Here is a 110207-nt window from a genome sequence, read left to right as displayed (position 1 = left end):
TTCTCGCGGCCGCGCCATGACGACACGCCGGCATGCCAGGCACGGTCGTCGCAGCTCACGAACTGCCACAGCTCGCCGTTGCGCCGCACATAGAAATGCGAGGAAACCTCGAGGCCACGAATCGACTGGAAGTAGGGATGCGCGTCCCAGTCGAGCTGGTTGGCGAAGAGCTGCTGCACCGCGTCGCCGCCGTATTCGCCGGGCGGCAGGCTGATGGAGTGCAGCACGATCAGGTCGGTTTGCACACCCGCGGGCCGGGGTCCGAAGTTCGGCGAGCGCAGCGCCTTGGCGAAGCGGTACCAGCCGGCGTGCCAGAGCCCGTCGTCGTTGCCCGGATTCGCCGCGGGGATCTCAGTCGTCGGCATGGCTGCTGATGCTGGCACCTTCGTCGCCGCCGGGCGTGGTGATACCCAGCCGCGCGATGCGGTAGCGGATCTGGCGCAGGCTCATGCCGAGCCGCGCGGCGGCCGCCGTTCGATTGAAGCCGCTTTCGTGCAGCGCGCGCACGAGGATCTCGCGCTCCTGCTGATCGAGGTGGGCCTGCAGGTCCGAGGGAAGGGCGGGCGCCGGAGGCTTGGGTTCCGCGGCGACCGGGGCGGGCGCCGGAGGCGCTTCGCTGCCGGGCGCTGAAGCAGAAGGCGCGGCTGTGGCAACGGCCGTCTCGGCAGGTGCCGCGGCTGCGCCCGGCCGCGGCGCCATCAGGTCCAGGTGCAGTTCGTCCCCGTCGTTGAGCGCCACGGCGCGGTGCAACAGGTTCTCGAGCTCCCGCACGTTGCCGTCGAGCCGGTGCTGGGCAAGGCGGCGCAGCAGTTCGGCGGAAAGATGCGGCACCGGCAGCCCGCCGTCCTGCGCAATGCGCGCGAGCAGCGCAGCGCAAAGAGCGGGCAGGTCCTCGCGCCGGTCGCGCAGCGCAGGCACCGCGATCTCGATCACGTTGAGCCGATAGAACAGGTCCTGCCGGAAGCGGCCGGCCTGGACTTCGGCGTGAAGATCCTTGTGGGTGGCGCTCACGATGCGCACGTCGACGGCGTCTTCCTGCGTCGAGCCGATGGAACGCACGCTGCGCTCCTGGATCGCGCGCAGCAGCTTGGACTGCATCGCCAGCGGCAGGTCGCCGATTTCGTCGAGAAAGAGCGTGCCGCCGCGCGCGGCCTGGAAGTAGCCGTCGCGGTCTTGCGAGGAGCCGGTGTAGGAGCCCTTGCGGGCGCCGAAGAACTCCGCCTCGAGCAGGTTCTCGGGAATGGCGCCGCAGTTGACTGCGACGAACGGGCCCTCGCTGCGCTGGCTGCAGGCATGCACGGCGCGCGCCACCAGTTCCTTGCCGGTGCCCGATTCGCCGCGCACCAGCACCGGCGCCATGCCGCGCGCCACCTTGGCGATGCGCGACTTGACCAGGCGCATCGGCTCCGAGTCGCCCACCAGCCGCTCGAGCGCAGCGACGCCGCTGCCCGGAACGGCGGGCGTGTCGGCGCGCGGCTGGCCCGCGGGCGCCGCCTGCCAGGCCTTGGCCGGCAGGGCCTGCTGCGCCTGAACCGCGGAAGCGACCACGGCGCGGAACTGCTTCAGGTCGACCGGCTTGGTCAGGTAGTCGAAGGCACCGGCCTTCAGCGCCTCGACCGCGTTCTCGGCCGAGCCGTAGGCCGTCATCACCACGCAGCGCTCGCTGCGCTGGTTCTTCTGGATGCGGTGGATGATTTCCATGCCCTGTCCATCGGGCAGCCGCATGTCGGTGATCACCGCATCGAACTGCCCGGCCTCCAGGTGCTGCCAGGCTTCCGAGACGCTGCCGGCGGCCTCGACGCGATAGCCTTCGCGCAGCAGGGTCAGTTCGTACAGCGTGCGCAGGTCGGGCTCGTCATCGATGACCAGGATGTTGGCCGGGCGCTGCATGGAAGGATGGGGAGTGCTCACAACGCTATTGTGTCAGCCGGTTTTCGCTTGGCGCGAAGCTGACGAAGAATTCATTGCCTTCGGGACCGCCCGCGACCAGCGCGCGCCGCTCGTAGCCGATGGTGGCGCCGTGGCGCCGGCACAGCTCGCGGCACAGGAAGAGGCCGAGCCCGCTGGAGCGGCTCTCGGATGAGAAAAAAGGTTCGAACAGGTGGCGCTGCACCGCCGGCTCCAGCGGCGCGCCGTCGCTCCACACCTGCAGGCTGGGGCGGCCGGAACTGCCGCGCTGCGTCGTGGTGACGACCTGGATCGCCCCCGCGCGGCTGCTGGCGTAGCGCGCCGCGTTGTCGAGCAGGTTCACGAGCAGGCGGCGCAAGTGCTCGACGTCGAAGCGGACCTCGATCTCGGCGGCGTCCAGCGCAATCCGCACGCCCTGGCGCTGCGTCTGGCGCACCCACTCTTCGGCCAGCACCTGCACGGCGGGATCGAGCACGACCTGCTCGCCGAGCGAGAGCACGCGCTGCTGGCGCGCGCGCGAAACGTCGAGCACGTCGTCCACGATGCGCGCGAGCCGCTGCGCGTTGTGCTGCACCATGCTGGTCAGCTTGCGGTGCGCGGGGTCGGTGAGGTCTTCGTTGAGCAGCGCGCTGGCCTGCGTGATGGCCGCGAGCGGATTGCGGATCTCATGCGCCACCGCGGCCGACATGCGGCCCATCGCGGCCAGTTTCTCGGTGCGGATGCGGGCCTCGAGTTCGCGCAGGTCCTGCAGGAACATCACGCAAAGGCTGTCGACGCGCCGGTCGCTGGTGGGCGTGAGCCGCGTGCGCACGCGCACCTCGCGCGCGGCGCCGCGCGCCTGCGCCACGGGAATTTCCTCGCTTTGCGGCGCGCGGCGCGCAAAGGTCTGGCGCGCCAGCGCGGCCAGTGCATGCCAGGCGGGCTGCGCATGCAATGCGAACGGCAGGGCGAGCCGGGCCAAGCCTTGTCCGAGGATTGCGTCGGCCGCCGGATTGGCCGCATGCACCATGCCTTCGGCGTCGATCACCAGCACGCCTTCGCTCAGCGTCTCGATCACCAGGTCGTTGACCTGCGCCTGCATCTGCGCGCTGCTGCGGTTGCGCAGCGCGGTTTCTTCTTCGCGGGCCAGCCGGCGCGCCAGCTCGTGCGCCAGCAGGGCCACCACGAAGAGCCCGGTGCCGGTGAGCGCCGCCTGCACGAAGCGGGTGGAGGAATCGCCGGGCTGCTGCTGCAGCCAGTGCCAGCCGGCATCGGCGAGCAGCAGCAGCGTGACGGTGGCCGTGGTGCCCAGGCCCACGGTCACCGTGCCCAGCACCGCGCTCATGAGCACCGGCAGCGCGAACAGCGGCGTGTAGTTGATGCTGCCGCCCTGGAGCACTTGGAGCGCGGTGAAGGTGCCCAGGTCGATGCCGATGGTGAGCAACCACAGCATGCCGAAGGCCCGGATCGGCGGCGTGAAATGCGCATAGCGCGCGCCCAGCCAGGTGACGGCCAGGTAGCCGGCCGAAAGCGCCAAGGCCAGCGGCTGCATCGTCTGGCCGAGCGCCATGGCCACGCCCTGCAGCAGCACCAGCACCAGCGCAACGAAGCAGCGCGCCGCCATGAAGCCGCGCCACAGCCGCAGCAGCGCGGCGCTCTCGCCGTGCCCCGGCTCGAGCGCATTCCAGTCGGTGACGGGCTCGCCGCGCGACCAGAGGGAGGAGTTCATTGGTGCACCCTTGGCGCTGCGCGCCTTCCCGCCAAGCGGGAGCGAGCTTGCTTGGGGCGGCCCGGCGCTGCGCTCATTGGTGCAGCGCCCGCTCAGCCGCGCTCGGCGGCCTGGCGGTGCGCAGCACTGCAGTAGACCGCGTCGCCCGGGCCCGCGAGCGCATCGCTCGCAGGCAGGTGCAAGCCGCAATGGGCGCAGCGCAGCATGGCCTGCGGCGAAGCCGGCGCGGCAGGCGGGCGCTTGGCGGCGCGGGCCGCCTCTTCGCGCTGGGCGTCGCGCATTTCCTCCCGGCGGTTCTTGCGCCAGAGCCAGATCGCCACCCAGAGCACCGCGAGAACGAGCAGGTACTTCATGCCGTACCGCGCGCCAGCACCACTTCGAGCACGAAGCGCGAGCCCACATAGGCCAGCAGCAGCAGCGCGGAGCCGGCATACAGCACGCGCCGCGCCGTGCGGCCGCGCCATCCGAAGCGGACCCGGCCGACCAGCAGCACCGCGAAACTGATCCAGGCGAGCACCGAGAACACCGTCTTGTGGTCCCACTTCCAGCCGCGCACGCTCGCGCCGTACAGCGTTTCGCTGAACAGCAGGCCCGCGAGCAGCGTGGCGGAAAGCAACACGAAGCCGGCCATCACGAAGCGGAAGGTGAGCCGCTCGAGCGTGAGCAGCGGCACGCCGCCCTGCGGCTCGGTGGCAAGGCGGATCTGCTTTTCGGCCCGCGTGATCAGCCAGGCATGGACCACCGCGGCGCCGAACAGGCCGTACGAGGCGATGCCCAGCGCAAGGTGCAGCGGCAGCCAGGGGGAAGCCGACACATGCAGCGGCGTACCGGGAAACAGGATGGCCAGCAGAACGGCAGCCGCACCCAGCCAGGCCAGCGCACGGCGCACCTTGAGTTGCGGGTACATGCGGCTTTCGACCGCGTAGACCGTGAGCACCAGCCAGGCCGTGACCGAAAGCGCCGGCGCGAAGCCGAATTTCGGCTGGCTGCCGACCAGGCCATGGCCCAGCACCGCGGCATGCAGAAGCCATGCCAGCCCGAGGGCCCACTGGGTGGCTTTGCGGCTCAGCCGGGCACCCGCGGCAGCGGCAAATCCGTAGGCAGCCGCGGTGGCGATGCCCAGCGCCACGGCAAGTGGGGAGGGGATCGCTAAAATCATCGGTGGAGTGTAATGGCTCGCCCCCAGGCTTCGCGCACTTCGTGTCGCTACGCCAGCCCCCTACCGGGGGCAACACCAGCGGCCCGGCAAAGCCGGTTCCGCGGCGTTTCTCGAATGGGGAGCAAGCGGCCGACACTCCCATCAGTTACGACTTCCCAATGACCCGCGCCACGGCGGGCAGCAAGGCATCTCCTTCATGGCCACCGCCCTCACAGAAAAGTTTTCCCGCCTCGTCAAGACGATGAGCGGCCAGGCGCGCATCACCGAAAGCAACGTGCAGGACATGCTGCGCGAAGTGCGCATGGCCTTGCTCGAAGCCGACGTGGCGCTGCCCGTGGTGCGCGACTTCGTGGCCCGGGTGAAGGAAAAGTCGCTCGGCCAGGAAGTGCTGGGCTCGCTCAAGCCGGGCCAGGCGCTGGTCGGCATCGTGAACCGCGAGCTCGCCGCCACCATGGGCGAGGGCATTTCCGACATCAACCTTGCGGCGCAGCCGCCCGCGGTGATCCTGATGGCCGGCCTGCAGGGCGCGGGCAAGACCACCACCACCGCCAAGCTGGCCAAGCACCTGATCGAGAAGCGCAAGAAGAAGGTGCTCACCGTGTCGGGCGACGTCTACCGGCCCGCCGCCATCGAGCAGCTCAAGATGGTCACCAAGCAGGCCGGCGCCGAATGGTTCCCGAGCACGCCCGACCAGAAGCCACTCGACATCGCACGCGCCGCGCTCGACCACGCCAAGCGCCATTTCTTCGACGTGCTGCTGGTCGACACGGCCGGCCGCCTGGCCATCGACGAAGTGCTGATGACCGAGATCAAGCAGCTGCACGGCGCGCTCGATCCGGTCGAGACCTTGTTCGTGGTCGATGCGATGCAGGGCCAGGATGCGATCAACACCGCCAAGGCCTTCAAGGAAGCGCTGCCGCTCACCGGCATCATCCTGACCAAGACCGACGGCGATTCGCGCGGCGGTGCGGCGCTGTCGGTGCGGCAGGTGACGGGCGTGCCGATCAAGTTCGCGGGTACCAGCGAAAAGATCGACGGCCTCGAGGTGTTCGACGCCGAGCGCCATGCCGGCCGCATCCTGGGCATGGGCGACATCGTCGCGCTGGTCGAGCAGGTCACGGCCGGTGTCGACGTGGCGGCGGCGCAGAAGCTCGCGGCCAAGGTCAAGAGCGGCGCCGGCTTCGACCTGAACGATTTCCTCGGCCAGCTGCAGCAGATGAAGCAGATGGGCGGCCTCTCCAGCCTGATGGACAAGCTGCCGCAGCAGATGGCCGCCAAGGCCACCGAGGCCGACATGACCCGCGCCGAGCGCGACATCCGCCGCAAGGAAGGGATCATCCAGAGCATGACGCCGCTCGAGCGCCGCAAGCCCGAGCTGCTCAAGGCCACGCGCAAGCGCCGCATCGCGGCCGGCGCGGGCGTGCAGGTTCAGGAAGTGAACCGCCTGCTCAACGAGTTCGAGCAGATGCAGGGGATGATGAAGAAGATGAAGGGCGGCGGCCTCATGAAGATGATGAAGCGCATGGGCGGCATGAAGGGCATGGGCGGCATGGGCGGTCCTGGCGGTCCCAAGCTGCCGTTCTGATCAGATAGAGAGATAGCTGCTGCTTCTCGGCAGCCGCGCCATGAAAAAAGCCGGCCACGTGGCCGGCTTTCTTGTTTGCGCTGAGCTTCAGTGCATCAGGCAGTCGCCAGTGCCGCAGGGCGCGCCAGGCGCAGCGCATGCATCCAGGCGCGGCGCAGCACGGCCGGCGAACGCGATTCCTCGGGAATCAGCAGGAAGCCGCGGTCGCGCAGCGAGGTGCCCAGCGCGATCTGGCTGGTCAGCACCGTCAGCGGAATGGCCAGCAGCAGCGGCAGGCCGACCGGCATGAGCCAGATCAGCGCGCTCGGGTCGATCATGGCGACGCCGAGGGCCAGCGCGCCGACCACCAGGCTCATGGGAGCGAGCTGCGACACGGCGACCTTCCACGGCACGGCAGCGGCTTCGCGCGGGGGCGACTTCCAGTCGAGCTTGATGCCGGTGAGGGCGACCAGCACGAACAGCGAGTGGGCCAGCATGCGAACCGGCGCCTGCACGATGGCCAGGCCGCTTTCGAGCACCGAGCTCTTCACCAGGCCCCAGAGGCCGCCGTACTGGCGCTGCTCGCCGCGCATCAGCACGGCAGCGATGCCGAGCAGGCGGGGCAGGAACAGGAGGCACAGGGTCCAGACCCACAGGCCCGCCAGTTCCGCCGGCAGCACGCTCCAGCTGGAGATCAGGCTCGAGCCGCTCAGCCACAGCGCGGTGCCGAGCGTCAGGAACGCGAGCCACAGCGGTGCCGAGGCGTACGCCATGGTGCCGGTCACGAACATCGCGCGGTGCACCGGGTGGATGCCGGGCTCGGCCATCAGGCGGGCGTTCTGCAGGTTGCCCTGGCACCAGCGGCGGTCGCGCTGGAGTTCGGCCAGCAGGTCCGGCGGTTGCTGCTCGTAGCTGCCGACCAGGTCGGCGCAGAGCCACACGTTGTAGCCGGCGCGGCGCATCAGTGCGGCTTCGACGAAGTCGTGCGACATGATGCCGCCCGACATGCCGCCGGTGCCCTTGATGGGCGCCAGTGCGCAATGCTTCATGAAGGGCTCGACGCGGATGATCGCGTTGTGGCCCCAGTAGTGCGATTCGCCCAGTTGCCAGAACTGCATGCCCAGCGTGAACAGGCGGCCCGTCACGCGGGAAGCGAATTGCTGTGCGCGGGCATGCAGCGTCACGTGGCCGATGGCCTGCGTGGCGGTCTGGATGATGCCGGCGGTCGGATTGGCTTCCATCAGCTTGACCATCGAGGCCAGGCAGTCGCCGCTCATCACGGAGTCGGCGTCGAGCACGACCATGTAGCGGTAGTCTTTGCCCCAGCGGCGGCAGAAGTCGGCCACGTTGCCGGCCTTGCGGTGCGTGCGGCGGGTGCGCAGGCGGTAGTACACCTCGACCTGCGGCTGGTTCGGGCTGTCGGCCAGCGCGGCGCGCAGGTCTTCCCAGGCGGCGCGCTCGGCGGCGGCGGTTTCGGGCGCATAGCTGTCGGACAGCACGAACACGTCGAACTGCTTGGCGTGGCCGGTGGCCGCGACCGATTCGCAGGTGGCGCGCAGGCCGGCGAACACCGTGGCAACGTCTTCGTTGCAGATCGGCATGATGATCGCGGTGCGTGCCTCGGGGTTCATCGGGTGGTGGGCCACCTGCTTGACCGAGAGCGCGTGCTTGTCACCGCGCACGGAGACATAGAAGCCCATGAGTGCCGTGACGAAGCCGGTGACGACCCAGCCCGAGAGCAGGCCGTACAGGCCGATCTGGCCGTATTCGAGCCAGACGTTGTCGTAGTCCGGTTGCACGCCGGCGAACAGCACGGATGCGACCACGGTGCTCAGCAGCGTGAGCGCCATGAAGGCGAAGCGGCGCTGCGCCGCGGCGCGCTGCCAGGGCTGCTTGACCTGGGCGCCGGCTTCGGCGGTCTGGCTTTCCGGCTTGCCGCCGGCGCCGAGCTTGACCAGGAGGGCCGTGCCGAGGCTGTTCCAGAAGCCGCGCCAGGGGCGGGGCGCCATGGAGCCGCGGTTGACCGGCGGAGCGGTCACGGCATTGGGATGGCGTTCTTCGCGCACCGGGCTGCGGTGCGAAAAGTCGGCTTCGGTCAGCACGTTCAGTTGGGAGAAGTCGTTTGGCTTCATGTGTGATTTACCAACGTTGCTTGTCGAGGGAAGGGGTGTCGCCAATGGCAGGAAAGCGCTTGACCACGCAATCCGGTTCGGCGCCGCCCGCGCTTGCGAGCGCGGCCAGCGAATGACCGGCGGCACGGGGCCGCACGGGGGAAAACTGCTTTTGACGCAGGCCGTCGCGCTGCTGGCGCAGTGCGAAAGATGGGCTGTTGAGTGCTGTCATGCCTGTACAGGGGCAAACCCTGTGCCAGGCTGGAAAAACGCTTTCAGATCAATGACTTATGGTGATCTGGATGCAGTTTTCGGGGTTGGAGTCGCCTGAAGGGCCCCGAAACCTCGGTTTTTGTCGCCGAATCCCGACAAGCCCTGGAGGCTGGCGGAGAATGGCCTTTTAAATCAACGACTTAGGGGCGTCGCTAGTCAGCGACAGGCTCGCTGCCGGGAGCGACAGCGTCGGCCTTGAAGTGGCCGGGCGTGAGTTCGTGCTTCTGCAGCAGGCGGTAGAACTCGGTGCGGTTGCGGTCGGCCAGCCGGGCGGCGTCGGCCACGTTGCCGTCGGTGAGCTTGAGCAGCCCGACGAGGTAGTCGCGCTCGAAGCGCTGCTTGGCCTCGGCATAGGTCTGGACCTCGACCGTGGGCACGCGCAGCGCCCGCTGCACCAGCGCCAGCGGGATCAGCGGCGAGCTCGACAGCGCGCAGACCTGCTCCACCACGTTGTAGAGCTGGCGCACGTTGCCGGGCCAGGCCGCGGTGGCCAGCGCCTTGAGCGCCTCGGGTGCGAAGCCGGACAGGCGCTTGCCGTACTTGGTCGAGAGCTTCTGCAGGAAGTGGTTGGCCAGGAGCGGAATGTCCTCGCGCCGCGCCGACAGCGGCGGCAGCGTGAGCGTGACCACGTTGAGCCGGTAATAAAGGTCTTCGCGGAACTGGCCTGCTTCCATCGCCACGTCCAGGTCGCGGTGGGTGGCCGAGATGATGCGCACGTCGACCTCGATCGACTGGCTGGCGCCCAGCGGACGCACCGCGCGCTCCTGCAGCACGCGCAGCAGCTTGACCTGCAGGGCGGGCGGCATGTCCCCGATTTCGTCGAGCAGCAGCGTGCCGCCGTCGGCCTGCTGGAACAGGCCCTTGTGGTTGGCGTGGGCGTCGGTGAAGGCGCCCTTCATGTGGCCGAAGAGTTCCGATTCGAGCAGCGCCTCGGGGATGGCGCCGCAATTGACGGCCACGAAGGGCTTGTCGGCGCGGGCACTGGCGCGGTGGATGGCGCGCGCCAGCAGTTCCTTGCCGGCGCCGCTGTCGCCGCGCAGCAGCACCGAGGCGTCCGACTTGGCGACCATGCGGGCCTCGGCCAGCAGCTCGGACATGCGGTTGCTGCGGCTCACGATCTCGGCGCGCCAGCTTTCGTCGCCGGCCTTGGCGGGCGTGCTGGCGGGTGCGCCGAGCGCCAGCGCCTGCGCGATCTTGTCGAGCAGCTCACGGCCGTCGTAGGGCTTGGTGAGGTAGGTGAACACGCCGCGCGCCGTGGCCTCGACCGCATCGGGAATGGTGCCGTGGGCGGTGAGCAGGATCACCGGCAGCGAGGGGTGGCGCTTGCGGATCTCGTCGAACAGCTGGAGCCCGTCGCGGCCGGGCAGCCGCACGTCGCTGAGCACCAGCTGCGGATGCTCGATCTCGAGCTGCGTGAGCGCGGTTTCGGCCGAGGTCACGGCCGTGACCTGGTAGCCCACCGAACTCAGCCGCATCGAGAGCAGCCGCAGCATGTCCGGGTCGTCGTCGACCACCAGCAGGCGCGCGCCGGTCGTGCTCATCGAAGGGGCTCTTTCCGCAATTGCCGGGGGTTCATGGATTCGGCCTGGTGCTGCCCGGCGCGGGCAGGGTCGGCGCCGGTACGTTGTTGGGACGCGCGAAGCTGCGTTCGATGGCGCGCAGTGCTTCGATGCGGTCGTTCAGCTGGTCGATGCGGCGCTGGCTTTCCCGCACCTGCTGCGCCTGTTTGTCGCGGTCTTCCTCGACGCGGCGCTGCTCCACGTAGCGCGCGGCCAGCGCGCGCGCCAGCGGCTGCAGGGGCTGCGCCTCGGGCGAGGGGTTGGACATCACGCGCTGCAGCAGGCCCAGCGCGCGCGCCAGGTCGGCCGGCACGCGGGTCTGCGCGAGCAGCAGCGCGAGCTGCATCTGGGCGGTGGGCGAATCGCCCGGATCGCCGGCGCGGGTGATTTCGGCGGCCAGTTCGGCGCCGCCGAGCGGGCGGATCTTGTCGGCATAGGCCAGCATGGCCGCGACCGGACCCTGGGTCATCAGCGTGAAGAGCGATGCGGGCTGCGTGGCCGGCGCCTTGGGCTCGGCCTCGACCGGCATCACGCGCGGCACGGCGGGCGGCGGCGGCAGGGCCTCGGCCTCGGCGGGTGGCGCGGGCTGCGTCGCGCAGGCGGCCAGCAGCAGGACGAAAGGCATGGCCACCGCCCCGGACAGGGTCGAACTGCGGACGAACGGAAAAAGCATGGATTGAAGAAAAGGCAAAAGGCGGTGTTTGTTTTCAGGTGGGTGCCCGGGGGCTTCACGGTGGGTTCAGGCCGTGCGCGGCAGTTCGATGCGAAAGCGCGCGCCGGGCCCCTCTGGCAGCAGGGCGATGCGGCCCCCATGGGCAGCAATGTACTCCTGCACGATCGAAAGGCCGATGCCCGTGCCCTTGACGGCATGCTCGGGCTGGCGCTCGCCCCTGTAGAAGGGCTCGAAGATCCGGTCCCGGTCGCCCTCGGCAATACCCGGGCCGGCATCGTTGACATCGATGCACGCCGTGGTTGGCGTACCGGATACCACGATCGTGATCACGCCGCCGCGCGCCGAGTAGCGGATCGCGTTGGACAGCAGGTTGGCCACCGCCGTGCCGAGCTTGGTGCGGTCCACCGCGAGCGTGATCGACTCGCCCTCGGCATGAACGCGCAGGCCGTGGGCCTGCCATTGCAGGCGCTGCGCTTCGATCTGCTCTTCGACCAGCGGCAGCAGGTCGGTGCGCTCGCGGCGCAGCTCGCGGGCCTCGAAGGCGGCGGCATTGAAGCGCAGCAGGGCCTCGATCTGGCCCTGCAGGGACACGGTGTTCTGGTTCAGGATCTGCGCCACTTCGAGCTGGGCCGGATTCAGCGGCCCCGTCACGCCGTCTTCCAGCAGCGAAACGCCTTCGCGCAGAGCCGCCAGCGGCGTCTTGAGCTCGTGCGAGACATGGCGCAGGAAGCGTGCCTTGTCGGCATCGAGCTCGGTCAGGCGCAGGCGCAGCCATTCGAGCTGTTGCGACAGGCGCCGCACGTCGGCCGGGCCGCGGATGTCGATCGGCTCGTCGAGCCGGTTCTGGCCCAGCCCGACGATGGCGTGCTCGAGCCGCTTGAAAGGGCGCGCGAGCCAGATGCCGAAAGCCAGCGCCAGTGACACCGCCAGGATGCTGGCCGCCACCACTTCGCGCATCAGGCGGCGGCGCGCATTCTCGATGCGCTTGGCCAGCGCATCGTTCTGCAGCTCGATCAGGAACTGGGCCTGCTGCGCAAGATTGGTGTTCAGCGAATCGAGTTCGCGGAACTGCATGGCCATGCCGCTTTCGCGCGAGAGCGCGCTGTCGGCGCTGCCGCTCATCAGCCCCTCGATCACGCCGAGCTGGGTGCGCCACAGCTGGATGCCCTCGGGTGCGAGGCCGTTGCGCTCGAGCCGTTCGAGCACCTGGTGCGCCTCGCGCGCGGCGTCGTCGAAGCGGCGGCGCAGCACGGCGTCGTTCAGCACCAGCGACTGGCGCCCGGCGCGCTCCATGGCGGCGCTGCGCTCGGCCAGCGACTGGGCCGCGCCCGAGAGCCGCAGCGCACGCGCCGCCGCGTCGCGGCTCTGGGTCATGAGCGCGTCGTACTGGAATACCGAGCGCAGCGCCACGCCCACCAGCAGTGCGGTGATCAGCAGGAACGCGAAAAGCAGGAGCTGCTGGAACGAGCCCCGTCTGGACGGCCGCTTCGCCATCAGGCGGCGAGCGCGGCGGGAACCGGCACCGTCGTCGACGATTCGCGCGTGGCCACTTCGCCGCGCAGCGTGTAGGCGAGCGAGCGCGTGATGCGCAGGTCGGCCATCTGCCCGACGAGGCGCGCGTCGCCTTCGAAGTTGACGACGCGGTTGCAGGCGGTGCGGCCCATCAGCTCGTTCGCGTCCTTGCGGGAAGCTCCTTCGACCAGCACGCGCTGCGTGGTGCCGACCAGCGCATCGCCGAAGCGGCGCACGTTGCCGTCGATCACGCGCTGCAGCGTCTGCAGGCGCGCCAGCTTCACCGCATGGGGCGTGTCGTCGTGCAGCGCGGCGGCCGGCGTGCCGGGGCGCGGGCTGAAGATGAAGCTGAAGCTGTTGTCGAACTGGCAGTCGTCGATCAGCTTCATCATCTTGGCGAAATCTTCGTCGGTCTCGCCCGGGAAGCCGACGATGAAGTCGCTGGAGAGGGCAAGTTCGGGCCGGATGGCGCGCAGCTTGCGCACCGTGCTCTTGTATTCCATGGCGGTGTAGCCGCGCTTCATGGCCATCAGGATGCGGTCGCTGCCGTGCTGCACCGGCAGGTGCAGGTGGCTCACCAGCTGCGGCACCTTGGCGTAGGCCTCGATGAGCCGCGGCGTGAACTCGTTGGGGTGGCTGGTGGTGTAGCGGATGCGCTCGATGCCGGGAATCTCGGCGACGTATTCGATCAGGAGCGCGAAGTCGGCGATCTCGGCCGTGTCTCCCATCTTTCCGCGATAGGCGTTCACGTTCTGCCCCAGCAGGGTGACTTCGCGCACGCCCTGGTCGGCCAGGCCGGCAATTTCGACCAGCACGTCGTCCAGCGGGCGGTTCACTTCCTCGCCGCGGGTGTAGGGCACCACGCAGTAGCTGCAGTACTTGGAGCAGCCTTCCATGATCGAGACGAATGCGGTCGCGCCTTCGACGCGCGCGGGCGGCAGGTGGTCGAACTTCTCGATCTCGGGAAAGCTGATGTCCACTTGCGGACGGTCCAGGCGCTCGCGGTCGTTCAGCATCTGGGGCAGGCGGTGCAGCGTCTGCGGGCCGAACACGATGTCGACGTAGGGCGCGCGCGCGATGATGGCCGCGCCCTCCTGGCTCGCCACGCAGCCGCCCACGCCGATCTTCACGCCCTTGGCCTTCAGGTGCTTCACGCGGCCGAGGTCGGAGAACACTTTTTCCTGCGCCTTCTCGCGCACCGAGCAGGTGTTGAAGAGGATGAGGTCGGCTTCTTCGACGTTCTGCGTCGGCTCGTAGCCCTCTGCGGCGTTAAGCACATCGGCCATCTTGTCCGAGTCGTACTCGTTCATTTGGCAGCCGAAGGTCTTGATAAATACTTTTTTGCTCATGGGGTGCTTTCCTGGCCCTCCTCGCCGGAAGGGCCCATGCAGGGCGGTTGCGTCCTGCGGCGCGGCGGGCGGCGGCCCGCCGGCATCTTTTATTGCGTGTTGACGGTGTCGTTCGAAGTGAACGGCCAGATGTTCAGGAACGGCTTGTTCAGCGACTCGCGGCTGGCCGTGGCCTCGCCCGGCGTGAGGATCCACACCTCGCGCAGCAGGCCGGCGGAATCCCGCGTGTAGTTCACCAGGTACTTCTGGCCGACGATGCTGCCTGCCATCACCAGCATGTTCTGCTCGCTGCGGATGCGGGCGCCGGGCGCGAGGCGGTCGGCCCGGCCGTCGAGGTCGACGTCGGGCGCATTGATCACCATGAACTTGCCGCGCAGCGTGCCGACCGGGAACGTGCGCCCGCCCACCAGGGACTCGTTCTGGCTCTGCGGCCGGGGCACATCGGACTGGGCTGCGGCGCCGATGGAAAAAAGGCTTGCAGCCACTGTGCAAAGCGCTATGAAAGTGAGAGCATTCGTGGGTTTCTTGCAGCGGTTCATGGGGTATATCCAGAGGCTGTGGAGCGGCGATTTTAGCGGCGGGGTGAAATCATCCCTGGCGCCGCCACAGCGGGTTGTACATGGGCCTTGGCATTGCGGCTTTACTTATCTTTACGGCACTCATGGACACTGCGAGTCGACCGCTGCTCCAATAGCCGCTGTCAGCCCAAAGTGCACATAAACCCATGAAGAAAAAACTCGTCCTCGCCCTAGCAGGTGTGCTGATCGTAGCCGTCGCCGGATGGTGGTGGAGCGGGGCTGGCGACCGCATGGCGGCAAAGAACGCCAGGCCGGCCACCGCGGCCGGCGGAGCGCCTGCGGGCGGTGCACCGGCTGCGCTCGTCACGCTCGCCACCGCTGAGCGGCAGGACGTGCCGGTCACGGTGCAGGTGAACGGCAGCGTGGTGTCGCTCAACAGCGTGGACCTGCGGCCGCAGGTGACCAACACGGTCGAGGCCGTGCACGTGAAGGAAGGACAGTTCGTCAAGGCGGGCCAACTGCTCTTCACGCTCGACGACCGCAACGACCAGGCCAACCTGGCCCGCGCCCGCGCCCAGCAGAAGCGCGACGAGGCCACCATGGCCGACCTCGAACGCCAGTACAAGCGCAGCCAGGAGCTGCTGGCGCAGAACTTCATTTCCAGGAGCGCCACGGACGCGACGCTGTCGCAGCTCGAGGCGCAGCGCGCCGCGGTGGCGGCCGACCGCGCCGCGGTGCAGTCGGCGCAGGTGGCGCTCGGCTATGCCACGCTGCGCGCTCCCATTGCAGGGCGGATCGGTGCCGTCAACATCTACCCCGGCACGCTGGTGCAGCCCACGCTGTCGCTGGTCACCATCACGCAGCTCGACCCCATTGCGGTGAGCTTCCCGGTGCCGGAGGCCAACCTGCAGGACCTGCTGGCGGCGGCGCGCAGCAAGGCCAGGGTCGAGGCGCTGGTCGCCGGACGCAAGGAGCCGCTGGCCGGCGTGCTGAATTTCGTCGACAACACGGTCGATCCGCAGATCGGCACCGTGCGCGCCAAGGCGGTGTTCGACAACGCCGACCAGAGCCTCTGGCCGGGCCAGTTCGTCGGCACGCGGATCACGGTTCGCACGCTGTCCGGCGCCACGGTGGTGCCGGCCGCGGCGCTCATGATGCTGTCCGACGGCGCTTCGCTCTATGTGGTCGATGAGGCCATGAATGCCAAGCGCCGCAAGGTGCAGGTGCTCCACACTTTCGGCACCAAGGTGGCGCTGAGCGGCGTCGAGCCGGGCGAGCAGGTGGTCATCGAGGGCAGCCAGAACGTGCGCCCGGGCGGCAAGGTCCGCGTCGACAAGAAGGCCGCGCCGGCCGGCACCACCGGCGTCACGCCGGGGAGCGCGGCCTCCTCCGACAGCCAGGCGCCGCGGGAACGCGCATGAACATCTCCGAGCTGTGCATCCGTCGTCCCGCGATGACGGTGCTGTTGTCCGCCGCGGTGGTGGTGGCCGGCATCTTTGCCTATTTCAGCATTCCGGTTGCCGCGCTGCCGAGCTACAACACGCCGGTCATCAACGTGAATGCCCAGCTGCCGGGGGCGAGCCCGGACACCATGGCTTCGTCGGTCGCGCTGCCGCTCGAGAAGCAGTTCTCGACCATTCCGGGCCTGCAGACCATCAGTTCGGTCAACACCCAGGGCGTGAGCTCGATCACGCTGGAATTCGTGAGCAGCCGCGACATCGATGCCGCCGCCGTCGACGTGCAGGCCGCGCTGCTGCGCGCCCAGCGCCAGCTGCCGCAGGAGCTGACGCAGCTGCCTTCGTACCGCAAGGTGAATCCGGCCGATGCGCCGGTGCTGTTCATCGCGCTGATCTCGCCGTCGATGAACCCGGCCGAGCTCAACGACTATGCCGAGAACCTGATCTCGCCCACGCTCTCCACCATCGACGGCGTGGCGCAGGTGGGCGTGTACGGCCGCAAGGCCTTCGCGGTGCGCATCAAGGCCAATGCCGATCTGCTCAACGCGCGCAACATCACGCTCGACGAACTGGCCAAGGCGGTGAACTCGGCCAACGCCAACACGCCCGTCGGCGTGCTCGACGGGCCGCGCCAGACGCTCACCATCCAGGCCAACCGGCAGCTCACCAAGGCGGAAGATTTCGCCAAGCTGATCGTCGGGCAGCGCAACGGCGCGCCGGTGCGGCTCGACGAAGTGGCCACCATCGAGGACAGCTTCGAGTCGGTCAAGACCGCCAGCAGCTTCAACGGCCAGAGCTCCATCTCGCTGGCCGTGCAGCGCCAGCCCAATGCCAACACCGTGCAGGTGGTGGACGCGGTGCGCGCGCTCATTCCCCGATTCAAGGCCGAGCTGCCGCAATCGGTCGAGATCCACATGGTGAACGACCGCTCGCTGTCCATCCGCGAGGCCGTGCACGACGTGCAGCTCACGCTGCTGGGCACCATTGCGCTGGTGGTGCTGGTGATCTTCCTGTTCCTGCACCGGCTGGTGGCCACGCTGATTCCGGCCGCGACCATTCCCATCTCGCTGATCGGCGCGGTGGCGCTGCTCTACGCCTTCGGCTACAGCCTGGACAACGTCTCGCTGCTGGGCATCACGCTGGCCGTGGGGCTGGTGGTGGACGACGCGATCGTGGTGCTCGAGAACATCATGCGCTACGTCGAGAAAGGCATGGAGCCGATGGCCGCGGCGCTGCGCGGGGCACGCGAGGTGGGCTTCACCATCATTTCGATCTCGATCTCGCTGGTGGCGGTGTTCATTCCCATCTTCTTCATGCCGGGCGTGATCGGCCTCCTGTTCCATGAATTCGCGGTGGTGGTGGCACTCGCCGTGCTGGTGTCGGCCATCGTGTCGCTCACGCTGGTGCCGATGCTCGCGAGCCGGCTGCTCAAGCACGTGCCGCGCAAGGAAGGCATGCTCGACCACGAGGAAGAGCACCCCGAGCCCGGCACCGCCATCGGCCGCACCTTCGAGCGCGGCTACCGCTGGGTGCATGCAAGCTACATGCGCACGCTCGACTGGACGCTCGCGCACCGCACGCTCATGCTGCTGCTGGCGGGCGCCACCTTCGTCGTCACGGCCTGGCTGTTCGTCTCCATTCCGAAGGGCTTCTTTCCCGAGGAAGACATCGGGCAGATCCAGATCACCACCGAAGCGGCCGAAGACATCTCCTTCACCGCCATGAATGCGCTGCAGGAACGCGTGGCCGCTGCGCTGCAGGCCGATCCGAGCGTGGCCTACGTGAGCTCGTTCGTGGGCGTGGGCGGGCCGACCGCCACGCAGAATTCCGGCCGGCTGTTCGCGGTGCTCAAGCCGCGCAGCGAGCGTCCCAAGATGGCCGCGGTGCTCGAGTCATTGCGCCAGCGCTTCCGCGAGATTCCGGGCATGGCGGTCTACATGCAGCCGGTGCAGAACCTGCGCCTGGGCGGCCGCCAGAGCAAGGCGCGCTTCCAGTACACGCTGCAGAGCGTCAACGCGGGCGAGATGGTGCCCTGGGCCACGCGGCTCATGGAGCGCATGCGCGCCGATCCGGCCTTCCGCGACGTCACCAGCGATTCGCAGAACCGCGGCCTGCAGGCCACGCTGGAGATCGACCGCGACAAGGCCGGCGTGCTCGGCGTGGCCGTGGGCGACCTGCGCACCGCGCTCTACAACGCGTACGGCGACCGGCAGATCGGCAGCATCTACGGCGCGAGCAACACCTACCAGGTGATTCTCTCGGCCGCAGACAGCGACCGGCAGTTCGAGGACGACGTCTCACGCCTGTCGGTGCGCAGCACCAGCGGCAAGCTGGTGCCGCTGTCGGCCTTCTCGACCGTCAAGCGCACCGTGGGGCCGACCTCGGTCAACCACCAGGGGCAGCTGCAGGCAGTGACCGTGTCGTTCAACCTCGCGCCCGACGTGCCGCTGGGCAACGCGACCGCGAAGATCGACCAGTTCAAGGAAGAGCTGAAGATGCCGCAGTCGATCATCACCACCTACGGCGGCGATGCGGCGGTGTTCCAGAGTTCGCAGGCCAGCCAGGCCGTGCTGCTGGTGCTGGCCGTGCTCGTGATCTATGTGCTGCTGGGTGTGCTGTACGAAAGCTACATCCACCCACTGACCATCCTGGCCGGGCTGCCGTCGGCGGCCGTGGGCGCCTTGCTCTCGCTCAAGCTCTTCGGCTTCGACCTGACGCTGATCGCGACCATCGGCATTCTGCTGTTGATCGGCATCGTGAAGAAGAACGCGATCATGATGATCGACTTCGCGCTCGACGCGCAGCGCACCGAAGGCATGAAGCCGGTCGATGCGATCCGCGAGGCCTGCCGGCTGCGCTTCCGCCCGATCCTCATGACCACGCTGGCCGCGCTGATGGGCGCGCTGCCGCTCGCATTGGGGCTGGGCGCCGGCGCCGAACTGCGCCAGCCGCTGGGTGTGGCGGTGGTGGGCGGGCTGATCTTCTCGCAGGTGATCACGCTCTACATCACGCCCGCGATCTACCTGGCGCTCGACCGCTACAGCGGCACGGGGCCGATGGTCGACCTGCCGGGCGAGGCGAAGGCCGAGGCCGCTGGTGCCGCGGAGCACGCGGCTTCGCACGCCTAGGTCGTCGATTCGTCGAGGATGTCGTCGTCCGCCGCCAGGTGGGCGGTGTCGCTCCAGCCGACCAGGCTGAAGCCCTCGGGCGTCCACAGCATGCGGTTGATGGCCGCATTGCCGAGCTGCCAGGTGCGCGGCGCCTGCAGCTCCTGGCGCGTGGCGGCGCGGTAGAGCACGTCCATCACGCCGCCGTGCGCCACCAGCGCCACCAGCTGGCCCGGATGGCGCGCGGCGATGCGGGCTGCGATGCGCGTCACGCGCTCGCGGAAGACCAGCAGGCTCTCGCCGCCCTCGGGCTGGAACTCGGGGTCGCGCTCGCGCCAGCGCCGGGCCTGCTCGGGCAGGGTGGACTCGATCTCGGCAAAGCTCATGCCCTCGAAGTGGCCGAAGGCGCGTTCGCGCAGGCCGGGCTCGGGCTGCACCGCCAGGCCATGGGGCCTGGCGATCTCCTGTGCGGTCTGCCAGGCGCGCGACAGGTCGCTGGCATAAATGGCGCCGATATCTTCGTGCGCCAGCGCCTGGCCGACGCGCCGGGCTTGCCAGAGCCCCGTGTCGTTGAGGCCGATGTCGAGCTGGCCCTGGATGCGCGTGTCGACGTTCCAGGCGGTTTCGCCATGGCGAACGGCAATCAGGCGTGTGATTTCTTCCATCTGGCTGGATTCTAGAAGCGCGTCATTTCTTGGCCGCGGACAGCTCGATGTTCACCCGGCGCTCGCCCTGGGGCGGATTCGGAAAGCCCTGCAGCGCGGCCTGGAACATCACCGGCAGGATGGTCGCGCTGAGGTTGTACGGGCCGTCGTTGCGGGCCCGTGTTTCGTAGACCACGCGGTTCGAGCCGGTCTCCCGCAGCACGATGCTCACTTCGCGCTCGTACCAGGGGTTGGCCGCGGGCGGCATGAAGGCCGGGCCGCCGTACCAGCCGCCGCCATACCAGCGGCGTGGATAGCCGGGATAGCCGTAGCCATAGCCCCAGGGACCATCGAAGAGCCACGGATCGGCCCAGGGCGAGAGGCCCGCCGTGACGCGGGCGCCGATCTGCGCGCTGTACTGCGGCCTGGCATCGTCGCGGCGCAGGCCGACCTTGTCGAGTGCGGCGGCGGCCATGGCTTCGAGCGATTCCTGCCGCGCGGGGTCGGCCTGCTGCGATGGCAGGCGCTCGAAGCGGTAGGTGGCGCCGGGCGGCACCGTGCCAAGCGACGAAAAGCTTTTCACATCGCTGTCGACCACCCAGGAGGTGGCGCAGCCGCTCAGTGTTGCTATCAGAAGAAGAGCTGAAAACGCACGTTTCATGAGGATCTCCGGGCTAGGGCCTGTTCACACTGCTAACGGAGATCGCGTTGTTCGGCAAAGGGGCTGGCTGCAAGGCGCCCGTGCGCAGCAAGGCTTGCGCCTTGCAAGCGCGGGCAACGCCGCAGACGGCCCCTTTGCCGAACAACCCGGAGGGAAGGCATGCCAAAGCGGCCAACTCCGCGTTGCACTCCTTGCGTGTGCCGACGCACACGCGGCGTCGCGCGCCTTGACTTGTCCGCTTTGGCATGCCTTCGCGACTCCGTTAGCAGTGTGAACAGGCCCTAATCGGCCCAAAATTCCCCTGGGTTGCCCGCTCAGCCCTGAAGGATGCGCAGGGCTGCAGGTGCCTGGGAGAGCAGGTCGAAAGAGGGCGTGTCGAAGGCCTTGTCGCCGTCTTCGTCGGCCACGCCGGTCGCCTTCAGACCCTTGAAGTCGTGCCGCGTTCCGTCGAGCAGATGCGAAGGCACCACGTTCTGCAGCGCGGTGAACATGTTCTCCACGCGGCCGGGGTGCTTCCTGTCCCACTCGCGCAGCATCTCGCCGACCTGCTTGCGCTGCAGGTTTTCCTGGCTGCCGCAGAGCGTGCACGGAATGATCGGGAATTCGCGGTGCTGCGCCCAGCGCACCAGGTCTTTCTCGGCCACGTAGGCCAGCGGGCGGATCACGATGTGCCTGCCGTCGTCGCTCACCAGCTTGGGCGGCATGCTCTTGAGCTTGCCCGCGAAGAACATGTTGAGGAAGAAAGTCTGCAGCATGTCGTCGCGGTGGTGGCCGAGCGCGACCTTGGTGGCGCCCAGCTCGTCCGCCACGCGGTACAGGATGCCGCGGCGCAGCCGGCTGCACAGGCCGCAGGTGGTCTTGCCCTCGGGAATCACGCGCTTGACGATGCTGTAGGTGTCCTGGTTCTCGATGTGGAAGTCCACGCCCAGTTCGCTCAGGTACCTGGGCAGCACCTCTTCGGGAAAGCCGGGCTGCTTCTGGTCGAGGTTGACCGCGACGATGTCGAAATGAATGGGTGCGCGGGCCTTGAGCTTGAGCAGGATGTCCAGCATCGCGTAGCTGTCCTTCCCGCCCGAGACGCACACCATGACCTTGTCGCCTTCTTCGATCATGTTGTAGTCGACGATGGCGCGGCCGACCTCGCGGCACAGGCGCTTTTCGAGCTTGTGCGTCTCGCGCTCGATCTTCAGGGAATTGGCGGGGGTGGTGGCGCCGGCGACGGGCGCCTCGTCGATCCAGACGGCGTTCATGGGTGGGCTGCTTCGGTCAGGCAAATCGGGGGAGGAGGGCCCGATTTTGCCTTGGTTCACCATTCCCCGGCTTCCATGCGGATAGCCACCTCGCAGTCGTCGAAGATCTCGAGCTTGGCGATCTTCACCCGCACGCCGACCACGCCGGGCAGCTGCAGCAAGCGCTGCGCGAGCTTGCCGATGAGGGTTTCGAGCAGGTTCACATGCTCGGCCGTGCACTCGTCGATGATGATGCGGCGCACCTTGCGGTAGTCCAGCACGTGGTAGATGTCGTCGTCCTTCGGCAGCAGCGGCTGCGCGCCCAGGTGCAGCTCGGCATCGACCTGGATCGGCTGCGGCGCCGTCTTTTCCTGGTCGAGGATGCCCAGGTTGGCGTCGAAGCGCAGCCCCTGCAGGGTGAGTGTCTGGCGGCCGATCGGGTTGGAAGGCATGGTGGGGCTCACATCAGCGAGAAGTCGCGGTCGAATTTCATGAGGTGCTGGCCGCCGTCCACCACGAGCGTGGTGCCGGTGATCGATTGGTTCTCCAGCGCGAACTTCACCGTGGCCGCCACGTCGGCCGGCGTGGAAGAGCGGCCCAGCGGCGAGAGCGTGTGCAGCTTCGAGAACCTGTCTTCGTCCAGCATGTGGCTGGGCAGCGTGAGGCCGGGCGCCACGCCCACCACCCGCACGCGCGGCGCCAGCGCCAGCGCCAGCATGGGCGTGGCGGCCTCGAGCGCGGCCTTCGACAGCGTGTAGCTCAGGAAGTCGGGGTTGGGGTTCCAGAGCTTCTGGTCGAGCAGGTGCACCACCGCGCCCTGCGCATCGCGCAGCGCCAGGTGGTCGCGCAGCGCCTGCGCCAGCAGGATGGCCGCGCCGGTGTTGCTGCGCGCATGGCGCTCCATGAGCGCGTAGCTGAAGCTCGCGGCGTCGTCGTGCTCGAAGAGAGCCGCACTGTGGACCACGGCATCGACCCCGCCGAAGTGCGCCGCCACGCGCGGCAGCAGGGCGCGGGTGGCGCCTTCGTCGAGCAGGTCGGCCTCGAAGACTGCCGAGCTGCCCGCGAGGCCTGCGCAATCGGCCGCCGTTTGCTCGGCCTCGGCGCGCGAGCTGCGGTAGTGCACTGCCACCTGCCAGCCTCCCGCGGCCAGCGCCAGCGCAATTTCGCGGCCCAGGCGCCGGCCGGCACCCGTGACCAGGACGGTGCGGCGGGCCGGCGTAACAGGAGGAAGGGGCACTGTGCTCATGCGGGCAGAGAAGGGAGAATCGGCGGGTGACGACAAAAACGACCACGAACAGTTTACCCATCGCCCTCGATATCCTGATTGCCCGTTCGGTGGAACGCGCGGGCGGATGGATCGGCTTCGACCGCTTCATGGCGCTGGCCCTGTATGCGCCGGGGCTGGGCTATTACGCCAACAGCTCGGCCAAGTTCGGCCACATGCCCTCTTCGGGCAGCGACTTCGTGACGGCGCCGGAGCTCACGCCCATGTTCGGGCAGGCGCTCGCAGCGCAGGTGGCCGAGGCGCTCGCGAAGACCGGCACCGACACGGTCTGGGAGTTCGGCGCCGGCACCGGCGCGCTCGCGGTGCAGCTGCTGCACGCGCTCGACGAGATGGGCCGCGGCGACGTGCGCTACCGCATCGTCGACCTGTCCGGTACCTTGCGCGAGCGGCAGCAGCAGGCGCTGGTGCGCTACGCAGGGCGCGTCGAATGGCTTGGCGAACTTCCCGAGGCGATGCACGGCGTGGTGATCGGCAACGAGGTGCTCGACGCGATGCCGGTGCAGCTGCTGGCACGCGTGGGCGGCCGATGGTTCGAGCGCGGCGTGGTGCGCAATGCACGCGCCGACGGCTGGACCTGGGCCGACCGCGAGACCGCGCTGCGGCCGCCGTTCGAGGTGCCCGGCGAGCACGACTACCTGACCGAAATCCATCCGCAGGCCGAGGCCTTTGTCGCGACCCTGGCGGACCGCCTGAAGAAAGGCGCGGCCTTCTTCATCGACTATGGTTTTCCGGAGCGCGAGTACTACCACCCGCAGCGCCACATGGGCACCGTGATGTGCCACCGCGCACACCAGGCCGACGGCGATCCGCTGTCCGACGTGGGCTACAAGGACATCACGGCGCACGTCAATTTCACCGGCATCGCGCTCGCGGGGCAGGAAGCCGGGCTCGAGGTGCTGGGCTACACCAGCCAGGCGCGCTTTCTGCTGAACTGCGGGCTGCTGGAGAGGATGGGGCAGGGCAGCACTGCCGAGAGGGGAATGGCAGCCCGGCTCATTCACGAGCATGAAATGGGGGAGCTGTTCAAGGTGGTGGGGTTTGCGGTGGGAGAAGGGTGGGAGGCGATGGGGTTTGCGGAGGGGGATCGGAGTCATACGCTTTGACAGAGTCATAAGCTAGCAACAAAGAGTTCGTTGGGAAACGGCACCCCTGAACCTACATTCGCGGCATGACAGCCGTTCTTCCCCGCGTGGCCAGGCCCGCCGCGCAGCAGCACTTCGAAGTGCGCCCCTTCGACGCCCCCGTAGGCGCCGAGATCGTCGGCCTCGACATCTCCAAGCCCATCAACGACGAAGATTTCGCACGCATCCACCGCGCGCATCTCGACCACCACGTGCTGGTGTTCCGCGACCAGCAGATCAGTCCGCAAGAACACATCGATTTCAGCCGCCGCTTCGGCCCGCTCGAAATCCATGTGCTGCACCAGTTCCACCTGAAGAACCATCCCGAGATCCTGATCGTCTCCAACATCAAGGAGAACGGCGAGCCCATCGGCCTGGGCGATGCGGGCGTCTACTGGCACTCCGATATCTCGTACAAGCCCAAGCCCAGCCTGGGCTCGCTGCTCCACGCGCAGGAGCTGCCGAGCGAAGGCGGCGACACGCTGTTCGCAGACCAGCACCTCGCCTGGGAGTCGCTCCGCCCTGAACTGCAGCAGCGCATCCTGCCGCTCAAGGCCGAGCACAGCTACCTCGCCAAGTACGAAGAGCTGCGCGCGAAGAACCCGTGGCGGCCGAAGCTCTCGCAGGAGCAGATCGACCAGGTCACGCCCGCCGTGCAGCCGGTGGTGCGCACGCATCCCGAAACCGGCCGCAAGGCGCTGTTCGTCAGCGAGCATTTCACGACGCGCATCGTCGGCCTGCCGCAGCAGGAAAGCGACGCGCTGCTGGCCGAACTGTTCGCTCACAGCGTGAAGCCCGGGTTCGTGTACCGCCATCAGTGGGCGCCGCACGACCTGGTGTTCTGGGACAACCGCTCGCTGATGCACCTGGCGGCCGGCACGCCCGATCACCTGCGGCGCCGCTTGAACCGCACCACCATCGTGGGTGACACGCCCTTCTGATTGCTTGCTTCCCCGAGGGCAGCCCGGTTCAACCGGCTCCGGCCCTGCCGCCGCCCCGGCGCAGCGCGCGCAGTTCGGCATTGAGGAATTCGTTGGCATCTCGCATCGAGCCGTTCGACATCTTGACCTTGTAGGCCTTGCCCGTCACTTCCGAACGGGAGGCGCAGCGGTCGATGAAGTCTTCCGCCGTGGCGATCTCGTCCTTGAAGTGATCGAACTTGGCTTGCATGTGCTTGGCGGCCTCGGCTGCGTCGTGTTCCTTGCCGTTGCGCATGAAGGTCATCGACGACATCTTCGAGACGCGCAGGATCAGCGTGTCGATGAGCTTTTGCTCCGACGCGGAAGGGGTGGCCTGGGCCATTGCGGCCGCAAGGCCGAGCACAAGCGCCAGCAGCGCGGTACGCAGAAATCGGAATGGAGCCATTCGGTCGAGCGGGCAGTTTCCGGACCATGCTAGAGCGATGGCCCCGCGCATGTCAAACCGGAGCCGGCTCGGGTCTAATTGCAGGTTTTGGCACCTGTCCATTTCTTCATGAGCTCCCCAGCCTCCGATCTCCTGTCGATTGCCAATGCGCTGGCCGATGCGGCCGCCGCGCATTCGATGCGCCATTTCCGCACGCCGCTCGACATCATCACCAAGGCCGACGAGAGCCCCGTCACGCTGGCGGACCGCGCCGCCGAGACGGCCATGCGCGAGATCCTGGCCGTGCGCGCTGCGGCGGACGGCATCTTCGGCGAGGAGCACGGCCTCGAACGGCTCGACGCCGAGCGCGTCTGGGTGCTCGACCCGATCGACGGCACGCGCAGCTTCATCACCGGATCGCCGCTCTGGGGCACGCTGATCGGCCTGCTGCAGGGCTCGCGCGTGGTGCTGGGCATGATCGACATGCCGGTGCTCAAGGAGCGCTGGATCGGCCAGGCCGGCCAGGGCGCCACGCGCGACGGCCAGCCGGTGCACGCGAGCGGCTGCACCGAAATGGCCAGGGCGCGCATCGTCACCACCTCGCCCGACATCTTCGCGCCGGCCGACTGGCAGGCTTTCGACCGCCTCAGCCGGCAGTGCGCGATGCGGCGCTTCGGCGGCGACTGCTACGGCTACGCCCAGCTGGCAGGCGGCACCATCGACCTGGTGGTGGAAACCGGGCTGCAGCCCTACGACTACCTGGGCCCGGCGGGCGTGATCGAGGCCGCGGGCGGCGTTATCACCGACTGGCAGGGCCAGCCGCTGGGGCTCGAGTCCGATGGCCGGGTGATTGCGGCCGCAACGCCCGAACTTCACCGACAAGCCATGGCCATCCTTGCGGCCTAGACTGTTCCCATGATCCGCTGGCTGATCGTCGTCGTCCTTGCCCTGGTGCTCATGAGCGGCCTCACGGCCTGGCTGCGCCGGTTCGGCTTCGGGCGGCTGCCTGGCGATTTCGAATTCCGCGCTTTCGGCCGCGACTGGCAGCTGCCGATCTCGAGCACCCTGGTGCTCAGCATGATCGCGGCGCTGGTGGCGCGCTTCGTCTAGCGCCATCGATGACGAGCCAAGAGAACCAACAGAGAAGAACCACGCGATGAGAGCCTGCGTTGACATCGGCGGCACCAAGGTGGCCGTGAGCCTTTCCCCTTCGAGCGATGCGCCGCTGGCCGGCCGCCGCAGCGAGCCGACCGCCAAGACCGGCGACAACGACGCCGTGGCGGTGCAGATCATGCGCATGATCGACGAGGTCTGCGCCGAGCAGGGCATCGCTCCCGCCGACATCGACCGCGTGGGCGTCTCGTCCACCGGCCCCTTCGAACTGCGCGACGGCATGGTGGAACTGGCCACGCCCAATATCTGCGGCGGCATTGCCGGACCGGCGCGCGGCCTGCCCAACAGCTGGATGACGGCGATCATCGAAGCCCCGCTGGCCCGGCGCTTCGGCCGCGTGCGGGTCGAGAACGACGCCGTGGCCGCGCTCGAGGCCGAGCGCCACTGGGGCGCGCTGCAGGGCCTGGACCACTGCGCCTACGTCACCTGGAGCACCGGCGTGGGCGTGGGCCTGTGCGTGGACGGCCGTGCGCTGCGCGGCAAGAACGGCAATGCCGGCCATGCGGGCCACAGCTTTGTGGTGGACGACGCCAGCGGCGCGCTCTGCGGCTGCGGCAACCTCGGCGACGTGGAGGCGCTGGTGGCGGGCAACTCGATCGCGCGCCGCTTCGGGCAGCCCGCGCCCGACCTGTTCTCGGCCGCCTCGGGCGGTGAGCCGCACGCCATCGAGATCGTCGATGCGCTGTGCCGCGTGATGGGCCGGATGATCTACAACCTGATTGCCACGCTCGACCTCCAGCGCATCAGCCTGGGCGGCAGCGTGTTCTGGCACCACCGCGATTTTCTGCTGCCGCGGCTGCAGGCGCAGGTCGACGGCAAGCTCAAGCCGCTCACGCGCGGCGTGCTGCTGGTGCCCGCGGGGCTCGGCGAAAAGGTCGGCGACTACGCCGCTCTGGCACTGCTGGACTGACTCCGGCGCGCCTCGGGCGGCCGGGCGGGAGCCGGGGGCGATGCCGGCCGCATGGGCTGCGCCGCAGCCGCTCCGGCGCCGCGGCTCATCAGTGCCTCGACGATCTGGCCCAGCCGGCGCAGGCCCGTGTCGACCTCCTCGCCATAGGGCCAGCCGCAGTTGATGCGCAGGTAGTGATCGAAGCGCGAGGAGTTGGAGAACAGCGTGCCGGGCGCCACCACGATCCGCTCCGCGAGCGCCGCATCGAAGACCCGCGATGACGACAGGCGCTCGGGCAGCTCGACCCACAGCTGCAGCCCGCCGGGCGGCAGGTTGATGCGCGTGCCCGTTGGAAAGTAGCCGGCGATCGCATCGGCGGTCTGCTCGCGCTGCGTCTTCAGGCAGCTGCGCAAGTGGCGCAGATGGCGGTCGTAGGCGCCGGTGGCCATGAACAGGCCGGCCCCGCTTTGCGACAGGCCCTCGTTGTTGCGGGTCTGCGCGTACTTGAGCATCTCCACCCGCGCGTGCCAGCGGCCGGCCGTGATCCAGCCCAGCCGCAGGCCGGGCGCAAGGATCTTGTGCAGCGAGGCGCAATGGATCACATTGCCGCTGGCATCCCAGGACTTGAGGGCGCGCGGCGGCGTCGGGGCATCGACGAGCTCGCTGTAGGTGTCGTCCTCGATCAGCGGAATCTCATGCCGCTCGCACAGCTGCGCAAGCCGCGCCTTGTGGGCATCGGGCATCACGCTGCCCAGCGGGTTCTGCAGGTGCGGCACCACCACCACGGCCTTGATGTTGTCGTAGGTGCGGATCGCGAGCTCCAGCGCCTCGATGGAGAGGCCGGTCTGCGGGCTGGTCGGGATCTCCAGCGCGCGCATGCCCAGGCTCTCGAGCACCTGCAGCAGGCCGTAGAAGGTGGGCGACTCCACCGCCACCGTGTCGCCTGGCTGCGCCACGGCGCGCAGCGCGAGGTTGAGCGCCTCGATGCAGCCGTTGGTGACCAGGATGTCTTCCGGCGAGATCGCCATGCCCACGCGCAGGCTGCGCTGCGCGAGCACCTCGCGGAACTGGCGATGGCCCTTGAGCGGCGCCGCGACCGTCAGCATGTCCGGCTGCTGGCGCAGCATGCGCGTCATCGCATTGCGCAGCGCCTCGGCCGGATACAGCTCCGGTGCGCCGCGCGCGATCGAAAGGTTGAGCTTCTCGGAGAGCTGCCGCCGGCGCGCCACGAAGTCCGACACCTTGGCATGGATGCCCACGTACTGCGCCGGGTCGGGTGGCACGCCGGCCGCGGGCTCTTCGATCGGCGCAATCGCCAGCCGCCGTGGCCGGCGCACGAAGTAGCCCGAGCGGTCACGCGCCTCGACCCAGCCGTCGCTTTCCATCGTGCGGCACAGCTGCAGCGCGGTCGACAGGCTGATGCCGTGCAGGCGCATGAGGCTGCGCAGCGAAGGCAGCTTGTCGCCCTGCTTGAGCGAGCCGGTGTGAATCGCGTCCACGTAGTGCGCGGCAAGCTGGCGATAGAGCGGTAGCGAATCCATGGCCTCAATGCTCTCCCTGTCGCGCATCCAAAAACAGATGCAGTTGCGAAGGAAAACGACCATAACAGATGCGCCGCGATCACCGCTGTTCCGGTGCGAATCGCTTGGGCGTGTGCCTGTTTTCCGGGCGCGCGAATTCCTACGATGAGTGCACCAACTCCCGAAGGCGCCCATGTCCCCCCTCACTCTCGACCGACTGCCCGATACCGTCGTCCTGCAACCGGGCGAGGCCCTGCGCGCAGCACTCGATCCCGCCACCTGGCTCGAGATGCTGGAAGGCCGGGCGCTGCTCGCGTCGCCGCCCTCATGGTTCGGCGACACGGTGTTCACCGCGAAGACCGTGCTGAACGAGGGCGACGTGCATCGCCTGGAACGCGGCGGCTGGATCGAACTGTCGGCGCTGGCGCCGGTGCGGCTGCGCGTGCACGCGCCGCAGCAGTCACCGGCGGCACGGCCCGCCGAGCCCCGGCCGGTGATGCGGCTGGTGCGGCTGTTGACCGGAAGCTGAGCGGGCGGCGGCCTGGCTAGCGCTGGCTCGCGGCATGGCGCAGCGCCTCGAGAAAGCCGCGCCGCCACCAATGGATGTCCTGCTCGCGGATGCGCGACAGCAGCTTCTGGTGCCGCTCGCGCCGCTCCTCGAGTGGCATCTGCAGCGCCTGCTGCACGGTCTCGGCCGTGCCGTGCGTGTCGTACGGATTCACCAGCAGCGCTTCCTTCAGCTGCTCGGCCGCGCCGGCGAAGCGCGACAGCACCAGCACGCCCGGGTCGGCCGGGTCCTGCGCCGCGATGTACTCCTTGGCGACCAGGTTCATGCCGTCGCGCAGCGGCGTCACCAGCCCGACCGCGGCCGCGCGGCACAGCCCCGGCACGCGCTTGCGCGCCACCATGCGGTGGATGTAGCGCACCGGCATCCAGTCGAGTTCGCCGTAATCGCCGTTGATGGCGCCGCACAGCGATTCGAGCTCGCGCCGGATGTCGCCATAGGCATCGACGGTTTCGCGCGTGGGCGAGGCGATCTGGATCAGCGTGGCGCTGCGGCGGTTCTCCGGATAGTTGGCGAGCAGCTCGCGAAAGGCACGCACGCGCTGGGGAATGCCCTTGGAGTAGTCGAGCCGGTCGATGCCCAGCAGCAGCCGGCGCTGCGAGTACTCGCGCTTCATGGTCTCGAACATGTCGCGCGACTCCTTCGCATGCGTGAGCGCCGCGAACTCGTCGACGTCGATGCCGATCGGAAAGGCGCTGCAACGCACCGTCTGGCCGTAGGCGCGGTACATCTCGTCGCCGAGGTATTCGCCATGCGCCTCGTTGCGCACGTAGTGCTCGAAATGCTGCACGTCCTGCTGCGCCTGGAAGCCGATCAGGTCGTAGGCGAACAGCGAGCGCATGAGCCATTCGTGCTGCGGAACGGCCGCGATGATGATCTGTGGCGGCAGCGGAATGTGCAGGAAGAAGCCGATGCGCTGCCTGCAGCCCATGCCGCGCAGCTCGGCCGCCAGCGGCATCAGGTGGTAGTCGTGGATCCAGATGACGTCGTCGTCCTTCAGCATCGGCTTGAGCTTGCGTGCGAACAGCTGGTTCACGCGCCGGTAGCCGCCGATGAAGCCGGCGTCGAAGTGGGCGAGGTCGAGGCGGTTGTGGAACACCGGCCACAGCACGTCGTTGCTGTAGCCCAGGTAGTAGCTGTCGTGATCCTCGCGGCTCAGGTCGATGGTGGCGAGCGTGACCTTCCCGGCCTGCTGCATGTGCAGCTCGCCTTCGCCCGTGGGGCCGTTCTCGACGATCTGGCCGCTCCAGCCGAACCACAGGCCGCCGCTTTGCTGCAGGCTCTCGCCGAGCGCCACGGCCAGGCCGCCGGCCGCAGGCTTGCGCGGGTCGGCCACGCGGTTGGAGACAACGACAAGCCGGCTCATTGGTGCACCCCTGGCGCTGCGCGCCTCCCCGCCGAGCGGGGGCGAGCTTGCTTGGGGCGGCCCGGCGCGGCGCTCATATGCACGAATCCCAAGGCGCCGACAGCCGCACCGCCGCATTGATGATGCCGACCATCGAGTACGTCTGCGGAAAGTTGCCCCACATCTCGCCCGTGACGGGGTGCGTGTCTTCCGAGAGCAGGCCGAGCGGGTTGCGCGCCGCCAGCATGGTCTCGAAGATCTGGCGCGCCTCGGCCTTGCGGCCGATCTTGGCGAGCGCGTCGATGCGCCAGAAGGTGCAGATGTTGAAGGCGGTCTCGGGTTTGCCGAAATCGTCGGCCGCTTCGTAGCGGCGCATGTAGGGGCCGTCGCAGAGCGACTTTTCCATGGCGTCGACGGTGGAGATGAAGCGCGGGTCGCGCGCGTCGATCAGTCCCACCTCCACCATCAGCAGGATGCTGGCGTCGAGCTCATGGCCGCCGAAGCTTTCGGCAAAGGCCTGGCGCTCCTCGCACCACGACTTGGCCAAAATTTCTTCCTTCATGCGCGCGGCGTGGCCGTGCCAGTAGGCGGCGCGTTCGGGCAGCGCCAGCGCGCGCGCGATCTTGGCGAGCCGGTCGCAGGCGGCCCAGCTCATGAGCGCCGAGCTGGTGTGCACACGGGCGCGGGTGCGCAGCTCCCACATGCCGGCGTCGGGCGTGCCGTACACGCGGACGGCCTGCTCGCCCACCGCCTCGAGGTGCGGAAACTCGGCCACGCCCGCACGGGCGAGCAGCCGGTGGTCATGGAAGGCCTGCGCCGCGCCGAGCACGATGTTGCCGTAGACGTCGTGCTGGAAGTGCTCCTGCGCCTGGTTGCCCACGCGCACCGGCCCCATGCCGCGGTAGCCCTGCAGGTTGTCGACCATCGATTCGGGCAGTTCGCGTTCCAGCCCGATGCCGTAGAGCGGCTGGATGTGCTCGCCGTGCGAGCCGATCACCACGTTGCCGAGCCAGCGCAGATAGTCTTCCATGGTGCCGACCTCGCTCAGCGAGTTGAGCGCGCGCACCACGAAGAAGGCATCGCGCAGCCAGCAGTAGCGGTAGTCCCAGTTGCGCTGGCTGCCCGGCGCCTCGGGAATGCTCGTGGTCATGGCGGCGACGATGGCGCCGGTATCTTCGTAGAGCGAGAGCTTGAGCGTGATGGCCGCGCGGATCACCGCGTCCTGGTATTCGAACGGAATCGCGAGCCGCTTGCTCCAGGTGCGCCAGTAGGAGATGGTTTCCTGCTCGAAGCTGCGCGCGGTGTCGGCAATGCCCTCGAGCAGGGTTTCGTCGACGCCGAACATGAAGTTGTATTCGCGCGAAAGCACGAAAGGCTGGCGCGAAAGAATGTGCGAGATCGATGCGTCGGTGTTGAGCCGCAGCGTCACGTCCGGCCCCACGTAGCGGATGTGGTTGCTGCCGCGCGTGACCTCCAGCGGCGCCGAGGCGCCCCACTGGAAGCGTGGATCGAGCGCCACGCGGATGCGCGGCGCGCCGGCAATCGGGCGCACGCGGCGCACCATCATCAGCGGTCGGAAGTAGCGCGAGCGGCTGTAGAAGCGCGGCGCAAAGTCGGTGATCTCGATGCCCTGGCCGGCGCTGTCGAACAGCTGCGTGCGCAGCACCGCGGTATTGGGTTCGTACCACTGCTTGCTGGAGGCGAAGTCCTCGATCTCGATGGCCCAGGCGCCGGCATCCTCGCCCGGGTGCAGCAGCGCATTGAAGACTGGATCGCCGTCGAAGCGCGGCAGGCAGCACCACACGGCGCGCCCGCGTGCATCGATGAGCGCGCTGTAGGCGCAGTTGCCGATCACGCCGACGTTGAGCGAAGGCTCGGCCGGCGCCCCGAAGCCGCGCGGCACGGCCGATGCCGCAGCGTGCGGATCGACCGGCGCCTGGTCGGCCGGCCCGGCCGCGCCGGAAAGGGAGATGCCCGCGCGGTCCTCGGGTGCCTTCGACAGTTGCAGCTCGCTCATCCGTCGCTCCTCGGGGATTCGCCGTTTTTCTTGTGGGCCGGCGCGGCCAGCTGGTCGCGCAGCTGCACCAGCCATTCGTAGACCGCGCGCGGCGATTCGAGCCGGTGCAGCGCCAGGCTCGGGCCCGAGCCGACCTTGATGCCGACGCCGCCGCGCGGCTGCACCACCGCGAAGCCGCTCTCGTCGGTGGTGTCGTCGCCGGCAAAGACCGGCAGGCGCCCCGCGAACGGAGCCTCGTTCATGAAGGCCTCGATGGCAAGACCCTTGTTGACTCCGACGGGCTTGACCTCGAACACGAACTTGCCGTGCAGGAGTTCGAGCAGCGGCCGGCCCGTGATGGCGCGCGACATGGCATCGCGGCACACGGCTTCCAGCTGCGGTGCGAGCCGATAGTGCAGCGCGATGGCCGCATGCTTGCGCTCCACCAGCAGGCCTTCATGCACCCGGGCCAGTTCGTTGGCAACGTCCAGGATGGGCACGAGGTCGGGCGCGTGCTGCTCCTGCATGCGGCCCTGCGAGTCGCGCCGCTGCACGCCGTGCTCGCCGGCGGCAGGCAGGCGCAGCGGCGCAAGGAAGCGGTCGATGGCATCGATCTGGCGGCCCGACACCACGGCCAGCGCGCCGCCGAGCTGTTCGCGCAGGTCTTCGAGCAGTGCCACCAGGGCAGAAGGAATCTCGATCGCCTCGGGAGTGGGTGCGAGCGCGACCAGCGTGCCGTCGAAGTCGAGAAAGAGGGCGGTATCTCGGCCCAACGGAGGAGGCAACTGGGAAGACATTGGCATCGGTGAAAACCATAACACGGGCCTGGCATTTCCCGTGTCGGCCAAAGTCGGACGTCTGCGGCGGGGCTTCAGCCCAGCGATGCCGCCACGGCCTCGATGCGTGCGCGATGGATCGCCTCGCCGATCTGCGGTCCCGCGGCACCGGATTGCTGCGCCGCGCTTGCCACGGCATCGGTGGGCACGCCGGCCGCCGTGGCCAGCACCCCGAGCAGCCGTTCGCGCTGCGGGTAGGGCCGGTCTTCGAAGCCGAGCCGGCCGCGGGCATCGCACTCGCACGCCAGCAGCACGTCGGCAAAGCGCGCCGGCTTGCGAAACGCATCGCAGCGCTCCAGCAGGCGCACCAGCGCCGCCGGCGCGAGCTCGCCGCTGCGGTGGATGTTGCCGTGCTCGCGTGCCACCACCTCGGCCAGTTCGCGGATCTCGACCGGCACGCGCCAGCGATCGCACACCGCGCGCAGCAGTTCGGCGCTGCGCTTCTCGTGGCCGATGTGGCGCGGCAGCAGCTCGGGCTCGGTCGTGCCCTTGCCGAGGTCGTGCATCAGGCAGGCGAAGCGCACCGGCAGCGAAGCCTGCAGCCTGGCGCTGGTGTCGATGACCATCATCAGGTGCACGCCGCTGTCCACTTCGGGATGATGGGCCTCGGGCTGCGGCACGCCCCAGAGCCGGTCGACCTCGGGCAGCAGCACCGCCAGCGCCCCGCAGGCGCGCAGCACCTCGAACATGCGCGACGGGCGGGTTTCCATGAGCCCGCGCGCCAGCTCCTGCCAGACGCGCTCGGGCACCAGCGCATCGGCTTCGCCGGCTTCGACCATCTCGCGCATCAGGGCCATGGTTTCGGGCGCGACGGAAAAATCGTCGAAGCGCGCCGCGAAGCGCGCCACCCGCAGGATGCGCACCGGGTCTTCGCGAAAGGCATCGGTGACATGGCGCAGCAGCCGTTGCTGAAGGTCGCGCCGGCCGTGGAAGGGGTCGGCGAGCTTGTCGGCGTCGGGCTCGAAGCGGCCGTCGGCATCCACGAACTCCGCCGGCAGCGCGATGGCGTTGACCGTGAGGTCGCGTCGCGCCAGGTCCTGCTCGAGCGTGACGTCGGGCGAGGCGTGCACGGTGAAGCCGCGGTAGCCCGGCGCGCTCTTGCGTTCGGTGCGGGCCAGCGCGTATTCCTCGCGGGTCTGCGGGTGCAGGAACACCGGAAAGTCGCGCCCCACGGGCAGGTAGCCGCGCGCCGCCATTTCCTCGGGCGTGGCGCCCACCACGAGCCAGTCGTGGTCCGACACCGGCCGCCCGAGCAGCCGGTCGCGTAGCGCGCCGCCGACGAGATAGGTTTTCATGGCACCAGTGTAGGGATTACTCCAGTTGGAAAAAATAGAACGACCGTTCGATAATTTCCTGGCAAATCGAATGATCGTTCGCGGATTTGCCCGAAAAGCAGCCGCTGTTGCAGTGGAGGCCACGCGCTGCAGATTTTTAAACCAAAAGGAGTAATCACGTCATGAAGAAAACAATGCTCGCGCTGACGGCAATGGGCGCGCTGGCATCCGGGAGCGCATGGGCGCAAAACGCTGGAGACTGGGTTGTCGGCGCGGGTTGGCTTCATTTCGCGCCGCAGGATTCGAGCAAGCCGCTCACGCTGACGGCACCGGTGCGCAGCGTGCTGGCCGGTTCCGGCGCGTCGATCAAGGATTCAGACACGCTGGGCCTGAGTGCCGTTTATTTTGTCGACAGCCACTGGGCTGTCGAGGGCGTGTTCGGCATTCCGCCGAAGTTCAAGCTCAACGGCACCGGCACGCTGGCGCGCGTGGGCGAACTCGGTGAAGCGCGCCAATGGAGCCCCACCATCCTCGGCAAGTATTACTTCAACGAGGGCAATGCCGCACTGCGTCCGTTCGTGGGCCTGGGAGCGACCTATGTCTGGTACAGCGACATCCAGCTGACGCCGGGGCTCCAGGGCGCGCTGGGCAGCCAGCTGCGCCAGCGGCCGCTTTCCACCTCGACCACCGCCAAGCTCGACAGCTCGTTCGCGCCCGTGCTCAACGCCGGCGTGGCCTACCAGATCGACAAGCACTGGGGCGTGTCGTTCTCGGTCTCCTACATTCCGCTCAAGACCAAGGCCAAGCTCACGACCACCACGATCACCGGCCTGCCGGTTGCCACCAGCGAGGCCCGGCTCAAGCTGAATCCGATCGTGACCTATCTTTCGGCGACCTACCGCTTCTAAAAGAGGCGCCTGGACCCGAAGAGCCTCAGCGCCCCGTGCGGTAGGGCTCTTCGAACGCCAGGAAGTCCTTCTCGGCCAGGGCATCGTCGATCCATGCCTTGACGCCGGGCAGGGCCTGCACGCGTTCGATGTAGGCGGTGATGGCCGGCGGCACCGGCAGTCCATAGGTCTTGATGCGCGTGCCCACCGGTGCAAAGTAGCTGTCGGCAATGCTGAATTCGCCGAACAGCAGGGGGCCACCATGGGCATCGAGCAGGCCGCTCCACATCTGCACGATGCGGTCGATCTCGCCTTGCAGGCCGGGATCGTCTTTCAGGAGCCGTGTGCCGACGTCGGCCAGCGATGCCTCGATGTTCATGCCGCAAATATTGCGCAGGCTGCTGAAGCCCGCGTGCATTTCGGCGCAGATGCTGCGCGCGCGGGCCCGGTCGGCCGCGGCGCGGGGCCAGAGTTGCTTCTCGGGAAAGGTCTCGGCCAGGTATTCGGCAATGGCGAGCGTGTCCCACACCACCAGGTCGCCATCGACCAGCACCGGCACCTTGGCCACCGGGTTGAGCGCGCCGATGGTGTTCTTGAACTGCGAATTGGCGTCGAACGAATCGAAGCGCACCATCACCTCTTCGAACGGGATGCCGGCCTGCTTCATGAGCACCCAGGGCCGCATGGACCAGGACGAGTAATTCTTGTTGCCGATGTAGAGCTTGCGCATGGTGCGATCCTGCGGTTGGGACGAGAGAGAAAAACCTTCGATGCTAGCGGGGCCGCACCCGCCAATTGATGCCGAAACGCGGCCGAATTGATGCGCCGCGGCGCCGCTTTCTTCTTCAGCGCGGGGGCGGCGGTGGCTGGTCTTCAGGCGAGGCGATCACGCGCGGCGCCTCGCCGGCCTGGTCCTCGGCGCGCGGCGGCCCGGCCATGCGCTCGACCAGTTCGACCAGGCGCGGCACCAGTGCGAGCACGGCCAGCGCCAGCAGCGCGCTCAAGATGGCGGTGACTTCGCGGCCGAGCCCGCAGGCCATGCCGATGGCCGCTGTCATCCACAGCCCGGCGGCGGTGGTGAGGCCCTGCACCTGGTGCTCTTTCCGGCCTTGCTTGAGGATGGTGCCGGCGCAGAGAAAGCCCACGCCCGCCACCAGGCCCTGGATCACCCGGCTCATGTCGCCCGGCACGATGCCGGTCTGCTGCGGAATCAGCACGAACAGCGCCGAGCCGATGGCCACCAGCATGTGGGTGCGCACGCCAGCCGCCTTGCCATGCTGCTCGCGCTCGAAGCCGAGCATGAATCCGAGCACCGACGCGAGCATCAGGCGAACGACGATGCGCGTGAGCTGCGCGGCATCGCCCACGTCCGAGAATTCGGCCGCGACGGTGTCGAGCACCTGGCCGCCCCAGCTCATGTCAGGGGAGATCCTTGTTGGGTTCGGGCTCCGCCGCGTCGCGCGGCCCCACGCGGCCCAGGCGCTCCTTCAGCGACTGCGGGCGTCCGCTGATCAGCGCGGCGTAGTTGGTGGTGTTGGCGAGCACCTTCTTCACATAGTCGCGCGTTTCGTTGAAGGGCACGTTCTCGGCCCAGATGGCCGCTTCCACCACCGGGCCGTTGCGCCAGCTGCGCGGCCGGCCGGGGCCGGCGTTGTAGGCGGCCGCGGCCAGCGCCATGGAGCCGTCGAAGTCGTCGAGCGCGAGCTTCAGGTAGTTGGTGCCGATGGTGATGTTGGTCTCGCGGTCGTTGATCTGCCCCGGCGTGAAGTCGGCCATGCCGATCTTGCGCGCGGTCCAGCGCGCGGTGGCGGGCATGACCTGCATCAGGCCCGAGGCGCCGACGCCCGAGCGCGCGTCCATGATGAAGCGGCTTTCCTGGCGGATCAGCCCGTAGACGTAGGCCGGGTCGAGCCCGATGTCCTGGCTCTTGCGCAGCACCGTGTCGTGGAAGGGCATGGGAAAGCGCTGCTCGACGTCGATCACGCCCTTGGTGCGCTCGCTGGTGTTGATGCAGCGGTCCCACACCTCGCGCTGGCAGGCGAAGTCGGCCGCGGCCAGCAGCGCGCGGTCGTCCATGCCGCCCTTGTCGTGCATGTTGGTGGCGTAGTTCCATTCGCGCGTGCCTTCGGAGCGCAGGCCGATGGCAATCGCGTAGAGCGCGCGGTTGAGCGCGATGTTGCTGCGCGCGGCGTTCTTCTCCTCGGGCGTGAGCGGCGCGGGGCGCGTGGGCACCACGGTGCGCTGGCCGAGTTCCTCCAGCGCCAGCATCTCGTAGAAGCCGCGCGTGCCCGCAATGCTCTGGTAGAGCTCGCGCGCCTGCGCGCGGCGCTCGTCGCCACCCGCAGCGCCGAGCGCGCGTGCCTTCCAGTAGATCCAGGTCGGCTCCAGCTGGGCGGTTTCGCTCATCGCGTTGATGGCGGGCGCCACCTCCTTCCACTGGCCGTTGCGCAGCGCGGCGCGCACGCGCCAGCCCAGCATGTCGTCGGTCAGGTCGCCGTTCTTCGTGACGTTGGCGAAGTAGCTGCCGGCCAGCGGCGAGAGCTTGCTGGCGGCCTGGCGGCCGATGGTGCCCCAGAGCCAGTTGCGCTCTTCCGCGGAAAGCATCGGGCCCCACTTGCTGTCGAGCTGGGTGGCGGCCTGCTCCGGGTCGGCCATGGCGATCTTGATGAGCGCCAGCACCACCAGTTCCTTGCGCGACTTGGCGGCCACGAAGGCGCGGCCGGTCAGAAACTTGGCCGCGCTGGCGTTGAGCTCTTCGAACAGCGGCAGCGCATCGGGCGCGGCGATGATCACGGCCCCGCGCGCGGCCTGCGGGCGGTTGGCCTCCATGGCCAGGCGCGCCTTCTTCCAGGCGTCGTTGGGCGACATCAGGCGGGCCGCAACCATGCGGTCGGCCGCGGTGAGGCAGCCGTCGTCCGCTTCCTTCTGGCCGAACCAGCTGCGGCGCACCTCGTCGGCCTGGGCCTGCGTGGCACTGCCGGAACGCAGGGCCTCGACCAGGATCGCATAGCAGCGCACCTGCGCGTCGTCGCCCATGCGGAAGCCGTCCAGCGCGGCGGAAAAGCCGTCCCAATCGCGGCGCTGGCCCAGCAGCAGCAGCCAGTCGTTGCGCAGCCGGTCTTCCTGGTAGGTGCCGGGATAGCGCGCGAAGAAGTCCTGCACCTCATTGGGCGCGGCTTCCTGCAGGCGGGCCTTGAGTTCCCAGTAGGCGGCCCAGGGTTCGAGCGCATGGCCGCGCGCCTGCGGCAGCAGCGCCGCGAGCCGGCCCTTGTCGCCGCGCTGGAAGGCCTGCTTCATCTGGACCAGCACGTCGTCGTTGCTGTTGGCCTGTGCGGCGGCGGGCTGCTGCGAAAGCAGTGCGGCGGCCCCCACAACGGCGGAAAAAACCAGCGCGGACGCTGCATTGCGCGGGCGATGGCGCATGGGTGCCAAAATGCTTGGGAACTGCATCGGGGGATTATGGACAAGTCAAAGGATGCCGACACCTCGGCGACCACGAGTTTTCTCAAGGATCAGGTGAGAAAAGCACTGATCGAGCAGCGCCTGGCCATGCCCGACCGGCTCGCCAAGGCCGACCTGCTGCAGCGCGTGATGCGCATCTGGCTGGTCGGCCGGCCCGACACCGTGATCGGCGCCTACTGGCCGATCAAGGGCGAGTTCGATCCGCTGCCCGCGCTGCACCGCTGGAAGGAGGACGGCGAACTGATCGACGAGCCGCAGCGCCGCCGCATCGGGCTGCCGGTGATGAACAAGGTGCACAAGACGCTGACCTTCCACGCCTGGTATCCGGGCTGCCAGATGGAGGAAGACGCCTACGGCATTCCCAAGCCCAAGGACACCGAGCTGATCGTGCCCACGCTGCTGTTCGTGCCCTGCGTGGGCTACAGCGCCGGTGGCTACCGGCTGGGCTACGGCGGCGGCTTCTACGACCGCACGCTGGCCGCGCTGGAGCCGCGGCCGTTCACGGTGGGGCTGGGCTTCACCAACGGCTTCCTCGAAGATTTCGAGCCCGAGGCGCACGACCTGCCGCTGGACGCCATCCTGAACGACAACGGCGTCGTCTGGCCTGCCGGCTGAGCCCGTCACGAAACGGGCGCGGCCCAGGCCAGGAACACCGCGGAACCGGCTTTGCCGGGCCGCTGGTGTTGCCCCCGGTAGGGGGTTGGCGTAGCGACACGAAGTGCGCGAAGACTGGGGGTGAGCCAAGTGACACCGCGGAACCGGCTTTGCCGGGCCGCTGGTGTTGCCCCCTCGAGGGGGGAGTCGAGCTACACGGAGTGAGCGAGGGACGGGGGTGGGCTCGTTTCAGTCGATGTTGTCCACGGTGTCCGGATCGGGCACCTCGCCGATGGTCTCGCGCGTGGTGATCGCCTGCACCTGCAGCCAGTCCCAGAAGGCCTTGATCTCGGGCCGCAGCGCATTGCGCGGCCCGGCGATGAGCCAGTAGCCCATCGGCGAATCCATGCGGTGCTGCGGCAGCACCTCCACCAGGTCGCCGTTGGCCAGGCTTTCGGCGATGAGCGAGCTGCGCGCCAGCGTCACGCCCTGGCCGGTGAGCGCCGCCTGCACCATCTGGTAGGCGTAGTTGAAGTAGAGCCAGCGCTTGGGCTGCGCGCGTTCCAGGCCGTTCACTTCGAACCAGCGCCGCCAGGTCAGCCATTCGAGGTGCGTGCGGTGCGCGTCGCCGGCCTCGATCAGCGTGAAGCCGGCGATGTCGGCGGGCGTCCTGATGGGCGGGCTGCTCTTCAGCAGCCAGGGGCTCGCCACCGGCGTGAGGGTTTCGCCGAACAGCCGCACGGCGGTGGGCGGCATCACTTCGCGCGTGCCGTAGCGCAGCGCGATGTCGACGTCCGCCACCTCCAGGTCGACCGCCACGTCGCTGGCGTCGATGCGGATGTCGATCTCGGGGTTGTCGCGCTGGAAGGCCTCGAGCCGCGGGATCAGCCACATCGACGCAAAAGACGCAAAAGTGGTGAGCGACACGCTCTTGCGCCCCGCGCTCTGGCGGATCTGGCGTACGGCCGTGTCGATGCGCGGCAGCGACTGCTGCACCGCAAGCAGCAGCTGCGCCCCGGCGCTCGTGAGCTCCACCGCACGCGTGTGGCGCAGGAACAGCGCCACGCCCACTTCTTCCTCCAGAGACTGGATCTGGCGGCTCACCGCGGACTGGGTGAGCGCCATTTCTTCGGCGGCGGCGCGGAAGTTGAGATGGCGCGCCACCGCCTCGAAGGCGCGCAGGTGCCCCGCGGAGATGGGGCGGGAGCGCAGGTGGGTTTGCGAATGCTGCATGGATGGGGGCGTGGGCGGCATCGATCGATTGATGCGGTTTCGGAATCAGTAGGCTACCTCGTTTTCATTGGACTGCCAACGCCGCGCAAACGATCATTCATTCCCGAACTGCGCCATTGCCTCTGTCTTGTCATCGCACTTCGGAGAACGCCCAAGGAGTTTTCATCATGTCCACCGCCGTCTGCACCACCGAATCGCTTGCTTCCCTGCCGTCTTCTGCCCGTACCGCTTCCGCCGTTCCGCCGGCCGTGCGCCGCGGTGCCTGGCAGATCGCGCCCGGCGAGGCGATGAGCCTGAAGGCGCGGTCGGCCAGCGTGCTGCGCGTCAAGCAGGGCCGGGTCTGGGTCACGCCGGATGCGACCGCCGCCAACGCCAGCGAAGACCTGGTGCTGGCCCCGGGCGAATCGCTGAACGTGGCCGCCGGCCAGCGCATCGTCATGGAAGCGTGGGATGGCTACGGTGCCACCTACTCGTGGGACCAGGCCTGAGCGCCGCTCGACCTTCCATGGACGCAAGGGCGGCTTCGGCCGCCTTTTTCTTTTTTCAGCCGTTGATGTCGAAGCTGGGGCGCAGGGCCAGGAAATGCCGCAGCGCGGCTTCGCCGTCCAGCGCCTGGATGCCGGCCATGAGGTCGGGGCCTTCGCTTTCGGCCAGGCCCATGCCAAAGCCGCTGTAGCGGCGTGCCGGCAGCGGCCCGCGGTGGAACACCTTGACGGCAGTGTGCCGGGGATCCCGTTCGATGCGGCGCATCAGTGTGTCCACCGTCCACTGCGGGCCTTCGAGGTGCTGGCAGAAACGCATGCCGTCGAAGACCAGAAGGCCGGTGATGCCGTACTGGGCATTGCGTGCGCGCGCCAGGGTCACGATCGAGCCGACGGTGGCCGGCGGCAGGTCCGGCGTGAGCATGCTGCAATAAAAGACTTCGTGGAGAACTTGTTCTTCTGTCATGCGGGAGGGGAGCGAAAGACAGCCGAAGTGTAGGAAGCTCGCTGGCCCTGCGAAATGTCAAAAGACACAGGCCCAAAGCCTATAGTGGCGCGTGAAATTCGAGGACCATGCACCCCCCGCGTCACCCCCTGTGGGACCCCATCCCTGCGAGCGCTGCGCGCTGCGGAAGATGGAGGCCTTCCAGGGCGTGGCGCCCGAAGAGCTCGAAGCCATCGCATCCTTCAGGGCCGGCTCCCGCCGCGTCGCCGCCGGCGCCACGATCATCGACGAGCACCGGCCGAGCGCCGAACTGTTCACGCTCTATGCTGGATGGGCCTTTCGCTACAAGACGCTGAGCGACGGCCGGCGCCAGATCCTGAGCTTTCTGCTGCCCGGCGACTTCATCGGCCTGCAGGACGAGTTTGCCGACGGCCACACGCATGGCGTGGAGGCCGCGAGCGACGCCACGCTGTGCGTGTTTCCGCGCGGCAGGCTCTGGGCGCTGTTCCATGCCCAGCCGAAGCTCGGCTACCACATCACCTGGCTGGCCGCGCGCGAGGAAAAACTGGTCGACGACAACCTGGTGAGCACGGGCCGCCGCAATGCGGCCGAGCGCGTGGCCATGCTGCTGATGCACCTGTACCGCCGGGCGCAGCGCGTGGGCATGGTGCGCGACGGCTGGGTCGAGTTTCCATTCAGCCAGCAGCACCTGGCCGATGCGCTGGGGCTGTCGCTGGTGCATACCAACAAGACGCTGCGCCGGCTGCAGAGCCTGGGGCTCTACAAGCTCGAGGCGGGGTGGCTGCGCATTCTCGAACCCCGCGCGCTCGAGACCCTGGGGGATTATTTCGAGCGGCCGATACGGCCGACACCGCTGATCTAGCTAACTAACTAACGCGCGGCCACCAGCTGCCGCAGGTCGTCCTGGTAAGCCTGCAGCCGGCGCACTGCCTGCTCCCGCTGGCCGGCGCTGGTGGTGTTGTGCAGCGCGGCCAGATTGCGGCAGCCTTCCTGCAGCAGGGCTTGCTGATGATCGCGCCAGGGGCCGGGCGGCGGATCCGCGATGCGCATCACGTAGGCATGGATGGCCGCGCGCGCTTCGGCCGCGGCGGGCTTGGCGGCATTGAAGCCGCGCAGCAGTTGCAGCGCCTCCTGCTGGCGCTGGCGGCGCTCGGCATCGGCCAGCCGCGGATCGAACACCGACTGCGCGACCTGCCGGCGCAGCAGGTCGCGCTGCTCCGGACCCAGCCGGCCATAGAAATCTTCCAGGCGGTCGAGGAAGCGGTCGTAGCGCTTTTCCTGCACATCCGCGATGCTGCGGTCGAGCCATTCCTTGCGGTAGTCGGCATTGTTCTTCGCGTATTTGCGCTCGAGCTGCTGCAGCTGCGCCTCGGTCAGGCTCAATGCCAGTTCGGTGCCCGCCGGCTCCGCGCGCTCGGCGACCGCCAGCAGCCGCTCGCGGATCTGGTCCGCCATGCGGCAGGCCTGGGTCGCGGTCACATCGCGAGGCGCCAGGGCCTGGGCTTCCTGCAGCAGGCCGGCGATCCGGGGCAGCTCGTTCTGGCGGTGCCAGCTCAGCAATTGCGCGAGCTCGTCGCGCACCCTGGGCGTTTGCGAGCCGTCGAAATCGAGGTAGGTGTCGAGCCACCAGTAGCTCACTTCGGGCAGGTTGTTGTAGGCCAGCCTGACCGTGCTGCAGGCCGCGAGCGCGGCGGCCACCAGCAGCACGCCGATAATCCGCGCCAACTTGGCGCAACGCATTCGGGTAGAAAGAAGCATGAATCAGATTCCGCAGGACAACCAGGGACCGGTCGACGTCGTCATCATGGCGGCCGGCAAGGGCACGCGCATGAAAAGCAGGCTGCCCAAAGTGTTGCATCGTTTGGCCGGGCGCGCATTGCTCGCCCACGTGACCGACACCGCCGCGCGCATCGGTGCGCGCCATGTGGTGGTGGTCACTGGCCACGGCGCGGCCGAAGTCGAGGCGGCCATGTCCGGCAGCGCCGTCGGCGCCGCGCTGCAGTTCGCGCGGCAGGAGCCGCAGCTGGGCACCGGCCATGCGGTGCAGCAGGCGATTCCGCTGTTGCCCGATGACGGCACGGTGCTGGTGCTGTCGGGCGACGTGCCGTTGATCGGCGAGGACACGTTGCGCGCGCTGATCGCCGCCAGCGCGGGCCGGCGGCTCGCGCTGCTGACCATCGAGTTCGACGATCCCGCGGGCTATGGGCGCATCGTTCGCGCCGCGGGGCAGGAGGCCGGCGAGGTCACGGCCATCGTCGAGCAGAAGGACGCCACCGAGGCGCAGCGCGAAATCCGCGAGATATACAGCGGCGTGATGGCCGTGCCCGCCGCGCTGCTCAAGGGCTGGCTCGCGCGGCTGGACAACCGCAATGCCCAGGGCGAGTACTACCTCACCGACATCGTCAAGCTGGCCGCGGCCGATGATGTGCCGGTTGTCGCGCATGTCATCGCCGACGCGCTGCAGGTGGCCGGCATCAACAGCCCCGCGCAACTGGCGGCGCTGGAGCGGGCCTGGCAACTGCGGCAGGCCGATGCGCTGATGGCGCAGGGCGTGCGACTGGCCGATCCGGCGCGCTTCGACCTGCGCGGCACGCTGGATTGCGGAGGCGACGTGGAGATCGACGTCAACTGTGTGTTCGAAGGCCGCGTGTCGCTGGGCGAGGGCGTTCGCATCGGCGCCAACTGCGTGGTTGCCAATGCGCGCATCGAGGCGGGCGCGGTGATCCACCCGTTCACGCACATCGACGGCGAGAAGGCCGGCGTGATGGTGGGCACGGGCGCGCTCGTCGGCCCGTTCGCGCGGCTGCGGCCCGGCGCGCAACTGGGCGCCGAGGTGCACATCGGCAACTTCGTCGAGGTCAAGAACTCGACGCTGGCCGCCGGCGCCAAGGCCAACCACCTGGCGTACCTGGGCGATGCGACGGTGGGCGAGCGAGTCAACTACGGCGCGGGCAGCATCACGGCCAACTACGACGGCGCCAACAAGCACCGCACCATCATCGAGGACGACGTGCACGTGGGCAGCAATTGCGTGCTGGTGGCGCCGGTCACCATCGGCGCGGGCGGCACCATCGGCGGCGGCTCGACCATCAACAAATCCACCGAGGCCGGCGCGCTGACCGTGGCGCGCGGCAAGCAGGTCAGCTTTTCCAATTGGAAGCGGCCGCAGAAAAACCCCAAGGCCTGAAAGCCGCGGGGACCGGGGCCTCTTGTTCGCTGTTGTTCGCTGTTGTTCAGGGCGCGTGCACAGGCCACCGGGTACTCCCCTCCGCGAATGTCCCCCGGCCTTCGGCCTCCTCCTTGATTTCGCTGCGGGGAGCACCCGATGCCCTGTGCACCTGGGCACGCTCGTGGTGTACCGCTGATCAACCACCGCGCTGAACAACGATCACGCTGATGGGGTGCCTTGCGCAGCGAAATAAAGGAGGAGCCCGAAGGGCGGGGGACATTCGCGGAGCAAGGTACCCCGTCGGCGGGAGCGCGCCCTGAACAGCAGCGCCCGAACAGCAGCGCCCTGAACAAAGCACAACACGTCAAGCCGGGGTCTCACCCCAACGGTACCCTGGGCTCGAACTTGGCGCGATTCAGGCTGAAGAAGGCCTTCACGTTGCGCACATTGGCGTCGGCCGTGAACAGGCGCTGCGTGAGCACGCCGTAGTCCGGCATGTCGCGCGCCGCCACCACCAGCACGAAGTCCGGTCCCGGCGACACGCGCCAGCATTGCTGCACGGCGTCGTCGGCGATCACGCGGGCTTCGAAGGCGTCGAGGGCCACGGCATCCTGCCGGTCCAGCGAGATCTCGACCACCGCCTGCAAGCCGTGGCCGAGCACCGTGGCGAGCCGATCGGGCGAGAGCAGCGCGACCTGGCGCTCGATGAGTCCCTCCTGCCGCAGGCGCTGAACGCGGCGCAGGCAGGTGGGCGGCGAGATGCCCACATCGGCGGCCAGCCGCTGGTTGGTCTGCGAAGCATCGCGCTGGAGCGCATCGAGCAGGCGGAGGTCTATTGCATCCAGGGAGATTGGTTCCATATTTGTATAAATTATGGAATAAAAATCCAATCACAGGAGAAGTTGGAAGAAAAGTTCGAAATCAACGGTATTTCGAACACATATTTTTTCAACTGCTTCCTACCATCAGGCCTCTCTCCTCCATTCAAAGGCAGCTCACCATGTGCGGCATCGTCGGCGCAGCGTCCCATCGCAACATCGTTCCGGTCCTGGTCCAGGGCCTCCAGAGGCTCGAATACCGCGGGTACGACTCCTGCGGCGTGGCGGTCCATGCGGGCGGGCTCTCGCGGGCGCGCACCACCTCGCGCGTGGCGGATCTCGTCACGCAGGTGCGCGAAGACCATGTGGAAGGCCTGACCGGCATTGCCCACACGCGCTGGGCCACGCACGGCGCACCGGCCGTGCACAACGCCCATCCGCACTTCAGCCACGGCCCCGGCGCCGATGCGCAAGGCGCGCGGCCGGGCCGCATTGCGCTGGTGCACAACGGCATCATCGAGAACCACGAACCCCTGCGCGCGGCGCTCGAAGCCAAGGGCTACGTGTTCGAGAGCCAGACCGACACCGAGGTCATCGCCCACCTCGTCGACAGCCTCTACGACGGCGACCTGTTCGAGGCCGTGAAGGCCGCGGTGCTGCAGCTGCACGGCGCCTATGCCATTGCCGTGATGTGCCGCGACGAGCCGCAGCGCGTGGTGGGCGCGCGCGCGGGCTCGCCGCTGATCCTTGGCGCGGGCAAGGAAGGCGGCGAGAACTTCCTTGCGAGCGATGCCATGGCCCTGGCCGGCGTGACCGACCAGATCGTCTACCTCGAAGAAGGCGACGTGGTCGACGTGCAGCCCGGCAAGTACTGGATCGTCGACCGCAACCACAAGCCCGTGCAGCGCCAGGTGCGCACCGTGCAGGCGCACAGCGGCGCGGCCGAACTCGGCCCGTACCGCCACTACATGCAGAAGGAGATCTTCGAGCAGCCGCGCGCCATCGGCGACACGCTCGAAGGCGTGGCCGGCATCGTGCCCGAGCTGTTCGACGGCGTGGGGCAGGACGGCGCCACCGGGGCGAGCGCGCACCGCGTGTTCAAGGACATCGACAAGATCCTCATCCTGGCCTGCGGCACCAGCTACTACAGCGGCTGCACCGCCAAGTACTGGCTCGAGGGCATCGCGAAGATCTCGACGCAGGTCGAGATCGCGAGCGAATACCGCTACCGCGATTCGGTGCCCGACCCCAAGACGCTGGTCGTCACCATCAGCCAGTCGGGCGAAACCGCCGACACGCTGGCCGCGCTCAAGCATGCGCGCTCGCTGGGCATGGAACAGACGCTCACCATCTGCAACGTGGCCACCAGCGCGATGGTGCGCGAATGCAAGCTGGCCTACATCACGCGCGCCGGGGTGGAAATTGGCGTGGCCTCGACCAAGGCCTTCACCACGCAGCTGGCCGGGCTCTTCTTGCTGACGCTCGCCATCGCGCAGACCAAGGGGCGCCTGAGCGAGGCCGATGAGGCCCGCTACCTGAAGGAGATGCGCCATCTGCCCGTCGCGCTGCAATCGGTGCTCGCGCTCGAGCCGCAGATCATCGGCTGGGCCGAGGACTTCGCGCGCAAGGACAACGCGCTTTTCCTCGGCCGCGGGCTGCACTATCCGATTGCGCTCGAAGGCGCGCTCAAGCTCAAGGAAGTGACCTACATCCACGCCGAGGCCTATGCCGCCGGCGAGCTCAAGCACGGCCCGCTCGCGCTGGTGACGAGTGAAATGCCGGTGGTGGCCGTGGCACCCAACGACACCCTGCTCGAAAAGCTCAAGAGCAACCTGCAGGAAGTGCGTGCGCGCGGCGGCGTGCTCTACGTGCTGGCCGACGGAGACACCAAGATCAAGGGCAGCGAAGGCCTGCACGTGATCCGCATGCCCGAGCACTACGGCGCACTGTCGCCGCTGCTGCATGTGGTGCCGCTGCAATTGCTGGCCTACCACACGGCTTGCGCGCGAGGGACCGATGTCGACAAGCCGCGCAATCTGGCCAAGAGCGTGACGGTGGAGTGAGGGCGGGGGCTGCGGCCGTTACTCGATTTGCAAAATAATCTAGCAATGGATTTGCAATAAACCTGGCAACCGGGCTACACCCTCAGTCCCACACAGGAAGCTCGTGCAAAGCATCATTGGGACGACCCACGATGTCGACGCCAGTGATGCCGGCTCCGCCCGGCAGGAGCTGGACGTCGCAAATGACTTCCCAGGCGTGGCTTTCGGTGCGCCGCGCAAGGCACACCTCCTCGCCGGCGGCGATGAGATCGGCGCATTCGCCGACGCTGATCCGCTGTGCCGTGCCGAGCGAAAATTCCGTCGAACCGAACTCCTTCTCCGCAACCTGGTGAATGGCGACGAGATCCATCTTGCCGTCCCTGAAGTGAACAGCGGTAATCGCATGCTGGGCCATCTTCGACCTCCATTCGTGGAAAGCCCGGACATGGCTGCGGCGGCTGCCGGCGCCAGCGGGCCCGTTTCTCGACTGTACGCCTGCAGCAGCGCGTTCGATCGATGGTTCCGCAAAGCCGACGCCGGTGAAGGGCGGCTCGCGGCGGACGCTGCACAATCCGGCCGTGCCTCGAACCTTGCCCGACCCCGCGCCCGTGCCCTACTGGCTCTACCTCCTGGAATGCGAAGGCGGCGTGTACTACGCGGGGATCGCGCTCGACGTGGAGCAGCGTTTCTTTCAGCACGTCTTCGGACTCGGCGCCAAGTTCACCCGCGCGCGTCCTCCGCTGCGCGTGCTTGCGGCCCGCGCATACCCTGACAAGGGCGCCGCGCTGCGGGCGGAAATCAGGGTCAAGGCGCTGCCTCGCGCGCGCAAGCTGGCCTTCTTCGAAGCCGGGGCCTGATGAGGCGCCGGCAAGAAAAAATACGCGATTGACCGACTGCGCTCCCGCCTGAAATTCGCTAGGCTTTGCTGGCGAGCGATCCCCATCGAGCGCGGAGACAACGCGATGAGCCAGGGCGCATCTCTTCGTCTGCATGTGCCGGAGCCCACGGGGCGGCCGGGACATGAGACCGACTTTTCGTATCTCCACCTGTCGCGTGCCGGCGAGGTGCGAAAACCACCGATCGACGCATCGCCGGCCGACACCAGCGATCTGGCCTACACGCTGGTGCGCGTGCTCGACGACGAGGGCCGCGCGGTCGGCCCATGGGCGCCCGAGGCCGACCCCGAGCTGCTGCGCCGCGGCCTGCGCGCGATGATGAAGACGCGCGCCTTCGACGCCCGCATGCTGATCGCGCAGCGGCAGAAGAAGATCTCGTTCTACATCCAGTGCCTCGGCGAGGAGGCCATCGCCACCGGCCACGCGCTGGTGCTGCAGCAGGGCGACATGTGCTTTCCCACCTACCGCCAGCAGGGCCTGCTGCTGGCGCGCGAGGACGTGACGCTGCTCGAACTGATCTGCGAGCTGATGTCCAACGAGCGCGATCCGCTCAAGGGGCGGCAGCTGCCGGTGTGCTATTCGATGAAGCGCGCCGGCTTCTTCTCGATCTCGGGCAACCTGGCCACGCAGTTCATCCAGGCAGTGGGCTGGGCCATGGCCTCGGCGATCAAGGGCGACACGCGCATCGCCTCGGGCTGGATCGGCGACGGCGCCACCGCCGAGTCGGACTTCCACACGGCGCTGACCTTCGCGCATGTGTACCGCGCGCCGGTGATCCTCAATGTGGTCAACAACCAGTGGGCGATCTCGACCTTCCAGGCCATTGCCGGCGGCGAGGCCACCACCTTCGCGGCGCGCGGCGTGGGCTGCGGCATCGCGTCGCTGCGCGTGGACGGCAACGACTTTCTCGCGGTGCTGGCGGCCTCGCGCTGGGCCGCGGAGCGCGCCCGCAGCAACCTCGGGCCGACGCTGATCGAATGGGTCACCTACCGCGCCGGCGCCCATTCGACCTCGGACGATCCCTCGCGCTACCGGCCGGCCGACGACTGGGCGCATTTTCCGCTGGGCGACCCGATCCCGCGCCTGGCGCAGCACCTGAGGGCCATCGGCGCCTGGTCGCAGCAGGAGCACGACCAGACGCAGGCCGAGCTGGAGGCGCAGGTGAACGCCGCGCTGAAGGAGGCGGAGCGCTTCGGCTCCATGGCCGACGGCCACGTCGCCGGCGCCGCGACCATGTTCGAGGACGTCTACAGGGAGATGCCCGAACACCTGAAGCGGCAGCGTGAACAGCTGTCGTCCGAGGGATGACGCCATGGCTTCGATGACCATGATCCAGGCCCTGCGCTCCGCCATGGACGTGATGCTCGAGCGCGACGACAACGTGATCATCTACGGCCAGGACGTGGGCTACTTCGGCGGCGTGTTCCGCTGCACCGAAGGCCTGCAGGCCAAGTACGGCCGCTCGCGCGTGTTCGACGCGCCGATCAACGAGGGCGGCATCGTCGGCTCGGCCATCGGCATGGGCGCCTACGGCCTGCGCCCGGTGGTGGAAGTGCAGTTTGCCGACTACGTCTATCCGGCCTACGACCAGATCGTGTCCGAGGCGGCGCGCCTGCGCTACCGCTCGGCGGGCGACTTCACCGCGCCGATCACCATCCGCATGCCTTGCGGCGGCGGCATCTACGGCGGCCAGACGCACAGCCAGAGCCCGGAGGCGCTGTTCACGCACGTCTGCGGGCTGCGCACGGTGATGCCGTCGAATCCGCGCGATGCCAAGGGCCTCTTGATCGCCTCGATCGAGAACGACGATCCGGTCATCTTTCTGGAGCCCAAGCGCCTCTACAACGGCCCCTTCGACGGCCACCACGACCGGCCGCTGGTGTCCTGGTCGGCGCATCCACTGGGCGAGGTGCCCGAGGGCTACTACACGGTGCCGCTCGAATCGGCCACTGTGTTCCGCCCCGGCGCCGACCTGACGGTGATCAGCTACGGCACCATGGTGTTCGTCTCGGAAGCGGCCGCGCGGGAGACCGGCATCGATGCCGAGATCATCGACCTGCGCAGCCTGTGGCCGCTGGACCTGGAGACGCTGGTCGCCTCGGTCAAGAAGACCGGCCGCTGCGTGATCGTGCACGAGGCCACGCGAACCAACGGCTTCGGCGCCGAGCTGACGGCGCTGGTGCAGGAGCATTGCTTTCACCACCTGGAGGCGCCGATCGAGCGCGTGGCCGGCTGGGACACGCCCTATCCGCATGCGCAGGAGTGGGCCTACTTTCCGGGCCCGGCGCGCGTCGGCGCGGCCTTGCGCCGCGTCATGGAGAACTGAATGGCAACGCATGCGATCAAGGTGCCGGACCTTGGCGAAGGCATTGCCGAGGTGGAGCTGGTCGCGTGGCGCGTGCAGCCCGGCGACACGGTGGCCGAAGACCAGGCGCTGGCCGACGTGATGACCGACAAGGCCACCGTCGAGATTCCCTCGCCGGTCGCGGGCCGGGTGCTCGCGCTCGGCGGCGAAGTGGGGCAGCAGCTCGCGGTGGGCGCGGAGCTGATCCGGATCGATGTGGGGGCGGGCGGCGAGGCGGCGGCGATGCCGGTCGCGCCCGCACGCGCACTCGTGCCTGCACCTGCATCTGCACGGGCATCGACACCGGCATCGGCATCGGCATCGGCATCGGCGAAATCAGCACCGGCCGAGCGCACCCTCCCACCGTCCGGCAAGCCGCTCGCCGCGCCCGCGGTGCGCCACCGGGCCGCGGTGCTCGGCATCGATCTGCAGCAGGTGCCGGGCAGCGCCGCGGAGGGCCGCATCCTGCACGAGGACCTCGACGCCTGGCTGCTGCGCAAGCAGGGCGCGCAGGCGCCGGGCCCGCCGCGCTACGCGGAGCGCCACGACGAAGAAGCCGTGCCCGTGACCGGCGTGCGCCGCCGCATCGCACAGCGCATGCAGGATGCGATGCGCCGCATTCCGCACTTCACTTACGTCGAGGAAGTCGACGTGACCGAGCTCGAGCTGCTGCGCGCGCGGCTCAACGAACGCTGGGGCAGCGAGCGGGCGCACCTGACGCTGCTGCCGCTGCTGGTGCGCGCCATCGTGCTGGCCGTGCCGCATTTCCCGCAGATCAATGCCCGCTTCGATGACGAGACGGGCGTGCTCACGCGCCATGGCGCGGTGCATGTCGGCATCGCGACGCAGACCGCGGTCGGCCTCATGGTGCCGGTGCTGCGCCACGCGGAAGCACGCGATCCCTGGTCCAGCGCAACCGAGATCGCGCGCCTGGCCGAGGCCGCGCGCGCGGGCAGGGCCACGCGCGACGAGCTGAGCGGCTCGACCCTCACCGTCACCAGCCTCGGCGCGCTGGGCGGCATCGCGTCCACGCCGATCATCAACGCGCCCGAAGTGGCGATCGTCGGCGTCAACCGCATCGCGCAGCGCCCGGTGATGAAGGATGGCGCGGTGGTCGCGCGCCGCATGATGAACCTGTCGTCCTCCTTCGACCACCGCGTGGTCGATGGCCAGCTGGCGGCCGAGTTCGTGCAGGCCTTGCGCGCTTCGCTCGAATGCCCGGCGCTGCTTTTTGTCGAGTAGCCGGTGCTCGCGGCGTCTCAGGTGTCTTCGTCCGGCGCGAGGCCCGGTCCCTGGTGGAACACGAGGTCTTCCACCACCACCCCGCCCACCAGGTGCTGCGACAGGATGCGGTCCATGTTCTCCGGCGTGACGTTGTAGTACCAGGTGCCATCGGGCTGCACGCACATCACCGGTCCGCCCTTGCAGGCCGCGAAGCAGCCGACACGGCTGCGCTTGACGCGCAGCGTGCCTTCATTGAGGCCCGCGGCCTTGAACTTGTCGCCCAGGCTGTCGAACAGGTCCTGCGAGGCGCCGTCGGGGCTGCAGCGCGGCCCGGTGCAGACCAGCAGGTGGCGCTTGTAGGCGCCGATCTTCGGCTTGACCACTTCGGTCATTCCTGCACCTCCTCGAGCGGCGCGGCCGCGGCGCTTTCTTCCTCGGCCGGTGCGGCAAGCACGGCCTCGATGTAGTCGACGGGCAAGCGGTGCTGCGCCGCCAGCGCGGCGGCGCTCGCGCCTTCGGCATGGTCGGCGCGCAGGTTGGCCATCCAGCCCAGCAGGCCGGTCGACAGCGAGCGGCCGGGCTTCTCGCCGCTGCGCGTGTTGCCGCCGTCGTCCAGGTCGTACTTGTTGGCATAGCCGCGCGGCGTGACCATGAGGCCGTGCTGCACGAAGGTGTGGCTGTTGCCGATGAGCACGGTCGTCAGCATGCCGATGTCGCACTCGCTCATGTGGGCGAGCGTGGTGAATTCGATGCGCTCGCGCCGGCGGTAGGCCGACTTGACCACGGCCACCGGCGTGTCCGGCCGCCGGTGCCGCAAAAAGAGCTGCTGCGCCTGCACGATCTGCTGGGTGCGCCGTCCGCTCTTCGGGTTGTAGAGGGCCACCACGAAGTCGGCCGCCGCCGCCGCGTCGAGCCGCCGCGCAATCACGGGCCAGGGCGTGAGCAGGTCGCTCAGCGAGATCGAGCAGAAGTCGTGCGTGAGCGGCGCGCCCACCAGCGCCGCGCAAGCGTTGATGGCCGACGCGCCGGGCACCACCTCGACGGCGATGTCGGAGTCCGGCGTCCAGCCGGCCTGGAACAGCACCTCGTAGGTTGGCCCGGCCATGCCGTAGATACCGGCATCGCCGCTGGAGATCAGCGCCACCTTCTTGCCCTCGCGGGCACGCTCGAGCGCATTGACCGCGCGGTCGAGCTCCTCGGTCATGCCCTTGCGGATCACTTCCTTGCCCTCGAGCAGGTCGGCCACCAGCTTGATGTAGGTGCTGTAGCCGACCACCACGTCGGCTTCGGCGATCGCGGCCAGTGCGCGCCGCGTCATGTGGTCGTGGTGGCCGGGGCCGATGCCCACGAGCGAAATCTTGCCGCTCATGGGTTCACCTCCAGCGCCGATGCCGTGCGCGCAGGGCCGAATGCACTGGCCAGCGCGGGCCGCAGCCAGCGCTCGAAAGCCAGGCCGCAGGCCACGCCGGTCGAGGCCCAAAAGCTCAACGAGATCCAGGTGGTCGCCCAGATGAAGCGGGCATCGAGTGCCCGCAGCGCGGCCTGTGCCTCGGCACCGAAGCCCGCGAAAGGATCGCCCGCGGCCTGCGGCGCGCCCACCACGAAGGGCAGCGCCAGCCAGGCCGCGGCCGCGGGCCAGCGCAAGGCGCTGCGCAGGCCCGCGAGCGAAGTGCAGGCCAGCACCGCACTGGCCGCGGCCAGCACCCACCAGCCCTGGCGCGTACCCAGCCGGGCCGCGTCCATGCCGGGGATCTCGGCCGGCAGGCCCAGCGACGGCAAGAAGTGAAAGCTCAGCCAGCCGGCCGCAGACCCCAGCAGCGCCAGCGGCAGCGAGCGCATCTTCGCGCCGCGCCAGAGGCAGACGCCCATCGCCGCCAGGACCAGCAGCGCCATGCTGAAGGCATGCAGCATGTTGGAGATCCAGCTCCAGAAGCTGCGCTCGGCGCCGTCTTCGGGCTGCCATGGCGCACCATCCGCCGCATCGCCATGGGCATGGGCCGCGTCATGGTCGTGGGCCGCGGGCGCGGCCTTCTGCGACTCGTAGCTCTCGGCTGCAAGGATGATCGGCGTGGCCTGCCAGTGCTGCACACCGGTCTGCACGCTGCCCACCAGCACGGCCACCGCCAGTGCGCACCAGATCAATCGTTGGAAGATCATGGAATGTTCCGTGCTCAGTGGCAGGGCTTGACCGTGACGTGGCGCACGTCGTGCGCGGCGTTGTGCGCGAGCGGGCTTTCGGCGAAGGCGACGCCATACAAAACGAACAGGCCCAGCGCCGCGGCGCCGGCCAGTTGCAGCAGCAGGCTGCGCGGCGTGCCGGCATGGGCGAAGCTGCCAGTGTGGGATGCGGTGTGCGTGGAGGAGGCGTTCATTGCGGGTTCCATTCGAGGGTGAGGGTTGAGATTCATCAGGACATGCGCGCGATCGAGACCGTCGCGTGGCGCCCGTCGGCGCCGCGGTGCTTGTGCTTGGGTGCGGCCAGCGCCGTCATCGGCAGGCCGCCGCCGGCCAGCAGCGCGGCCGCCTCGCTGACCGAAGGCGTGCCGGTGTGCCGGCGCACCGTCTCCGACGGATGCGGCACGGGCACCTCTGCCAATTGCGCGGCGGGATAGAAGCGCAGCGTCCAGCCATGGGCCGCGGCCAGTGCCAGCAGGCCCGGCTCGTCGGCCTTGAGGTCGATGCTGGCCGCCGCCGCCACCTGCGCCAGTTGCGCACCGATGCCGGCCAGCGCCTCGTCGACCGCCTCTTGCAGCGTGGCCTGGGGCGTGCCGCGGTCGCAGCCCAGGCCGATGGCATAGCGCACGTTGCTCATTGCGGCGGCCGGTAGACGACGAGCCGCTCGGCCAGCGTGCTCCAGCGTTCGGCGCTCACTTCGGCCTGCGTGATCCACAGCACGGCCTTGAAGCGCGCGAGGTCGACCTCGTCGAAGCGCGCGAACCGGTGGATGTTGGCGGGCAGGGGCGTAGTGCGGGTCCACCAATCGGTGCTGCCCGCTTCCTGCACCACCGCGATCGGCTCGCCGTTCACGACATGGGCCGAGACGCGCGTGATGTTGATCTTGGGCGCCTCCACCTTCCAGCCGAGTTCGCGGCCGAAGATGTCGACCGGGATGGTCTTGCCCACGTCCGACGCGGTGGTCAGCACGGGTGTGGCGCCCAGCAGCGCCGCGACCTGCTCGGCCATCGCGTTGGCGCCGCCCACGTGGCCCGAGAGCACCGGAATCACGAACTGCGCGGTATCGTCCACCACCAGCACGCCCGGGTCCTCGTCCTTGCTCTTGAGGTGCGGCGCGATCAGGCGCACCACGGCGCCGAGCGAGACGAAGAACACGACCTGGTCGAAGTCCGCGAACAGCGCCGCGATCTCGTCGCGGAAGGCGCCCGCGTAGGCGCGCACCGGGTTGGGCAGGCCGGCCATGAGCGGCGCGAACTTCTCGGCCACGCACACGCTGGCCTCGGGCAGCAGGCGGGCCAGCCCGGCGGCCTGCTGTGCGCCATGCCTGGTGATGGCAACGAGCACCACGCGGGGTGCGGCTTCATTCGTCATTCGGGGATTCCTCTTCGATTTCAGTGCTGGTCTTCTTGCGGCAGCCGCGCACCAGTTCGCCGCGTTCGCGGCCGGGGTTCTTCACCAGCAGCAGCGACAGGTAGTTGACCTTGCTGCCCTTCAGGCTGGCCACGTCGTGCACGATGCGTTCGACCGGCGAGCCGGCCTTCTCGATGAAGCGGCTGTGTTCGAGCAGGCCGCGCCGCGCCAGCAGGTCGATCAGGTCGTCGAGCAGCGGCTTGACCTTCATGAGCACCAGCGTGTCGAAGTCGTCCAGCATCTTCTCGACCGCGGCAATGCCGTAGGCCGCCGGCACGATGGCCACGGTGTCGTCCTGCTCCGAGAGCGGCAGCTGCAGCCGTGCGCAGGCCGCGTTGAAGGACGTGACGCCGGGCACCACATCGATGCGCGCGGCCGGGTCGAGCTCGCGCAGCACGCGCGCCAGGTAGCAGAAGCTTGCGTAGGTGGAGGCATCGCCCTCGACCAGGAACAGCACGTCCTGCCCGGTCGCCAGCAGTGCCTGCACGGTCTCGGCGGCCTTGAGCCAGTGGCGCGCGAGCTTCTCGGCGTCGTGCGTCATCGGGAACAGCAGTGCCTGGTGCTGCGCGGGCGCAGAAAGCCCGGCGCGCAGCGCGATGTCCAGCGCGTAGCTTTCCTTGCGCAGGCTGCGCACCGGGTAGGTCCAGATCGCATCGGCGCGCGTTAGCAAGGACCACGCGCGGCGCGTGATCAGGTCCGGATCGCCGGGGCCGAGCGATACGCCGTGGAGCATGCCGGGTGCCGTCATGCCGCACCGCCCGTCTGCGCGCGGACCTCATTCCCTTGCGCGCAGACCTCACTCCTTTGTGCGCAGACCAGCCACACCGGGTTCTCCGCCGCGAGCCGGTGCATGTGCAGGATCGGCTTGCTGCGCGAGGCCTGCAGCTGCAGCACGTCCCAGGCCGCACCTTGCGCCTTGAGCGCCTCGACCGCGCCTGCGAGGTTCTCGATGGTGACGAAGTTCATCACCAGCCAGCCGCCCGGCCGCAGCCGCCGCAGCACCAGCGCAATGAGCTCGGCCAGCTCGCCGCCGGAGCCGCCGATGAACACCGCATCCGGGTCGGCCCACGCCGCCAGGCCCTCGGGTGCCTTGCCGTGCACCAGGCTGTGGTTGCTGATGCCCATGGCCTGCCGGTTGCGCGCGACGATGGCGCTGTCGTCCGCGTTCTTCTCGATCGCGTAGACATGGCCGCGCCAGCACAGCCGCGCAGCCTCCAGCCCGACCGAGCCGGAGCCCGCGCCGATGTCCCACACCACGCTGTCGGCGCGCAACTGCATGCGCGCGAGCGAGACCGCGCGCACCTCGTTCTTGGTGATCAGGCCCTTCTCGGGATGGCGCTGCTCGAAGCTGGCGTCCGGCAGGCCGAACAGCACCTGCGGCGCGCGCAGCCGGGTGCGCCAGAGCAGCACCACGTTCGGGTCGGCAAAACGCATCTGCGCCGCGGCCGTGATGCGCATGCCGCTGACCACGCGCTCCTCGGGCTGGCAGAGGCGCTCCGCGACGGCCATTTCGAAGTCGTCGGCCAGGCTTTCGGCCACCAGCATGCGCGCGATGCGGTCGGGCGTGTTGTCGGGGCTGGTGAGCACGGCCAGGCGGTCGTGCTGGCGGATGTCGCGCAGCAGTGCATAGAGGCCGTGCGCGGGCGGCGAACCCGGCAGCCAGTCGCCCGCGTCCTTGGCGTGCACGGAGGCGAACTTCATCTCCTGCCATGGCAGGCCGAGCCGCGCGCAGGCCAGCTGCAGCGTCGACACGTTGGGAATGACCTCGATCGCCTCCAGGCACAGCCGCGCGGCCAAGAAGGCCGCGATGCCATGGCACAGCGGGTCGCCGGTGGCCAGCACGACCACGCGCCGATCCTCGGCCTGCGCGGCGCGGATCCATTCGGGCACCTGCGACAGTGCGCCGGTGAGGTCGCGCTGCACCGCGCCGGGCGCGATGTGCGATGCGAACAGGGCCAGCGTGCGTGCGGCGCCGATCACCAGTTGCGCCTGCTGCAGATGGGCCATCGCGCCGCGCCCGAGGCTCGCATCGCCGTCGTCCAGCACGCCGAGGATGCGGCATTTGTTGGTCATGTTGTTGTCGGTGTTCACGGGGCCTCCGCGATTTTTCGGCCTTCGAAGTCGCAGACCAGCACTTTCAGTTCGAATTGGTCGGGGTAGCGCGTGCGCAGCGTCTGGATGACGCGCTGCGCCAGCGCGGTGTGAAACGCGGTGCCGAGCCCGAGCGCGTCCATGCGCTCGCCGGCATAGCGCGCGGTCTCGTTGCCGCGGATGGCGTCGCACACGTCGGTCGGCGCGCCGAGTCCGGCCGCCAGCTCGGCCAGCAGGCCGGTGTCGACCTCGGCCCGGCCGGCGTGGGTGATGGTCTCGCCTTGCGCGATCTTGGTGAGCTTGCCGACCATGCCGCCGATCACCACCTTCCTGAGCCCGGCCTTGACCGCGGCACCCATCGCATAGCGCAGGAAGTCGCCCATCTGCACGAAGGCCGGCTCGGGAAGTTCCGGCATTTCGGCCATCACGAATTTCTCGGTGCGCCCGCCGGTGGTGAGCACGACCACGCCGTGCCCCAGCGTGCCCGCCACCTGCACGCCCTGCACCACGCTCGCGCGGTAGGCGGCGGTGGAGTACGGCTTGACGATGCCGGTCGTTCCCAGGATCGAAATGCCGCCGAGGATGCCCAGGCGCGCGTTGAGCGTCTTTTTGGCCATCTCTTCGCCCCGCGGCACCGAGATGGCAACTTCGAGGCCGACCTCGTCGAGCAGCGCCGCGCCCACCGCGCGCACGTTCGCCTCGATGTTGCGGCGCGGCACCGGGTTGATGGCGGGCCCGCCCACCGCGAGCCCGAGGCCCGGCATCGTGACGGTGCCCACGCCGGTGCCGCCGGCCAGCACCACCTGCCCCGCCCGTTCGGGCAGCAGGCGCACGTCGGCCGTGAGATGGGCCTTGTCGGTGCAGTCGGGGTCGTCGCCGGCGTCCTTGATGACCATCGCATGCGCGCTCGCGCCGTCGACCCGGCCGTCGTGCACCGCGAAGCGCACCAAGTCGCCATTGGGCAGGAGGCATTCGACCTCGCCGGGCACCTGGCCCGTGACCAGGCCGATCACCGCCGCGCGCGCCGCCGCGGCTGAACACGCGCCGGTCGTGAAACCGGTGCGGGTGCCGCGGGGTGCGCCCTTGTCCATCATGCAATGCGTTCGCGCGCCTCGGCCAGGCCCAGCAGCGCGTGGATCGCGGCCACCACCAGCGTGGAGCCGCCCTTGCGCCCGCGGATCACGATCCAGGGCACATCGTTTTCGAGCGCCATCAGGTCCTTCGACTCGGCCGCTGACACGAAGCCCACTGGCATGCCCACCACCAGCGCGGGACGCGCACCCTCCTCGTGGATCAGCCGCACGATCTCGATCAGCGCGGTGGGCGCATTGCCGATGCCGACGATCGTGCCGTCGACCAGCCCCAGGCGATGCGCCTTGCGCATGGCCTGCACCGCGCGCGTGGTGCCTTCGGCCATCGCCTGCGAGATCACGTCCGGGTCGCTGATGAACTGGTGCGTGCCCATGCCGAAATGAGCCAGGCGCGGGGCCGAGAGGCCCACGCAGATCATCTCGACATCGGCCAGCACGCGGCTGGCGCGCGAGCGGATGGCGGCGATGGCGGCGTCGACCGCGTCCGGGTGGAAGTCGGTCAGGCCGTTGAAGTCGAAGTCGGCGTTTGCATGGATCATGCGGCGCACCACGGGCCACTGGTCGGCCGTGTAGGCATGCGAAGCCACTTCGCGGTCGATCACCGCGAAGGAATCGTGCTCGATGGCGCGGCCCGCCGCGGTGAGCTGCTCGGTGACGACGTTGGCCGCCGTGGAGGGCGCCGGCTTCATCGCAGCACCGGTGCCGGATCGTCGTGCGCATGGGCGTGGCCATGTGCATGATCGTGATCGTGATCGTGATCGTGATCGTGATCGTGGCCATGTTCGTGGCCATGCGGCACCGCATCGCCATGGTGATGGCCGCCCAGCCCGTGGTCCACCGCAAAGTCGCGGAACTTGCAGCCGTCGCAGGGCATGAGCGCGGCCGGCGCGCCGCGCCGCAGGTCGTCCACGCGCTGTTCGAGCAGCGCGAAGATCTCGGGCTCGAAGCCGAAGTAGCGCGTGGAAACAAAACGGATCGTCGGGTACTGCGCCTTCAGGTGCTCGACCTGGCGCGCGATCCGTTCGACCAGCGTGCCGTTGAACAGGTAGTACGGCAGCACCACCACCTGCTTCATGCCCAGCAGGCTCTGGCGCTGCACGGCCCGCTCCAGGCGCGGGTAGGTGATGCCCGTGAAGGCAAGATCCACCAATTCGTGGTCGGTCTCTTCCATCAGCCAGCGCGCCATCTTGGCCATGTCGCCGTTGGCCTGGCGGTCCGACGAACCCCGGCCCAGGATCACCACGCCGGTGGTGGTCGGGTCGGGCATGTCGAGCGCCTGCATCGCATCCTTGAGGCGGCGCTGCAGGACCGCGAGGATCGGGTCGCAGGCCGTGAGGTGCGGCGCATAGAGGAACTGCACCATCGGGTACTTGAGCCGGGCGCCGTCGATGGCCTGCGGGACGTCCATCTTCACATGGCCCGCGGCATTGAGGATGAGCGGCACCACGATCACGCGCCGCGCGCTCTCTGCGGCGCGGCGCAGGCCCTCGCTCATCGTGATCTCTGAGAACTCGATGAAGCAGACCTCGATGCGCCAGCCCGGTTGCCGCTCGCGCCATTGCGCGGCGAAGGCCTCGATCTCGTCGTTGCCGGATTTTTCGCGCGAGCCGTGGCCCACCAGGAGAATGGTTTCGGAGTTCATGGAAGTTCCTGGCGCAGGGTTTCGACGGGAACGCTCGCGCGCCGGAAGCGATGCGTGAAGCTCGCGTCGTAGAGCTTGGATTTGGCGAGCGTGGTCCACTGCCGCGCACCCAGCGTGGGGCTGGCGATGATCATCGATTGGGTCGCGATGCGGGCCTCGCGGCACAGCGCCTGGATGGTCGCGACCGTGCCGCGCACGATCTTCTCTTCGCCGGGCCAGCTCGCCTTGTGAACCACCACCACGGGCGCATCGGGCGACCAGCCGGCAGCCGCGAGCGCGGCCGTGAGCTTGCCCATCAGCGTGATGCTCAGGAAGATGCACAGCGTGCTGTGATGCGCGGCCAGCGCCTCGAGCGACTCGCCCTCCGGCATGGGCGTGCGGCCTTCGACGCGCGTGAAGATCACCGTCTGCGTGACCTCGGGGAGCGTGAGGCTTTCCACCGCCGCGGCCGCCGATGCCATGGCCGAAGACACGCCCGGCACCACGCCGATCGGCACGCCCGCCGCATCCAGCGGCTGCACCAGCTCGATCAGCGCGCCGTAAAGGCCCGGGTCGCCGGTCTGCAGGCGCACCACCGTCTCGCAGCGCGCGGCCTGCGCGATCAGCCAGGCCGACATCTGCTCGAGCGTCATGTCCTTGCTGTCGGCAACGGCGCAGTCCGGCGGCGCCCAGCGCATCGCGGTTTCGCTCACGAGCGAGCCCGCGAACAGGATCGCCCCGGCGCGCTCGACGAGGCCGCGGCCCTTGACGGTGATGAGATCAGGGTCGCCCGGACCCGCACCGACGAACCACACGGTTCCTGGTGCCGGCGCGCCGCGTGGCGCACTGCCTGGAGCGATGGCTCGCTCGTTCATGATGATGATTCCTCCGCGCCCGCCGCGCGATAGATGGTCGGTAGGACCGGGCGGAGGGAAGAAATCGGAGGGGCGCCAGTAGATGCGGTTCCGGCGGATGCACACCTGCATCGAGCCGGACGCCATGCGCCGCCCGCCGATCCTCGCCCACCGCAAGGTCATGCGCTGGTCGTCAGGCCGGTCTCCGGGCTCACGAGCGGAGGGCCATCGGCTCTCCAGCAAAGACCACCTTCCCATGCCGTTCGCGGCACAGTGGCGCGGGACCGAATCCCGGGGTCTTGCTTTTTGACTCGTTTACCGTTGCGGGGGCAGCGTCGGCATTGCGCGGTGTTCTCTCCACCGCCGCGCACCGACTTCCCGTTTCACCCTGGCCACCCCGCCGTTTACACGGGGCGCCAGGACACCTGACAACGCGCGCAAAGTGTATCAGCCGCTTGCGCCGGGCAGCGGGCGATCACCTGTCCAGGCCGAGCGACCCGCGCAGTTCCTTCCGGGCCGCGGCGAAATCGCCCCGGTACGCCGGGTTGCCCTGGATCAGCACGGCGATCATCGTCGCCAGGCGCCGGCCGGCCTCGATGTCGCTCGGGTAGTGAACGCCGCCGAGCACGCGGTTGTCGCCGAACTCGCTGGCGCGCGCGAAGATCTGCGCGCGCTTTTCGGGAACCATCTCGGCCAGCACGATGCCCGACAGATAGGCGAAGGCCGAGTGGCCGCTCGGATAGGAGCCGCTCGACGAATACCGCGCCACCGGCTCGATGCGCTTGTCGAACAGCGGCGGGCGCATGCGCTGCCACTTTTCCTTTCCCTGCTTGTTGAGGATGCTCTCGGTCCTGTACAGGGTCTCGAACAGCCTGGCGGTGCGCGGCAGGTCTTCCTTCCTGAACCCGTCGCCCATCACGTCGGAAAAGCGGAAGACGCTCTGCTCCAGGTCGGCAATGGAGCGCTCGGCCTGCGCGGGCGTGCGCTGCCGCTGCAGCACGAGCATCTGCTCGACCTCGCGCCGCGTGGCCGCCTCGTCGGGCGGCGGTGCCAGGAAGCGCGTGGTGTCGATCTGCGCTGGATCGAGGTAGGTGGTGTCCCCGGCCGCCGAGGCGATGGTTGTTTCGTCGGCCCGCGGCACCGCGGTCGGCAGCGGCGGCTGCGTCGTGCAGGCGGTGAACAAAAAGGCGGCAAGGGACAGCCAGCAGAGCTTGCGGGGGATGCGCATCGAGAGTCTCCGTTCGTTGGGGCGCCAAGGTAGCAGAGCGGGTGGCCTCGTTCTAATCACCTCTGCTGGTGGCTGCTCCCAGGTCCCTGCTGGTAGATCAGCGGGCCGGACGCAGCCGCAGGCCAACCAGGAGTTCGTTGTAAGACGCGGTAGCGGCGGCGTTTCCAGGCAGGTAGCGGTGAATCAGGGCACGCTGGTGCGAACGGTAGGAGTCGGCCTGTTCGTCGTGTGTCTCCAATGCCTCCAGCACGCGGGCGCCGCCGCCCCTCACATCGTTGCCTTCGTAGTAGTAGCCGAGATCCGGGCACAGGTGCGCGTTGTGCACCAGCGGATAACCCTGCCAGCAGGTCTCCAGATAAAAGTAGTTGAGCGGGTTTTCCCACTGGTGCGAGATCACGATGTCCGTGTTCTGTGCCAGAAAGACCGGCGTTTCATGCCGTCCCAGGAACACGGCCTTGTGCTGGCGCACGATGTCGAGCTGGTTCATCAGCGTGATGAACTCCGTATTCTGCGTGGCCAGCCGCTCGGTGTTCGTCACTTGCAGCAGCGCGACAGCCTCCGGGCGGGCGCGGTAGGCGAGTTCCGCGATCAGTATCGGATAGAGGCAGAACTTCACCACGTTGATGTTCGGCTCCATCACTGTGAGCCGGCGCGCCCCGCCGCGCGGCCGGTAGATGCCCGCCTCAGGTAGCGTTCGCGTGCGCTCATCGAGGAAAACGGGGCTCCAGACGAAAGGCACCGGCCGGGCATCGCTGCGACGCAATACCTCGAAATAGGGCTGGCTGATGTTGGCCACCTGCGGAACCATCCAGATGTCGTCGTAGCGCTGGTTGACAAACAGGTTCTGGCCCCACAGCGGCTTGTTGAAGAGCATCGACTCCATCGCGTGCACGTACTCGAAGCCGCAGCAGTACGAGACCAGTCTCGCTCCGCGTTGCTTGAGGTAGTCGGTCTGGTCCGGATCGATCTGGCCGCCCAGTTCAATCAGCACGTCCACCGAATCCTTGGCGTCGTCGAACGTCCGCGTGGGCCAGCGTCGCTGGTCCCAGGGCAGGGCGGATGTGATTGGCACGGCTGTCGTGTTGACCAGCACCACCGAGTCCACCGACGGGCAGTGCTTCAGCGCTTCGGCCAGAAACACCGCGTTCTGCTTGATCCCGTTGTTCCAAAGAGTTTCAGCCTGGTGGTGCAGGCCGATGGTGATGCCGATGCGCATGTAGTTTTCCGGACGGTCGAGAAGATTTGTGAATTAGTGCACATCCCACCATGAGCAAGGGGAAGGGGCTGTTGTCGATTCCGGATTGCAACGACGCGCTTGCACTGCTTGTCATTACTGCTGCGCTGTCAGGCATCGGTCGTCTTTGAACACCTCAAGCATCTGAATACTATCGTTACAAGATTCATACCTATGCAGGAAGAGGGGGTTGGCAAAGCCGGCCAATGAGCTCTTGGAAAACCCGCTTCGTCGTGTAGTCGCGTCGCGATAAGGGTAGTTCATGTGACCGCGCGCGCAACCGTTCTTCTTCGGTGCGATTCGCGCCACTTCCTTCGTTCATTCATTCATATCAATCCGCGAGGCCTCATCGCAGCGTTTGTCCAACGCGGGCGTAAGGCTTCTGGTCTTCCGCGTCTTCAAAAAGCGATCTCTTAAGTCCTCTTTTCATGAACAAGTCATATCGGTCAATCTGGAATGAATCGCTCGGCGCGTGGGTGGCGGCGTCTGAGCTGACAAAGACGAGAAGAAAAGGCGGCAAGTCAGGAGGGACTGCCACATCGGTTTTCCGCTTGGGAATGGTCGGCGTGTCCATCGCTCTGCTGTTCGGATTGGGGGTGCCATTTCCGGTTCGTGCGGGCAACGCGGGGTACTTCAACGACGGGACCGACAGTGGATGCCAAGCCATCTCGGACCCGGGCGGTACCAGCGCAATCGTATCGTCGAACTGTCTGACGACCGACAAAGCCACCCAGATCAATCGCGTGCTGTTCTATGGTTCTTCGGGCAGTGCCGGTGCAACGTCGCTCTCGCTGGGAGGCGAGCTCTTCGTCAATACCAGCGCGCAAATCAACAATCTGAGTGTCAACAACACCAAGATCACCAATGTCGCCCCCGGCACGATCAGTGCCACGAGCACCGATGCCATCAACGGCTCTCAGCTCTACTCGCTTTCGACCTCGAGCTCCACGGGCCTGAGCACTGCGACCAGCAGCATTTCCAGCCTGTCCACCTCGGCTTCGACGAGCGTCAGCAGTTTGTCCACGGGTGTGAGCTCGTTGTCGACTTCGGCGTCGACTGGTATCAGCTCGCTGTCCACGGGCGTGAGCAGCCTAAGTACGTCGACCTCGACGGGCATCAGCAGCTTGTCCACCGGTGTGAGTTCGTTGTCGACTTCGACGTCGACGGGTATCAGCTCGCTGTCCACTGGCGTGAGCAGCCTGAGTACGTCGACTTCGACGGGCATCGGCAGCTTGTCCACGGGTGTGGGTTCGCTGTCGACTTCGACGTCGACGGGTATCAACTCGCTGTCCACAGGTGTGAGCAGTTTGAGCACGTCGACTTCGACGGGGATCAGCAGCTTGTCCAGCGGTGTGAACTCGCTGTCCACCGGCATCGATAGCCTGAGCACGTCGACTTCCTCCGGCATCGGCAGCCTGTCCACTGGCGTGAGTTCGCTGTCGACTTCGACGTCGACGGGCATCAACTCGCTGTCCACAGGCGTGAGCAGCCTGAGCACGTCGGCTTCGACGGGCATTGGTAGCCTGTCCACGGGGGTGAGTTCGCTGTCAACTTCGACGTCGACCGGCATCAACTCGCTGTCCACAGGCGTGAGCAGCTTGAGCACGTCGACCTCGACTGGCATCGGCAGCTTGTCCACGGGCGTGAGTTCGCTGTCTACCGGCATCGATAGCCTGAGCACGTCGGCTTCGACCGGCATCAGCAGCTTGTCCAGCGGTGTGAGTTCGCTGTCGACTTCGACGTCGACGGGTATCAACTCGCTGTCCACAGGCGTGAGCAGCCTGAGTACGTCGACTTCGACGGGCATCGGCAGCTTGTCCACGGGTGTGAGCTCGCTGTCCACCGGCATCGATAGCCTGAGCACGTCGACCTCGACTGGCATCAGCAGCTTGTCCAGCGGCGTAAGTTCGCTGTCGACTTCGACGTCGACCGGCATCAACTCGCTATCCACGGGCGTGAGCAGCCTGAGCACATCGACCTCCACCGGCATCAGCAGCCTGTCTAGCGGTGTGAGTTCGCTGTCGACTTCGACCTCGACTGGTATTAACTCGCTGTCCACGGGCGTGAGCAGCCTGAGCACGTCGACCTCGACGGGCATCAGCAGCCTGTCCACCGGTGTGAGTTCGTTGTCGACTTCGACGTCGACCGGCATCAACTCGCTGTCCACAGGCGTGAGCAGCCTGAGCACTTCGACCTCCACCGGCATCAGCAGCTTGTCCACGGGCGTGAGCTCGCTGTCCACCGGCATGGATAGCCTGAGCACATCGACCTCGACCGGCATCGGCAGCCTGTCCACTGGCGTGAGTTCGCTGTCGACTTCGACGTCGACTGGTATTAACTCGCTGTCCACGGGCGTGAGCAGCCTGAGTACGTCGACCTCGACGGGCATCAGCAGCTTGTCCAGCGGCGTGAGTTCGCTGTCCACGGGCGTGAGCTCGCTGTCCACCGGCATCGATAGCCTGAGCACGTCGACCTCCACCGGCATCGGCAGCCTGTCCTCGGGTGTGAGTTCGTTGTCGACCGGCATCAGCAGCTTGTCCAGCGGCGTGAGTTCGCTGTCGACTTCGACCTCGACGGGTATCAGCAGCTTGAGCACGTCGACCTCCACCGGCATCAGCAGCCTGTCCACCGGTGTGAGTTCGTTGTCCACGGGCGTGAGTTCGCTGTCGACTTCGACGTCGACTGGTATCAGCAGCCTGAGCACGTCGACCTCGACTGGCATCGGCAGCTTGTCCACCGGCGTGAGTTCGTTGTCCACGGGCATCGATAGCCTGAGCACGTCGGCTTCGACAGGCATCAGCAGTCTGTCCACCGGTGTGAGTTCGTTGTCGACTTCCACGTCGACTGGTATCAGCAGCCTGAGCACGTCCACCTCGACGGGTATCAGCAGCTTGTCCACCGGTGTGGGTTCGCTGTCAACTTCGACGTCGACCGGCATCAGCTCGCTGTCCACCGGCGTGAGCAGCCTGAGTATGTCGACTTCGACGGGCATCGGCAGCTTGTCCACGGGTGTGAGTTCGCTGTCGACTTCGACGTCGACCGGCATCAACTCGCTATCCACGGGCGTGAGCAGCCTGAGCACATCGACTTCCACCGGCATCAGCAGCTTGTCCACTGGTGTGAGCTCGTTGTCCACCGGCATCGATAGCCTGAGCACATCGACCTCGACGGGCATCGGCAGCTTATCCACTGGCGTGAGTTCGCTGTCGACTTCGACGTCGACCGGCATCAACTCGCTGTCCACTGGCGTGAGCAGCCTGAGCACGTCGACTTCGACGGGCATCGGCAGCTTATCCACGGGTGTGAGTTCGTTGTCCACCGGCATTGATAGCCTGAGTACGTCGACCTCGACGGGCATCAGCAGCCTGTCCACGGGTGTGAGTTCGTTGTCGACTTCGACGTCGACTGGTATCAGCAGCCTGAGCACGTCGACCTCGACGGGCATCGGCAGCTTGTCCACCGGTGTGAGCTCGCTGTCCACCGGCATCGACAGCCTGAGCACGTCGACCTCGACCGGCATCAGCAGCCTGTCCACTGGCGTGAGTTCGCTGTCGACTTCGACGTCGACCGGCATCAACTCGCTGTCCACGGGTGTGAGCAGTCTGAGCACGTCGGCTTCGACGGGCATCGGCAGCTTGTCCACGTCGACCTCATCGGGCCTGAGCACCGCGACCAGCGGCATCAGCAGCTTATCGACGGGCTTGAGCACGACCGACAGCAACGTTGCCAGCTTGTCCACGTCGACCTCGTCGGGCCTGAGCACCGCGACCAGTAGTATCAGCAGCCTGTCGACCGGTCTTAGCACGACAGACAGCAACGTTGCCAGCTTGTCCACTTCGACGTCAACGGGCTTGAGCACCGCGACCAGCGGTATCAGCAGTCTGTCCACCGGTCTAAGCACGACCGACAGCAATGTGGCCAGCTTGTCGACCTCGACCTCCACGGGTCTGAGCACGGCCACGAGCGGCATTGACAGCTTGTCGACCTCTACCTCGTCTGGCTTGAGCACTGCGACGAGTGGTATCAGTAGCCTGTCCACCGGTCTGAGCACCGCGACGAGCGGCATCAGCAGTTTGTCGACGGGTCTGAGCACGACGGACAGTAACGTGGCCAGCTTGTCCACTTCGACGTCAACGGGCCTGAGCACCGCGACCAGCGGTATCAGCAGCCTGTCGACGGGCCTGAGCACGACGGACAGTAACGTTGCCAGCTTGTCTACCTCGACCTCCACGGGTCTGAGCACGGCCACGAGCAGCATCGACAGCTTGTCGACCTCCACCTCGTCTGGCTTGAGCACCGCCACCAGCGGCATCAGTAGTCTGTCGACAGGACTGAGCACGACGGACAGCAACGCGGCCAGCTTATCCACCTCAACCTCTACGGGTCTGAGCACGGCCACGAGCAGCATTGACAGCTTGTCCACGTCGACCTCGTCTGGCTTGAGCACTGCGACCAGCGGTATCAGCAGCCTGTCCACCGGTCTGAGCACAACGGACAGCAACCTGGCCAGCTTGTCTACCTCGACCTCCATGGGTCTGAGCACGGCCACCAGCAGCATCGATAGCTTGTCGACCTCTACCTCGTCTGGCTTGAGCACTGCGACCAGCGGTATCAGCAGCCTGTCCACCGGACTGAGCACTACAGACAGCAATGTGGCCAGCTTGTCAACCTCGACCTCCACAGGTCTGAGCACTGCGACGAGCAGCATCGACAGCCTGTCCACGTCGACCTCGTCGGGCCTGAGCACTGCGACGAGTGGCATCAGCAGTTTGTCGACGAGCCTGAGCACGACCGACAGTAACGTGGCCAGCCTGTCGACCTCGACGTCTACCGGCCTGAGCACTGCGACGAGCAACATCGACAGCTTGTCGACTTCCACCTCGTCTGGCTTAAGCACTGCGACCAGTGGCATCAGCAGCCTGTCGACGGGCCTGAGCACGACGGACAGCAACGTTGCCAGCTTGTCCACTTCGACGTCAACGGGCCTGAGCACCGCGACCAGCGGTATCAGCAGTCTGTCGACGTCGACTTCGACCGGCATTAACAGCCTGTCGACGGGTCTGAGCACGACCGACAGTAACGTTGCCAGCCTGTCGACCTCGACGTCCACCGGCCTGAGCACCGCCACGAGCAGCATCGACAGCTTGTCCACGTCAACCTCGTCGGGTCTGAGCACTGCGACGAGCAGCATCGACAGCCTGTCCACCTCAACCTCATCGGGACTCAGCACTGCGACCAGCGGTATAAGCAGCCTGTCCACAGGCCTGAGCACGACAGACAGCAATGTGGCCAGCTTGTCCACGTCGACCTCGTCGGGCCTGAGCACTGCGACGAGTGGTATCAGCAGCCTGTCCACCGGCCTGAGCACGACCGACGGCAACGTCGCCAGTTTGTCTACTTCGACGTCTACGGGCTTGAGCACTGCGACCAGTGGCATCAGCAGTCTGTCGACGAGCCTGAGCACGACCGACAGCAACGTGGCCAGTTTGTCCACGTCGACCTCGTCGGGCCTGAGCACCGCGACCAGCGGCATCAACAGCCTTTCGACGGGGCTGAGCACGACAGACAGCAACGTCTCCAGCTTGTCCACTTCGACTTCAACGGGCCTGAGCACCGCGACCAGTGGTATCAGCAGTCTGTCGACGGGCCTGAGCACGACGGACAGCAACGTGGCCAGCTTGTCGACCTCGACCTCTACGGGTCTGAGCACAGCCACGAGCAGCATTGACAGCCTGTCCACGTCGACCTCGTCGGGCCTGAGCACTGCGACGAGCAGCATCGACAGCTTGTCCACGTCGACCTCGTCTGGCTTGAGCACCGCGACCAGCGGTATCAGCAGCTTGTCCACCGGTCTGAGCACGACAGACAGCAACGTAGCGAGCTTGTCGACCTCGACCTCCACAGGCCTGAGCACCGCCACCAGCAGCATCGACAGCTTGTCCACATCGACCTCGTCTGGCTTGAGCACTGCGACCAGTGGTGTCAGCAGCCTGTCCACCGGCCTGAGCACTGCGACCAGCAGCATCGGCAGTTTGTCGACATCTGCTTCGACCGGCATTAGCAGCGTTTCGACCAGCCTGAGCACGACCGACAGCAATCTCGCCATCTTGTCCGCATCAACGTCTACGGGCCTGAGCACCGCGACCAGCGGCATCAGCAGTCTGTCGACGTCCGCTTCGACTGGCATCAGCAGCCTGTCAACGGGCCTGAGCACCGCCACCAGCAACATCGACAGCCTGTCCACCGGTCTAAGCACGACAGACAGCAACGTGGCCAGCTTGTCTACCTCGACCTCGTCTGGCTTGAGCACCGCCACCAGCGGCATCAGCAGCCTGTCCACCGTTCTGAGCACGGCGGACAGCAATGTGGCCAGCTTGTCGACCTCGACCTCTACGGGACTGAGCACAGCCACCAGCAGCATCGGAAGTTTGTCGACATCGGCTTCGACCGGCATTAGCAGCCTTTCGGCGGGGCTGAGCACGACAGACAGCAATGTGGCCAGTTTGTCCACTTCGACCTCGTCGGGCCTGAGCACCGCGACCAGCAGCATCGGCAGTCTGTCGACGTCGGCTTCGACCGGCATCAGCAGCCTGTCCACCGGTCTAAGCACGACCGACAGTAATCTGGCCAACCTGTCGACCTCGACGTCTACTGGCCTGAGCACCGCCACCAGCAGCATCGACAGCTTGTCCACATCGACCTTGTCGGGCCTGAGCACCGCGACCAGCGGCATCAGCAGCCTGTCGACGAGCCTGAGCACCACCGACAGCAACGTGGCCAGCTTGTCGACCTCGACCTCTACGGGTCTGAGCACGGCCACGAGCAGCATCGGCAGCCTGTCCACGTCGACCTCGTCTGGCTTGAGCACCGCGACCAGTGGTATCAGCAGTCTGTCCACGAGCTTGAGCACGACCGACAGCAACGTGGCCAGCCTGTCGACCTCGACGTCCACCGGTCTGAGCACCGCGACCAGCAGCATCAGCAGTCTGTCGACGTCCGCTTCGACCGGCATCAGCAGCCTGTCGACGGGCCTGAGCACAACAGACAGCAACGTGGCCAGCTTGTCGACTTCGACCTCAACGGGCCTGAGCACCGCGACGAGCGGTATCAGCAGTCTGTCGACGTCCACTTCGACCGGCATCGGCAGCCTGTCGACCGGCCTGAGCACGACGAATGTCAACGTCAGCAACCTGAGCACGACCGTCAACACCATCAACGACAAGGGCGCCAAATACTTCCACGCCAACTCGACGGCTGCGGACGCTCAGGCCACCGGCCAGGAGGCCGTGGCGATCGGACCGCAGTCGGTGGCCAGCGGCGCCAACTCCTTTGCGGCTGGCAACGGTGCACGGGCCACGGCCGACAATGCGGTGGCGGTGGGTTTCGGCGCACAGGCCACGGGTGTGAATGCGATCGCCATGGGAACTGGTGCGCTGGCCACAGGCTCGCAGGCCATCGGTGCCAATGCCCGCGCAGGTGGTGGTGGTGTGGCCGTGGGCGACGGCGCGGATGCCGGCGGCACGCCACTGAGCCAAGCGCAGAACATCTCTCGCGGAACGGCCATCGGCTTTGGCGCGGTGGTGCAGCAGAGCGGCGGCGTTGCGCTGGGCTCGGGTTCGGTGGCCTCCACTGTGGCGGGCGTGGCCGGTTACGTGCCGGTGGGTGCGACGGCGCAGCAGGCGGCAGCCATCCAGGCAACCACCAGCACGCAGGCGGCGGTGTCGGTGGGCGACGCGGCCCACGGCCAGTACCGCCAGATCACCGGCGTGGCTGCCGGTACGGCCGACAGCGATGCGACCAACGTGGCGCAACTGCGCGCGGCCTCCAACACGGTGGCCGCCGGCAGCGTGCAGTACGCGACCAACCCGGATGGCTCAGTCAACTACAACCAGGTCACGCTGGGCAATGGCCAGGCACCGGGCGGTACGCGCATCAGCAATGTGGCGCCGGGCATCCTGCCGACGGACGCCGTCAACCTCGGCCAATTGAACCAGGTGCAGAGTCAGGTCGGCAGCGTGGCCCGCATCGCCTACTCGGGCACGGCCATGGCCTTTGCCATGTCGGGAACGTATCTGCCGACACTGTATCCCGGCGAGAAGACCGTGGGCGTGGGTCTTGGCAATTACAAGGGCTACGGCGCCGTGGCACTGAACTTCAAGGCGCTGTCCGACGACGGCAAGATGTCCTGGGGCGCGGGTCTGACGACCACGGGCAAGGAATGGGGCATCAACGCTGGCATCGGCTGGAAGTGGAAGTAACAAGCCGCTGAATCGGTATGCGCGTTGGTATTTCAGTCCTGACTCACGCTGGCCAGAACATCTGGGAAAACGGGATGGGGCAGAACGTCCTGTTTCTCGCCCGGCTGCTCCAACGCATCGAGTTCGTCGAATCCGTGACCCTGGTCGATGTCGGCGACCAACCGAGCATGCCGCCCCAGGTCGACGTTGCCGCCATGGGCCTGGGCTTCGGGCGGGCACGGGATCTGACCGGCGCGCTGGACGTGGTCATCGAGATGGCCGGTGCGCTCGATGTGCAATGGCTCTCCTATTTCCGCGCCTGCGGCGGCCGCGTGGTGTTCCATTGCGTGGGGCAGCCTTTCGTGGGGCTGGTGGAGCCGATCGTGTTCACCGACAAGGGCCACTTCAGCAGGCCCGACCGCTGCGACGAGGTGTGGCTGCTGCCCAAGGACGCAGTGTTCACGCCCATGATGCGCACCATGCATCGCTGCCCGGTGTTCGAGGTGCCTTATCTCTGGTCGCCGCAGTTCCTCGCCCAGCGCGTCGCGCAGGTCGAGGCATCGGGCCTTCGTTTCGGCTACGCGCCGCGTACGGTGCAGCAGCCGGGATTTCGCGTGGCGATCTTCGAGCCCAACATCTCGGTGGTGAAGTCCAGCAGCGTGCCCATGCTGATCTGCGACGAAGCCTACCGCGCAGATCGGGCCTCGGTGACCTCGATGCAGGTGCTCAACACCCTGCACCTCAAGGATCACCCGACCATGCTGTACCTGGCGAACTCGCTCGACATCGTGCGCCAGCACAAGGCGATCTTCCATGGCCGGCATGACTTCGCGGGCTTCATGGCGCAGTTCGCCGACGCCGTGGTTTCACATCAATGGCAGAACGACCAGAACTATTGCTACCTCGATGGACTCTACGGCAATTACCCGCTGGTGCACAACTCGCCCTGGCTGCGCGATGCGGGCTACTACTACCCCGACTTCGACATCGCCGCGGGCGCGGCGCAGCTGCTGCAGGCCGTGCGCGGCCATGACCGGCAGTTCGGCGACTACCGTGCCCGCTCGCAGCGGGTCTTTGATGCGGTCGATCCGCTGAACCTCGCGAACATCGATGGTTATGCGCAGCGCTTGCTGCACCTGGTGGGCGGCAACGCCGCATTCCGTGCCGAAAGCGCGAGGGTCGCCAGATGAGCGAAGCGCAACCAAAGACCGCCATGCCGGCGAAGTTGAAGGTCGGCGTTTCCATTTTTATCCGCAAGGGCGAGCAGAGCCTGTGGGAAAACGGCGTCTACCAGAACTGCCTGTTCCTGGTGATGCTGCTGTTGCGTTCGCCGCGCGTGGAAAGCGCCGTGCTGGTGGCCGGTGGTGGCGACGGCGGACCGGCGGATGCCACCAACTTTCTCGCCGATTCGCCGGTGCCCATCATCGACATGGCCACGGCCGGGCAGGAGCTCGACCTCATGATCGAGATGAGCGCCCAACTGGCCATGCCGTGGTCCGTGGCGTTCCGCGAGCGGGGCGGCAAGATCGTCTCGATGCGCGTGGGCAACGATTACGTGATCGACATCGAGCGCATGATTTTCGACAAGCCGCACGGCCTGCTGATCTCGGGCGCGCCCTACGACGAGGTCTGGACCATCCCCGAGTACGAGAGGTCGTGCAAGCCCTACTTCCAGAGCACCTTCCGCGCGCCGGTGCGGCTCATGCCGCATCTCTGGAGTCCGATGGTGCTGGAGCGTGCCATGGCACGGACGCCGCAAAGTTCGCCGTTTGCCTACGAGCCCGGCCGCAAGCAGTGGCGCGTGGCCATCTTCGAACCCAACATCTGCATGGTGAAGACAAGCTTCATCCCGATGCTCGGCTGCGAGGCGGCGCATCGCGCGCAGCCGAGGCTGATCGAGAAGATGTGGGTCTACAACAGTTTCCATCTGAAGGACAAGCCGCTGTTCGTCGGCTTCGCGCAGAGCCTGGACATCGTGCAGCATGGGTTGGCCAGCTTCGAGGGCCGCTTTCCGGTGTACCAGGTGGTGCCGGGCAAGATTGACGCCGTGTTTGCGCACCACTGGGAAAACGCGCAGAACTACCTCTATTACGAGGCCCTGTACGGCGGCTATCCGCTGATCCACAACTCGCACCTCGTCGGCGACTGCGGCTATCGCTATGACGACTTCGATTGCGAGGAGGGCGGGCGCGCCCTGCAGCGTGCATTCACCGAGCACGATGCCGACTTGCCGGCCTACCGCGAGCGCGCACGCCGTTTCATCGCCACGCTCGACCCCGAGGGCGAGGACAACGTGCGCAGCTACACCGCCGCCATCGAAAACCTTTACGCATGAGGCCCGCGATGAAGCCCACCCGACGGCCGCCCTGTCTGCTGCTGGCAGCCCTTGCATGGGCAACTGCCGGCACCGCGCTCGCCCAAGGCGTGCTGGTGCTTCAGGTGCCACCTGCGCCGCCGCTGGACACGCTCACGCGCGCCGCCGCCAGCGTGGGCATCAAGCGCTGCCTGCCGGCCATCACGCGGCTTTCGACACTCACCGTGCAGGGCAGCCGCAGCCACGACGTGCTGCTCGACTGGGACCGCAAGCGCCCCGATGCCGGGCCGATGTTCTCGCTGATAGGCATGGAGTTCCAGAACGCCGGGGTGGTCGGCTCGATCACTGCCATTCCCGACGACAGCGGCGCCTGCACCGTGTCCGCCGAGCGCATCTCGGTCGCGCCCTTCACGTGCGCGAGCGTCGGTCAGCAGGAGCTGGCGAGCTACAGAATGACGCGGCTACTGCCTAACTACGCGGTCTACACCGATGACAAGGAGCCGACCTCGTCGGTTTCGCTGATCGATTCACCGCCAGGCTGCCTGATCATCCGCCGCTATGTCGAGTACGGTTGGCGAGACCCGGCGGCCGCGAGCGCGCTCCCTGCGCCACCGACCGCTCCGGCGGGCACGCAGGCACCCAAGCGGCGCTGAGGGCGAAGGCCGTTGCGGTGCCGGGCCGAGCGTGCCAGCGATCCGTTGATCGTGGCGATGTCCTCGGTGATGCAGGCGGTCTGGGCTCAGTGAACGGCCGAGAGGGCCTGTCGCCGGGGAAGCGGCGGCTCAACGTTCTCCAACCGCCGCAGCACAGACCTCAGCTCGTCCTGCTCCGCATTCGTCAGCTCCCGCGCCAGGCGCCTGAGATCGGCCTGGTAGCAGGGCAGCATCAGCGCCGCCGTGAGCGCGTGGACATCGTTGCTGCGTGCAAGGCGCTCATTGCACGCAGCGATGCTTCGACAGATGCCGAGCGCCTGCGCGATACGGGTGTTCGTGCTGCTGTCGTTGCTGATCTTGATGCTCATCGCCGGCTCCTTGTGGTGCGCCGTGGATGGCGCCGCAAGGCAACTCTATGGACTGGCGAGCGCAGCGGGGAGTAACAAGATCGTCGTGAATCCGGCCGCTGCGGTAGGCTGCGTGCGAACTCGATCCGACTTGCCGGGACCGTTCACAGCAGCACGGTGCATGACACGTCCGGTTCGCGCTGCGTGTCGATGAAGCGCTCGAAGGCCAGCGTCTCCATGTTGAAGTAGCCGAGCCGGTCGTTGTCCTGGCTCACGAAGGCGAGCGGCCGGGTCGGATGGAAGCTCAGCGCAATGGCGCGCGCCTCCATCGGGATGCAGGCCAGTTCCCTCAGGCTCGCCGGATCGACCACCGACAGGCTACGCTCCCCGTAGTTGGTGACCACCAGCCGCCCGTCGCGGTACAGGTAGAGGCGTGTCGCGTCTTCGCGCGAGGGGGCATCGCGCAGGACCTTCATGGTGGCGGTGTCGATGGCCGCGAGCGTGTTGCTCCACCGGTTGCTGACGTAGAGCGTCTTCTCGTCGACCGAGAGCGCGTAGCCCTCGGGCTTCTCCCCGGGCGAGCAGGGCACCGGCGCCACTGTGGCGTCGTGCGGCCGGACCTTGGTCACTGTGTGCGAGAGCAGGTTCATCACGTAGGCCGTCTGTCCGTCGCGGGTGAGCGCAAACAGGTGGCTCTTGATGCCGCCGGCGGGCACTGCGCGGCGCGGCGCGGTGTCGGTCTCCGGGTGGTCGAGCACCACCAACTGCGCGCGGTCCTCGCTCAGCACGTAGAGACGGCCCTGTTCGTCCATCTGCATGCCGTGCAGCCGGTTGAAGGGCGCGATGTCGATGGTTCGAGAGAGCTTGCGCGCCGCGATGTCGATCTGGAAGATGCTGGTGCCGCCGTGGCCCGAATGGCCCGAGGTCTCGACGCCATAGTGGCCCACGTAGGCGAAACGCTTCGCCGCGTCCACCACGAACTCGTGCGGGAACTCCTCGAGGGCGATGCTGTGCAGCCGTTCACCGCTTTCGATGTCGTAGTAGCTGAAGCAGTGGCTGCACTTTTCCACCAGGAGCAGGATTTCTTGTGTCATGGGCGCTGGATTCCCTCGGTACGAAGAGTGATGCGGTAGAGCGACGTGCTCGCCGCGATGTAGAGCTGGTTGCGCCGCACGCCGCCGAAGCAAAGGTTGCCCACCTTCTCCGGCACGTGGATCTTGCCAAGAAGGCTGCCGTCGGGGTGGTAGACCTGCACGCTGTCGAGGCTGCTGGTGTAGAGCCAGCCCTGCACGTCGAGCCGAATGCCATCCGGCAGGCCGGGATTCACCTCGGCGAACACGCGGGGGTTCGCGAGGGCGTTGGCGCGCACGTCGAACACCATGAGGTGGTGGCGGCCGCTGCCGTCGCTGCGCATCGCCGCCGAGGTATCGCTCACGTAGAGCAGCGATTCATCGGGCGAGAAGGCGAGTCCGTTGGGCTCCTGCACCGCATCGGTCATGGCGTCGAGGCGACCGCTCGCCAGCTCGAAGCGGAACACGAAGTTGGCCGGCTGTTCGCGCTCCGCCCGGTGGCCTTCGCGGTCGCTGGCAATGCCGTAGGGCGGGTCGGTGAACCAGATCGTGCCGTCTCGCTTCACCACGATGTCGTTGGGCGAGTTGAGGCGCTTGCCGAGGTAGCGATCGACCACGATCTCGTCAGGCGTGTCGGCGCGCAGGCCACTGGGCAAGAGGCGTGTGCGCACGATCGCGCGCAGGCCATGTGAGCAGTGCAGAAGATCGCCGTTGAGATCGCGCGCGTGGCCGTTGGTGAACTCGACGGCGGTGCGCCATACCGTCATGCCCTCGCGCTCGCTCCAGCGCAGCATGCGGTTGTTCGGAATGTCGCTCCACAGCACGGCTTCGTCCTCGTGCATCCAGACCGGGCCTTCGCTCCACTGGGCGCCGGTGCAGAGTTTTTCCAACTGCGCGCCCTCGACGATAGGGCGCAGGCGCGCATCGAGAATTTCGATGGAGGCGTTCATGCGCGTCATCCCTTCACGGCACCGGCCGTGAGCCCGGTGATGATCTGGCGTGCAGCGACGAAGGTGAAGATCAGCGGCGGGATCGCGATCAGGCTGCCCATCGCCATCACTTTGCCCCAGTCGACGCCCATGTCGGTGATGAACAGCGACGCCGCCACCGGTAGCGTGCGCGTGTGCCGGTCGGTCAGCACCAGCGCCAGAATGAACTCGTTCCACGCGATGCGGAAAGTGAAGATCGAGGCCGCCGCCAGGCCCGGTGCCATGAGCGGCAGCAGCACCTTGACGAACACCTGGATCGGCCCGCAGCCGTCGATGGCCGCGGCTTCTTCCAGTTCGATGGGCACCTGCAGCACGAAGCCGTAGAGCAGCCAGATGGTGAATGGCAGGTTCACGGCCACGTACAGCAGCACGAGGCCCCAGAGGCTGTTGACCAGGTGCCACTGGTTCCAGATCATGAAGACCGGGATGGCCAGCACGGCCAGCGGCACGGTGCGCAGCAGCAGCGTGGCGTAGGCCACCGTGTTGCGCCCCGGGAACCGGAAGCGCGCCAGGCCATAGGCCGCCATGCAGCCCAGCACCAGCGTGACGGCCGTCGAGACGATGCCGACGAACAGGCTGTTCATCAGGTAGCTGCTGAACTTGTCTTCTTCCAGCACGGCGCGGTAGTTCTCCAGCGTGGGCGTGAAGATGAAGTTCAGCGGCTCGGCGAAGATATGCACCTGCTGGCGCAGGCTGGTGGTGAAGATCACGGCGATCGGTGCGATGCACAGCAAGGCCAGCGCGATCAGCATCGCGTAGTGCAACGCCACGATGAGGGGAGAGCGTTTCATGGGGCCGCCTTACCTGTCGTTCTTGAGTGGATTCGACAGCCGCAGCGCGCCCCACGACAGCAGTGCCACCACCAGCAGCAGGAGCACCGAGATCGCGGCGGCCGCGCCGAGCTGCTGGCCGACGAAGGCGGTCTTGTAGATGTGCAGCGCGAGGATCTCGGTCGAGTCGCCCGGTCCGCCGAAGGTCAGCACGTAGATCACTTCCAGCACGCGGAAGGCGTCGATCAGCCGCATCATCAGCGTGATGGCAATCACATGCATCACCATCGGCAGCTTGACCAGGAAGGTCATCTGCCACCACTTTGCGCCGTCGATGCGCGAGGCCTCGATCACGGCTCCGTCCACATTGGCCAAGGCTGCCACCATCATGATGAAGACGAAGGGCGTCCACTGCCAGATGTCGGCGATGACGATGGCAGCGAAGGCCAGGGTCGGGTCGGCCAGCCAGCCGCGCGCGGCAATGCCGAACAGGCCCAGGACCGCATTGACGAGGCCGAACTGCGCGTCGAACAAATAGCGCCAGGCCAGGCCGACCGCAATGGGCGCGATCATCATCGGCAGAATGAACAGCGTGCGGAAGAAGGCCGTGCCGCGCACCGGCTTTTCGAGTGCCAATGCGAGAGCGACGCCCAGCACCATCTCCGCGCTCACGCAAACAGCGGCGAAGAGCAGGGTGGTCCAGAGCGACGACCACACGCGTGGATTGGAGAATGCCGACACGAAGCTGTCCAGGCCGACCCAGCGCGCGTCGCTCCACGGCGTACCCATGCTCCAGTCGAAGAAGCCGAGCTGAAAGGCCGACAGCACCGGGTAGAGGCAGGCCGCCGCCATGATGAGCACGGCCGGGCCGACGTAGAAGGCCGGAATCCAGGGAGATGTACGCATCGCGGTCAGACCTTGTAGCCGCCCTCGCGCATGATCTGCGTGACCGGCGCCACCAGATCATTGAGCGCGGCTTCAGCCGTTTTCTTGCCCGTCAACGCCTCGGAGATGCCCACGCCCAGCGCCTGCACGTTGATCTTGTCCCACACCGGGATGATCGGCCGCCAGTCGGGGTTGGAGTACTTCAATGCCTCCCTGAAGGTGATGAACTCCGGGTACTGGCGCACCAGTTCGGCATCGACCATTGTCGAGTTGCGCACCGGAGTGCCGCCGGCCCGGGTGCAGGCCTTGTCCTGCGCCTTGGAGGTGAGCCACTGCATCAGCAGGAAGCCGGCCTCGGCGTTCTTCGCGTTCCTCGGAATCGCCAGGCCCAGGCCGCCCGACTGCGACGCGCGCTTCGCGCCCATCGGGTGCAAGGCCCAGCTCACCTTGCCGGCGATCCTCGATTTGGCCGGGTCGTTGACCAGGCCGGCGAGCGAGGTGGAATCGAGGTACATCGCGGCCTGGCCTTGCAGGAAGGCCGTGTTGCTCTCGCCCTGCCCATAGGCCGGGATGCCGGCCGGCCCGGTGGCCACCACCTCCTGCAGGAACTTGAGTGCCTTGACGCCCGCTTCGTCGTTGAAGCGCACCTTCCAACCGTCGTCGAAGACGCTGCCCCCAAGCGGGTTCAGGTGCAGCAGCCAGGCATGCACGCACTGGTGACCAGCCTGTCCGCGCGATGCCAATGCGCCGATGCCTTCCTTGTCCTTCAGCAGGCGCAGAAGCCTGGCGAAATCGTCGTAGTTGGTCGGTGGCTGCAGGTTGTGCTTGGCAAAGATGTCGCGGCGGTAGGCCAGCACCGAGGTCTCGGCGCCATAGGGCAGGCCGTAGAGCTGGGCGCCGGGACCTGCGAGGTAGCCTTTGGGGCCGCCGACCATGCCCAGGTTTTCCAGGTAGATCGGGACGATGTCGTTCAGGTCGTAGGCGGGATCGGCCAGCGCAGGATTCTTGAAGAAGCGCTCCAGTGGATGGATGAGGTTCTTGGCGACGTACTCGCCCTTCCACATCACCACGTAGCTCACCAGGTCGTAGTCGCCCTGCGGCTTGGCCATTTCGAGCAGGTGCTTTTCCTTCATGCGGCCCATGGCCAGCTTGTCCACGTCGACCTTGATGCCGGTCTCCTTGGTGAATTCAGGCAGGACCTTCAGCATCGCGTCGTAGTGCGGATGCGCCGGGATGCCGAAGGTCACGGTCTGGCCCGCGTATTTGGCATAGCGGCTCTGCGCGAGCGCCCCGCGCAAAGGCAGGCCGGCGCCGAACACCGTTGCCGCACTGCTCTTGACGAAATCTCTTCTCTTCATGACTGTCTCCCTGTTTGTCGATGGGTGGGGCGAAATCAGCGGCGCAAGGAGCGCCCGCTGCCGCTGTCGAAAACGTGCAGGTCTTCGCTGTCGAAGCCGAGGGCCACGTCGTGGTGCAGCAGCGCGTGGGCATCGCCGGGAAGCATTGCTGCCACGCGCTGGCCCGACGGCGTGGCCATGTGGCCGACGACCTGGCTTTCGGTGCCCAGGTACTCCACTACGTCCACCTTGACGGTCAGCCATGCCGCGTCCGGGCTGGCGCGCAGCGCCTGCGGGGCGCAGGCCCAGCGTCAGGCCCTGCTCGGGGCCGGGCGGATTGGCCGCCAGCCATGCGGGCGGCTGCCAGGCGAAGCCTTCGCCGCGCAACAGGCGCCGGCCGCCTTCCTCGACATAGCGGGCCTTGAAGAAATTCATGGTCGGCGTGCCGATGAAGCCCGCCACGAACAGGCTCGCCGGCCGAGTGAACACTTCCGACGGCGGGCCCACCTGCTGGATGCGGCCCTTGTCGAAGATCACGATGCGCGAGGCCAAGGTCATCGCCTCGATCTGGTCGTGCGTCACATAGACCGTGGTCTTGCCCAGCCGCTCGTGCAGTAGCGCGAGCTCGGCGCGCATGTGGCCGCGCAGCTTGGCGTCCAGGTTCGACAGCGGTTCATCGAACAGGAAGACCTTGGGCTCCCGCACGATCGCGCGGCCGATCGCCACGCGCTGGCGCTGCCCGCCCGAGAGTTCCTTGGGCTTGCGCGCGAGCAGGTGCCCGATGTTCAGCACCTTGGCGGCTGCCGTCACCTTGTCGTCGATCTCCGCCTTGGGCCGGCCCGCCAGGCGCAACGCGAACGACATGTTCGTGCCGACATCCATGTGCGGGTACAGCGCGTAGTTCTGAAACACCATCGCGATGTCGCGTGCCATCGGCGCCACGCGTGTGACGTCGCGCCCGCCGATGGTGATGTGTCCTTCGCTGACCTCTTCGAGCCCGGCGATCATGCGCAGCGTGGTGCTCTTCCCGCAGCCCGATTCACCCAGCAGCACGACGAACTCGCCATCGTCGATGCTGAGGTCCATCTGCTGCACTACGGTCACCTCGCCGAAGCGCTTGACCACGTTGTTCAATTCCAGTCCTGACATCGTGTCTCCTTGAAGTTCGTTTTTTTGGTGGCGGAAGGGTCAGGGCGGGCCGAAGCGTGCGCGCCAGGCCGCCGCCGTGTAGCGGCGCACGCCCCAGCCCACGACGGGCTGCCGGTTTCCCGGGTGCATGGCGCTCGGTCCCCAGATGGCCTGGTAGGTGTCGATACAGCGGCCCTGGCGTTGCAACCAGACGAATACCGCAACGAAGGCACTCCACCAGAGGGCCAGAACAACGGCCATCCAGCGCGGTGCATCGGCTGCGATGAGCCCGAGAGCAATGGTCATCACCGCCAGGGCGATCGCCAGCCAGCCCAGCGATTTGTGCAGGCGCTCGAAGCCGATGCGCCGGCGAGTCATGTCGTAGTGGTCACCGCGAAGCTGGTCATCGGTAGGGCCGCCCTTGCCGCCGCGCAGCAGGCCGCCAGCGACCTGTATCCATCCCGCGAGGCACAGGCTCCAGCCGAGCCACGCATGCACCTGTGCCGCGATACCGTGCCTATTGCCGAGCCCCCACGCGAGTACGAGGCCGGCGGTCATGGCCAGCACGCCGGCGTACTGCAACACACGATGGGCATGCCACCACGCCTTGTGATCGAGCTGCTGCGGCCAGTCCTGCCCGGGCACGATCTTGAAGAAGCGCGCCGCCAATGCGCCGAGTGGCAGGAGAGTGCCCCAGCCGAGCACCATCAGCCGTGCATGCCAGACCATTCGCCCGGCTATGTGGTGTTCGCTGGCACCGGAGAGCGGCGTCAACAGCCAGTCCCATGGCTGCGCCGGTGCCGCATGAGCGACTGCCGGCATGACCAGCAAGCCCGTGAGCGCGACGAAGCATGCAGAACGCTGCGTCATGTCTTTCAGCCCCTAGCGGTGTACGCCGTCTTCACCGTGGTGAAGAACTCCTGCGCATACTTGCCCTGCTCGCGCGGCCCGTAGCTGCTGCCCTTGCGCCCGCCGAACGGCACGTGGTAGTCCACGCCCGCGGTCGGCAGGTTCACCATCACCATGCCGGCCTGGCTGTGGCGCTTGAAGTGCGTGGCGTACTTCAGGCTCGTGGTCGCAATGCCGGCCGAGAGGCCGAATTCCGTGTCGTTGGCCGTGGCCAGCGCCTCTTCGTAGTTCTTCACGCGGATCACGCTCGCAACCGGGCCGAAGATCTCTTCCTTGTTGATGCGCATGGCCGCCGCCGATTCGCTGAAGAGCGCCGGCGACATGTAGTAGCCGTCGGTCTCCAGCTTCAGCAGCTCGCCGCCGGCCGCCAGCGTGGCGCCCTCGCCCTTGCCGATGGCGATGTATTCCATGTCCTGGTCCAGCTGCGACTTGGACGAGACCGGGCCCACGTCTGTGCCCTGCGCCAGCGCATCGCCGACCTTGATCTTGGCCATGCGCGCCTTCATGGCCTCGATGAACTTCGGGTAGATGCCTTCGGTCACGATGAGCCGGCTGGAGGCCGTGCAGCGCTGGCCGGTGGAGTAGAACGCGCTCTGCACGCTGAGCTCCACGGCCTGCGCCAGGTCGGCGTCGTCCAGGATCACCTGCGGGTTCTTGCCGCCCATTTCGAGCTGCACCTTCTTGTGCTTGGTGACGCACTGCACCGCGATGTTGCGGCCCACGCCGACCGAGCCGGTGAAGCTGATCGCATGGATGCCGGGGTGGTTGACCAGCGCCTCGCCGATCACACTGCCGCGGCCCATCACCAGGTTGAACACGCCCGCCGGGATGCCCGAGCGGCTGATGATTTCGGACAGCGCCCAGGCGCAGCCCGGCACGAGGTCGGCGGGCTTGAGGACCACGCAGTTGCCGAAGGCCAGCGCCGGCGCGATCTTCCAGGCGGGAATCGCGATGGGAAAGTTCCAGGGCGTGATGAGGCCGACCACGCCGACCGGCTCGCGCGTGATTTCCACGCCGATGTTCGGGCGCACCGAGGGCAGCAGCTCGCCCGCCAGGCGCAGGCATTCGCCGGCGAAGAACTTGAATATCTGGCCGGAGCGGGTGGCCTCGCCGATGCCTTCGGCTTTTGTCTTGCCTTCTTCACGCGCGAGCAGGGTGCCGAGCTCTTCCTTGCGCGCGAGGATCTCGGTGCCGATCTTGTCGAGCGCGTCGGAGCGCGCCTGGATGCTGCCGGTGGCCCAGGCCGGGAAGGCAGCGGTGGCGGCGGCCACGGCGGCCTCGACATCGGCGGCGCTGCCCTGCGCGTATTGGCCCAGCACGTCGGACAGGTTGCTGGGATTGACGTTGGGGCTGTAGCTTGCGCCGGCACGCCATTCGCCGCCGATCAGGTTGTCGAAGTTTTGCATGAGGGTCTTTTGTTCAGCGTGCCCAGCGCAGTACCAGCGGATCGAGCCGCCGCGCGGTCTCGATCAGGCCCTTGCGGGTTTCCGGGTGCATCGCGGGCCAGGGGTGGCGGGGCGCTTCGCAGGCGATCACGCCGCCTTCCTTCATCAGCGCCTTGGCCGCGAGGAAGCCGGACTGGCGGTTCTCGTGGTTGATGAGCGGCAGCCAGCGCTGGTAGAGCGCAAAGGCCTTGTCGCGGTCGCCCGCGCGGTGCGCCTCGATGATCGGGCGGATGCCGTCGGGATAGCCGCCGCCAGTCATCGAACCGGTGGCGCCGGCATCGAGGTCGGGCATCAGCGTGATCGCTTCCTCGCCGTCCCACGGGCCTTCGACCGCATCGCCGCCCAGGCGGATCAGTTCGCGCAGCTTCGATGCGGCACCGGCCGTCTCGATCTTGAAGTACGCGACATGCTCGATCTCGCGCGCCATCTTTGCGAGGAACGCGGCCGAGAGCGGAGTGCCGGCGGCCGGTGCGTCCTGAACCATGATGGGAATGTCCACCGCGTCGGACAGGCGCGCATAGAAATCGTGGATCTGCGGCTCGGGCACGCGGAAGGTGGCGCCGTGATAGGGCGGCATCACCATCAGCATGGCGGCGCCCATGGCCTGCGCGCGGCGGCTGCGCTCGGCGCACACCGCGGTGCTGAAGTGCGTGGTGGTGACGATCACCGGCACGCGGCCCGCGACGTGCTCGAGCACCGTGCGCGTGAGCACCTCGCGCTCCTCGTCCGACAGCAGGAACTGCTCGGAGAAGTTGGCCAGAATGCACAGACCGTCGGAGCCCGCGTCGATCATGAAATCGACGCAGCGCTTCTGGCTTTCGAGATCGAGTTCGCCGTTTTCGGTGAAGGGCGTCGGAACGACGGGGAAGATGCCGCGAAAGCGGGTGGGGCGAGTGGTTGTCATGGTGTCGTGAAAGAAGTTGCGCGTCAGGTGACCACGCTGATTTGCCAGGGCACGAACTCCTGCTGTCCATAGCCATGGAGTTCGCTGCGCGAAGGTTGGCCCGAGGCGGTGGCCAGGAGCATGCGGAACAGGCGGGCGCCGAGTTCCTCGATGCCCTGCGTGCCGTCGAGCACCTCGCCGCAGTTGAGGTCCATGTCGTCGGATTGCCGTTGCCACAGTGCGGTGTTGGTGGCGAGCTTGAAGGAAGGCGACGGCGCGCAGCCATAGGCCGAGCCGCGTCCGGTGGTGAAGCAGATCAGGTTGGCGCCGCCCGCGACCTGGCCGGTGGCGGAGATCGGGTCGTAGCCGGGCGTGTCCATGAACACCAGGCCGCGGGCCTTCACCGGCTGCGCATACTCATAGACGTCCACCAGGTTGGTCGAGCCGGCCTTGGCGATGCCGCCCAGCGACTTCTCGAGCACGGTGGTGAGGCCGCCCGCCTTGTTGCCGGCCGAAGGGTTGTTGTCCATCGCCGCGCCGTTGCGCGCGCAGTAGGCTTCCCACCAGCGGATGCGCTCGACCAGCTTGCGACCGATCTCGGGCGTTTGTGCCCGTCGCGTCAGCAGGTGCTCTGCGCCATAGATTTCCGGCGTTTCCGACAGGATCGCCGTGCCGCCATGCTGCACCAGCAAATCTACCGCCGCGCCGAGCACCGGGTTGGCCGATATGCCCGAGTAGCCGTCGGATCCTCCGCACTGCAGGCCGACCACCAGGTGGCTCGCGGGCACAGTCTGCCGCTTCACGGCGTTGGCCTGCGGCAGCATCTCCCGGACCAGCTCGATGCCGCGGGCGACGGTGCGCGTGGTGCCGCCCGTGTCCTGGATCGTGAAGCTGTGCAGGCGGGTGCTGTCGGTCAGGCCTTGCGTGGCGAGCAGGGTGGAAACCTGGTTGGTCTCGCAGCCCAGGCCGATGACCAGCACGCCCGCAAAGTTGGGATGGCAGGCGTAGCCGCCCAGCGTGCGCTGCAGGATCGCGAGGCCTTCGCCTTGCGGGTCAACCGCGCAGCCGGCGCCGTGCGTGAGCGCCACCACGCCGTCGATGTTCGGGAACGGCGCCAGCATCTCGGGATGGATGTCGCGCCGGAAGCGGTCGGCAATGGCGCGCGCCACTGTGGCCGAGCAGTTCACCGAGGTCAATATGCCGATGTAGTTGCGCGTGGCGACGCGGCCGTCTTCGCGCACGATGCCTTCGAAGGTCGCAGGCTCGGCGGCGCGCGCCGTCGGGCGCGCATCGGCCGCATGCGCATGGTCGCGCGTGAAGTCGCCCATCGCGAGGTTGTGCGTATGCACATGCTGTCCCGCACGGATCGGCTGGCTCGCAAAGCCAATGATCTGCCCGTAGCGGCGCACGGCCGCGCCCGGCTCGATCGCACGCGTGGCCATCTTGTGGCCCGGCGGTATCAGACCTGCCACGGCGATGCCTTCGCTTTCGATGTGCGTGCCCGAGACCAGCTGGTCGAGCGAGATCACGACATCGTCTTCGGCATGCAGGCGTATCACGCGTGCGTTCGGCTGGAACATCGAGGACAGCATGGCAGCCAGCGTCATTCGACGATGTTGAAGTCCTCGAGGTGCTCGGTCTTGAGCGTGAGGCCGAGGCCCGGCTTGTTGTCGTCGAGCTGCAGGAAGCCGTTCTCGGCCACAGGCTCGCCGTCGAAGATGTAATAGAACAGCTCGTTGCCCACTTCCACATCGTGCATCGGGAAGTACTCAGCCATCGGCGAGGCCAGCGTGCTCATGGTCAGGTGGTAGTTGTGCATCTGGCCCGCGTGCGGAATGACCGGCACGCTGTAGGCCTCGCACAGCGCGTTGATCTTGTGCGCGGCCGTGATGCCGCCGACGCGGTTGGTGTCGTACTGCACCACCGAGACCGCCTTGCGGTCCAGCAGCTGCTTGAAGCCGTAGAGGGAGAACTCGTGCTCGCCGCCCGAGATCGGAATGCTGGTCAGCTGGTTCAGCTCGGCATAGCCGTCGATGTCGTCGGCGATCACCGGTTCCTCGAGCCAGCGCGGCTCGAACTTCTCGAGTTTGGGCAGCATGCGCTTGGCGTACTCGACGTTCCAGCCCATGTAGCACTCGAGCATCAGGTCGTTGTCGTAGCCGATGACTTCGCGCACGGCCTCGACCGACTTCAGGTTCTCCGCCACGCCCTTCTGCAGGTGCGCCGGGCCGTAGCCGAAGCGCATCTTGAACGCGGTGAAACCCTGGTCCAGGAACTTCTGCGCCTCGGCCTGCATTTCATTCAGGTTGGTGCGATAGAGCTTGGAGTAGTAGCAGGGAATCTTTTCCTTGGTGCGGCCGCCGAGCAGCTTGAACACCGGCTTGTTCACCGACTTGCCCAGGATGTCCCAGATCGCGAGGTCGACCGCCGAGATCGCGGCCATGGTTACGCCCTTGCGGCCCCAGGCGTGCGTGGCGCGGTACATGCGCTGCCACAGGTACTCGTAGTCCCACGGGTCGTGGCCGATCACCAGCGGTGCGAGGTACTGGTCGATGATCGCCTTGGCGATGGTCGGCGCGAGCGCCACGTTGCCCAGGCCCACGATGCCGTCGTCGGTCTCGATCTCAACCACGGTCCATGAATGGAAGCGGAAGGTGCTCATGGTTTCCTGCGGCGCGTACAGCAGGTCCATCGCGTTGGAGCAGAAATTGCCCTGCGGCGGAACGGTCTTGCCCTTCCACTCGAAAACGCGGGCGCGGACGGATTTGATCTTCATGGTGTCTCTCTGGAGTTGGCGGGGTTCAAGCGGATGCGTGGTTGGCGAGGCGGTGCGCAACCCCCATGCGGCTCGCGATGCGGAAGGCCTGCCACATGGCTTCGACACTGGCCTTGCCCTGGCCCGCGATGTCGTAGGCCGTGCCGTGCGCCGGCGTGGTGATGGGAATTGGCAGCCCGCCCTGCACCGTGACGCCGCGGCTGAATCCCATCAGCTTGATGGCGATCTGGCCCTGGTCGTGGTACATGGTCACGATGGCCTGGTACTCGCCCGCCTGCGCCTTCAGGAAGATGGTGTCGGCGGGGAAGGGGCCGTGGAAGGGCGACTCGGTCGGCCAGTCACGCGCCTGCAGTCCCTGCACGGCCGGGATGACGATGTCGATCTCCTCGCGCCCGCACAGGCCTCCGTCGCCGCCGTGCGGATTGAAGGCCGCGACGGCAATCTTCGGCTGCGCCACGCCGTTGGCCAGCAGCGAGCGGTAGATCAGTTCAGCCGCTTGCTCGATGCGCTCGACGCTCAGGTAGCTGGCCACGTCCTTCAGCGGCACATGCGAAGAGATGCGCGAGGTCCAGAGTTCGCCGAGGGTATTGAACTCGCAGAAATAGCCGCTCACGCCCAGGTGCTGCGCGAAATGGTGCAGCTCGTCCTCGTGCTGCAGGCCGCCGATCTTCATGGCGTGCTTGTTCAGCGGCGCGAAGCAGATCGCGTCGACCTGGCCGGCCAGCGTCGCGTCCATGCAGCGGTCGAGCACCTGCAGCACCGAGCGCCCGCCTGGTGCTGCGGCCTGGCCGCGCTGCACCAGCGCGGGATCGATGCTGTGCACGGCGAGGAATGCAGGTCGCGCCGTGCTGGCGCGGCCGCGCACTTCGGCCAGCGAGCGCACCTCGTCGGTGGCGACAGAGGTGCCGGCGATGCGCTGACCTTCGTCCCAGAGCCAGCGGTCGCCGATCAGCACGATGTTGGCCAGCGCGGCGGCCTCGGGTTTGGCCAGCAGCCTGGCGATCAGTTCGGCGCCGATGCCGGCGGGGTCGCCCAGCGTGAGCGCGACAACGGGAAGAGAAGGTGTTTTCGTCATGTCAATCCAGGCGGATATGGTTTTTCTTGATGACCTCGCCGAAACGCTTGTATTCGGCGGCGTGGAACTGCGCGAACTGCGCCTGGGTCATGGGCGTGGTCTCGGCGCCGATGGCCTGCAGTCGGGTTTGGGTTTCAGGCATCGCGAGCACCCGATTGACCGCGTCGTGCACCTTGTCCTGCACCGCCCTGGGCGCTCCGGCCGGCATGTAGATGCCGTACCAGGCGCTCATCTCGACGCCGGGCACGCCGGCCTCGGCCAAGGTCGGCACGTTGGGCAGTTGCACGTTGCGCTTCGCAGTGGTCACCGCGAGTGCGCGGACCTTGCCGTTCCTGATCTGGCCGATCACCGAGGGCAGGGTGTCGAAGCTCAACTGCACCTGGCCGCCGATCAGGTCGACCAGCGCCGGACCGCTGCCCTTGTAGGGCACGTGCGCGATGTCGACGCCCGCCGCGTCCTTGAACATCTCGGCCGCGATGTGCTGCGTGCTGCCTGAGCCGCTGGTGGCGTAGTTGAGCTTGCCCGGCTCCTGCTTGGCGAGCTTGACCAGCGCCTGCACCGAGTCGGCCGGCACGCTGTTGCTCACCACCAGCACGTTGGGTACGGCGCCGACGAAGGCCACCGGCACCAGGTCGCGGTTGCCGTCGTAGTTGAGCTTGAGCAGGTGCGGCGCAATCGCATGGGCCGTGACCACGCCCATCACCATGGTGTGGCCGTCTGTCGACTTGGCCGTGGCATCGGCCGCCAGGGTGTTGGAAGCGCCGGGCCGGTTCTCGACCACCACCGGCTGCTTGAGCAAGGGGCCGAGCCGGTCGGCCACCGCGCGGGCCATCGCGTCGGTCCCGCCGCCGGGCGCGGAGCCGACCATGATCCTGATCGGGCGGGTGGGCCAATCCTGGGCCTGCGCGGCGCTCGCGGCGAGCGCCAGCATCCCGGCGGCCGCGGCCGCCATGAGTTTCTTCATCTGCTTGTCTCCGGTCTGTTTCGAGGAATCGTTGGCGCCGATCGTAGGCAGGCGATTGATTCCCGTAAACTGAAAGAACTTGATCGATCAATATCCTGAGGTAATCAATCGTGGGCTCCATCGACAGGCAGGATTCGACCCCGCAGCTGCTCAACCGCGTTCGCATGAGGCAGGTGGCGCTGATGCTGGCGGTGGAAGAACGGCGCACCCTGCGCGCCGCGGCCGACCAGCTCGGCCTGACGCAGCCGGCCGCCACCAAGATGCTCCATGAGCTCGAGAGCGCGCTGGGCCAGCCGATGTTCGAGCGCGTCGGCCGCGGACTGCAGCTCAATGCCGCGGGCGAGCGCGTGATGGGTTACTTCAGGGGTATCCGCGGCAGCATGGAGGCGCTCAACCGCGAGCTGCACGAGTTCCAGCTCGGCAGCGTGGGCAAGTTCTCGCTCGGCAGCATCATGGCGGCCTCGCCCGGCCGGCTGACCGATGCGCTCACCGAGCTCAAGGCAGCGCATCCCTTGCTGGCCATCGAGATTGCGGTGGACACCAGCGACAAGCTGCTCGCCCAACTGCACGAAGGCGTGCTCGAGGTGGTGGTGGGACGCCCCGTCGGCCCCCAGGCGGCGGCCTGCACCTTCAGCGCCATTGGCGACGAGTCCTTGGCGGTGGTCGTCGGCAACGACCATCCGCTGGCCGGGCAGTCACGCGTGGCCTTTGCCGACCTGCTGGAATACACATGGATCCTGCAGCCTGCGCACAGCCCCATGCGCGACGTGATCGAACGCGAGTTCCAGGTTCACCACGCGGTGATGCCGCCCGGCCTGATCGAAACCGGCTCGATACTCACGACCATCAACCTGATCCGCAAGTCGCGGATGGTCGGCGTGATTCCGGCAACGGTCGCGCAGCGCGACGCCGAGCACGGGGTGCTGAGCATCGTGCAGTACTCGATCCGGCACAAGCTCTCCACCTACGGCAGCATTGTTCGCAGCGACCGGCCGCTGAGCCTTCCCGCAAAACATTTCCTGGAGCTGTTGCACAGGAAGCGATAAGCCAGCCATGGTCCGTTCTGCTGCCGCCGCATCGACGGGGCCGCGCCTACTCGACCGCGACCTTGCCTTCCTTGACCAGCCTCGCGAACTTCGCCGTCTCCTCGCGGATGCGGGCCGCCATCTCGGCGGAGCTGTCGCCGATGGGGTCGGCGCCGATCGCGCGCATCCGCTCGGCGAACTCCGGCGACCTGATGATCCTCGTCATCTCGGTGTGGAGCTTCGAGGTGATGTCCTTCGGCGTTCCCGCCGGCGCCAGCACGCCGAACCAGGTTCCGATGTCGAAGCCCTTGAGCCCGGCCTCCTCGAGTGTCGGCACCTCGGGCAGCACGGCGGAGCGCTTCGCGGTGGTGACGGCCAGCGCGCGCAGCTTTCCGCCCTTGATGTGCTGCAACACGGGCGTGATGGTGTCGAAGGACATGTCCACCTGCCCGCCCAGCAGGTCGGTGGTGAGCGGACCGCTGCCCTTGTACGGCACGTGCAGCAGCTTGACGCCGGTGCTGGCCTGGAATTGGGTGCCGATCAGGTGCTGCGCGGTGCCGTTGCCGTTGGAGCCGTAGGCCAGTTCCTTGGACGACGACTTGGCGAGCGCGACCAGCTCGGCGACCGACTTGGCCGGCGTGAGCACAGCATTGACCACGAGCACGTTCGGCACCATCGCCACCGTGGTGATGGGCGCGAAGTCTTTCTGGAAGTCGTAGGGCAGTTTCTTGTAGACGCTGGTGGCGATGGTGTGGTGCACCGCGCCCATCAGCAGCGTGTAGCCATCGGGCCTGGCCTTCGCGACATAGTCGGCGCCCAGCGTGGCGCCGGCGCCCGGCTTGCTTTCGACGATCACCGGCTGGCCCAGGCTCTTGGAGAGCGCATCGGCGAGCGCGCGGGCCAGCACGTCGGTGGTGCCGCCGGAAGGGAAGGGCACGATCAGGCTGATCGGCTTGGCCGGCCACGGCTCCTGGGCGGCGGCCCAGGGCGCGATGGCAAGGCCGAGGGCCGCCAGGGTGGTTCCCGTGAGGGCGCGGCGCCCGATGGCGAATCGTTGCTTCAACATCATGTCTTGTCTCCAGGCTGACGGTCTGCGCCGTTCTTCTTGCGGTTGCGGTATGAAAGGGATGCTCTCTATGCGAGCCGCGCGCACACGGCCTGCGTGACTTGCGCCGTGGTGGCCGTGCCGCCGAGATCGCGTGTGTGCAGCGCGGGGTCGGCCGTCACGGCTTCGACCGCCTGCATGACGCGCCTGGCGGCCTCGGCTTCGCCGAGGTGTTCCAGCATCATCACGACCGACCAGAAGGTGCCGACCGGATTGGCCAGGCCCTTGCCCATGATGTCGAAGGCGGAGCCGTGGATCGGTTCGAACATCGACGGGTAGCGCCGCTCGGGATCGATGTTGCCGGTGGGTGCGATGCCCAGGCTGCCCGCGAGTGCGGCGGCCAGGTCGCTGAGGATGTCGGCATGCAGGTTGGTCGCGACGATGGTGTCGAGCGAGGCCGGCCGGTTGACCATGCGCGCAGTGCAGGCGTCGACCAGCTCCTTGTCCCAGGTCACGTCGGGGAATTCCTTGGAGATCTGCAGCGCGATTTCGTCCCACATCACCATCGCATGGCGCTGCGCGTTGCTCTTGGTGACCACGGTAAGCAGCCTGCGCGGCCGCGACTGCGCCAGCCTGAAGGCGAAGCGCATGATGCGTTCGACGCCCGCGCGGGTCATCATCGACACGTCGGTCGCGGCTTCGATCGGGTGGCCCTGGTGCACGCGGCCGCCGACGCCGGCGTACTCGCCTTCGGAGTTCTCGCGCACGATGACCCAGTTGAGGTCGTCCGGGCCGCAGCGCTTGAGCGGGCCGTCGATGCCGGGCAGGATGCGTGTCGGGCGCACGTTGGCGTACTGGTCGAAGCCCTGGCAGATCTTCAGGCGCAGGCCCCATAGCGTGATGTGGTCGGGAATGTGCGGATCGCCGGCCGAGCCGAACAGGATCGCGTCCTTGCCGCGCAGCGCGTCGAGGCCGTCGTCCGGCATCATGACGCCGTGCGCGCGGAACCAGTCGCCGCCCCAGCCGAAATTCTCGAACTCGAAACTGAAGCTGCTGCTGGCCGAAGCCAGCGCTTCCAGCACTTGCTGGCCCGCGGGCACGACTTCCTTGCCGATGCCGTCTCCGGGGATGGTTGCGATCTTGTACGTCTTCATGGCGATGTCCGCGAAAGGTTGGGAAGAAGTGCCCACTGTAAGAATCAGGAGCCTGCGGAATCGGCGCTAAAGTGAAGCCATCGTTAACCTGGATTCAACAGTGAGGCCACGATGAGCAGCGCCATCCTTCCGGCCGATCTCGGCTTTTTCTCCACCCTGGCCAGCGCCGGCAGCCTGAGCGCAGCCGCGCGGGAGCTGGGCATCACCACACCCGCGGTCAGCAAGCACCTGGCGCTGATGGAATCGCGCGCCGGCGTGCTGCTGGTCAACCGCTCGACGCGCCGCATGAGCCTCACGCCCGAGGGCGAGCTCTACCTGGAGCATGCACGCCGGATCCTCGGCGAGATCGACGGCATGGAGGAACTGCTGGGCGTGTCCCGCGCAACGCCCCGCGGCCTGCTGCGCGTGAATGCCACGCTGGGCTTCGGGCGCAGCCATGTGGCGCCGCTGATCTCGCGCTTCGTGCGCAAGCATCCGGCCGTGGAGGTGCAGCTGCAGCTGTCGGTCAATCCGCCGGCGCCGAGCGAAGACCTGTTCGATGTCTGCGTGCGCTTTGGCGCGCCGCCGGACAGCCGGGTGGTCGCGAGGCACATCGCGTCCAACCGCCGGCTGCTGTGCGCATCGCCCGCCTACCTGGCAGCGCGCGGCACGCCCAAGGTTCCGAACGACCTGGCCAGGCACAACTGCATCGGCATCCGCCAGGGCGAGGAGGCCTACGGCGTTTGGCGCCTGACGAGCGGACGAGGCCGCCATGCGCGCACCGAGTCCATCAAGACGCGCGGCAGCCTCGCGACCAACGACGGCGAGATCGCCGTGAACTGGGCGCTCGAAGGCCACGGCATCCTGATGCGGGCCGAGTGGGACATCAACCGCTACCTGCGCAACGGCCGCCTGGTGCAGGTGCTGCCGCAGTACTTCACGCCCGATGCGGACATCTACGCGGTGTATCCGCAGCGGCACCAGCTGGCCGCGCGCGTGCGGGCCTTCGTCGACTTCCTGGCGCTTTCATTCACGCAGCAGGCGGCATCCGGCAAGGCATAGCCGGGACGCTCGCCGTGCCGCAGCAGTTCAGCGCGCCATGGCGCGGCATGCGGCCGCGCAGTCCCGGCATGCCTTGGCGCAGGCCTGGCAGTGGTCGTGCTTGTGTTTGGCGCATTCCTCGCCGCAGGCTTCGCAGATGCCGGCGCACAGCGCGCAGATGGCTTTGGCATGTTCGCTGCCGCGCGCCATGGCGGCCGCGGCAAACTGGCAGGCGGCCGCGCAATCCATGTCGAGCGCGATGCACCTGGCCATCATCTGGACGTCGGGCTCCTTCAGGCAGGCCGCGGCGCAGTGGTTGCACGCGGTGGCGCAGCCGTTGCATGCCTCGATGCATGCGGCGTAGGTTTGGTGTGGCATGGCTGTCCCCTTGAGATTCTTCGAGCCGCGAAGGGCCGCTGCTGGTGGTTCATGCTCGCTGGCCGGCCCATCGCAGGTGTAGGAAAGGGGCGCGTTGGCGCGTGAGAACGGCTTGCCGCCGTGCAGCACGGGTGAAAATCCAAAAATGCATCAAGCCAGCAGCACCTCATTCCTGCAGTCCACCCGGCGCGCCATCGCGGCTGCGGCCATCGCGGCGCTTGTCGCAAGCTGCGCTTCCGCGCCATCGGGATCGACAACGCAGTCGCCCGGCTCGACAGCGGGTGCGCGGCCCGCAACCACGCTCACGCCCGCGCCCACCACGCCCGCGGGCCCGGACGCCGCCGCGCTCGAACAGCAGCGCTTCGCCAAGTGGGTTGCCGACTTCCGCGCCACCGCACGCGCATCCGGCATCAGCGAGGCCACCTTGCGAAGCGCCTTCGACCAGGTGCAGTTTCTCCCGCGGGTGATCGAACTGGACCGTGCCCAGCCCGAGTTCACGCGCACCGCCTGGGACTACCTCGACAACACCGTCTCGCCCCAGCGCATTGCAACCGGCCAGGACAAGCTGCTGCAGGTGCGCGCCGAAGCCGATGCGGCCGCCGCGCGCTACGGCGTGCCGGGCACCATCGTGGTCGCCATCTGGGGCATGGAAAGCAACTACGGCGGCAACTACGGCAGCACCCCGGTCATCGATGCGCTCGCGACGCTCGGCTTCGAGGGCCGGCGCGAAGACTGGGCGCGCCGCGAACTGCTGGCCGCGCTGAAGATCCTCGACAGCGGCGACATCGCGCGCGACCGCATGATCGGCTCCTGGGCGGGCGCCATGGGCCAGACCCAGTTCCTGCCGTCGAACTTTCTGGCCTACGCGGTGGATGCCGACGGCGACGGACGGCGCGACATCTGGGGCAGCATGCCCGATGTGGTGGCCTCGACGGCGAACTTTCTCTCGCGCTCGGGCTGGCAGGCCGGCATGCCCTGGGGCGTGGAGGTCAGGCTGCCGGCGGGCTTCGACTACGGCCGCGCCGACATGGCCGTGCGGCAGCCGAGCGCGCAATGGGCGGCCGAGGGGCTCAGAGCCATAGACGATCGGCCGCTGCCGGAGTTCGCCGATGGCGCGGTGCTGCTGCCGGCGGGCGCGCAGGGGCCGGCCTTCCTTGTCGGGCCGAACTTTCGCGCCGTGCTGCGCTACAACAACTCGACCAACTACGCGCTCGCCGTGGGCCTGCTCGCGCAGTGCCTCGGCGGCGGCCCCGACGTGCAGGCGCCATGGCCGAGAAGCCTGGCGGCGCTCTCGCGCAGCCAGATGGTCGAGCTGCAGACTGCGCTCAGCCAGCGCGGCTTTGCCACCGGCGCGGCCGACGGCGTCATGGGTCCGGCCACGCGCGAAGGGCTGCGCCGCTACCAGCGCAGCGTCGGCCTGCCAGCGGACGGCTATCCGAGCGTGGAGCTGCTGCAGCGGCTGCAGCGGCCTTAGCTGGCGGCCCCGTTAAACTGGGGCCGGGTGCGAGGCCGCTTGTGTTTTTCTTTGCGGCACCGCAGGTTCATGCGATGGTCGGGCCGCCACGCGGATCAGCCACGCCATCCCTCCCATGCAAGAGCCCACCATCCAGTACCTTGCCGCAGCGATCTTCGCCGTGGCGCTTGTCCACACCTTTGCCGTCAAGCAGTTCGAGCGGCTGTCGCACCGCTTTCCCCGGCACGCCGGCCTGTTCCACCTGCTGGGCGAGGTGGAAGTCGTGTTCGGCTTCTGGGCCATCGTGCTCGTGCTTGCAATGGCCCTGGTCGTCGGGGGCGGGCCGGCGCTCGGCTATGCGGAGTCGCGCAACTACACCGAGCCGCTGTTCGTCTTCGTCGTGATGGTGGTGGCCGCCTCGCGGCCCGTGCTGCGCACCGTCATGTCGGGCGTGAGCCTCGTGGCGCGGGTGCTGCCGCTGCCCACGCCTGTCGCGGCAGCATGGCTCGGGCTGGCGGCCGTTCCGCTCTTGGGCTCGCTCGTCACCGAGCCCGCGGCCATGACCATTGCGGCGCTCATGCTCGCGCCGCAGATCTTCAGGCCGCAGGTGCCCGAAGCGGTGAAGTACCTCGCGCTGGGCGTGCTGTTCGTCAACGTATCGATCGGCGGCACGCTCACGTCGTACGCCGCGCCGCCGGTGCTGATGGTGGCCTCGACCTGGCAATGGGACAGCACCTTCATGCTCGCCACCTTCGGCTGGAAGGCCGCCATCGCCGTGCTCGTCAACGCCACCGTGGCCGCCTTCGTGCTGCGCAGGCACCTGCCCGCCGCATCGGCCGGGGACGCGGCGCTCGCCGAAGCGCCCGTGCCGCCCGCCGTGGCCGTGGCGCACCTGGTGCTGCTGGCCGGCATCGTGCTGTTCGCGCACCACCCGGTGGCGTTCCTCGGGCTCTTCCTGATGTTCCTCGGATTCACGCAGGCCTATGAGCGCCACCAGAGCCCGCTGATCATCAAGGAGGCGCTGCTCGTCGGCTTCTTCCTGGCCGGGCTGGTGGTGCTTGGCGGCATGCAGCAGTGGTGGCTGGAGTCGGTCGTCTCCAGCCTGCAGCCGCTGGCCTTGTTCTTCGGCGCGCTGGGCCTCACGGCCATCACCGACAACGCGGCGCTCACCTACCTGGGCTCGCTGATCTCGAACATTTCGGACGAATCGAAATACATGCTCGTGGCCGGCGCGGTGGCCGGCGGCGGCCTGACGGTGATTGCCAACGCGCCCAATCCCGCGGGCGTCGCGCTGCTCAAGCGCGGCTTCTCCGACGAGACCATCGGCGCCGGCGGGCTGCTGCTGGGTGCGCTCGGCCCCACGCTCGTGGCCGCCGCGGCCTTCATGCTCTTATAGTGGGCCGCGCATCGCGTGGATCAAAAAAGAAGGAGACAAGAACATGCGCACGTTCTCTCGCATCGGACCCGCCGCAGGCGCGGTGCTTGTGGTGGCCCTGGCCATCGGCGGCTGCTCTTCCCACGGGACGGCCGTTTCCACAAGCACGAGGGCGGAGCCGCCGCCCACCGATTGCCGCGCCTGGGTGGGCGTCGACCGCAACCACGAGCTGCCCGGCTACCGTCTGCCGCAGTCCGATGGCCGCACCGTGTGCGTGCCGCTCGGCGTCAATGCCTACCATCCGCCCGCGGGCTATGCCGGGAGCGACTACTACGTCGAAGAATTCACCGATGCACGCCTGAAGGAGCGCTGGCGCACCTGCAAGGCCGATGCCGCCTGCTTTGCGCGCATCGATGCGCAGATGCAGCGCTGGCTGCCGCCGAACAAGGCGCGTTCGACGCGCTCCACCGGCGTGGTCGATCCCTCCGGCAAGATCGATCCGGAAGGGCTCGTCGACCTGCGGCAGATCCGCCGCCCGGCCTTCTTCGCCAAGGCGCCCTATGCGGAGGCGATTGCGCGCGCCGATGCCAGCACCACCATCGTCGAGTTCACCGTGCCGCGCGACAGCTTCGAGCGCATCGACCTGAAGATGGCCGATCCGGTCAAGCTGCGCGGCTGGTACATCGAAGGCCGCGGCGTCGACGACGGCAAGGGCGGCAGGATGCGCGCGCTGGCGATCATGGCGCCGGGCGGCGGCGGGCAGCTCACCGCGATCCAGCACCCCGACGAAAAACCCTACCGCATCGATCCGGCCACGGGCCGGGCGGTCGACATCAGGTTTCCGAACGCCACCACCGAGACCATGGGCCAGCGCTGGTGGCGCGAGAACCTCGATGCGCTCCACCAGGCGGGCTTCGACGTGCTGGCCTACGACCGGCGCGGCGAGGGCATTTCGGGCGGATTCAGCGACACCCACACGCTGGAGCAGGGCGAGGACGTGTTTCGCGTGCTCGCGCAGTTCGACACCGGCGACGGCCTGCGGCTTCTCACGCCCGACGGCCGGGTGCTCGAAGGCCGCGAGGCGGCCGGCAAGCTGCTGGGCGGCATGAAGTCGACGCGCATTCCGATTTTGCTCGGCGGCTATTCGCGCGGCTCGATGTCCACGGCCTGGGCCATGGCCAAGAACTTTTCGGGCGCATGCAGCGACGACATGCCGGTGCCCGAATGCCTGCCGCCCAAGGGGCTTTCGAACATCAAGGGCGCGATCCTGCTGTCTTCGTTTGCGAGCGGCGCGGGCTACCTGCCCGCCTCGCCCGACCTGGCCGACCGCAACCTGTTTCTTGGCGGCATGGCGGCGGACCATCACATCCTGTTCTATCCGAACTCGGCGCCGCTCGCGGGCATGCACAAGTGGCCGGCCGCCTTCTTCGGCAAAGGCCTGTGGGACCGCGCCGAAACACTGGAAGGCACCGTGGCCGCCTACGACCGCATTCCCGGCGCGCGCGAAATCGTGGTGGCCCGCGCACCCCATTCGATCGAGACCTGGCCGGAGAGCGACAGGCAGTATTTGCGCGAGCGGATGGTGGCCTTCGCGAAGGTGGCGATCACGGGCGGCACCACCGTGCCAGGCGCAAAGCCCTGGTCCAACCTCAAGGAACTGGTCGCCACCACGCCTGATTCTTGGGAGCCGTCGTCGAGGCCGAAAGAATGAAGCGCGCCGCGATACCTGGGCATGCAGCGGCAACTACCCTGGACGTGCGGGCTGGTTGATGAAGCCAGTCGCCTACGCTCCAAACAGCATGGTGGCGAGGAACCAGGTTGCCCACAGAGCCGCATAGGCGGCGCCCCCGAGTACGCACACAAAGGCGACGGCGTACACGATTCGGCGGCCGACCCCTGGCGCATGAGGTACGTAGCGCCAATAAATCCATGCGGCCCAAAGCAGGAGGATCGAGACTTCGATGAAGAGGGTAAGCATCGGCGCGAACCTTCCCAACGAAGCGAACGCGCTGCTCCCGACGAAGCCGGCCAGCACCTGAATCAACGGCGAGGCAATGACCCATAGCGCGACATGCAATCCGAGTCGCCAGCCAGCCTTCATCGCAGTGCCTCGCCTTTGAAGAAGTGCAGGGGCATGGGTTGTTCCCACCCGGGTGTCTGGTACCCAGCCACGCGGACATCTGGCACATAACCCATCACGCTTCGCAGAAGCGCCGCCAATAGAGTGTGAAGCTCGGCTCCGAGTGCTGCGCGCGCGCAACCGAATTGGTGTCCGATGACATTGTTCTCTCCCTTTGATTGGCCAGTTGCGCTGGCTCATTCGCCGCATGGTATCGAACGATCCGGCCGGTTCGTTCGCGTGGCCGCTTGACTTGTTTTCCACGATGTTGGATATACTTCCGACATCATGGAAAATCAGCCACCAAGCCTCAACGACCGCATCGCGCAGCGCGTGCGAGACCTGCGCGCCGACCGCGGCCTTTCGCTCGATGCGCTGGCGGCGCATTGCGGCGTCAGCCGCTCGATGATCTCGCTCATCGAGCGCGGCGAAAGCAGCCCGACGGCGGTGCTGCTCGAAAAACTTGCGACCGGCCTCGGCGTTCCGCTGGCGTCGCTGTTCGAGGCGCCGGTGCCTGCGCCGGGGCCGGTGTCCCGGCAGGCCGACCAGCCGCAATGGCGCGATCCGCATTCGGGCTATGTGCGCCGCAACGTGTCGCCCGGCGGCTCCGCATCGCCGCTCCATATCGTCGAGATTCTTTTTCCGCCCAAGGCGCGCGTGGCCTACGAAACCGGCGCGCGGGAACCCCAGGTTCACCAGCAGGTGTGGGTGCTCGAAGGAACCATCGAAGTCACGCTCGGCGACGACCGCCACCGGCTCGGCGCGGGCGACTGTCTGGCGCTGATGCTCGACCGCCCCACCAGCTACTACAACCCCACCCGGCAGATCGCGCGCTATGCCGTCGTGATCGCCACCTCGCCTTCTTCCTGGAGATGACATGACCCAACCTGCGGCAATAACTCCTGTGCCACGCATCCGCGTTCTCTCCAGCGTCGACGACGTGCATGTCCGGCAGCTGGCCGACGTGCTCGTCGACTGCGTCGAAGGCGGCGCCTCGGTCAGCTTCATGCTGCCGCTCGCGCCCGGGCGCGCCCAGGCGTTCTGGCATCGCGTGGCCGAGGGCGTGGCAGGCGGCGAGCGCGCGCTGCTGGTGGCCGAAGATGCGCGAGGCATCGTTGGCACGGTGCAGCTGGTGCTCGCGCAGCCCGAGAACCAGCCGCACCGCGCCGAGGTCTCGAAGATGCTCGTGCACCGGCGTGCCCGGCGCCAGGGTGTGGGCGCGCTGCTGATGCAGGCCGCCGAGCAGCTCGCGCGCGAACACGGAAAGACTTTGCTCGTGCTCGACACCTCCAGCGCCGAGGCCGAGCGGCTCTATGCCCGGCTCGGCTGGACGCGCGTCGGCGTGGTTCCGGGCTTTGCGCTGCTGCCCGGCGGCGCGCCGTGCGACACCACCTACTTCTATCGCACGCTGGCGCCGCAAGCACGATAGCCCGCGGTGTTGCCGCCCTCGGCGCGCGCTGCGGGCGCGATCGCGGCCGCAGCCCTGCGGCTCGCGGCCGTATGCAGCAGCAACCCGCCGACCACCATTGCCATGCCGGCCAGTTCATTCGCAGAAGGCAGCTTGCCCAGCGCAATGCCCATCAACAGGGCCGACACCGGAACGAAGTTCAGGAACGCCGTGCCGGTGACGGCGCCCAGCGTGCGCACGCCGTAGTTGAAGGCCAGCACGGAAATGGCGGACGGCGCCAGGCCCACGAACAGCAGCGCGTGCCACGACAGGCGCAGGCCCTCGGCGCTGGGTGCATGGCTGGCGCCAAGGACGGTGGCGATCAGCGCGCCCGCCAGCAGCAGCGGCCAGGAAGCCAGCACGGTGAGGGCCGAATACTCGACCACGTCGAGCGCGGGAAAGCGCGCCGCGCCGCGCGTGTACCAGATCCAGCCGAGCGTGCCGGCAAAGGCCACCGCATCGCCGAAGAGCGTCGAGCCGGCCGACGAGGCAGCGCCGAAGAAGAGGCCCGACACCATGGCCACGCCCGCGAGCGCCAGCGCCGTCGCCAGCAGTGCCAGCCGCGCGGGCCGCACGCCGTCGAAGGCCCAGCGCACCAGCTGCGTGGTCATGGGCGTGGTCGCCACGATCACCGCGCCGTGCGAGGGCACCGAATGCGCGAGCCCGACGAACAGCATCACGCTGAAGACGCCGAAGCCCGCGGCGCCCCGCAGCGCCAGCGGCAGCGCGTGCAGGCGAAGCTTGCGCCACGGCGCCGCGCCGCGCGGCAGCAGCAGCGCGGCGAACAGCAGGGCCGACATGCTGTAGCGGATCAGCGTGAACCACACGGGTTCGACGTGCGGCAGAACGTCCTTGCCGACGAGGAACATGGCGCCCCATCCGGAGGTGGCGAGCAGCAGCGCGGCAATGCCGAGCGGACGTGGATTGGCGGTGGGCATGGTGTGCGGGCCTCGTTGCATTGAATCGATGGCGCCAAGCTTCGGCTTTTCCACGCCGCGCGGCCATTCGCTTCTTTGGACCGGGGGCTCCAAAAAAACGAACGGACGCAGGCCACGCCAGCGCTCACAATTTGCGTCATGGAGCTCTATCAACTGAAGACCTTCGTCGCCATTGCGAAGGAGGGCAGCCTCACCCGCGCCGCCGAGCGCGTGTTCACCAGCGCGCCGGCCGTCAGCGCCCAGCTCAAGGCGCTGGAGGACGAACTGGGCGTGAAGCTGTTCGAGCGCACGCCGCGCGGCATGGTGCCCACGCAGGCCGGCCGCAGCCTGCTCGAGGAAGCCGAGCGCACGCTGGCCTCGGCCATGCGCATGCGCTCGGCCGCCGAGCAGCTGCGCGGCGCGGCGCAGGGCGTGGTGCGCTTCGGCACGGTGGTCGATCCGGTGGCGCTCAGGCTCGGCGAGGTGCTGGTCAAGCTCGCCGAACGCCATCCGCAGGTCACGCTGCAGCTGCGCCAGGGACTGTCGTTCGAGACACTGGCGGCGGTGCAGCGCGGCGAACTCGACTGCGCCTATGCGCTCAGCGACAGCGAGCAGGTCGAAGGCATGGAATTGCTGCGCCTGGTTCCGGTCGAGCTGGTCGTGACGCTGCCCCTGCCGCTGTCCGAGGCCCACCCGGGCCTCACGCTCGACGAACTCACCCGCTTGCCGTGGGTAGGCACGCCGCCATCGTGCATCCTGCGCACGCACCTGGAGAAGCTGTTCGCCGGCGCCGGCCGCGACTACAGGCAGGGGCGCACGGCCGACAGCGAAAGCGCCGTGCGCAGCATGGTCGCAAGCGGCATGGGCGCGGGCCTGCTGCGGCTCGACCAGGCCGAGCAGGGCCAGCGCAACGGCGAACTCGCGATCTGGAACGGCTGGCGCTCGCGCACCTGGCTGTGCTGGCTCGCGGCCGAAGGCCGGCACGCGAGCGCCGTCGAGGCGGTGCGCAGCGCGGTGCTCGAAACCTGGGCCTGAGACGTCGGTCGGGAGGCCCAAGGATTTGCGCAGGCCGCGCGGCCTGTCATCATTCGCGCCTGCATGACCCAAGAACCGACGCTCCCCATGGATCTGTTGAACCGCGCCAGGCAGATCCTGGCAGCCCCGGACGGCACGCTGCCCGGCGCCGCCGCCACACCCGAGGCCGGCTGCGTGGTGCTGATTGCGATGGGCGACGGCGCGAGCCGCGCGCGCGTGGTCGCCGGGCGTGGCGAAAGCGCCGAGCAGGCCTGGCAAAAGGCACGCGATGCAGCCATTGCGCTCGCGCAGCGCATCGGCATGCAGCCCCGCCGCGTGCGCGTGGAGCTGGTCGACCAGGTCGAGCCCATGAGCTGGGGTGCGCTCAAGGCCCGCCTGGCGCGCACCAAGCGCAACTACTTCAACCAGGGCGTGTCATTCGACGCGAAGTTCGAGGTGGCGCTGCTCGCGCCAGAGATCAACGGCAGCGCCATCTTCTACAACGGCACGGTGGAGCATGCCGAGCCCAATGCGGGCAACCTGCGCCTGCATGCGAAGCGTCGCTTCGGTGCCGAGCTCGATTTTCCGCAGGACGACGCGGCGCCGGTGTGGTGCTTCGTCACCCGCGCGGCCTATGCCGACGCGGAGGGCGCGTGGCCAATCACGTCCAAGGGGCAGGCGGCGGGCTATCGGACGCTGCCCGAATGGGGCCCCGGCCAGGTGCGCAGCCTCGTGGACAGCGCCAGCGACTATCTCGCGGCGCAGGTCAAGCCCACGGGCGAGTTCCACTACGGCTGGTTCCCGTGCTTCGACCGCGCGATTCCCACCTACAACACGCTGCGCCACGCGAGCTCGACCTACGCGCTGCTCGAAGCCTGGGAGCTGACCCGCAGCGACAGCCAGAAGGCGGCCATCGACCGCTCGCTGTCGCTGCTGACGAAGCGGCTGATCCGCCAAGTCGAACTGCCCGGCGGCACGCGCGCGGCCTACCTGCTGGACGTCGGCGACGAGATCAAGCTGGGCGGCAATGCGGTGTGCCTGCTGGCGCTGGTCAAGTACACGGAGCTCACGGGCGATCCGCAGTACCTGCCGCTGATGGAGCAGCTCGCGCTCGGCATCCAGGCCATGCAGGACCCGGCCAGCGGGCGCTTCGTGCACGTGCTGAATTACCCCTCGCTCGAGGTGAAGGACGCATTCCGCGTCATCTACTACGACGGCGAGGCCGCCTTCGGCCTGATGCGCCTGCATGGGCTCACGCGCGACGAGCGCTGGCTCGCGGTGGTCGAGAAGGCCTTCGAGCATTTCATTGCCGCGGAGCACTGGCGCGCGCACGACCACTGGCTGAGCTACTGCGTCAACGAGCTCACGCGCTACCGGCCCGAAACGCGCTACTACCAGTTCGGCCTCTGCAACGTGGCCGACTACCTGGACTTCGTGCTGGAGCGCATCACCACCTTTCCGACCCTGCTCGAGCTCATGATGGCCGCGCGCGAGATGGTGGAGCGCCTGGCCGCCGACCCCGCGCTGCGCCCGCTGCTCGAGGGCTTCGACCGCGCCAAGTTCGACCGCGCGCTCGAGCACCGCGCGCGCTACCTGGCCAACGGCTACTTCTGGCCCGAGCTCGCGATGTTCTTCCGCAACCCCGAGCGCATTGCCGGTTCGTTCTTCATCAAGCACCACAGCTTCCGCGTGCGCATCGACGACGTGGAGCACTATCTGTCCGGGCTCATTGCCTACTGGAAGCACCGCCGATGAACAGCAGCAGCACCATCACCACCCGCGAATACGGCCGCATGCCCGATGGCCGCAGCGTGGCCGAATACACCCTGGACAACGGCCGCGGCCTGCTTCTCAGCGCCATCAACCATGGCGGCATCGTCACCGCATTGCAGGTGCCCGACCGCCGCGGGCACAGCGGCAACATCGTGCTCGGCCTGCCGAGCCTCGCGGACTACCTGGGCCCGCATCCGCACCTTGGCACCATCGTCGGGCGCTATGCGAACCGGATCGCGGGCGGGCGCTTCACGCTCGACGGCGTTGCGCACCAGCTCCCGCTGAACAACGGCGCCAACTCGCTGCACGGCGGGCACCAGGGCTTCGGCACGCGCTTCTGGCAGATCGAGCCGGTGCCGGCGGACAGCGCAGTGGGCGACATTGCCATCGAGCTTCGCTACACCAGCGCCGACGGCGAAGAAGGCTTTCCCGGCGAGCTGGAGGTGACGGTGCGCTACGCGCTCAGCACCCGCGAGAACACCTGGCGCATCGACTACCGCGCCGTGACCGACCGGCCCACGGTGCTGAACCTGAGCCACCACGACTACTTCAACCTCGCAGGCGAGGGCGCGGTGCTGGACCATCGGCTCACGATTCCCGCGAGCCGCTACTGCCCGGTGGATGCAGGCCTGATTCCCCTCGGCCTTGCGCCGGTGGCCGGAACGCCGTTCGACTTTCGCACAGCCATGCCCATCGGCGCACGCATCGATGCGCCGCACGAGCAGCTGCGCGTCGCCGGCGGCTACGACCACAACTGGGTGCTCGACCGCGAGCCCGCCGGCCTGGCGCTGGCGGCGCGGCTCGAACACCCGCCTTCCGGGCGCGTGATGGAGGTGCGCACGACCGAGCCGGCGGTGCAGTTCTATTCGGGCAACTTCCTCGATGGCAGCCTGCGCGGCGCCGATGGAGAGAGCCTGCGGCGCGGCGCCGGACTGTGCCTGGAAACGCAGCACTATCCCGATTCGCCGAACCAGCCGGACTTTCCTTCGACGGTGCTGCGGCCGAATGAAGTGTTCAGCAGCAGCACGCTGCATCGCTTCGGCATTGCCTGAGCAAGCGCGCCGGGCCGGCCGCTGAATTCGCCGCCTAGGCTTTGACAGCCGCCGCGCCGAACTCGGCCGCGAGCAGGCCGGGGCTGCCGATGCGCACCGAGAACAACCCGCCGGCCAGCGGCTCCGCCTCGAGCTGCTTGGCCGTGAGCCCGCTGCGCGCGGTGCTGATGTAGAGCGTGCACAGGTCTTCGCCGCCGAAGGCGCAGTCCGTGACGTTGCTCGCGGGCAGTTCGATGCGGCACAGCTCGGCGCCGCTCACCGGGTCGTGGCAGCTCACGCAATGGCCGCCCCAGCGCGCAATCCAGAGCCGGCCGGCCGCGTCGGTCGTCATGCCGTCGGGCAGGCCGTCGCCTTCCGCGAAGCGCAGCCACACCCGCTTGTTGCCCACGGTGCCGGCTGCGCTGTCGAAGTCGTAGGCATAGACGCAGCCTTCGACCGTGGCGTTGAAATACATCGTGCGCTCGTCGAGCGACCAGGTCGGCCCGTTGGTGACCGCAAAGCCGTCGTCGTGGCGCGTGCAGCGGCCATCGGCGTCGAAGCGGTAGAGCGCGCCGGTCGGCGCCACGCAATCGAAGTCCATGGTGCCGCCCCAGAAGCGGCCCTGGCGGTCGCACTTGCCGTCGTTGAAGCGGTTGCCGGGCCGGTCGGTTTCGGGCTGGTGCAGATAGCGCGGCGGTGCATCCACCGCGGGGTCGAAGAAGGCGAAGCCGCGGCGCATGGTGACGATCAGCCCCGGCGCGTCCGCGCGCTCGGCCAGCGCGGTGATCTCCTCGTCGAACTGCCAGCTGCGGCGCGCGCCGCTCGCCGGGTCGAGGCGGTACAGGCGGCTCTCGAGGATGTCGATCCAGTAAAGCGCCCGTTCGCGCGGCGACCACAGCGTGCCCTCGCCGAGCGTGGCGCCCGCGGGCCACAGGCATTCGGGTTCGCCGAGGATCGATGGCGCACCAAGGGGTGCGGGCGTGGTTGCGGTGCTGCCGGTTGGGGTCATTGTTTTGCGCCTTTGTTGTCTCTGTCCTTGACGCGGCGGATCGTATCAAGGCATATTGATAATAGAAACCAAACTATTTGGCATCAAGTGATATTGATTTTGCAATGTCACAGCCAGCTCTCTGGAGACACGCATCTTGAAGGATTCCCCGCAGCAGCTTTCGATCTACCCGAGCCTGAAGGGCCGCACGGTGTTTGTCACCGGCGGCGGCAGCGGCATCGGCGCGGCCATGGTGGCCGCGTTCGCCGCGCAGGGCGCACGCGTTGCCTTCGTCGACATTGCCGAGGGCGCCAGCGCAGCGCTCGCGCAGCGCATCGTCGAAGAAGGCCATGCGGCGCCGTGGTGGCGCACCTGCGACGTGCGCGACATCGGCGCGCTGCAGAAGGCGATCGCCGATGCGGCCGCCGAGTTCGGCGACTTCGCGGTGCTGGTCAACAACGTGGCGAGCGACGACCGCCACACGCTCGAATCGGTCACGCCCGACTACTACGACAACCGCATGGCCATCAACGAGCGGCCCGCGCTGTTCGCGATCCAGTCGGTGGTGCCGGGCATGCGGCGGCTGGGCTTCGGCTCGGTCGTCAACCTCGGTTCGACGGGCTGGCAGACCAAGGGCTCGGGCTACCCCTGCTATGCCATTGCCAAGTCGTCGGTCAATGGCCTCACGCGCGGTCTCGCTGTGGAGCTGGGCAAGGATCGCATCCGCATCAACACCGTGTCGCCCGGCTGGGTGATGACCGAGCGGCAGGTGCAGCTCTGGCTCGACGACGAGGGCGAAGAGGAGCTCAAGCGCAACCAGTGCCTGCCCGACAAGCTGATGCCCGAGGACATCGCGCGCATGGTGCTGTTCCTCGCGTCGGACGACGCGAAGATGTGCACCGCGCAGGAGTTCACAGTGGACGCGGGCTGGACGTGATCAGTCCATCTCTAGCTTGCGGCCGTAGACGCTGAGGCTCGCGGTCTTCAGCGCCTTCATCATCACCTTCGCGGCCGGCGACAGCAGGCGGTCGGTGCGCGTGATGATGCCGAAGGCGTCCATGTGGCAGGGCATGTCCAGCGGCAGCAGCGACACGATGCCGTGCGCGGCGTAGTAGCGTGCCACGTCGGTCGCGAGCACGGCCACCATGTCGCTCTGCTGCAGCATGCGCGTGATGAAGAGCAGGGCCGAGCTCTCGATCACGTTGTTCGGCGGCGCGAGGCCTTCCTCCTGGAACATCAGCTCGAAGCGGTGGCGCAGCACGCTGCCCGCGGGCGGCACGATCCAGCCGGCGCCCACCACGTCGCGCAGCGTGAGGGCCGCTCACGCCCAGCAGAGGATGGCCGGGGCGCACCAGCGCGCACACCGGCTCCTCGGCCAGCGCTTCGTAGCGCAGCTGCGACTTGTCGTGCTCGGCGAAAAGGCGCGCCACCAGGATGTCGAGCTTGCCCTGCTCGAGCCGATCGATCAGCACCGCGCTGGTCTCGATCTCGAGCGACACGCGCAGGTCGGGCTGCTCGCGCTTGACCATCGCCACCGCGGGCGGCATCAGCGTGAGGCCCGGCGCCGTGATGGCGCCCACGCCGACCTGGCCGAAGCGGCCGGCCTTGAGGGCGGTGAGCTCGTCGTGCGCCTGGTTCAGGCTGGCGAGCGCCACGCGGGCGTGGCGGATCATGGTTTCGCCGTACCAGGTGGGGCGCATGCCGCGCGGCAGCCGGTCGAACAGCGGCACCTCCAGCACGTCTTCCAGGTCCTTCAGCAGCTTGGAAGCGGCGGGCTGGGTCATGTTGAGCACCTGGGCCGCGCGGTGGATGTTGCCTTCCTCCGCCAGCGCCACCAGCAGGAGCAGCTGCCGCGTCTTGAGGCGGGCTCGGATGAACCAGTGGTTGTAGTTGGTCATGTCTCGTGGGTTGTTGTGAGAGCTTTGGGCTCAGAGGGTTTTCCAGAATCCAGCGATTGATATGCATTTTGTCGAAAAAATGATTGGATTGATATCAATTCTGTTCATAGACTCGCCGCACTTCCAAAAACCAGAGACAAGGTCGGCGCAGAGGTGATTCACGGCGAGATCCATCAGAACGTGCGGCAATACATCAACGGCCGCTGGGAAACCAGCGCGACCACCGGTGTGAGCGCCAATCCTTCGGACACCAGCGAAGTGGTGGCCGAATACGCACGCGCCGATCGCCGCCAGGTGGAGTCTGCGATCCGCGCGGCCGCCGACGCCTTTTCCCACTGGAGCCACAGCACGCCGCAGCGCCGGGCCGACGTGCTCGACCGCATCGGCACCGAACTGCTGGCGCGCAAGGACGAGCTGGGCCTGCTGCTGGCGCGCGAGGTCGGCAAGACCCTGCCCGAGGCGGTGGCCGAGGCGGCGCGCGCGGGGCAGGTGTTCAAGTTCTTCGCGGGCGAAGCGCTGCGCGGCGGCGGCGAGAACATGGCCTCGCTGCGCGCGGGCGTGCAGGTCGACGTCACGCGCGAACCGGTGGGCGTGGCCGGGCTCATCACGCCGTGGAATTCGCCGCTCGCGGTGCCGGCAACCAAGATCGCGCCGGCGCTTGCGCATGGCAACTGCGTGGTGTTCAAGCCGGCCGAACTGGTGCCGGCCTGCGGCTGGGCGCTGGCCGAGATCATCAGCCGCGCCGCGCTGCCCGCGGGCGTGTTCAACCTGGTGATGGGCAGCGGCCGCGAGGCGGGCCAGGCACTGGTCGACAGCCCGCTGGTCGATGCTGTGAGCTTCACCGGTTCGGCGCGCAACGGCGAACGCGTTCTCCAGGCGGCCGCCGCGCGGCGCGCCAAGGTGCAGCTCGAGATGGGCGGCAAGAACGCGCTCGTGGTGCTGGCCGATGCCGACATCGACCACGCGGTCGATTGCGCGGTGCAGGGCGCCTACTTTTCGAACGGCCAGCGCTGCACCGCGTCGAGCCGGCTGATCGTCGAGGCCGCGGTGCACGACGCGTTCGTCTCGCGGCTTCGCGAACGCCTCAAGGCGCTGAAGATCGGCCATGCGCTGGAGCGCGGGGTCGACGTCGGGCCGCTGGTCGACGAAGAACGTCTCGCGCGCAGCCTGGCCTGGGTTGGCATTGCGCGCGAAGAGGGCGCCGAGCATGTGTGGGGCGGCGAGCCGCTCCAGCGCGCCACGGCCGGCCACTACATGAGCCCCGCGCTCTTTCTGGCGCAGCCCGGGCACCGTATTGCGCGCGAGGAGATCTTCGGCCCGTTGGCCTGCGTGCTGCGCGCCGCCGACTACGACGAGGCGCTGGCGCTGTGCAACGACACATCGTCGGGCCTGAGCGCAGGCATCTGCACCAACTCGCTCAAGCACGCGATGCATTTCAGGCGCCATGCCGAGGTCGGCATGACGATGGTCAACCTGCCGACGGCGGGCGTGGATTTTCACGCGCCCTTCGGCGGGCGCAAGGGGTCGGGCTACGGGCCGCGCGAACAAGGGCGCCACGCCGCGGAGTTCTACACGACGGTCAAGACCGGCTACATGCTGGCCTGACCACCACGGATGGTTTTCATCAACAAGCAAAGCACTCAGAAAGAAGGAGACATTCCAATGAAACTCAATCGCCGCACTCTCA

General features: G+C 67.7%; 100 protein-coding genes, 5 pseudogenes and 1 riboswitch (2 of these 106 cut by a window edge). Of the genes and pseudogenes, 38 read left to right on the top strand and 67 right to left on the bottom strand.

Annotated elements, in window-relative coordinates; all coding sequences use genetic code 11:
• The 5 genes from ampD to QFZ47_RS08470 all read right to left on the bottom strand — a co-directional run.
• Window positions 1-365, bottom strand: the 5' portion of a protein-coding gene (gene ampD / locus QFZ47_RS08490) for a 1,6-anhydro-N-acetylmuramyl-L-alanine amidase AmpD (RefSeq protein ID WP_307655226.1). Its footprint begins 253 nt before the window's first position; the window shows 365 of its 618 coding nt (coding positions 1-365); the start codon lies at window positions 363-365; its stop codon lies beyond the left edge, outside the window.
• Complete coding sequence (locus tag QFZ47_RS08485) at window positions 352-1890, bottom strand: sigma-54-dependent transcriptional regulator (RefSeq protein WP_307655225.1); 1539 nt, start codon at window positions 1888-1890, stop codon at window positions 352-354. The genes ampD and QFZ47_RS08485 overlap by 14 nt, the downstream gene beginning before the upstream one ends.
• Before the next feature lie 25 nt (window positions 1891-1915).
• A complete protein-coding gene (locus tag QFZ47_RS08480) occupies window positions 1916-3616 on the bottom strand; it encodes a two-component system sensor histidine kinase NtrB (RefSeq protein ID WP_307655224.1) in 1701 nt (566 codons plus the stop codon).
• Window positions 3617-3708: 92 nt separating this feature from the next.
• The gene (locus QFZ47_RS08475) at window positions 3709-3969 is read right to left on the bottom strand and encodes a PP0621 family protein (protein ID WP_307655223.1); all 261 of its coding nucleotides are present in this window, start codon (window positions 3967-3969) and stop codon (window positions 3709-3711) included.
• Window positions 3966-4775: a cytochrome C assembly family protein gene (locus QFZ47_RS08470; protein WP_307655222.1), complete on the bottom strand. Its 810-nt coding sequence runs from the start codon at window positions 4773-4775 to the stop codon at window positions 3966-3968. The genes QFZ47_RS08475 and QFZ47_RS08470 overlap by 4 nt, the downstream gene beginning before the upstream one ends.
• Window positions 4776-4971: 196 nt before the next feature.
• On the opposite strand from QFZ47_RS08470, the gene ffh reads away from it, so the two are divergent.
• Window positions 4972-6360, top strand: a complete 1389-nt coding sequence (ffh, locus tag QFZ47_RS08465) for a signal recognition particle protein (RefSeq protein ID WP_307655221.1) — start codon at window positions 4972-4974, stop codon at window positions 6358-6360.
• Between the two features lie 95 nt (window positions 6361-6455).
• Here ffh and mdoH read toward each other — a convergent pair whose 3' ends face one another.
• From mdoH to QFZ47_RS08430, 7 genes are all read right to left on the bottom strand, one after another.
• Window positions 6456-8471 carry a glucans biosynthesis glucosyltransferase MdoH gene (mdoH, locus tag QFZ47_RS08460; protein WP_307655220.1) on the bottom strand — a complete coding sequence of 672 codons (2016 nt, stop codon included), beginning with the start codon at window positions 8469-8471 and terminating at the stop codon, window positions 6456-6458.
• A gap of 7 nt (window positions 8472-8478) precedes the next feature.
• Window positions 8479-8682 (bottom strand): hypothetical protein, encoded by a 204-nt coding sequence (locus tag QFZ47_RS08455; protein WP_307655219.1) that lies wholly within the window; start codon window positions 8680-8682, stop codon window positions 8479-8481.
• A gap of 193 nt (window positions 8683-8875) precedes the next feature.
• Window positions 8876-10264 (bottom strand): sigma 54-interacting transcriptional regulator, encoded by a 1389-nt coding sequence (locus tag QFZ47_RS08450; protein WP_124960441.1) that lies wholly within the window; start codon window positions 10262-10264, stop codon window positions 8876-8878.
• Window positions 10265-10295: 31 nt separating this feature from the next.
• Complete coding sequence (locus QFZ47_RS08445) at window positions 10296-10907, bottom strand: hypothetical protein (RefSeq protein WP_307655218.1); 612 nt, start codon at window positions 10905-10907, stop codon at window positions 10296-10298.
• Window positions 10908-11021: 114 nt separating this feature from the next.
• On the bottom strand, window positions 11022-12449 hold the full coding sequence (locus tag QFZ47_RS08440; protein WP_307655217.1) for a sensor histidine kinase: 1428 nt from the start codon (window positions 12447-12449) through the stop codon (window positions 11022-11024).
• Window positions 12449-13816 carry a tRNA (N6-isopentenyl adenosine(37)-C2)-methylthiotransferase MiaB gene (gene miaB / locus QFZ47_RS08435; RefSeq protein WP_307655216.1) on the bottom strand — a complete coding sequence of 456 codons (1368 nt, stop codon included), beginning with the start codon at window positions 13814-13816 and terminating at the stop codon, window positions 12449-12451. The genes QFZ47_RS08440 and miaB overlap by 1 nt, the downstream gene beginning before the upstream one ends.
• An 89-nt stretch (window positions 13817-13905) precedes the next feature.
• On the bottom strand, window positions 13906-14301 hold the full coding sequence (locus QFZ47_RS08430) for a hypothetical protein (RefSeq protein WP_307655215.1): 396 nt from the start codon (window positions 14299-14301) through the stop codon (window positions 13906-13908).
• 323 nt (window positions 14302-14624) lie between these two features.
• On the opposite strand from QFZ47_RS08430, the gene QFZ47_RS08425 reads away from it, so the two are divergent.
• Together QFZ47_RS08425 and QFZ47_RS08420 are read left to right on the top strand one after the other, a co-directional pair.
• Window positions 14625-15755, top strand: a complete 1131-nt coding sequence (locus QFZ47_RS08425) for an efflux RND transporter periplasmic adaptor subunit (RefSeq protein WP_307658905.1) — start codon at window positions 14625-14627, stop codon at window positions 15753-15755.
• Window positions 15752-18919, top strand: coding sequence for an efflux RND transporter permease subunit (locus QFZ47_RS08420; protein ID WP_307655214.1), 3168 nt, complete (start codon window positions 15752-15754; stop codon window positions 18917-18919). Before QFZ47_RS08425 ends, QFZ47_RS08420 begins: the two co-directional genes overlap by 4 nt.
• Here the strand turns inward: QFZ47_RS08420 and QFZ47_RS08415 are convergent.
• From QFZ47_RS08415 to QFZ47_RS08395, 5 genes are all read right to left on the bottom strand, one after another.
• On the bottom strand, window positions 18916-19563 hold the full coding sequence (locus tag QFZ47_RS08415; protein WP_307655213.1) for a histidine phosphatase family protein: 648 nt from the start codon (window positions 19561-19563) through the stop codon (window positions 18916-18918). The genes QFZ47_RS08420 and QFZ47_RS08415 overlap by 4 nt on opposite strands.
• Before the next feature lie 22 nt (window positions 19564-19585).
• A complete protein-coding gene (locus QFZ47_RS08410; RefSeq protein WP_307655212.1) occupies window positions 19586-20203 on the bottom strand; it encodes a DUF4136 domain-containing protein in 618 nt (205 codons plus the stop codon).
• A gap of 314 nt (window positions 20204-20517) precedes the next feature.
• Window positions 20518-21453: a tRNA 2-thiocytidine(32) synthetase TtcA gene (ttcA, locus tag QFZ47_RS08405; RefSeq protein ID WP_307655211.1), complete on the bottom strand. Its 936-nt coding sequence runs from the start codon at window positions 21451-21453 to the stop codon at window positions 20518-20520.
• A gap of 56 nt (window positions 21454-21509) precedes the next feature.
• A complete protein-coding gene (locus QFZ47_RS08400; RefSeq protein WP_012746124.1) occupies window positions 21510-21884 on the bottom strand; it encodes a dihydroneopterin aldolase in 375 nt (124 codons plus the stop codon).
• Between the two features lie 8 nt (window positions 21885-21892).
• Window positions 21893-22678, bottom strand: a complete 786-nt coding sequence (locus tag QFZ47_RS08395; RefSeq protein ID WP_307655210.1) for an SDR family oxidoreductase — start codon at window positions 22676-22678, stop codon at window positions 21893-21895.
• Window positions 22679-22704: 26 nt separating this feature from the next.
• Here QFZ47_RS08395 and QFZ47_RS08390 point away from each other — a divergent pair, with 26 nt between their 5' ends.
• Entirely contained in the window at window positions 22705-23820 is a 1116-nt protein-coding gene (locus tag QFZ47_RS08390; protein WP_307655209.1) for a class I SAM-dependent methyltransferase, read from the top strand.
• A gap of 65 nt (window positions 23821-23885) precedes the next feature.
• Entirely contained in the window at window positions 23886-24779 is an 894-nt protein-coding gene (locus QFZ47_RS08385; RefSeq protein ID WP_307655208.1) for a TauD/TfdA dioxygenase family protein, read from the top strand.
• A 28-nt stretch (window positions 24780-24807) separates the two neighbouring features.
• Here QFZ47_RS08385 and QFZ47_RS08380 read toward each other — a convergent pair whose 3' ends face one another.
• Window positions 24808-25203 carry a DUF5329 family protein gene (locus tag QFZ47_RS08380; RefSeq protein ID WP_307655207.1) on the bottom strand — a complete coding sequence of 132 codons (396 nt, stop codon included), beginning with the start codon at window positions 25201-25203 and terminating at the stop codon, window positions 24808-24810.
• A gap of 108 nt (window positions 25204-25311) precedes the next feature.
• Between QFZ47_RS08380 and hisN the strand changes: the two genes are divergently transcribed.
• Genes hisN through QFZ47_RS08365 form a run of 3 tightly spaced genes read left to right on the top strand, consistent with a single transcriptional unit; the run spans window position 25312 to window position 27265 of the window.
• Window positions 25312-26088: a histidinol-phosphatase gene (hisN, locus tag QFZ47_RS08375; RefSeq protein WP_307655206.1), complete on the top strand. Its 777-nt coding sequence runs from the start codon at window positions 25312-25314 to the stop codon at window positions 26086-26088.
• 9 nt (window positions 26089-26097) lie between these two features.
• A complete protein-coding gene (locus QFZ47_RS08370) occupies window positions 26098-26292 on the top strand; it encodes a DUF2905 domain-containing protein (RefSeq protein ID WP_307655205.1) in 195 nt (64 codons plus the stop codon).
• Between the two features lie 46 nt (window positions 26293-26338).
• Window positions 26339-27265 carry an ROK family protein gene (locus QFZ47_RS08365; protein WP_307655204.1) on the top strand — a complete coding sequence of 309 codons (927 nt, stop codon included), beginning with the start codon at window positions 26339-26341 and terminating at the stop codon, window positions 27263-27265.
• Here QFZ47_RS08365 and QFZ47_RS08360 read toward each other — a convergent pair.
• The gene (locus QFZ47_RS08360) at window positions 27238-28785 is read right to left on the bottom strand and encodes an aminotransferase-like domain-containing protein (RefSeq protein WP_307655203.1); all 1548 of its coding nucleotides are present in this window, start codon (window positions 28783-28785) and stop codon (window positions 27238-27240) included. The two genes, QFZ47_RS08365 and QFZ47_RS08360, sit on opposite strands and share 28 nt — an antisense overlap.
• 172 nt (window positions 28786-28957) lie before the next feature.
• Here QFZ47_RS08360 and QFZ47_RS08355 point away from each other — a divergent pair, with 172 nt between their 5' ends.
• A complete protein-coding gene (locus tag QFZ47_RS08355) occupies window positions 28958-29293 on the top strand; it encodes a hypothetical protein (protein ID WP_307655202.1) in 336 nt (111 codons plus the stop codon).
• 16 nt (window positions 29294-29309) lie between these two features.
• Here the strand turns inward: QFZ47_RS08355 and otsA are convergent, their stop codons facing one another.
• The 4 genes from otsA to QFZ47_RS08335 all read right to left on the bottom strand — a co-directional run bounded on the left by otsA (window position 29310) and on the right by QFZ47_RS08335 (window position 34801).
• Entirely contained in the window at window positions 29310-30695 is a 1386-nt protein-coding gene (gene otsA, locus QFZ47_RS08350) for an alpha,alpha-trehalose-phosphate synthase (UDP-forming) (RefSeq protein ID WP_307655201.1), read from the bottom strand.
• 73 nt (window positions 30696-30768) lie between these two features.
• On the bottom strand, window positions 30769-32691 hold the full coding sequence (locus QFZ47_RS08345) for a glycoside hydrolase family 15 protein (RefSeq protein ID WP_307655200.1): 1923 nt from the start codon (window positions 32689-32691) through the stop codon (window positions 30769-30771).
• Window positions 32688-33473, bottom strand: coding sequence for a trehalose-phosphatase (gene otsB, locus QFZ47_RS08340; RefSeq protein WP_307655199.1), 786 nt, complete (start codon window positions 33471-33473; stop codon window positions 32688-32690). Before otsB ends, QFZ47_RS08345 begins: the two co-directional genes overlap by 4 nt.
• Window positions 33474-33541: 68 nt before the next feature.
• Complete coding sequence (locus QFZ47_RS08335) at window positions 33542-34801, bottom strand: multifunctional CCA addition/repair protein (protein WP_307655198.1); 1260 nt, start codon at window positions 34799-34801, stop codon at window positions 33542-33544.
• Window positions 34802-34962: 161 nt separating this feature from the next.
• Here QFZ47_RS08335 and QFZ47_RS08330 point away from each other — a divergent pair, with 161 nt between their 5' ends.
• Window positions 34963-35688 (top strand): OmpW/AlkL family protein, encoded by a 726-nt coding sequence (locus QFZ47_RS08330; RefSeq protein ID WP_307655197.1) that lies wholly within the window; start codon window positions 34963-34965, stop codon window positions 35686-35688.
• Window positions 35689-35713: 25 nt separating this feature from the next.
• Here the strand turns inward: QFZ47_RS08330 and QFZ47_RS08325 are convergent, their stop codons facing one another.
• From QFZ47_RS08325 to QFZ47_RS08315, 3 genes are all read right to left on the bottom strand, one after another.
• Window positions 35714-36397 carry a glutathione S-transferase family protein gene (locus QFZ47_RS08325; protein ID WP_307655196.1) on the bottom strand — a complete coding sequence of 228 codons (684 nt, stop codon included), beginning with the start codon at window positions 36395-36397 and terminating at the stop codon, window positions 35714-35716.
• 115 nt (window positions 36398-36512) lie between these two features.
• Complete coding sequence (locus tag QFZ47_RS08320) at window positions 36513-37085, bottom strand: MgtC/SapB family protein (RefSeq protein ID WP_307655195.1); 573 nt, start codon at window positions 37083-37085, stop codon at window positions 36513-36515.
• 1 nt (window position 37086) lies between these two features.
• Window positions 37087-39090, bottom strand: coding sequence for a lytic transglycosylase domain-containing protein (locus QFZ47_RS08315; protein WP_370880572.1), 2004 nt, complete (start codon window positions 39088-39090; stop codon window positions 37087-37089).
• Window positions 39091-39126: 36 nt separating this feature from the next.
• On the opposite strand from QFZ47_RS08315, the gene QFZ47_RS08310 reads away from it, so the two are divergent.
• Window positions 39127-39744, top strand: coding sequence for a 5-formyltetrahydrofolate cyclo-ligase (locus tag QFZ47_RS08310; RefSeq protein WP_307655193.1), 618 nt, complete (start codon window positions 39127-39129; stop codon window positions 39742-39744).
• A gap of 228 nt (window positions 39745-39972) precedes the next feature.
• Here the strand turns inward: QFZ47_RS08310 and QFZ47_RS08305 are convergent, their stop codons facing one another.
• Complete coding sequence (locus QFZ47_RS08305; RefSeq protein WP_307655192.1) at window positions 39973-40956, bottom strand: LysR substrate-binding domain-containing protein; 984 nt, start codon at window positions 40954-40956, stop codon at window positions 39973-39975.
• Window positions 40957-41123: 167 nt separating this feature from the next.
• On the opposite strand from QFZ47_RS08305, the gene QFZ47_RS08300 reads away from it, so the two are divergent.
• Entirely contained in the window at window positions 41124-41444 is a 321-nt protein-coding gene (locus tag QFZ47_RS08300; RefSeq protein ID WP_307655191.1) for a DUF2917 domain-containing protein, read from the top strand.
• A 55-nt stretch (window positions 41445-41499) separates the two neighbouring features.
• Here QFZ47_RS08300 and QFZ47_RS08295 read toward each other — a convergent pair whose 3' ends face one another.
• Entirely contained in the window at window positions 41500-41904 is a 405-nt protein-coding gene (locus QFZ47_RS08295; RefSeq protein WP_307655190.1) for a BLUF domain-containing protein, read from the bottom strand.
• Between the two features lie 169 nt (window positions 41905-42073).
• Between QFZ47_RS08295 and QFZ47_RS08290 the strand changes: the two genes are divergently transcribed.
• Complete coding sequence (locus tag QFZ47_RS08290; protein WP_307655189.1) at window positions 42074-42766, top strand: Crp/Fnr family transcriptional regulator; 693 nt, start codon at window positions 42074-42076, stop codon at window positions 42764-42766.
• Window positions 42767-42774: 8 nt separating this feature from the next.
• On the opposite strand, the gene QFZ47_RS08285 is transcribed toward QFZ47_RS08290, so the two are convergent.
• Window positions 42775-43662, bottom strand: a complete 888-nt coding sequence (locus tag QFZ47_RS08285; protein WP_307655188.1) for a DUF6279 family lipoprotein — start codon at window positions 43660-43662, stop codon at window positions 42775-42777.
• Between QFZ47_RS08285 and glmU the strand changes: the two genes are divergently transcribed.
• Window positions 43661-45091 (top strand): bifunctional UDP-N-acetylglucosamine diphosphorylase/glucosamine-1-phosphate N-acetyltransferase GlmU, encoded by a 1431-nt coding sequence (glmU, locus tag QFZ47_RS08280; protein WP_307655187.1) that lies wholly within the window; start codon window positions 43661-43663, stop codon window positions 45089-45091. The two genes, QFZ47_RS08285 and glmU, sit on opposite strands and share 2 nt — an antisense overlap.
• 359 nt (window positions 45092-45450) lie before the next feature.
• On the opposite strand, the gene QFZ47_RS08275 is transcribed toward glmU, so the two are convergent.
• Window positions 45451-45933, bottom strand: a complete 483-nt coding sequence (locus QFZ47_RS08275; RefSeq protein ID WP_307655186.1) for an Lrp/AsnC family transcriptional regulator — start codon at window positions 45931-45933, stop codon at window positions 45451-45453.
• A 140-nt stretch (window positions 45934-46073) separates the two neighbouring features.
• On the opposite strand from QFZ47_RS08275, the gene glmS reads away from it, so the two are divergent.
• Window positions 46074-47954, top strand: a complete 1881-nt coding sequence (glmS, locus tag QFZ47_RS08270; protein WP_307655185.1) for a glutamine--fructose-6-phosphate transaminase (isomerizing) — start codon at window positions 46074-46076, stop codon at window positions 47952-47954.
• 82 nt (window positions 47955-48036) lie between these two features.
• On the opposite strand, the gene QFZ47_RS08265 is transcribed toward glmS, so the two are convergent.
• The gene (locus tag QFZ47_RS08265) at window positions 48037-48348 is read right to left on the bottom strand and encodes a hypothetical protein (RefSeq protein ID WP_307655184.1); all 312 of its coding nucleotides are present in this window, start codon (window positions 48346-48348) and stop codon (window positions 48037-48039) included.
• A gap of 124 nt (window positions 48349-48472) precedes the next feature.
• Between QFZ47_RS08265 and QFZ47_RS08260 the strand changes: the two genes are divergently transcribed.
• The 4 genes from QFZ47_RS08260 (at window position 48473) to QFZ47_RS08245 (ending at window position 52415) form a co-directional block, all read left to right on the top strand.
• Window positions 48473-48790, top strand: a complete 318-nt coding sequence (locus QFZ47_RS08260) for a GIY-YIG nuclease family protein (protein ID WP_307655183.1) — start codon at window positions 48473-48475, stop codon at window positions 48788-48790.
• Between the two features lie 105 nt (window positions 48791-48895).
• Window positions 48896-50137, top strand: coding sequence for a 3-methyl-2-oxobutanoate dehydrogenase (2-methylpropanoyl-transferring) subunit alpha (locus QFZ47_RS08255; protein WP_307655182.1), 1242 nt, complete (start codon window positions 48896-48898; stop codon window positions 50135-50137).
• A 4-nt stretch (window positions 50138-50141) separates the two neighbouring features.
• On the top strand, window positions 50142-51155 hold the full coding sequence (locus QFZ47_RS08250) for an alpha-ketoacid dehydrogenase subunit beta (RefSeq protein ID WP_307655181.1): 1014 nt from the start codon (window positions 50142-50144) through the stop codon (window positions 51153-51155).
• Window positions 51156-52415 (top strand): dihydrolipoamide acetyltransferase family protein, encoded by a 1260-nt coding sequence (locus QFZ47_RS08245; RefSeq protein WP_307655180.1) that lies wholly within the window; start codon window positions 51156-51158, stop codon window positions 52413-52415.
• Window positions 52416-52432: 17 nt separating this feature from the next.
• On the opposite strand, the gene QFZ47_RS08240 is transcribed toward QFZ47_RS08245, so the two are convergent.
• The 14 genes from QFZ47_RS08240 to QFZ47_RS08175 form a co-directional block, all read right to left on the bottom strand.
• Window positions 52433-52789: a (2Fe-2S) ferredoxin domain-containing protein gene (locus tag QFZ47_RS08240; RefSeq protein ID WP_307655179.1), complete on the bottom strand. Its 357-nt coding sequence runs from the start codon at window positions 52787-52789 to the stop codon at window positions 52433-52435.
• Window positions 52786-53766, bottom strand: coding sequence for a precorrin-3B C(17)-methyltransferase (gene cobJ, locus QFZ47_RS08235; RefSeq protein WP_307655178.1), 981 nt, complete (start codon window positions 53764-53766; stop codon window positions 52786-52788). The genes QFZ47_RS08240 and cobJ overlap by 4 nt, the downstream gene beginning before the upstream one ends.
• Window positions 53763-54554: a CbtA family protein gene (locus tag QFZ47_RS08230; RefSeq protein WP_307655177.1), complete on the bottom strand. Its 792-nt coding sequence runs from the start codon at window positions 54552-54554 to the stop codon at window positions 53763-53765. Before QFZ47_RS08230 ends, cobJ begins: the two co-directional genes overlap by 4 nt.
• Before the next feature lie 14 nt (window positions 54555-54568).
• Window positions 54569-54769 (bottom strand): CbtB domain-containing protein, encoded by a 201-nt coding sequence (locus QFZ47_RS08225; RefSeq protein WP_307655176.1) that lies wholly within the window; start codon window positions 54767-54769, stop codon window positions 54569-54571.
• A gap of 35 nt (window positions 54770-54804) precedes the next feature.
• A complete protein-coding gene (locus tag QFZ47_RS08220) occupies window positions 54805-55209 on the bottom strand; it encodes a cobalamin biosynthesis protein (RefSeq protein ID WP_307655175.1) in 405 nt (134 codons plus the stop codon).
• Window positions 55206-55943, bottom strand: coding sequence for a cobalamin biosynthesis central domain-containing protein (locus QFZ47_RS08215; protein ID WP_307655174.1), 738 nt, complete (start codon window positions 55941-55943; stop codon window positions 55206-55208). Before QFZ47_RS08215 ends, QFZ47_RS08220 begins: the two co-directional genes overlap by 4 nt.
• Window positions 55933-56730, bottom strand: a complete 798-nt coding sequence (gene cobI, locus QFZ47_RS08210) for a precorrin-2 C(20)-methyltransferase (protein WP_307655173.1) — start codon at window positions 56728-56730, stop codon at window positions 55933-55935. Before cobI ends, QFZ47_RS08215 begins: the two co-directional genes overlap by 11 nt.
• Window positions 56727-58055: a precorrin-6y C5,15-methyltransferase (decarboxylating) subunit CbiE gene (gene cbiE, locus QFZ47_RS08205; protein WP_307658904.1), complete on the bottom strand. Its 1329-nt coding sequence runs from the start codon at window positions 58053-58055 to the stop codon at window positions 56727-56729. Before cbiE ends, cobI begins: the two co-directional genes overlap by 4 nt.
• A gap of 14 nt (window positions 58056-58069) precedes the next feature.
• On the bottom strand, window positions 58070-59167 hold the full coding sequence (locus QFZ47_RS08200) for a cobalt-precorrin-5B (C(1))-methyltransferase (protein WP_307655172.1): 1098 nt from the start codon (window positions 59165-59167) through the stop codon (window positions 58070-58072).
• Window positions 59164-59853, bottom strand: a complete 690-nt coding sequence (locus tag QFZ47_RS08195; RefSeq protein ID WP_307655171.1) for a precorrin-8X methylmutase — start codon at window positions 59851-59853, stop codon at window positions 59164-59166. Before QFZ47_RS08195 ends, QFZ47_RS08200 begins: the two co-directional genes overlap by 4 nt.
• Window positions 59850-60806, bottom strand: coding sequence for a sirohydrochlorin chelatase (locus QFZ47_RS08190; protein WP_307655170.1), 957 nt, complete (start codon window positions 60804-60806; stop codon window positions 59850-59852). The genes QFZ47_RS08195 and QFZ47_RS08190 overlap by 4 nt, the downstream gene beginning before the upstream one ends.
• Window positions 60803-61660, bottom strand: coding sequence for a precorrin-4 C(11)-methyltransferase (gene cobM, locus QFZ47_RS08185; protein ID WP_307655169.1), 858 nt, complete (start codon window positions 61658-61660; stop codon window positions 60803-60805). Before cobM ends, QFZ47_RS08190 begins: the two co-directional genes overlap by 4 nt.
• Before the next feature lie 158 nt (window positions 61661-61818).
• Window positions 61819-62083: riboswitch (cobalamin riboswitch) on the bottom strand.
• Between the two features lie 31 nt (window positions 62084-62114).
• On the bottom strand, window positions 62115-62867 hold the full coding sequence (locus tag QFZ47_RS08180) for an acid phosphatase (protein ID WP_307655168.1): 753 nt from the start codon (window positions 62865-62867) through the stop codon (window positions 62115-62117).
• 97 nt (window positions 62868-62964) lie between these two features.
• The gene (locus tag QFZ47_RS08175) at window positions 62965-64083 is read right to left on the bottom strand and encodes a DUF2827 domain-containing protein (protein ID WP_307655167.1); all 1119 of its coding nucleotides are present in this window, start codon (window positions 64081-64083) and stop codon (window positions 62965-62967) included.
• Window positions 64084-64529: 446 nt separating this feature from the next.
• On the opposite strand from QFZ47_RS08175, the pseudogene QFZ47_RS28875 reads away from it, so the two are divergent.
• Window positions 64530-64595 (top strand): annotated as a pseudogene (locus QFZ47_RS28875) (ESPR domain-containing protein); the annotation flags it as partial.
• Between the two features lie 63 nt (window positions 64596-64658).
• Window positions 64659-71312, top strand: a pseudogene (locus tag QFZ47_RS28870) (beta strand repeat-containing protein); the annotation flags it as partial.
• Between the two features lie 53 nt (window positions 71313-71365).
• Here QFZ47_RS28870 and QFZ47_RS28930 read toward each other — a convergent pair.
• A complete protein-coding gene (locus tag QFZ47_RS28930; protein ID WP_442480557.1) occupies window positions 71366-71521 on the bottom strand; it encodes a hypothetical protein in 156 nt (51 codons plus the stop codon).
• Here QFZ47_RS28930 and QFZ47_RS08155 point away from each other — a divergent pair.
• The 4 genes from QFZ47_RS08155 to QFZ47_RS08140 are packed head-to-tail and all read left to right on the top strand — an operon-like array spanning window position 71520 to window position 75305.
• Window positions 71520-72359: a YadA-like family protein gene (locus QFZ47_RS08155; protein WP_442480562.1), complete on the top strand. Its 840-nt coding sequence runs from the start codon at window positions 71520-71522 to the stop codon at window positions 72357-72359. The two genes, QFZ47_RS28930 and QFZ47_RS08155, sit on opposite strands and share 2 nt — an antisense overlap.
• Window positions 72360-72376: 17 nt before the next feature.
• Window positions 72377-73528: a DUF2827 family protein gene (locus tag QFZ47_RS08150; RefSeq protein ID WP_307655165.1), complete on the top strand. Its 1152-nt coding sequence runs from the start codon at window positions 72377-72379 to the stop codon at window positions 73526-73528.
• The gene (locus QFZ47_RS08145) at window positions 73525-74673 is read left to right on the top strand and encodes a DUF2827 domain-containing protein (RefSeq protein ID WP_307655164.1); all 1149 of its coding nucleotides are present in this window, start codon (window positions 73525-73527) and stop codon (window positions 74671-74673) included. The genes QFZ47_RS08150 and QFZ47_RS08145 overlap by 4 nt, the downstream gene beginning before the upstream one ends.
• A gap of 8 nt (window positions 74674-74681) precedes the next feature.
• Window positions 74682-75305, top strand: coding sequence for a hypothetical protein (locus QFZ47_RS08140; protein ID WP_307655163.1), 624 nt, complete (start codon window positions 74682-74684; stop codon window positions 75303-75305).
• Between the two features lie 86 nt (window positions 75306-75391).
• On the opposite strand, the gene QFZ47_RS08135 is transcribed toward QFZ47_RS08140, so the two are convergent.
• From QFZ47_RS08135 to QFZ47_RS08070, 14 genes and pseudogenes are all read right to left on the bottom strand, one after another.
• Complete coding sequence (locus QFZ47_RS08135; protein WP_307655162.1) at window positions 75392-75673, bottom strand: hypothetical protein; 282 nt, start codon at window positions 75671-75673, stop codon at window positions 75392-75394.
• Window positions 75674-75816: 143 nt separating this feature from the next.
• Window positions 75817-76746, bottom strand: coding sequence for a YncE family protein (locus QFZ47_RS08130; protein ID WP_307655161.1), 930 nt, complete (start codon window positions 76744-76746; stop codon window positions 75817-75819).
• Window positions 76743-77672 carry an SMP-30/gluconolactonase/LRE family protein gene (locus QFZ47_RS08125; RefSeq protein ID WP_307655160.1) on the bottom strand — a complete coding sequence of 310 codons (930 nt, stop codon included), beginning with the start codon at window positions 77670-77672 and terminating at the stop codon, window positions 76743-76745. Before QFZ47_RS08125 ends, QFZ47_RS08130 begins: the two co-directional genes overlap by 4 nt.
• A 5-nt stretch (window positions 77673-77677) precedes the next feature.
• Complete coding sequence (locus tag QFZ47_RS08120; RefSeq protein ID WP_307655159.1) at window positions 77678-78502, bottom strand: carbohydrate ABC transporter permease; 825 nt, start codon at window positions 78500-78502, stop codon at window positions 77678-77680.
• Between the two features lie 9 nt (window positions 78503-78511).
• Window positions 78512-79387, bottom strand: a complete 876-nt coding sequence (locus QFZ47_RS08115; RefSeq protein ID WP_307655158.1) for a carbohydrate ABC transporter permease — start codon at window positions 79385-79387, stop codon at window positions 78512-78514.
• A 5-nt stretch (window positions 79388-79392) separates the two neighbouring features.
• A pseudogene (locus QFZ47_RS08110) lies at window positions 79393-80565 on the bottom strand (extracellular solute-binding protein); the annotation flags it as partial.
• 194 nt (window positions 80566-80759) lie between these two features.
• A pseudogene (locus QFZ47_RS08105) lies at window positions 80760-81852 on the bottom strand (ABC transporter ATP-binding protein).
• 39 nt (window positions 81853-81891) lie between these two features.
• Window positions 81892-82701, bottom strand: a complete 810-nt coding sequence (locus tag QFZ47_RS08100; protein ID WP_307655157.1) for a cytochrome b561 domain-containing protein — start codon at window positions 82699-82701, stop codon at window positions 81892-81894.
• 5 nt (window positions 82702-82706) lie between these two features.
• Window positions 82707-84146, bottom strand: coding sequence for an aldehyde dehydrogenase family protein (locus QFZ47_RS08095; RefSeq protein WP_307655156.1), 1440 nt, complete (start codon window positions 84144-84146; stop codon window positions 82707-82709).
• Window positions 84147-84159: 13 nt separating this feature from the next.
• Window positions 84160-85089 (bottom strand): dihydrodipicolinate synthase family protein, encoded by a 930-nt coding sequence (locus QFZ47_RS08090; RefSeq protein WP_307655155.1) that lies wholly within the window; start codon window positions 85087-85089, stop codon window positions 84160-84162.
• Window positions 85090-85112: 23 nt separating this feature from the next.
• Window positions 85113-86675, bottom strand: coding sequence for a UxaA family hydrolase (locus QFZ47_RS08085; RefSeq protein WP_370880571.1), 1563 nt, complete (start codon window positions 86673-86675; stop codon window positions 85113-85115).
• The gene (locus QFZ47_RS08080; RefSeq protein ID WP_307655154.1) at window positions 86672-87844 is read right to left on the bottom strand and encodes an L-rhamnonate dehydratase; all 1173 of its coding nucleotides are present in this window, start codon (window positions 87842-87844) and stop codon (window positions 86672-86674) included. Before QFZ47_RS08080 ends, QFZ47_RS08085 begins: the two co-directional genes overlap by 4 nt.
• Window positions 87845-87869: 25 nt before the next feature.
• A complete protein-coding gene (locus QFZ47_RS08075; protein WP_307655153.1) occupies window positions 87870-88919 on the bottom strand; it encodes a 4-hydroxythreonine-4-phosphate dehydrogenase PdxA in 1050 nt (349 codons plus the stop codon).
• Between the two features lies 1 nt (window position 88920).
• On the bottom strand, window positions 88921-89883 hold the full coding sequence (locus tag QFZ47_RS08070; protein WP_307655152.1) for a Bug family tripartite tricarboxylate transporter substrate binding protein: 963 nt from the start codon (window positions 89881-89883) through the stop codon (window positions 88921-88923).
• 110 nt (window positions 89884-89993) lie between these two features.
• Between QFZ47_RS08070 and QFZ47_RS08065 the strand changes: the two genes are divergently transcribed.
• On the top strand, window positions 89994-90929 hold the full coding sequence (locus QFZ47_RS08065; protein WP_307655151.1) for a LysR family transcriptional regulator: 936 nt from the start codon (window positions 89994-89996) through the stop codon (window positions 90927-90929).
• A gap of 46 nt (window positions 90930-90975) precedes the next feature.
• Here the strand turns inward: QFZ47_RS08065 and QFZ47_RS08060 are convergent, their stop codons facing one another.
• Entirely contained in the window at window positions 90976-91974 is a 999-nt protein-coding gene (locus tag QFZ47_RS08060; protein ID WP_307658900.1) for a Bug family tripartite tricarboxylate transporter substrate binding protein, read from the bottom strand.
• A gap of 68 nt (window positions 91975-92042) precedes the next feature.
• Entirely contained in the window at window positions 92043-93107 is a 1065-nt protein-coding gene (locus QFZ47_RS08055) for a tartrate dehydrogenase (protein WP_307655150.1), read from the bottom strand.
• A 111-nt stretch (window positions 93108-93218) separates the two neighbouring features.
• Between QFZ47_RS08055 and QFZ47_RS08050 the strand changes: the two genes are divergently transcribed.
• On the top strand, window positions 93219-94148 hold the full coding sequence (locus QFZ47_RS08050) for a LysR family transcriptional regulator (protein ID WP_307655149.1): 930 nt from the start codon (window positions 93219-93221) through the stop codon (window positions 94146-94148).
• A 27-nt stretch (window positions 94149-94175) separates the two neighbouring features.
• Here QFZ47_RS08050 and QFZ47_RS08045 read toward each other — a convergent pair whose 3' ends face one another.
• Window positions 94176-94505 (bottom strand): four-helix bundle copper-binding protein, encoded by a 330-nt coding sequence (locus QFZ47_RS08045; RefSeq protein WP_307655148.1) that lies wholly within the window; start codon window positions 94503-94505, stop codon window positions 94176-94178.
• Window positions 94506-94650: 145 nt separating this feature from the next.
• Here QFZ47_RS08045 and QFZ47_RS08040 point away from each other — a divergent pair, with 145 nt between their 5' ends.
• The 3 genes from QFZ47_RS08040 to QFZ47_RS08030 all read left to right on the top strand — a co-directional run bounded on the left by QFZ47_RS08040 (window position 94651) and on the right by QFZ47_RS08030 (window position 99044).
• On the top strand, window positions 94651-95979 hold the full coding sequence (locus QFZ47_RS08040; RefSeq protein WP_307655147.1) for a lytic murein transglycosylase: 1329 nt from the start codon (window positions 94651-94653) through the stop codon (window positions 95977-95979).
• Between the two features lie 115 nt (window positions 95980-96094).
• Window positions 96095-97354 (top strand): putative Na+/H+ antiporter, encoded by a 1260-nt coding sequence (locus QFZ47_RS08035; protein ID WP_307655146.1) that lies wholly within the window; start codon window positions 96095-96097, stop codon window positions 97352-97354.
• A 43-nt stretch (window positions 97355-97397) separates the two neighbouring features.
• On the top strand, window positions 97398-99044 hold the full coding sequence (locus tag QFZ47_RS08030) for an alpha/beta fold hydrolase (RefSeq protein ID WP_307655145.1): 1647 nt from the start codon (window positions 97398-97400) through the stop codon (window positions 99042-99044).
• A 72-nt stretch (window positions 99045-99116) separates the two neighbouring features.
• Here QFZ47_RS08030 and QFZ47_RS08025 read toward each other — a convergent pair whose 3' ends face one another.
• Window positions 99117-99434, bottom strand: coding sequence for a hypothetical protein (locus tag QFZ47_RS08025; protein WP_307655144.1), 318 nt, complete (start codon window positions 99432-99434; stop codon window positions 99117-99119).
• Between the two features lie 306 nt (window positions 99435-99740).
• Between QFZ47_RS08025 and QFZ47_RS08020 the strand changes: the two genes are divergently transcribed.
• Both QFZ47_RS08020 and QFZ47_RS08015 read left to right on the top strand, forming a co-directional pair.
• Window positions 99741-100328, top strand: coding sequence for a helix-turn-helix domain-containing protein (locus QFZ47_RS08020; protein ID WP_307655143.1), 588 nt, complete (start codon window positions 99741-99743; stop codon window positions 100326-100328).
• A gap of 1 nt (window position 100329) precedes the next feature.
• Entirely contained in the window at window positions 100330-100881 is a 552-nt protein-coding gene (locus QFZ47_RS08015) for a GNAT family N-acetyltransferase (protein ID WP_307655142.1), read from the top strand.
• Here QFZ47_RS08015 and QFZ47_RS08010 read toward each other — a convergent pair.
• On the bottom strand, window positions 100851-101837 hold the full coding sequence (locus QFZ47_RS08010) for a DMT family transporter (protein ID WP_307655141.1): 987 nt from the start codon (window positions 101835-101837) through the stop codon (window positions 100851-100853). The genes QFZ47_RS08015 and QFZ47_RS08010 overlap by 31 nt on opposite strands.
• Window positions 101838-101975: 138 nt before the next feature.
• On the opposite strand from QFZ47_RS08010, the gene QFZ47_RS08005 reads away from it, so the two are divergent.
• From QFZ47_RS08005 to QFZ47_RS07995, 3 genes are all read left to right on the top strand, one after another.
• Window positions 101976-102851 (top strand): LysR family transcriptional regulator, encoded by an 876-nt coding sequence (locus QFZ47_RS08005; RefSeq protein WP_307655140.1) that lies wholly within the window; start codon window positions 101976-101978, stop codon window positions 102849-102851.
• Between the two features lie 87 nt (window positions 102852-102938).
• Window positions 102939-104585 carry a Mur ligase gene (locus tag QFZ47_RS08000; protein WP_307655139.1) on the top strand — a complete coding sequence of 549 codons (1647 nt, stop codon included), beginning with the start codon at window positions 102939-102941 and terminating at the stop codon, window positions 104583-104585.
• Window positions 104582-105655, top strand: coding sequence for an aldose epimerase family protein (locus tag QFZ47_RS07995; protein WP_307655138.1), 1074 nt, complete (start codon window positions 104582-104584; stop codon window positions 105653-105655). The genes QFZ47_RS08000 and QFZ47_RS07995 overlap by 4 nt, the downstream gene beginning before the upstream one ends.
• A gap of 34 nt (window positions 105656-105689) precedes the next feature.
• Here the strand turns inward: QFZ47_RS07995 and QFZ47_RS07990 are convergent, their stop codons facing one another.
• Window positions 105690-106643, bottom strand: a complete 954-nt coding sequence (locus QFZ47_RS07990) for an SMP-30/gluconolactonase/LRE family protein (protein ID WP_307655137.1) — start codon at window positions 106641-106643, stop codon at window positions 105690-105692.
• 136 nt (window positions 106644-106779) lie between these two features.
• Here QFZ47_RS07990 and QFZ47_RS07985 point away from each other — a divergent pair, with 136 nt between their 5' ends.
• Window positions 106780-107559, top strand: a complete 780-nt coding sequence (locus QFZ47_RS07985; RefSeq protein ID WP_307655136.1) for an SDR family NAD(P)-dependent oxidoreductase — start codon at window positions 106780-106782, stop codon at window positions 107557-107559.
• On the opposite strand, the pseudogene QFZ47_RS07980 reads toward QFZ47_RS07985, so the two are convergent.
• Window positions 107560-108520: pseudogene (locus QFZ47_RS07980) on the bottom strand (LysR family transcriptional regulator).
• 153 nt (window positions 108521-108673) lie between these two features.
• Here QFZ47_RS07980 and QFZ47_RS07975 point away from each other — a divergent pair.
• Both QFZ47_RS07975 and QFZ47_RS07970 read left to right on the top strand, forming a co-directional pair.
• Complete coding sequence (locus QFZ47_RS07975; RefSeq protein ID WP_307655135.1) at window positions 108674-110125, top strand: aldehyde dehydrogenase family protein; 1452 nt, start codon at window positions 108674-108676, stop codon at window positions 110123-110125.
• A gap of 57 nt (window positions 110126-110182) precedes the next feature.
• Window positions 110183-110207, top strand: the 5' end (the start) of a protein-coding gene (locus tag QFZ47_RS07970; protein WP_307655133.1) for an ABC transporter substrate-binding protein. 941 nt of this gene lie beyond the right edge of the window; only the first 25 of its 966 coding nucleotides appear in the window; it begins with the start codon at window positions 110183-110185; its stop codon lies beyond the right edge, outside the window.

Source organism: Variovorax paradoxus, assembly GCF_030815975.1.
In the GTDB taxonomy this organism is placed as follows: Bacteria; Pseudomonadota; Gammaproteobacteria; order Burkholderiales; family Burkholderiaceae_C; genus Variovorax; species Variovorax paradoxus_N.
The sequence above is the reverse complement of the archived record's forward strand: the minus strand, read 5'-3'. Positions and strand labels throughout refer to the sequence as shown.

What these genes read in the sequence shown, in the direction of transcription:
- QFZ47_RS07995 (WP_307655138.1), top strand. Translation starts at nt 104,582, where the DNA reads ATGAACAGCAGCAGCACCATCACCACCCGCGAATACGGCCGCATGCCC.
- QFZ47_RS08325 (WP_307655196.1), bottom strand. Translation starts at nt 36,397, where the DNA reads ATGCGCAAGCTCTACATCGGCAACAAGAATTACTCGTCCTGGTCCATG.
- QFZ47_RS28930 (WP_442480557.1), bottom strand. Translation starts at nt 71,521, where the DNA reads ATGGCGATCGCATTCACACCCGTGGCCTGTGCGCCGAAACCCACCGCC.
- QFZ47_RS08355 (WP_307655202.1), top strand. Translation starts at nt 28,958, where the DNA reads ATGTCCCCCCTCACTCTCGACCGACTGCCCGATACCGTCGTCCTGCAA.
- QFZ47_RS08485 (WP_307655225.1), bottom strand. Translation starts at nt 1,890, where the DNA reads ATGCAGCGCCCGGCCAACATCCTGGTCATCGATGACGAGCCCGACCTG.
- QFZ47_RS08130 (WP_307655161.1), bottom strand. Translation starts at nt 76,746, where the DNA reads ATGACACAAGAAATCCTGCTCCTGGTGGAAAAGTGCAGCCACTGCTTC.
- QFZ47_RS08225 (WP_307655176.1), bottom strand. Translation starts at nt 54,769, where the DNA reads ATGAACGCCTCCTCCACGCACACCGCATCCCACACTGGCAGCTTCGCC.
- QFZ47_RS08055 (WP_307655150.1), bottom strand. Translation starts at nt 93,107, where the DNA reads ATGAAGACGTACAAGATCGCAACCATCCCCGGAGACGGCATCGGCAAG.
- QFZ47_RS08045 (WP_307655148.1), bottom strand. Translation starts at nt 94,505, where the DNA reads ATGCCACACCAAACCTACGCCGCATGCATCGAGGCATGCAACGGCTGC.
- miaB (WP_307655216.1), bottom strand. Translation starts at nt 13,816, where the DNA reads ATGAGCAAAAAAGTATTTATCAAGACCTTCGGCTGCCAAATGAACGAG.
- otsB (WP_307655199.1), bottom strand. Translation starts at nt 33,473, where the DNA reads ATGCCAATGTCTTCCCAGTTGCCTCCTCCGTTGGGCCGAGATACCGCC.
- mdoH (WP_307655220.1), bottom strand. Translation starts at nt 8,471, where the DNA reads ATGAAGCCAAACGACTTCTCCCAACTGAACGTGCTGACCGAAGCCGAC.
- cobI (WP_307655173.1), bottom strand. Translation starts at nt 56,730, where the DNA reads ATGACGGCACCCGGCATGCTCCACGGCGTATCGCTCGGCCCCGGCGAT.
- QFZ47_RS08275 (WP_307655186.1), bottom strand. Translation starts at nt 45,933, where the DNA reads ATGGAACCAATCTCCCTGGATGCAATAGACCTCCGCCTGCTCGATGCG.
- QFZ47_RS08240 (WP_307655179.1), bottom strand. Translation starts at nt 52,789, where the DNA reads ATGACCGAAGTGGTCAAGCCGAAGATCGGCGCCTACAAGCGCCACCTG.
- QFZ47_RS08330 (WP_307655197.1), top strand. Translation starts at nt 34,963, where the DNA reads ATGAAGAAAACAATGCTCGCGCTGACGGCAATGGGCGCGCTGGCATCC.
- QFZ47_RS08415 (WP_307655213.1), bottom strand. Translation starts at nt 19,563, where the DNA reads ATGGAAGAAATCACACGCCTGATTGCCGTTCGCCATGGCGAAACCGCC.
- QFZ47_RS08090 (WP_307655155.1), bottom strand. Translation starts at nt 85,089, where the DNA reads ATGACAACCACTCGCCCCACCCGCTTTCGCGGCATCTTCCCCGTCGTT.
- QFZ47_RS08150 (WP_307655165.1), top strand. Translation starts at nt 72,377, where the DNA reads ATGCGCGTTGGTATTTCAGTCCTGACTCACGCTGGCCAGAACATCTGG.
- QFZ47_RS08070 (WP_307655152.1), bottom strand. Translation starts at nt 89,883, where the DNA reads ATGAAGAAACTCATGGCGGCCGCGGCCGCCGGGATGCTGGCGCTCGCC.
- cbiE (WP_307658904.1), bottom strand. Translation starts at nt 58,055, where the DNA reads ATGACCAACAAATGCCGCATCCTCGGCGTGCTGGACGACGGCGATGCG.
- QFZ47_RS08180 (WP_307655168.1), bottom strand. Translation starts at nt 62,867, where the DNA reads ATGCGCATCCCCCGCAAGCTCTGCTGGCTGTCCCTTGCCGCCTTTTTG.
- QFZ47_RS08120 (WP_307655159.1), bottom strand. Translation starts at nt 78,502, where the DNA reads ATGAAACGCTCTCCCCTCATCGTGGCGTTGCACTACGCGATGCTGATC.
- otsA (WP_307655201.1), bottom strand. Translation starts at nt 30,695, where the DNA reads ATGAGCCGGCTTGTCGTTGTCTCCAACCGCGTGGCCGACCCGCGCAAG.
- QFZ47_RS08345 (WP_307655200.1), bottom strand. Translation starts at nt 32,691, where the DNA reads ATGAGCGAGCTGCAACTGTCGAAGGCACCCGAGGACCGCGCGGGCATC.
- QFZ47_RS08175 (WP_307655167.1), bottom strand. Translation starts at nt 64,083, where the DNA reads ATGCGCATCGGCATCACCATCGGCCTGCACCACCAGGCTGAAACTCTT.
- QFZ47_RS08030 (WP_307655145.1), top strand. Translation starts at nt 97,398, where the DNA reads ATGCGCACGTTCTCTCGCATCGGACCCGCCGCAGGCGCGGTGCTTGTG.
- QFZ47_RS08305 (WP_307655192.1), bottom strand. Translation starts at nt 40,956, where the DNA reads ATGCAGCATTCGCAAACCCACCTGCGCTCCCGCCCCATCTCCGCGGGG.
- QFZ47_RS08145 (WP_307655164.1), top strand. Translation starts at nt 73,525, where the DNA reads ATGAGCGAAGCGCAACCAAAGACCGCCATGCCGGCGAAGTTGAAGGTC.
- glmU (WP_307655187.1), top strand. Translation starts at nt 43,661, where the DNA reads ATGAATCAGATTCCGCAGGACAACCAGGGACCGGTCGACGTCGTCATC.
- QFZ47_RS08200 (WP_307655172.1), bottom strand. Translation starts at nt 59,167, where the DNA reads ATGATGGACAAGGGCGCACCCCGCGGCACCCGCACCGGTTTCACGACC.
- QFZ47_RS08020 (WP_307655143.1), top strand. Translation starts at nt 99,741, where the DNA reads ATGGAAAATCAGCCACCAAGCCTCAACGACCGCATCGCGCAGCGCGTG.
- QFZ47_RS08080 (WP_307655154.1), bottom strand. Translation starts at nt 87,844, where the DNA reads ATGAAGATCAAATCCGTCCGCGCCCGCGTTTTCGAGTGGAAGGGCAAG.
- QFZ47_RS08310 (WP_307655193.1), top strand. Translation starts at nt 39,127, where the DNA reads ATGGACAAGTCAAAGGATGCCGACACCTCGGCGACCACGAGTTTTCTC.
- QFZ47_RS08050 (WP_307655149.1), top strand. Translation starts at nt 93,219, where the DNA reads ATGAGCAGCGCCATCCTTCCGGCCGATCTCGGCTTTTTCTCCACCCTG.
- QFZ47_RS08385 (WP_307655208.1), top strand. Translation starts at nt 23,886, where the DNA reads ATGACAGCCGTTCTTCCCCGCGTGGCCAGGCCCGCCGCGCAGCAGCAC.
- QFZ47_RS08155 (WP_442480562.1), top strand. Translation starts at nt 71,520, where the DNA reads ATGGGAACTGGTGCGCTGGCCACAGGCTCGCAGGCCATCGGTGCCAAT.
- QFZ47_RS08380 (WP_307655207.1), bottom strand. Translation starts at nt 25,203, where the DNA reads ATGGCTCCATTCCGATTTCTGCGTACCGCGCTGCTGGCGCTTGTGCTC.
- QFZ47_RS08445 (WP_307655218.1), bottom strand. Translation starts at nt 10,907, where the DNA reads ATGCCTTTCGTCCTGCTGCTGGCCGCCTGCGCGACGCAGCCCGCGCCA.
- cobM (WP_307655169.1), bottom strand. Translation starts at nt 61,660, where the DNA reads ATGAACGAGCGAGCCATCGCTCCAGGCAGTGCGCCACGCGGCGCGCCG.
- QFZ47_RS08365 (WP_307655204.1), top strand. Translation starts at nt 26,339, where the DNA reads ATGAGAGCCTGCGTTGACATCGGCGGCACCAAGGTGGCCGTGAGCCTT.
- QFZ47_RS08040 (WP_307655147.1), top strand. Translation starts at nt 94,651, where the DNA reads ATGCATCAAGCCAGCAGCACCTCATTCCTGCAGTCCACCCGGCGCGCC.
- QFZ47_RS08320 (WP_307655195.1), bottom strand. Translation starts at nt 37,085, where the DNA reads ATGAGCTGGGGCGGCCAGGTGCTCGACACCGTCGCGGCCGAATTCTCG.
- QFZ47_RS08250 (WP_307655181.1), top strand. Translation starts at nt 50,142, where the DNA reads ATGGCTTCGATGACCATGATCCAGGCCCTGCGCTCCGCCATGGACGTG.
- QFZ47_RS08095 (WP_307655156.1), bottom strand. Translation starts at nt 84,146, where the DNA reads ATGCAAAACTTCGACAACCTGATCGGCGGCGAATGGCGTGCCGGCGCA.
- hisN (WP_307655206.1), top strand. Translation starts at nt 25,312, where the DNA reads ATGAGCTCCCCAGCCTCCGATCTCCTGTCGATTGCCAATGCGCTGGCC.
- QFZ47_RS08140 (WP_307655163.1), top strand. Translation starts at nt 74,682, where the DNA reads ATGAAGCCCACCCGACGGCCGCCCTGTCTGCTGCTGGCAGCCCTTGCA.
- QFZ47_RS08335 (WP_307655198.1), bottom strand. Translation starts at nt 34,801, where the DNA reads ATGAAAACCTATCTCGTCGGCGGCGCGCTACGCGACCGGCTGCTCGGG.
- QFZ47_RS08410 (WP_307655212.1), bottom strand. Translation starts at nt 20,203, where the DNA reads ATGAAACGTGCGTTTTCAGCTCTTCTTCTGATAGCAACACTGAGCGGC.
- QFZ47_RS08085 (WP_370880571.1), bottom strand. Translation starts at nt 86,675, where the DNA reads ATGACGCTGGCTGCCATGCTGTCCTCGATGTTCCAGCCGAACGCACGC.
- QFZ47_RS08010 (WP_307655141.1), bottom strand. Translation starts at nt 101,837, where the DNA reads ATGCCCACCGCCAATCCACGTCCGCTCGGCATTGCCGCGCTGCTGCTC.
- glmS (WP_307655185.1), top strand. Translation starts at nt 46,074, where the DNA reads ATGTGCGGCATCGTCGGCGCAGCGTCCCATCGCAACATCGTTCCGGTC.
- QFZ47_RS08125 (WP_307655160.1), bottom strand. Translation starts at nt 77,672, where the DNA reads ATGAACGCCTCCATCGAAATTCTCGATGCGCGCCTGCGCCCTATCGTC.
- QFZ47_RS08360 (WP_307655203.1), bottom strand. Translation starts at nt 28,785, where the DNA reads ATGGATTCGCTACCGCTCTATCGCCAGCTTGCCGCGCACTACGTGGAC.
- QFZ47_RS07990 (WP_307655137.1), bottom strand. Translation starts at nt 106,643, where the DNA reads ATGACCCCAACCGGCAGCACCGCAACCACGCCCGCACCCCTTGGTGCG.
- QFZ47_RS08005 (WP_307655140.1), top strand. Translation starts at nt 101,976, where the DNA reads ATGGAGCTCTATCAACTGAAGACCTTCGTCGCCATTGCGAAGGAGGGC.
- QFZ47_RS08075 (WP_307655153.1), bottom strand. Translation starts at nt 88,919, where the DNA reads ATGACGAAAACACCTTCTCTTCCCGTTGTCGCGCTCACGCTGGGCGAC.
- QFZ47_RS08475 (WP_307655223.1), bottom strand. Translation starts at nt 3,969, where the DNA reads ATGAAGTACCTGCTCGTTCTCGCGGTGCTCTGGGTGGCGATCTGGCTC.
- QFZ47_RS08245 (WP_307655180.1), top strand. Translation starts at nt 51,156, where the DNA reads ATGGCAACGCATGCGATCAAGGTGCCGGACCTTGGCGAAGGCATTGCC.
- QFZ47_RS08135 (WP_307655162.1), bottom strand. Translation starts at nt 75,673, where the DNA reads ATGAGCATCAAGATCAGCAACGACAGCAGCACGAACACCCGTATCGCG.
- ffh (WP_307655221.1), top strand. Translation starts at nt 4,972, where the DNA reads ATGGCCACCGCCCTCACAGAAAAGTTTTCCCGCCTCGTCAAGACGATG.
- QFZ47_RS08230 (WP_307655177.1), bottom strand. Translation starts at nt 54,554, where the DNA reads ATGATCTTCCAACGATTGATCTGGTGCGCACTGGCGGTGGCCGTGCTG.
- ttcA (WP_307655211.1), bottom strand. Translation starts at nt 21,453, where the DNA reads ATGAACGCCGTCTGGATCGACGAGGCGCCCGTCGCCGGCGCCACCACC.
- QFZ47_RS08455 (WP_307655219.1), bottom strand. Translation starts at nt 8,682, where the DNA reads ATGACAGCACTCAACAGCCCATCTTTCGCACTGCGCCAGCAGCGCGAC.
- QFZ47_RS08480 (WP_307655224.1), bottom strand. Translation starts at nt 3,616, where the DNA reads ATGAACTCCTCCCTCTGGTCGCGCGGCGAGCCCGTCACCGACTGGAAT.
- QFZ47_RS08285 (WP_307655188.1), bottom strand. Translation starts at nt 43,662, where the DNA reads ATGCTTCTTTCTACCCGAATGCGTTGCGCCAAGTTGGCGCGGATTATC.
- QFZ47_RS08060 (WP_307658900.1), bottom strand. Translation starts at nt 91,974, where the DNA reads ATGTTGAAGCAACGATTCGCCATCGGGCGCCGCGCCCTCACGGGAACC.
- QFZ47_RS08395 (WP_307655210.1), bottom strand. Translation starts at nt 22,678, where the DNA reads ATGAGCACAGTGCCCCTTCCTCCTGTTACGCCGGCCCGCCGCACCGTC.
- QFZ47_RS08440 (WP_307655217.1), bottom strand. Translation starts at nt 12,449, where the DNA reads ATGGCGAAGCGGCCGTCCAGACGGGGCTCGTTCCAGCAGCTCCTGCTT.
- QFZ47_RS08300 (WP_307655191.1), top strand. Translation starts at nt 41,124, where the DNA reads ATGTCCACCGCCGTCTGCACCACCGAATCGCTTGCTTCCCTGCCGTCT.
- cobJ (WP_307655178.1), bottom strand. Translation starts at nt 53,766, where the DNA reads ATGAGCGGCAAGATTTCGCTCGTGGGCATCGGCCCCGGCCACCACGAC.
- QFZ47_RS08315 (WP_370880572.1), bottom strand. Translation starts at nt 39,090, where the DNA reads ATGCGCCATCGCCCGCGCAATGCAGCGTCCGCGCTGGTTTTTTCCGCC.
- QFZ47_RS08115 (WP_307655158.1), bottom strand. Translation starts at nt 79,387, where the DNA reads ATGCGTACATCTCCCTGGATTCCGGCCTTCTACGTCGGCCCGGCCGTG.
- QFZ47_RS08035 (WP_307655146.1), top strand. Translation starts at nt 96,095, where the DNA reads ATGCAAGAGCCCACCATCCAGTACCTTGCCGCAGCGATCTTCGCCGTG.
- QFZ47_RS08400 (WP_012746124.1), bottom strand. Translation starts at nt 21,884, where the DNA reads ATGCCTTCCAACCCGATCGGCCGCCAGACACTCACCCTGCAGGGGCTG.
- QFZ47_RS08000 (WP_307655139.1), top strand. Translation starts at nt 102,939, where the DNA reads ATGGATCTGTTGAACCGCGCCAGGCAGATCCTGGCAGCCCCGGACGGC.
- QFZ47_RS08265 (WP_307655184.1), bottom strand. Translation starts at nt 48,348, where the DNA reads ATGGCCCAGCATGCGATTACCGCTGTTCACTTCAGGGACGGCAAGATG.
- QFZ47_RS08100 (WP_307655157.1), bottom strand. Translation starts at nt 82,701, where the DNA reads ATGACGCAGCGTTCTGCATGCTTCGTCGCGCTCACGGGCTTGCTGGTC.
- QFZ47_RS08450 (WP_124960441.1), bottom strand. Translation starts at nt 10,264, where the DNA reads ATGAGCACGACCGGCGCGCGCCTGCTGGTGGTCGACGACGACCCGGAC.
- QFZ47_RS08015 (WP_307655142.1), top strand. Translation starts at nt 100,330, where the DNA reads ATGACCCAACCTGCGGCAATAACTCCTGTGCCACGCATCCGCGTTCTC.
- QFZ47_RS08290 (WP_307655189.1), top strand. Translation starts at nt 42,074, where the DNA reads ATGGAGGCCTTCCAGGGCGTGGCGCCCGAAGAGCTCGAAGCCATCGCA.
- QFZ47_RS08190 (WP_307655170.1), bottom strand. Translation starts at nt 60,806, where the DNA reads ATGAACTCCGAAACCATTCTCCTGGTGGGCCACGGCTCGCGCGAAAAA.
- QFZ47_RS08215 (WP_307655174.1), bottom strand. Translation starts at nt 55,943, where the DNA reads ATGACGAATGAAGCCGCACCCCGCGTGGTGCTCGTTGCCATCACCAGG.
- QFZ47_RS08195 (WP_307655171.1), bottom strand. Translation starts at nt 59,853, where the DNA reads ATGAAGCCGGCGCCCTCCACGGCGGCCAACGTCGTCACCGAGCAGCTC.
- QFZ47_RS08425 (WP_307658905.1), top strand. Translation starts at nt 14,625, where the DNA reads ATGGCGGCAAAGAACGCCAGGCCGGCCACCGCGGCCGGCGGAGCGCCT.
- QFZ47_RS08255 (WP_307655182.1), top strand. Translation starts at nt 48,896, where the DNA reads ATGAGCCAGGGCGCATCTCTTCGTCTGCATGTGCCGGAGCCCACGGGG.
- QFZ47_RS08295 (WP_307655190.1), bottom strand. Translation starts at nt 41,904, where the DNA reads ATGACAGAAGAACAAGTTCTCCACGAAGTCTTTTATTGCAGCATGCTC.
- QFZ47_RS08370 (WP_307655205.1), top strand. Translation starts at nt 26,098, where the DNA reads ATGATCCGCTGGCTGATCGTCGTCGTCCTTGCCCTGGTGCTCATGAGC.
- QFZ47_RS08220 (WP_307655175.1), bottom strand. Translation starts at nt 55,209, where the DNA reads ATGAGCAACGTGCGCTATGCCATCGGCCTGGGCTGCGACCGCGGCACG.
- QFZ47_RS08470 (WP_307655222.1), bottom strand. Translation starts at nt 4,775, where the DNA reads ATGATTTTAGCGATCCCCTCCCCACTTGCCGTGGCGCTGGGCATCGCC.
- QFZ47_RS08420 (WP_307655214.1), top strand. Translation starts at nt 15,752, where the DNA reads ATGAACATCTCCGAGCTGTGCATCCGTCGTCCCGCGATGACGGTGCTG.
- QFZ47_RS08025 (WP_307655144.1), bottom strand. Translation starts at nt 99,434, where the DNA reads ATGAAGGCTGGCTGGCGACTCGGATTGCATGTCGCGCTATGGGTCATT.